113 protein-coding genes and 1 other annotated feature are annotated in these 115,343 nt (G+C 31.6%); of the genes, 91 read left to right on the top strand and 22 right to left on the bottom strand.

The window, feature by feature from the left end; translation table 11 throughout:
* Positions 1-16: 16 nt before the first annotated feature.
* Positions 17-562, top strand: coding sequence for an NADH peroxidase (locus I6U51_RS13925; RefSeq protein ID WP_178909395.1), 546 nt, complete (start codon positions 17-19; stop codon positions 560-562).
* Between the two features lie 51 nt (positions 563-613).
* Here the strand turns inward: I6U51_RS13925 and I6U51_RS13920 are convergent, their stop codons facing one another.
* Together I6U51_RS13920 and I6U51_RS13915 are read right to left on the bottom strand one after the other, a co-directional pair.
* A complete protein-coding gene (locus I6U51_RS13920; RefSeq protein WP_211143223.1) occupies positions 614-1,036 on the bottom strand; it encodes a helix-turn-helix transcriptional regulator in 423 nt (140 codons plus the stop codon).
* Positions 1,014-2,912: a cache domain-containing protein gene (locus I6U51_RS13915; RefSeq protein ID WP_211143222.1), complete on the bottom strand. Its 1,899-nt coding sequence runs from the start codon at positions 2,910-2,912 to the stop codon at positions 1,014-1,016. Before I6U51_RS13915 ends, I6U51_RS13920 begins: the two co-directional genes overlap by 23 nt.
* 517 nt (positions 2,913-3,429) lie before the next feature.
* Here I6U51_RS13915 and I6U51_RS13910 point away from each other — a divergent pair.
* The 18 genes from I6U51_RS13910 (at position 3,430) to I6U51_RS13825 (ending at position 22,584) form a co-directional block, all read left to right on the top strand.
* Positions 3,430-4,419: a sugar ABC transporter substrate-binding protein gene (locus tag I6U51_RS13910; protein WP_211143221.1), complete on the top strand. Its 990-nt coding sequence runs from the start codon at positions 3,430-3,432 to the stop codon at positions 4,417-4,419.
* A 113-nt stretch (positions 4,420-4,532) separates the two neighbouring features.
* The gene (locus I6U51_RS13905; RefSeq protein WP_211143220.1) at positions 4,533-6,020 is read left to right on the top strand and encodes a sugar ABC transporter ATP-binding protein; all 1,488 of its coding nucleotides are present in this window, start codon (positions 4,533-4,535) and stop codon (positions 6,018-6,020) included.
* 3 nt (positions 6,021-6,023) lie between these two features.
* Positions 6,024-7,064 (top strand): ABC transporter permease, encoded by a 1,041-nt coding sequence (locus tag I6U51_RS13900; protein ID WP_211143219.1) that lies wholly within the window; start codon positions 6,024-6,026, stop codon positions 7,062-7,064.
* Between the two features lie 34 nt (positions 7,065-7,098).
* A complete protein-coding gene (locus I6U51_RS13895) occupies positions 7,099-8,334 on the top strand; it encodes an NAD(P)-dependent malic enzyme (protein WP_211143218.1) in 1,236 nt (411 codons plus the stop codon).
* Between the two features lie 65 nt (positions 8,335-8,399).
* A complete protein-coding gene (locus tag I6U51_RS13890) occupies positions 8,400-9,425 on the top strand; it encodes a type II glyceraldehyde-3-phosphate dehydrogenase (RefSeq protein WP_246517345.1) in 1,026 nt (341 codons plus the stop codon).
* Positions 9,413-10,681, top strand: coding sequence for a phosphoglycerate kinase (locus I6U51_RS13885; RefSeq protein WP_211143217.1), 1,269 nt, complete (start codon positions 9,413-9,415; stop codon positions 10,679-10,681). The genes I6U51_RS13890 and I6U51_RS13885 overlap by 13 nt, the downstream gene beginning before the upstream one ends.
* A 1-nt stretch (position 10,682) precedes the next feature.
* On the top strand, positions 10,683-11,528 hold the full coding sequence (locus I6U51_RS13880; protein WP_211143216.1) for a transketolase: 846 nt from the start codon (positions 10,683-10,685) through the stop codon (positions 11,526-11,528).
* Positions 11,528-12,499 carry a transketolase family protein gene (locus I6U51_RS13875; RefSeq protein WP_211143215.1) on the top strand — a complete coding sequence of 324 codons (972 nt, stop codon included), beginning with the start codon at positions 11,528-11,530 and terminating at the stop codon, positions 12,497-12,499. Before I6U51_RS13880 ends, I6U51_RS13875 begins: the two co-directional genes overlap by 1 nt.
* Positions 12,500-12,579: 80 nt before the next feature.
* Complete coding sequence (locus I6U51_RS13870; RefSeq protein WP_211143214.1) at positions 12,580-13,374, top strand: 5-deoxy-glucuronate isomerase; 795 nt, start codon at positions 12,580-12,582, stop codon at positions 13,372-13,374.
* Between the two features lie 165 nt (positions 13,375-13,539).
* Positions 13,540-15,474 (top strand): 3D-(3,5/4)-trihydroxycyclohexane-1,2-dione acylhydrolase (decyclizing), encoded by a 1,935-nt coding sequence (gene iolD, locus I6U51_RS13865; protein WP_211143213.1) that lies wholly within the window; start codon positions 13,540-13,542, stop codon positions 15,472-15,474.
* Between the two features lie 30 nt (positions 15,475-15,504).
* On the top strand, positions 15,505-16,401 hold the full coding sequence (gene iolE, locus I6U51_RS13860; RefSeq protein ID WP_211143212.1) for a myo-inosose-2 dehydratase: 897 nt from the start codon (positions 15,505-15,507) through the stop codon (positions 16,399-16,401).
* A 97-nt stretch (positions 16,402-16,498) separates the two neighbouring features.
* Positions 16,499-17,509, top strand: a complete 1,011-nt coding sequence (gene iolG, locus I6U51_RS13855) for an inositol 2-dehydrogenase (protein WP_211143211.1) — start codon at positions 16,499-16,501, stop codon at positions 17,507-17,509.
* A 142-nt stretch (positions 17,510-17,651) separates the two neighbouring features.
* Positions 17,652-18,893, top strand: a complete 1,242-nt coding sequence (gene larAH6 / locus I6U51_RS13850; RefSeq protein WP_211143210.1) for a nickel-dependent malate racemase, LarAH6 family — start codon at positions 17,652-17,654, stop codon at positions 18,891-18,893.
* A gap of 110 nt (positions 18,894-19,003) precedes the next feature.
* On the top strand, positions 19,004-19,591 hold the full coding sequence (gene cobC / locus I6U51_RS13845; protein WP_211143209.1) for an alpha-ribazole phosphatase: 588 nt from the start codon (positions 19,004-19,006) through the stop codon (positions 19,589-19,591).
* A 247-nt stretch (positions 19,592-19,838) separates the two neighbouring features.
* On the top strand, positions 19,839-20,591 hold the full coding sequence (gene cobS / locus I6U51_RS13840) for an adenosylcobinamide-GDP ribazoletransferase (protein ID WP_211143208.1): 753 nt from the start codon (positions 19,839-19,841) through the stop codon (positions 20,589-20,591).
* Between the two features lie 30 nt (positions 20,592-20,621).
* Complete coding sequence (gene cobU, locus I6U51_RS13835) at positions 20,622-21,170, top strand: bifunctional adenosylcobinamide kinase/adenosylcobinamide-phosphate guanylyltransferase (RefSeq protein ID WP_211143207.1); 549 nt, start codon at positions 20,622-20,624, stop codon at positions 21,168-21,170.
* An 18-nt stretch (positions 21,171-21,188) separates the two neighbouring features.
* Positions 21,189-22,238: an FAD:protein FMN transferase gene (locus tag I6U51_RS13830; protein ID WP_211143206.1), complete on the top strand. Its 1,050-nt coding sequence runs from the start codon at positions 21,189-21,191 to the stop codon at positions 22,236-22,238.
* A gap of 148 nt (positions 22,239-22,386) precedes the next feature.
* Positions 22,387-22,584, top strand: coding sequence for a DUF1858 domain-containing protein (locus tag I6U51_RS13825; RefSeq protein WP_211143205.1), 198 nt, complete (start codon positions 22,387-22,389; stop codon positions 22,582-22,584).
* Positions 22,585-22,613: 29 nt separating this feature from the next.
* Here the strand turns inward: I6U51_RS13825 and I6U51_RS13820 are convergent, their stop codons facing one another.
* Positions 22,614-23,531, bottom strand: a complete 918-nt coding sequence (locus tag I6U51_RS13820; protein WP_211143204.1) for a cation diffusion facilitator family transporter — start codon at positions 23,529-23,531, stop codon at positions 22,614-22,616.
* A 358-nt stretch (positions 23,532-23,889) separates the two neighbouring features.
* Here I6U51_RS13820 and nifJ point away from each other — a divergent pair, with 358 nt between their 5' ends.
* Positions 23,890-27,414, top strand: a complete 3,525-nt coding sequence (nifJ, locus tag I6U51_RS13815; RefSeq protein ID WP_211143203.1) for a pyruvate:ferredoxin (flavodoxin) oxidoreductase — start codon at positions 23,890-23,892, stop codon at positions 27,412-27,414.
* Positions 27,415-27,482: 68 nt separating this feature from the next.
* Here the strand turns inward: nifJ and I6U51_RS13810 are convergent, their stop codons facing one another.
* Complete coding sequence (locus tag I6U51_RS13810) at positions 27,483-27,650, bottom strand: CDIF630_02480 family spore surface protein (protein ID WP_211143202.1); 168 nt, start codon at positions 27,648-27,650, stop codon at positions 27,483-27,485.
* Between the two features lie 259 nt (positions 27,651-27,909).
* Between I6U51_RS13810 and I6U51_RS13805 the strand changes: the two genes are divergently transcribed.
* Genes I6U51_RS13805 through I6U51_RS13790 form a run of 4 tightly spaced genes read left to right on the top strand, consistent with a single transcriptional unit; the run spans position 27,910 to position 32,157 of the window.
* Positions 27,910-28,380 carry a DUF3189 family protein gene (locus I6U51_RS13805; protein ID WP_211143201.1) on the top strand — a complete coding sequence of 157 codons (471 nt, stop codon included), beginning with the start codon at positions 27,910-27,912 and terminating at the stop codon, positions 28,378-28,380.
* A 49-nt stretch (positions 28,381-28,429) separates the two neighbouring features.
* A complete protein-coding gene (locus tag I6U51_RS13800) occupies positions 28,430-29,941 on the top strand; it encodes a spore germination protein (RefSeq protein WP_246517343.1) in 1,512 nt (503 codons plus the stop codon).
* Positions 29,928-31,025 carry a GerAB/ArcD/ProY family transporter gene (locus I6U51_RS13795; RefSeq protein ID WP_211143200.1) on the top strand — a complete coding sequence of 366 codons (1,098 nt, stop codon included), beginning with the start codon at positions 29,928-29,930 and terminating at the stop codon, positions 31,023-31,025. Before I6U51_RS13800 ends, I6U51_RS13795 begins: the two co-directional genes overlap by 14 nt.
* Entirely contained in the window at positions 31,009-32,157 is a 1,149-nt protein-coding gene (locus I6U51_RS13790) for a Ger(x)C family spore germination protein (protein ID WP_211143199.1), read from the top strand. Before I6U51_RS13795 ends, I6U51_RS13790 begins: the two co-directional genes overlap by 17 nt.
* Positions 32,158-32,296: 139 nt before the next feature.
* Here the strand turns inward: I6U51_RS13790 and I6U51_RS13785 are convergent, their stop codons facing one another.
* Both I6U51_RS13785 and I6U51_RS13780 read right to left on the bottom strand, forming a co-directional pair.
* Entirely contained in the window at positions 32,297-33,427 is a 1,131-nt protein-coding gene (locus tag I6U51_RS13785) for a zinc-dependent alcohol dehydrogenase (protein ID WP_211143198.1), read from the bottom strand.
* A 38-nt stretch (positions 33,428-33,465) separates the two neighbouring features.
* The gene (locus tag I6U51_RS13780) at positions 33,466-34,110 is read right to left on the bottom strand and encodes an undecaprenyl diphosphate synthase family protein (RefSeq protein ID WP_211143197.1); all 645 of its coding nucleotides are present in this window, start codon (positions 34,108-34,110) and stop codon (positions 33,466-33,468) included.
* A 151-nt stretch (positions 34,111-34,261) separates the two neighbouring features.
* Between I6U51_RS13780 and I6U51_RS13775 the strand changes: the two genes are divergently transcribed.
* A complete protein-coding gene (locus tag I6U51_RS13775) occupies positions 34,262-35,593 on the top strand; it encodes an FMN-binding glutamate synthase family protein (RefSeq protein ID WP_211143196.1) in 1,332 nt (443 codons plus the stop codon).
* 125 nt (positions 35,594-35,718) lie between these two features.
* Positions 35,719-36,273: a hemerythrin domain-containing protein gene (locus I6U51_RS13770; RefSeq protein ID WP_211143195.1), complete on the top strand. Its 555-nt coding sequence runs from the start codon at positions 35,719-35,721 to the stop codon at positions 36,271-36,273.
* 64 nt (positions 36,274-36,337) lie between these two features.
* On the opposite strand, the gene I6U51_RS13765 is transcribed toward I6U51_RS13770, so the two are convergent.
* A complete protein-coding gene (locus I6U51_RS13765) occupies positions 36,338-37,000 on the bottom strand; it encodes a hypothetical protein (protein WP_211143194.1) in 663 nt (220 codons plus the stop codon).
* A gap of 265 nt (positions 37,001-37,265) precedes the next feature.
* Between I6U51_RS13765 and hcp the strand changes: the two genes are divergently transcribed.
* A complete protein-coding gene (gene hcp / locus I6U51_RS13760) occupies positions 37,266-39,119 on the top strand; it encodes a hydroxylamine reductase (protein ID WP_211143193.1) in 1,854 nt (617 codons plus the stop codon).
* 85 nt (positions 39,120-39,204) lie between these two features.
* On the opposite strand, the gene I6U51_RS13755 is transcribed toward hcp, so the two are convergent.
* Positions 39,205-40,053, bottom strand: a complete 849-nt coding sequence (locus I6U51_RS13755) for a YitT family protein (RefSeq protein WP_211143192.1) — start codon at positions 40,051-40,053, stop codon at positions 39,205-39,207.
* A gap of 342 nt (positions 40,054-40,395) precedes the next feature.
* Here I6U51_RS13755 and I6U51_RS13750 point away from each other — a divergent pair, with 342 nt between their 5' ends.
* Genes I6U51_RS13750 through I6U51_RS13735 form a run of 4 tightly spaced genes read left to right on the top strand, consistent with a single transcriptional unit; the run spans position 40,396 to position 44,137 of the window.
* A complete protein-coding gene (locus tag I6U51_RS13750) occupies positions 40,396-41,064 on the top strand; it encodes a TetR/AcrR family transcriptional regulator (RefSeq protein ID WP_211143191.1) in 669 nt (222 codons plus the stop codon).
* 23 nt (positions 41,065-41,087) lie between these two features.
* A complete protein-coding gene (locus tag I6U51_RS13745) occupies positions 41,088-42,200 on the top strand; it encodes an HlyD family secretion protein (protein ID WP_343069660.1) in 1,113 nt (370 codons plus the stop codon).
* Positions 42,201-42,212: 12 nt separating this feature from the next.
* The gene (locus tag I6U51_RS13740) at positions 42,213-43,004 is read left to right on the top strand and encodes an ABC transporter ATP-binding protein (RefSeq protein ID WP_211143190.1); all 792 of its coding nucleotides are present in this window, start codon (positions 42,213-42,215) and stop codon (positions 43,002-43,004) included.
* Complete coding sequence (locus I6U51_RS13735) at positions 43,004-44,137, top strand: ABC transporter permease (RefSeq protein ID WP_211143189.1); 1,134 nt, start codon at positions 43,004-43,006, stop codon at positions 44,135-44,137. Before I6U51_RS13740 ends, I6U51_RS13735 begins: the two co-directional genes overlap by 1 nt.
* Positions 44,138-44,283: 146 nt before the next feature.
* On the opposite strand, the gene greA is transcribed toward I6U51_RS13735, so the two are convergent.
* Positions 44,284-44,748 (bottom strand): transcription elongation factor GreA, encoded by a 465-nt coding sequence (gene greA, locus I6U51_RS13730; RefSeq protein WP_211143188.1) that lies wholly within the window; start codon positions 44,746-44,748, stop codon positions 44,284-44,286.
* Between the two features lie 484 nt (positions 44,749-45,232).
* Between greA and I6U51_RS13725 the strand changes: the two genes are divergently transcribed.
* Complete coding sequence (locus I6U51_RS13725) at positions 45,233-46,345, top strand: DUF362 domain-containing protein (RefSeq protein WP_211143187.1); 1,113 nt, start codon at positions 45,233-45,235, stop codon at positions 46,343-46,345.
* A gap of 260 nt (positions 46,346-46,605) precedes the next feature.
* On the opposite strand, the gene I6U51_RS13720 is transcribed toward I6U51_RS13725, so the two are convergent.
* Complete coding sequence (locus I6U51_RS13720) at positions 46,606-47,199, bottom strand: flavin reductase family protein (RefSeq protein ID WP_211143186.1); 594 nt, start codon at positions 47,197-47,199, stop codon at positions 46,606-46,608.
* A 204-nt stretch (positions 47,200-47,403) separates the two neighbouring features.
* Between I6U51_RS13720 and I6U51_RS13715 the strand changes: the two genes are divergently transcribed.
* Together I6U51_RS13715 and I6U51_RS13710 are read left to right on the top strand one after the other, a co-directional pair.
* On the top strand, positions 47,404-48,012 hold the full coding sequence (locus I6U51_RS13715) for a DUF4912 domain-containing protein (RefSeq protein WP_211143185.1): 609 nt from the start codon (positions 47,404-47,406) through the stop codon (positions 48,010-48,012).
* A 14-nt stretch (positions 48,013-48,026) separates the two neighbouring features.
* Complete coding sequence (locus tag I6U51_RS13710; protein WP_211143184.1) at positions 48,027-49,616, top strand: glycoside hydrolase family 57 protein; 1,590 nt, start codon at positions 48,027-48,029, stop codon at positions 49,614-49,616.
* Between the two features lie 88 nt (positions 49,617-49,704).
* Here the strand turns inward: I6U51_RS13710 and I6U51_RS13705 are convergent, their stop codons facing one another.
* Both I6U51_RS13705 and I6U51_RS13700 read right to left on the bottom strand, forming a co-directional pair.
* Complete coding sequence (locus I6U51_RS13705; protein WP_211143183.1) at positions 49,705-50,142, bottom strand: ImmA/IrrE family metallo-endopeptidase; 438 nt, start codon at positions 50,140-50,142, stop codon at positions 49,705-49,707.
* 44 nt (positions 50,143-50,186) lie between these two features.
* Positions 50,187-50,627, bottom strand: a complete 441-nt coding sequence (locus I6U51_RS13700) for a helix-turn-helix domain-containing protein (RefSeq protein ID WP_211143182.1) — start codon at positions 50,625-50,627, stop codon at positions 50,187-50,189.
* A gap of 484 nt (positions 50,628-51,111) precedes the next feature.
* Between I6U51_RS13700 and I6U51_RS13695 the strand changes: the two genes are divergently transcribed.
* Positions 51,112-51,573 carry a siderophore-interacting protein gene (locus tag I6U51_RS13695; RefSeq protein ID WP_211143181.1) on the top strand — a complete coding sequence of 154 codons (462 nt, stop codon included), beginning with the start codon at positions 51,112-51,114 and terminating at the stop codon, positions 51,571-51,573.
* A gap of 353 nt (positions 51,574-51,926) precedes the next feature.
* Here the strand turns inward: I6U51_RS13695 and I6U51_RS13690 are convergent, their stop codons facing one another.
* The gene (locus tag I6U51_RS13690) at positions 51,927-52,451 is read right to left on the bottom strand and encodes a hypothetical protein (protein ID WP_211143180.1); all 525 of its coding nucleotides are present in this window, start codon (positions 52,449-52,451) and stop codon (positions 51,927-51,929) included.
* Between the two features lie 41 nt (positions 52,452-52,492).
* On the opposite strand from I6U51_RS13690, the gene I6U51_RS13685 reads away from it, so the two are divergent.
* The 33 genes from I6U51_RS13685 (at position 52,493) to I6U51_RS25120 (ending at position 78,653) form a co-directional block, all read left to right on the top strand.
* Positions 52,493-53,671 (top strand): DUF6765 family protein, encoded by a 1,179-nt coding sequence (locus I6U51_RS13685; protein ID WP_211143179.1) that lies wholly within the window; start codon positions 52,493-52,495, stop codon positions 53,669-53,671.
* A gap of 298 nt (positions 53,672-53,969) precedes the next feature.
* Complete coding sequence (locus tag I6U51_RS13680; RefSeq protein ID WP_211143178.1) at positions 53,970-54,113, top strand: hypothetical protein; 144 nt, start codon at positions 53,970-53,972, stop codon at positions 54,111-54,113.
* Between the two features lie 13 nt (positions 54,114-54,126).
* A complete protein-coding gene (locus I6U51_RS13675) occupies positions 54,127-54,405 on the top strand; it encodes a phage head-tail connector protein (protein ID WP_211143177.1) in 279 nt (92 codons plus the stop codon).
* A gap of 1 nt (position 54,406) precedes the next feature.
* The gene (locus I6U51_RS13670; protein ID WP_211143176.1) at positions 54,407-54,724 is read left to right on the top strand and encodes a hypothetical protein; all 318 of its coding nucleotides are present in this window, start codon (positions 54,407-54,409) and stop codon (positions 54,722-54,724) included.
* Between the two features lie 71 nt (positions 54,725-54,795).
* Positions 54,796-55,245: a phage tail terminator family protein gene (locus I6U51_RS13665; RefSeq protein ID WP_211143175.1), complete on the top strand. Its 450-nt coding sequence runs from the start codon at positions 54,796-54,798 to the stop codon at positions 55,243-55,245.
* On the top strand, positions 55,245-56,312 hold the full coding sequence (locus I6U51_RS13660) for a phage tail sheath subtilisin-like domain-containing protein (protein WP_211143174.1): 1,068 nt from the start codon (positions 55,245-55,247) through the stop codon (positions 56,310-56,312). The genes I6U51_RS13665 and I6U51_RS13660 overlap by 1 nt, the downstream gene beginning before the upstream one ends.
* 357 nt (positions 56,313-56,669) lie before the next feature.
* Positions 56,670-57,092, top strand: a complete 423-nt coding sequence (locus I6U51_RS13655; protein WP_211143173.1) for a phage tail tube protein — start codon at positions 56,670-56,672, stop codon at positions 57,090-57,092.
* A gap of 387 nt (positions 57,093-57,479) precedes the next feature.
* Positions 57,480-57,884 (top strand): phage tail assembly chaperone, encoded by a 405-nt coding sequence (locus tag I6U51_RS13650; protein WP_211143172.1) that lies wholly within the window; start codon positions 57,480-57,482, stop codon positions 57,882-57,884.
* 20 nt (positions 57,885-57,904) lie between these two features.
* Positions 57,905-58,081, top strand: coding sequence for a hypothetical protein (locus tag I6U51_RS13645; RefSeq protein ID WP_211143338.1), 177 nt, complete (start codon positions 57,905-57,907; stop codon positions 58,079-58,081).
* 66 nt (positions 58,082-58,147) lie between these two features.
* The gene (locus I6U51_RS13640) at positions 58,148-59,710 is read left to right on the top strand and encodes a hypothetical protein (protein ID WP_211143171.1); all 1,563 of its coding nucleotides are present in this window, start codon (positions 58,148-58,150) and stop codon (positions 59,708-59,710) included.
* A 12-nt stretch (positions 59,711-59,722) separates the two neighbouring features.
* Positions 59,723-60,142, top strand: a complete 420-nt coding sequence (locus I6U51_RS13635) for a phage baseplate protein (protein WP_211143170.1) — start codon at positions 59,723-59,725, stop codon at positions 60,140-60,142.
* Complete coding sequence (locus I6U51_RS13630) at positions 60,132-61,151, top strand: XkdQ/YqbQ family protein (protein WP_211143169.1); 1,020 nt, start codon at positions 60,132-60,134, stop codon at positions 61,149-61,151. The genes I6U51_RS13635 and I6U51_RS13630 overlap by 11 nt, the downstream gene beginning before the upstream one ends.
* Before the next feature lies 1 nt (position 61,152).
* Positions 61,153-61,518, top strand: coding sequence for a DUF2577 domain-containing protein (locus tag I6U51_RS13625; RefSeq protein WP_211143168.1), 366 nt, complete (start codon positions 61,153-61,155; stop codon positions 61,516-61,518).
* Positions 61,515-61,949 (top strand): DUF2634 domain-containing protein, encoded by a 435-nt coding sequence (locus tag I6U51_RS13620; RefSeq protein WP_211143167.1) that lies wholly within the window; start codon positions 61,515-61,517, stop codon positions 61,947-61,949. Before I6U51_RS13625 ends, I6U51_RS13620 begins: the two co-directional genes overlap by 4 nt.
* Entirely contained in the window at positions 61,942-63,009 is a 1,068-nt protein-coding gene (locus I6U51_RS13615; RefSeq protein WP_211143166.1) for a baseplate J/gp47 family protein, read from the top strand. Before I6U51_RS13620 ends, I6U51_RS13615 begins: the two co-directional genes overlap by 8 nt.
* Complete coding sequence (locus tag I6U51_RS13610) at positions 63,002-63,544, top strand: putative phage tail protein (protein ID WP_211143165.1); 543 nt, start codon at positions 63,002-63,004, stop codon at positions 63,542-63,544. The genes I6U51_RS13615 and I6U51_RS13610 overlap by 8 nt, the downstream gene beginning before the upstream one ends.
* The gene (locus tag I6U51_RS24805; protein WP_246517334.1) at positions 63,537-65,891 is read left to right on the top strand and encodes a Kelch repeat-containing protein; all 2,355 of its coding nucleotides are present in this window, start codon (positions 63,537-63,539) and stop codon (positions 65,889-65,891) included. Before I6U51_RS13610 ends, I6U51_RS24805 begins: the two co-directional genes overlap by 8 nt.
* Before the next feature lie 13 nt (positions 65,892-65,904).
* A complete protein-coding gene (locus tag I6U51_RS13600; RefSeq protein WP_211143164.1) occupies positions 65,905-66,672 on the top strand; it encodes a hypothetical protein in 768 nt (255 codons plus the stop codon).
* A gap of 23 nt (positions 66,673-66,695) precedes the next feature.
* Positions 66,696-66,965, top strand: a complete 270-nt coding sequence (locus I6U51_RS13595; RefSeq protein ID WP_211143163.1) for a hypothetical protein — start codon at positions 66,696-66,698, stop codon at positions 66,963-66,965.
* A 1-nt stretch (position 66,966) separates the two neighbouring features.
* Entirely contained in the window at positions 66,967-67,104 is a 138-nt protein-coding gene (locus tag I6U51_RS13590; protein ID WP_211143162.1) for an XkdX family protein, read from the top strand.
* 382 nt (positions 67,105-67,486) lie between these two features.
* Positions 67,487-68,542 carry a baseplate J/gp47 family protein gene (locus I6U51_RS13585; RefSeq protein ID WP_211143161.1) on the top strand — a complete coding sequence of 352 codons (1,056 nt, stop codon included), beginning with the start codon at positions 67,487-67,489 and terminating at the stop codon, positions 68,540-68,542.
* A gap of 3 nt (positions 68,543-68,545) precedes the next feature.
* Positions 68,546-69,157, top strand: coding sequence for a YmfQ family protein (locus I6U51_RS13580; RefSeq protein ID WP_211143160.1), 612 nt, complete (start codon positions 68,546-68,548; stop codon positions 69,155-69,157).
* A gap of 11 nt (positions 69,158-69,168) precedes the next feature.
* Positions 69,169-70,452 carry a hypothetical protein gene (locus tag I6U51_RS24800; RefSeq protein ID WP_246517333.1) on the top strand — a complete coding sequence of 428 codons (1,284 nt, stop codon included), beginning with the start codon at positions 69,169-69,171 and terminating at the stop codon, positions 70,450-70,452.
* On the top strand, positions 70,439-70,777 hold the full coding sequence (locus I6U51_RS13570) for a hypothetical protein (protein ID WP_211143159.1): 339 nt from the start codon (positions 70,439-70,441) through the stop codon (positions 70,775-70,777). Before I6U51_RS24800 ends, I6U51_RS13570 begins: the two co-directional genes overlap by 14 nt.
* Entirely contained in the window at positions 70,777-70,935 is a 159-nt protein-coding gene (locus tag I6U51_RS13565; RefSeq protein WP_211143158.1) for a hypothetical protein, read from the top strand. Before I6U51_RS13570 ends, I6U51_RS13565 begins: the two co-directional genes overlap by 1 nt.
* A 137-nt stretch (positions 70,936-71,072) precedes the next feature.
* Positions 71,073-72,209: an SGNH/GDSL hydrolase family protein gene (locus I6U51_RS13560; RefSeq protein ID WP_211143157.1), complete on the top strand. Its 1,137-nt coding sequence runs from the start codon at positions 71,073-71,075 to the stop codon at positions 72,207-72,209.
* A 99-nt stretch (positions 72,210-72,308) separates the two neighbouring features.
* On the top strand, positions 72,309-72,524 hold the full coding sequence (locus I6U51_RS13555) for a BhlA/UviB family holin-like peptide (protein ID WP_211143156.1): 216 nt from the start codon (positions 72,309-72,311) through the stop codon (positions 72,522-72,524).
* Between the two features lie 51 nt (positions 72,525-72,575).
* Positions 72,576-73,496, top strand: coding sequence for an N-acetylmuramoyl-L-alanine amidase (locus tag I6U51_RS13550; protein ID WP_211143155.1), 921 nt, complete (start codon positions 72,576-72,578; stop codon positions 73,494-73,496).
* Positions 73,497-73,538: 42 nt separating this feature from the next.
* On the top strand, positions 73,539-73,916 hold the full coding sequence (locus I6U51_RS13545; RefSeq protein WP_211143154.1) for a phage holin, LLH family: 378 nt from the start codon (positions 73,539-73,541) through the stop codon (positions 73,914-73,916).
* A gap of 390 nt (positions 73,917-74,306) precedes the next feature.
* Positions 74,307-75,545: a M16 family metallopeptidase gene (locus tag I6U51_RS13540; RefSeq protein WP_211143153.1), complete on the top strand. Its 1,239-nt coding sequence runs from the start codon at positions 74,307-74,309 to the stop codon at positions 75,543-75,545.
* A gap of 29 nt (positions 75,546-75,574) precedes the next feature.
* A complete protein-coding gene (gene recX, locus I6U51_RS13535; RefSeq protein WP_211143152.1) occupies positions 75,575-76,432 on the top strand; it encodes a recombination regulator RecX in 858 nt (285 codons plus the stop codon).
* A gap of 77 nt (positions 76,433-76,509) precedes the next feature.
* Positions 76,510-77,691 carry a transglutaminase-like domain-containing protein gene (locus I6U51_RS13530; protein ID WP_211143151.1) on the top strand — a complete coding sequence of 394 codons (1,182 nt, stop codon included), beginning with the start codon at positions 76,510-76,512 and terminating at the stop codon, positions 77,689-77,691.
* A gap of 80 nt (positions 77,692-77,771) precedes the next feature.
* Positions 77,772-78,653: a polysaccharide deacetylase family protein gene (locus I6U51_RS25120; RefSeq protein ID WP_211143150.1), complete on the top strand. Its 882-nt coding sequence runs from the start codon at positions 77,772-77,774 to the stop codon at positions 78,651-78,653.
* Between the two features lie 37 nt (positions 78,654-78,690).
* Here I6U51_RS25120 and I6U51_RS13520 read toward each other — a convergent pair whose 3' ends face one another.
* The 3 genes from I6U51_RS13520 to I6U51_RS13510 form a co-directional block, all read right to left on the bottom strand.
* Positions 78,691-79,053 (bottom strand): tetratricopeptide repeat protein, encoded by a 363-nt coding sequence (locus I6U51_RS13520; RefSeq protein WP_211143149.1) that lies wholly within the window; start codon positions 79,051-79,053, stop codon positions 78,691-78,693.
* Between the two features lie 127 nt (positions 79,054-79,180).
* Positions 79,181-79,972, bottom strand: a complete 792-nt coding sequence (locus tag I6U51_RS13515; RefSeq protein WP_211143148.1) for an ABC transporter permease — start codon at positions 79,970-79,972, stop codon at positions 79,181-79,183.
* On the bottom strand, positions 79,972-80,730 hold the full coding sequence (locus tag I6U51_RS13510; protein WP_211143147.1) for an ABC transporter ATP-binding protein: 759 nt from the start codon (positions 80,728-80,730) through the stop codon (positions 79,972-79,974). The genes I6U51_RS13515 and I6U51_RS13510 overlap by 1 nt, the downstream gene beginning before the upstream one ends.
* Positions 80,731-81,167: 437 nt before the next feature.
* Between I6U51_RS13510 and I6U51_RS13505 the strand changes: the two genes are divergently transcribed.
* From I6U51_RS13505 to I6U51_RS13495, 3 genes are all read left to right on the top strand, one after another.
* Positions 81,168-85,457, top strand: a complete 4,290-nt coding sequence (locus I6U51_RS13505) for a 2-hydroxyacyl-CoA dehydratase (RefSeq protein WP_211143146.1) — start codon at positions 81,168-81,170, stop codon at positions 85,455-85,457.
* A gap of 160 nt (positions 85,458-85,617) precedes the next feature.
* The gene (locus I6U51_RS13500; protein WP_211143145.1) at positions 85,618-86,184 is read left to right on the top strand and encodes a TetR/AcrR family transcriptional regulator; all 567 of its coding nucleotides are present in this window, start codon (positions 85,618-85,620) and stop codon (positions 86,182-86,184) included.
* A 24-nt stretch (positions 86,185-86,208) separates the two neighbouring features.
* Positions 86,209-87,000, top strand: coding sequence for a sulfite exporter TauE/SafE family protein (locus I6U51_RS13495; protein ID WP_211143144.1), 792 nt, complete (start codon positions 86,209-86,211; stop codon positions 86,998-87,000).
* 34 nt (positions 87,001-87,034) lie between these two features.
* Here the strand turns inward: I6U51_RS13495 and I6U51_RS13490 are convergent, their stop codons facing one another.
* Positions 87,035-88,063 (bottom strand): ABC transporter substrate-binding protein, encoded by a 1,029-nt coding sequence (locus I6U51_RS13490; RefSeq protein ID WP_211143143.1) that lies wholly within the window; start codon positions 88,061-88,063, stop codon positions 87,035-87,037.
* Between the two features lie 169 nt (positions 88,064-88,232).
* On the opposite strand from I6U51_RS13490, the gene I6U51_RS13485 reads away from it, so the two are divergent.
* The 12 genes from I6U51_RS13485 to I6U51_RS13430 all read left to right on the top strand — a co-directional run bounded on the left by I6U51_RS13485 (position 88,233) and on the right by I6U51_RS13430 (position 103,684).
* The gene (locus I6U51_RS13485; protein WP_211143142.1) at positions 88,233-89,378 is read left to right on the top strand and encodes a universal stress protein; all 1,146 of its coding nucleotides are present in this window, start codon (positions 88,233-88,235) and stop codon (positions 89,376-89,378) included.
* Positions 89,379-89,953: 575 nt separating this feature from the next.
* Positions 89,954-90,031 (top strand): K(+)-transporting ATPase subunit F, encoded by a 78-nt coding sequence (gene kdpF, locus I6U51_RS25430; protein ID WP_178906830.1) that lies wholly within the window; start codon positions 89,954-89,956, stop codon positions 90,029-90,031.
* 29 nt (positions 90,032-90,060) lie between these two features.
* A complete protein-coding gene (gene kdpA, locus I6U51_RS13475) occupies positions 90,061-91,743 on the top strand; it encodes a potassium-transporting ATPase subunit KdpA (protein ID WP_211143141.1) in 1,683 nt (560 codons plus the stop codon).
* 32 nt (positions 91,744-91,775) lie between these two features.
* On the top strand, positions 91,776-93,839 hold the full coding sequence (kdpB, locus tag I6U51_RS13470; protein WP_211143140.1) for a potassium-transporting ATPase subunit KdpB: 2,064 nt from the start codon (positions 91,776-91,778) through the stop codon (positions 93,837-93,839).
* Positions 93,840-93,951: 112 nt separating this feature from the next.
* Positions 93,952-94,578 (top strand): K(+)-transporting ATPase subunit C, encoded by a 627-nt coding sequence (locus I6U51_RS13465; RefSeq protein WP_211143139.1) that lies wholly within the window; start codon positions 93,952-93,954, stop codon positions 94,576-94,578.
* Positions 94,579-94,811: 233 nt separating this feature from the next.
* Positions 94,812-96,647 carry a HAMP domain-containing sensor histidine kinase gene (locus I6U51_RS13460; protein WP_211143138.1) on the top strand — a complete coding sequence of 612 codons (1,836 nt, stop codon included), beginning with the start codon at positions 94,812-94,814 and terminating at the stop codon, positions 96,645-96,647.
* A 22-nt stretch (positions 96,648-96,669) separates the two neighbouring features.
* Positions 96,670-97,242 (top strand): response regulator, encoded by a 573-nt coding sequence (locus I6U51_RS13455; RefSeq protein WP_211143137.1) that lies wholly within the window; start codon positions 96,670-96,672, stop codon positions 97,240-97,242.
* Positions 97,243-97,367: 125 nt separating this feature from the next.
* Positions 97,368-97,587, top strand: a binding site (T-box leader).
* 85 nt (positions 97,588-97,672) lie between these two features.
* Complete coding sequence (locus I6U51_RS13450; RefSeq protein ID WP_211143136.1) at positions 97,673-98,179, top strand: GNAT family N-acetyltransferase; 507 nt, start codon at positions 97,673-97,675, stop codon at positions 98,177-98,179.
* A gap of 20 nt (positions 98,180-98,199) precedes the next feature.
* Positions 98,200-100,848, top strand: a complete 2,649-nt coding sequence (locus tag I6U51_RS13445) for a valine--tRNA ligase (protein WP_211143135.1) — start codon at positions 98,200-98,202, stop codon at positions 100,846-100,848.
* 309 nt (positions 100,849-101,157) lie between these two features.
* Entirely contained in the window at positions 101,158-101,340 is a 183-nt protein-coding gene (locus tag I6U51_RS13440; RefSeq protein WP_211143134.1) for a hypothetical protein, read from the top strand.
* Positions 101,341-101,443: 103 nt separating this feature from the next.
* On the top strand, positions 101,444-102,094 hold the full coding sequence (locus I6U51_RS13435; protein WP_211143133.1) for a hypothetical protein: 651 nt from the start codon (positions 101,444-101,446) through the stop codon (positions 102,092-102,094).
* 249 nt (positions 102,095-102,343) lie between these two features.
* Positions 102,344-103,684, top strand: a complete 1,341-nt coding sequence (locus tag I6U51_RS13430) for a bifunctional folylpolyglutamate synthase/dihydrofolate synthase (RefSeq protein WP_211143132.1) — start codon at positions 102,344-102,346, stop codon at positions 103,682-103,684.
* Between the two features lie 73 nt (positions 103,685-103,757).
* On the opposite strand, the gene I6U51_RS13425 is transcribed toward I6U51_RS13430, so the two are convergent.
* Complete coding sequence (locus tag I6U51_RS13425) at positions 103,758-104,009, bottom strand: TIGR03905 family TSCPD domain-containing protein (protein ID WP_211143131.1); 252 nt, start codon at positions 104,007-104,009, stop codon at positions 103,758-103,760.
* Positions 104,010-104,264: 255 nt separating this feature from the next.
* Between I6U51_RS13425 and I6U51_RS13420 the strand changes: the two genes are divergently transcribed.
* On the top strand, positions 104,265-105,152 hold the full coding sequence (locus tag I6U51_RS13420) for a YncE family protein (RefSeq protein WP_211143130.1): 888 nt from the start codon (positions 104,265-104,267) through the stop codon (positions 105,150-105,152).
* A gap of 8 nt (positions 105,153-105,160) precedes the next feature.
* Here the strand turns inward: I6U51_RS13420 and I6U51_RS13415 are convergent, their stop codons facing one another.
* Together I6U51_RS13415 and I6U51_RS13410 are read right to left on the bottom strand one after the other, a co-directional pair.
* Entirely contained in the window at positions 105,161-105,685 is a 525-nt protein-coding gene (locus I6U51_RS13415) for a DUF4364 family protein (RefSeq protein WP_211143129.1), read from the bottom strand.
* 115 nt (positions 105,686-105,800) lie between these two features.
* Positions 105,801-106,028, bottom strand: coding sequence for an alpha/beta-type small acid-soluble spore protein (locus tag I6U51_RS13410; RefSeq protein ID WP_211143128.1), 228 nt, complete (start codon positions 106,026-106,028; stop codon positions 105,801-105,803).
* 197 nt (positions 106,029-106,225) lie between these two features.
* Here I6U51_RS13410 and pdaB point away from each other — a divergent pair, with 197 nt between their 5' ends.
* The 3 genes from pdaB to I6U51_RS13395 all read left to right on the top strand — a co-directional run bounded on the left by pdaB (position 106,226) and on the right by I6U51_RS13395 (position 108,575).
* Positions 106,226-106,978 (top strand): polysaccharide deacetylase family sporulation protein PdaB, encoded by a 753-nt coding sequence (gene pdaB, locus I6U51_RS13405; RefSeq protein WP_211143127.1) that lies wholly within the window; start codon positions 106,226-106,228, stop codon positions 106,976-106,978.
* A 186-nt stretch (positions 106,979-107,164) separates the two neighbouring features.
* Entirely contained in the window at positions 107,165-107,668 is a 504-nt protein-coding gene (locus tag I6U51_RS13400) for a hypothetical protein (RefSeq protein ID WP_211143126.1), read from the top strand.
* 172 nt (positions 107,669-107,840) lie between these two features.
* Complete coding sequence (locus I6U51_RS13395) at positions 107,841-108,575, top strand: single-stranded DNA-binding protein (protein WP_211143125.1); 735 nt, start codon at positions 107,841-107,843, stop codon at positions 108,573-108,575.
* Positions 108,576-108,628: 53 nt separating this feature from the next.
* Here I6U51_RS13395 and dapD read toward each other — a convergent pair whose 3' ends face one another.
* A complete protein-coding gene (gene dapD, locus I6U51_RS13390; RefSeq protein ID WP_211143124.1) occupies positions 108,629-109,339 on the bottom strand; it encodes a 2,3,4,5-tetrahydropyridine-2,6-dicarboxylate N-acetyltransferase in 711 nt (236 codons plus the stop codon).
* A gap of 184 nt (positions 109,340-109,523) precedes the next feature.
* Between dapD and I6U51_RS13385 the strand changes: the two genes are divergently transcribed.
* Positions 109,524-110,507 (top strand): sulfide/dihydroorotate dehydrogenase-like FAD/NAD-binding protein, encoded by a 984-nt coding sequence (locus tag I6U51_RS13385; RefSeq protein ID WP_211143123.1) that lies wholly within the window; start codon positions 109,524-109,526, stop codon positions 110,505-110,507.
* A 265-nt stretch (positions 110,508-110,772) separates the two neighbouring features.
* On the top strand, positions 110,773-112,083 hold the full coding sequence (locus tag I6U51_RS13380) for an FAD-dependent oxidoreductase (RefSeq protein WP_211143122.1): 1,311 nt from the start codon (positions 110,773-110,775) through the stop codon (positions 112,081-112,083).
* Positions 112,084-112,129: 46 nt separating this feature from the next.
* Here the strand turns inward: I6U51_RS13380 and I6U51_RS13375 are convergent, their stop codons facing one another.
* Positions 112,130-112,522, bottom strand: coding sequence for a thioesterase family protein (locus I6U51_RS13375; RefSeq protein ID WP_211143121.1), 393 nt, complete (start codon positions 112,520-112,522; stop codon positions 112,130-112,132).
* A 261-nt stretch (positions 112,523-112,783) separates the two neighbouring features.
* On the opposite strand from I6U51_RS13375, the gene I6U51_RS13370 reads away from it, so the two are divergent.
* Positions 112,784-113,941, top strand: coding sequence for a pyridoxal phosphate-dependent aminotransferase (locus I6U51_RS13370; protein WP_211143120.1), 1,158 nt, complete (start codon positions 112,784-112,786; stop codon positions 113,939-113,941).
* 709 nt (positions 113,942-114,650) lie between these two features.
* Positions 114,651-115,055, top strand: coding sequence for a methylaspartate mutase subunit S (gene glmS / locus I6U51_RS13365; protein WP_211143119.1), 405 nt, complete (start codon positions 114,651-114,653; stop codon positions 115,053-115,055).
* Positions 115,056-115,343 lie beyond the last annotated feature (288 nt).

Here is a 115,343-nt window from a genome sequence, read left to right as displayed (position 1 = left end):
TGGGGAGGAAATATTAATGAAAAAATTTGTTTGTACAATATGTGGATACGTTCATGAAGGAGAAATGGCTCCAGAAAAGTGCCCTCAATGTAAGGCTCCAAGAGAAAAATTTATAGAAAAAGTAGAAGGGCAAATGAGTTGGGCTGATGAGCATAAAGTTGGAGTTGCTGAAGGAGTAGATCAAGCAGTAGTAGAAGGGCTAAGAGCTAACTTTACTGGTGAATGTACAGAAGTTGGAATGTATTTAGCTATGAGCCGTCAAGCTGAAAGAGAAGGATATCCTGAAATAGCAGAAGCATATAAGAGAATAGCTTTTGAAGAGGCAGAACATGCTGCTAAGTTTGCAGAATTACTTGGAGAAGTAGTAACTGCTGATACAAAGAAGAACTTACAAATGAGAGTTGAAGCAGAACATGGAGCTTGTCAAGGTAAAAAAGACTTAGCTACTTTAGCTAAAAAGTTAAACTATGATGCAATTCATGATACAGTACATGAAATGTGCAAAGATGAAGCAAGACATGGATGTGCATTTAAAGGATTATTAGATAGATACTTTAAATAAGAAAAAAATAGATACCTCTGATTAGAGGTATCTATTTTTTTATATAAATAATTAAGTAGATTTATAAGTATTTCTATAATGATTAGGTGAAATACCATAATTCTTTTTAAAGGCAGTATAAAAGTAATTCGTATTGCTAAAACCAACAGCGGTAGATATTTCAGATACTGTTAAATCAGTAGTCTCGAGAAGAAATTTAGCTTTATTAAATCTAACTTCAGAAATATAAATAGATAGAGATTTATTTACCGTATTTTTAAAGATAGTTCTAAGATAATTTGATGAAATATTTACATGGTCTGCAATACTCTCAGGTGATATAGACGGATTAGGGTAATTTTCGTCTATATAATTTGTAACAGCTTTAACAATAGTATTTACCCTATTTAGCTTCTTTTCATTAAACTGAGCTACACAATTTGAATAAAGGTTCATAAACCATGCTTTAACTTCATTTAAGGTCTCTAGTTTCATTATTTACCTTATAGAGGGTATCTACTAACTTTTTTGAATGTAAAGCCAGTTGCGATATGCTAAGAAGAATATTGCTATAAGAATAGGTACTAATCTTATTAAGCATTTTATCCAGTTCGGTTTCTATATTTTTTATGTTACCTAGTTTTACAGCATTAAATAAGGAACTTTCCAAATCTTCGTCGTAGAAATAGTCATTATTAATATCGGCATTTATTTTATCATAATATAGAATGGAGTTTATGCCATATTTTAGTCTATAATTCACACAGTCAGCAGCAAGTTTATATGAAGATGATATTTGTGACAAACTATAAGCATAAGACCCAATACCAGATGAAAGTGAAACATTAAAATATGATAAAACATAATTTTGAATTTCAGCAACAATATTTATAATTAAATCTAAGTCTTCTTGACTTGGTTCTTTTGAAGTGCTTAAAATTAATGCTATTAAATTACCATTTATATTAAGGCACTCGTTACTATAGTATTTTGAAGAAATATCACTACATATGTTGCATATACCAAATCGGACCAATTGCCTATCTCTATTAGAAAATCTCGAATAAAAATGTTTGATTCTATCTATTTTAAATACAATAGCTATATTACCATTCTCAGATATATTAATATTTAGCTCTTCAAATTTTGTTTTTATGTCTTTAAAATTTACTACTGTATTTAATAATATGCTTTTTAACAACTGCTTTTTGATAAAGTTGGTATCTTCAATAGAGAGCTTTTTCAAGCTTAACTTTTCATTAAGAATATTATCAATAGCTATCGATAAGAAATCAAATTCATTAGATTTGCTATAATTTTGAAGTTCATTATTAATAAGTGCTTTACTCTTAACCTGCTTAACAATTCTATCTATAGGAGAATATATTCGCATAGATATTAAATACGAACAGGCGGCCCCTATAATAAATATTGTTATAAATATTACTATAATTAAATGAATCATTTTATTTATACTTCCAAGGAAAGTATTATATGGAGTAATAGTAATAAACTTTAAACCCATTCTTTCTAAGGCTGTGTAAGTAATAACACAAGGTTTTCCATCTATATCACATAAGAAATTTCCGTTATCATTCTTATTTTCTAATATTTTCTTTAAATAATCGCTTTGAGATATATTTTTTAAAAACATTCCTGAACTTGAGTGGAGTACTATATTACCCTTATTATCAATTGCAAATAAATCACATCCATTTTCCGAAATAGTTTTGAAATATTTTTCAACTTCATCAGCATCTAAGTTTAGAATTATAGCACCATCAGGTAAATTATTTTTAGGATTTTTACTATTGCTAAGAAAAATTGATAAAATATTCTTTTTATAGTTTGAATTATATTCTGAGGATAGATTTATTCTCCTTGGAATTAAGTTAGAAGAAAATGTTTCAGAAGAATTTTTCAATATATCTATAATTTCATGATCATAAAAACTATCAACTTTTTGTTCGCCACTTACAGATGTGTAAATCTTCCCATTGTTGTTATTGTAAATGTATATCGAATAAATAGATGGAATTGAAGAAGTTAGTTGCATAATTTTAGGATTTGCAATCTCAGTAGTATTTTCATTTTTGTTTAAATACATCAAATTATAAATATCTTGATTCAAATATAGCTGATATGAAAATAGCTTGGCCCAATTTAATGTATAATTCGTATAGTATGAAGCTTGTTCTAATATTTTTTGAGAAGATGAGATAGAGTTCTCTATAATTTGACGTTTGTAACCGCTATATATAGCTAAAGTAGTTACGAATAATATTGCAGAAGTAAGCATTATATATGACAGTAATAGTCTTATAAATGTACTTTTAAAATTAATTTTTTTATTTAATGCAAACATTTTCATATATACATCTCCTTAGTATGAAGGTGACTTTAAAAATACAACCATATGTGTTCAGTTTTAAATAAAGTGTTAAAAATAAAAGGTGTTTTCTGAATTATAAAAGCATATGTGGGTCATTTAACCAATAAAACTAATCAATCTCAATATGACATAAAACAAAGTAACTAAAAATATTTAAAGTAATGATATTTTTAAAAAGTAAACAAATAGTAAAAAATTATAGTTTTGAAAATTTAGAATTTACTTTATTATTTAAATATGCCAAAGCAAATGGTGAAAAATTCAGATAATATGCAATATTTAAATTATACATTATTTATATAAATAAATATAGTACTTATACACTTGGCAAAAATATCTTTATATTTTTAACTTTAATGCTAAAAAGTCCCTTTATATTAAATAGTACAAAATAATATTACATAAAAATTAAATTCTAATGAGAGGAGGATAGAATTTAATAATAAATATAAAATAGGTATGGTTCAAATTTTAATAAAATTAAGGGGGAAAATTGATGAAGAGATATGGAAAATTATTAAGTGCTCTCGCTATTACGGCAGTAATGTCATCATTGTTTGTTGGATGTGGAAATAAGTCAACAGGTGAAAGTCAAGAAGCATCTAATAAGAAAGATGGAAAGCCTACTATATCTGTTGTTTTAAAAGCGGTAAACAGTGACTATTGGAAGATAGTACAAGCGGGTGAAAAGGATGCTGGTAAAGAATTGGGAGTAGATGTACAAGTACTTGGTCCAAATGATGAAACTGACATCGCAGGGCAAACTTCCTTAATGGAAGATCAAATAGTTAAGAAAGTTTCCGTTTTAGTTGTAGCACCATCACAACCTAGTGCTGCACTAGCTACTTTTGATAAGGCGGATGCTGCTAAAATTCCTGTTATTCTTATAGACACAGATGCTAAATGGGATAAGAAAAAAGCCTTTGTTGGAACAGGGAACTTGGCTGGTGGACAGCTTGGTGGTAAGTACTTAGCAGAAAAGGCTGGAAAAGGATCAGAAGTTGTTATTATAAGAGGAGCTTTAGGAGATGCAACTCATGATGAACGTGTAAATGGTGCTAAGCAAGAGTTAGAAGCTGCTGGTGTTAAAGTTGTAGAAATTCAGCCAGCTAACAGTGATAGAAACAAAGCTATGTCAGTAATGGAAAACCTTCTACAAACTCATCCAAATGTAAAAGGTGTTTTCTGCTCAAATGATGAAATGGCACTAGGAGCTCTAAGAGCACTTAAACAAGCTAATAAAACAAATGTTGCTGTAATTGGATTTGACGGTTCACCAGATGCTATGAAATCAATAAAAGCTGGAGAGCTTACAGCTTCAGTAGCACAAAGTCCATATAATATAGGTAAATTAGGTGTAGAAACTGCAGTTAAGGCGGCTAAAGGTGAAAACGTTGACAAGAGAGTTGATACTGGTACAAAGATGATAACTAAAGAAAATGTAGATCAGGCGCAAGCTGAGTTAGATAAAATACTTAAAAAATAACTTTCATTATATAAGTATTAAAATGTGGACCCGACTAACTTAAAATACGTTGGGTTCACAAAATTAAAAAATATAAATATTATAGCTAATTGGAAATAGAGGTGAGTTGTATAATGAAACAGCCTATTATTGAATTAAAAGGCGTTTCCAAGATATTTCCTGGGGTTAGAGCATTAAATTCAATAGATTTAGATGTGTATCCAGGTGAAGTACTCGGATTAGTAGGAGAAAATGGAGCGGGTAAGTCTACGCTAATTAAAATTTTAACAGGTGCTCATAGAAATGATGAAGGGAAAATATTTGTTGAAGGTAAAGAAACGGTTATTGATGGACCTAAACATGCTATGAACTTAGGAATAACAGCTATATACCAAGAACTAAATATTGTTAAACAACTTACAGTTGCAGAAAATGTTTTTTTAGGTAGAGAAATTAAAAAAGGCAAGTTACTTGATAGAACACACATGATAGAAAGGGCTTCTGAGTTATTAAAGGATTTAGGACAAGAAATTAACCCAAAGTTACCTATAAATATGTTAGGCGTGGGACAACAACAGATGGTTGAAATAGCAAAAGCTTTAAGTGTAAAGACAAAAGTATTAATAATGGATGAGCCTACAGCGAGTTTAAGTAATAGAGAAGTTAAAGAGTTGTTAAGAACTGTAAAAAGTTTAAGAGATAAGGGTATAGGGATAGTATATATTTCACACAGACTTGAAGAAATTTTAGAAATATGCGATAGAGTTACAGTTATGAGAGATGGGGAAAAGGTTAAGACTTTAGATAAAAAAGAAGTTACGACAGATATTCTAATAAAATTAATGGTTGGAAGAGATTTGGAAGAACAATTTCCTAAAATAGAAACTAAACTAGGTGAAGAAGCGCTAAGAGTTGAGGGTTTAAGTAAAAATGGTGTGTTTGAAAACATTACTTTTGGTGTAAAAAGAGGAGAAATCCTTGGATTGGCAGGTCTTGTAGGAGCTGGGAGAACTGAAGTTATGAGAGTCATTTTTGGAGCAGATCCTAAAGACGCTGGAGATATATTTGTGCACAGCAAAAAGGTTAAAATAAAATCCCCTAGAGATGCGATGAATAATAAAATAGCATTTTTAACTGAGGATAGAAAAGGACAAGGGTTAATCCTTGACAATACAGTAGCATTTAATATGAATATTTCATCTTTTAATAAAATAAAAAATGGATTACTTTTGAGTGCAAGCAAATCTAAACAAAGATGTGCTGAAAATATCAAAAAATTAAATATAAATCCTCCGCTGGATAACTTTATAGTAAGGCAGTTTAGCGGCGGAAATCAACAAAAAGTGGTTATAGCTAAGTGGTTAAATACAGATGCAGATATATATATTTTTGATGAACCAACAAGAGGTATAGACGTAGGAGCTAAAGTTGAAGTTTATAATGTTATGAATGAACTTGTGGCTAAAGGAGCAGCAATAATAATGATTTCTTCGGAAATGCCAGAGATATTAGGTATGAGCGATAGAATTATTGTTATGCATGAGGGAAAGATTACAGGTGAATTTAACAGAAAAGAGGCAAATCAAGAAAATATTATGAAAGCGGCTTCGGGAGGGATATAGTAAATGGAACAAACAAACAAAAAAGCAAGGTTTGATTTAAACGAAGATAAATCTTTAAAAAGTATATTATCTAAGCTTGGTCCTTTATTAGGCTTGTTAATACTTTGTGTTGTTTTGACCTTTGCATCGGATCAGTTTTTTACCTTTAAAAACATAATGAATATAGCAAATCAATCTGCAATAAATAGCTTAATTTCTGTTGGTATGCTACTTACTATAATAACAGCAGGTATCGATCTTTCTGTTGGTTCTATGTTGGCGTTATCTATATGCGTAATGGGAGTTGCTATAACAAAGTGGAATATGTCTCCTATGCTAGCTCTTCCACTATGCTTATCAGTTGGTGCTTTTCTAGGATTTCTCAATGGAATTATGCTTACTAAACTAAAATTACCACATCCATTTATATCAACATTAGCTATGAAAAATGTGGCAAGAGGTTTAGCTCTTATAGTTACAGCAGCTTCTCCAATATCAGGTTTCTCTAAATCAGTTCAATTTTTAGGATCAGAAAAAATAGGAGCGATACCAGTAAGTTTCATATTAGTTTTAGTTGTATTTGTAGTTTTCCATATATTCTTAACTAGAACAGCTCAAGGTAGATATATATATGCAGTTGGTGGTAATCAAGAAGCTGCAAAGCTATCTGGTGTTAATGTGCATAGAACATTAATACTAGTTTATACGATATGTGGTTTCATGGCAGCACTATGTGGAATAGTTTTAGTAGGAAGAGTTAATGCAGCATTTCCACTAGCGGGTTTAGACTACGATGCAGATGCTATCGCTGCTTGTATAATAGGTGGAGCATCCTTTATGGGTGGATCTGGTACAGTATGGGGAACGTTAATAGGAGCTATGATTATGGCTGTACTTAGAAATGGATTAAATCTTCTAAGCGTACCAGCAGATATACAAACTGTTGCAATAGGATTAGTTATAATAGGTGCCGTTTATGTAGATGTTTTAAGAACTCAAGCTCAAAAGAAAGCTAAAATAGCGCCAGTTACAAACACAAATAATGCAACAAGTGCTAATGCATAAAAAATAAAATTTATAGTACAGACAGGAGGAAATAATGTTGGATTTAAGAGAAAGAGCACTAAAATTTCACAAAGATAATGAAGGTAAGATAGCTTTGAATTGTAAGGTACCGGTTAAAAATCAAGAAGATATGACACTTGCATATACACCAGGAGTTGCAGAACCTTGTTTGGAAATTAATAAAAATCCAGAGATGATTTATGATTACACATCAAGAGGAAACTGGGTTGCTGTAGTAACAAATGGTACAGCAGTATTGGGACTTGGAGACATAGGTGCAGGAGCAGGACTTCCTGTTATGGAAGGCAAAGCAGTATTATTTAAAGCCTTTGGTGGAGTAGATGCTTTCCCAATATGTTTAGAAACTAAGGATGTAGATAAGATTGTTGAAACAGTTAAACTTATGGAACCGACTTTTGGTGGAATTAATCTAGAGGATATAAAGGCTCCAGAGTGTTTTGAGATTGAACAAAAGCTTAAAGAAATTTCTAATATACCGATATTTCACGATGATCAACATGGAACAGCAGTAGTTTCAGCTGCATGCTTGATTAATGCATTGAAACTCACTAATAAGAGGTTTGGAGATATTAAAGTAGTTATAAACGGTGCAGGCGCAGCAGGAATTGCTATTACTAAACTATTATTAAAGATGGGAACTAAGGATGTAATTCTTTGCGATACTAAAGGAGCAATATATAAAGGAAGACCTTCTGGTATGAATAAATACAAAGACGAAATAGCTGAAATAACTAACAAAGAATTAATATCAGGAAATCTAACGGATGCGTTAAAAGGTGCAGACGTATTCTTGGGAGTGTCAGTTGCAAACTGTGTAACACAGGAAATGGTTAAATCAATGAACAGAGACTCAATTATTATGGCTATGGCAAATCCAAATCCAGAAATACTTCCCCACTTAGCTGTAAAAGCTGGGGCAAAGGTAGTATGCACAGGTAGATCAGACTTCCCAAATCAAGTTAATAATGTATTAGCTTTTCCAGGAATATTTAGAGGAGCATTAGATGTTCATGCTAGTGAAATTAATGATGAAATGAAGATAGCAGCAGCCTATGCTATAGCAGGACTTGTAGATGAAGATAAGTTAAGACCGGAGTATGTTATACCGGAAGCCTTTGATTTGAGAATAGCACCTAAAGTTGCTGAATATGTAGCTAAAGCTGCAATTGATACTGGAGTTGCTAGAAAAAATGATATTACTCCAGAGATGGTTGCAGAACACACCAAAGCGTTACTTGGTCAATTATAAATAGTATTATTCTAAAACTTAAAGGTTTATTAAAAGATAAATATTAAAAAATAGGGGGAATAAAAATGATAAAAGTTGGCGTTGCAGGTTTCGGCGTTATTGGACAAAGACTTGCAGATGGAGTTGCTTCTCAAAAAGATATGGAATTAGTGGGAGTTGCAGATGTTTCACCTACACTTTCAGTAAGAGCTTTAAAAGAAAAAGGATTGCCATATGCTTTATATACTGCAGTACCGGAAAATAAAAAACTATTTGATGAATTAGGAATACCTGTAAGCGGTACCCTTGAAGAATTAGTGCAAAAATGTGATGTTATCCTTGACGCTACTAGTGCTGGAGTAGGAGCTAAAAATAAAGAACTTTATGCTAAATACAATAAAAAAGCAATATTCCAAGGTGGAGAAAAAAACAATGTGGCAGATGTATTCTTCCATGGTTATGCAAACTATGAAAAGGGAATAGGTAAACAATTCTTAAAGTTAACTTCCTGCAACACTACAGGACTTATCAGAGCAGTAGATTGTATAGATAGAGAAGTAGGTGTTGAAAAAGTTGCAATAACAATAATAAGACGTGTTGCTGATCCTGGTGACTATCACAGAGGTCTTACAAATGCATTACAGGTTGATAAGGCGCCAAGTCATCAGGCATTAGACTTAATGACAATAATGCCTCATGTTGATGCAACAGGAATACTTGTTCATACACCAGTAACACATGGACATATCATAACTGTTTTAGCTACACCTAAAAAGGATATATCAAAAGAGCAATTATTAGAAATGTTTAGTAAACATCCAAGAATAAGAGTAGTGAAACTTGCTGATGGATTCCTTGGAAATGCTTCATTATTTAGATATGCAAGAGATCTTGGAAATCCAAGAGGAGATATGTATGAAATAGCAGTATTTGAAGAGTCAATTGTTAAGTCAGGAAAAGACATAATGTTTGCAATAAATATTCCTCAAGAAGCAGTAGTTATACCAGAAAATATAGATGCTATAAGGGCTGCTATGGAAATGCAAACAGATAGGCTCGAGGGAGTTGCAGAAACAAATAAATATTTGGGGATGGGAAAATGGATGGAATAACAGCAACTAAAATAAAATCTATGGAAGAGTTTGACTATAAAAATAAGACAGTATTATTAAGACTTGATATAAATTCACCAATTGATCCGGAAAGTAAAAAGATAGTAAGTGAAAATAGAATAAATAAAAGCATTCCTACACTAAGCTATCTGATAGGACAAGGAGCTAAGATTGCTATAATAGCGCATCAGGGAGATACATTAGACTATCATAATTTAATGTCCATGAAAGAGCATGCAGAAAAGTTATCTCAAAAGCTTGGCAGAGAAGTAAAATACGTAGATGATGTATGTGGTCCTGCGGCTCAGGAAACAGTCAAAAATTTGAAATGCGGTGAGTTAGTTCTTTTGGGAAACCTAAGATATTTAACGGAAGAGGTATCCACTTTCGAAAACGACGTGAAATTAGATGCAAAAGGAATGCTAAATACCTACTTAGTTAGAGGTCTTGCACCTATTGTGGATTGCTATGTAAATGATGCCTTTGCGGCAGCACACAGAAATGCACCGTCTATGGTCGCTTTTCAAGAAATTCTTCCTAGTGCGGCAGGTACGTTAATGTTTAAAGAATTAAGTGCTTTAACAAAGGTTATGGAATGTCCAAATAAGCCTTCTGTATTTGTACTTGGTGGACTTAAAATCTCAGATGCTTTTGGAATGATGAAACAGGTTTTAGAAAATGATACTGCAGATAGAATATTATGTTGTGGTATAACTGGGCATATAATGCTTATGGCAAAGGGATACCAATTAGGAGAAGCTAACGAGAAATTTATAAAAAATAGAAATCTCGATGTGTTTATAGAGCCAGCTAAAGAATATATTAAAAAATACGGTGAAAAGATAACGTATCCAGTGGACTTAGCATATGAGCAGGATGGATCTAGAAAAGAAATTTCTATAGAAGAACTTCCTACTAGTCACATGTGCATGGATATAGGCCATAAAACTATAGAAATATTTGAAGAGGAACTTTCAAAAGCAGGAACTATTTTTGTAAATGGTCCAGCTGGAGTTTACGAGAATAAAATATTTGAAGATGGAACTAAAGCGATATGGAATGCTATAGCAGATGCTGAAGGTTATTCCGTAATTGGCGGAGGGGATACAGTAAATGCAGCACAGCGCTTTATAGATACAAATAAAATAAATTATGTTTGTACAGCTGGAGGTGCAATGGTGAGGTTCCTTTCCGGAGTAAAAATGCCTCTTATAGAAGCTATGAAAGAGGCTTATGATAAAAAAATGGAGGTGTAGAATGCTTAGTTTGGACAAAATAAGAGAATTAGAAGCTTTTGCTTTAAAGATAAGAATAGAAACAGTGAGAGCCATAGGTACTTTAGGTTTTGGACATATGGGAGGAGCAATGTCCGTTGCTGATACTATAGCAGTACTTTATGGTGAAGTAATGAATATAGATCCTCAAAATCCAAAGTGGGAAGACAGAGATTGGTTGGTATGTTCAAAGGGACATGCAGGGCCTGCAATATACTCAGCTCTTGCGCTGAAAGGATATTTCCCTAAAGAAGACCTTCTTACACTAAATACACCAGGAACTCATTTCCCAAGCCATTGTGATAGAAATCTAACGACAGGTATTGATATGACTACAGGGTCTCTTGGTCAAGGATCTTCTACTGCATTAGGGGTAGCCCTGGGGAATAGATTAAAAGGTAAAGATAGCTATACTTATTTAATACTTGGAGATGGAGAGATACAGGAAGGTCAGGTATGGGAAGCTGTAATGTGTGCAGCTCAGCAAAAAATAGACCATCTTATTGCCTTTGTAGATTACAATAAGCAGCAGTTGGATGGATACACTAAAGACATAAATGATCTTGGAGATATTAAAGCTAAATTCGAGAGTTTCGGGTGGTATGCTCAGAGTGTTGATGGACATAATGTTGAGGAAGTATACCATGCTATAGAAAAGGCCAAAGAAAATGAAGGCAGACCTTCAGTAATAGTTTTGAATACTGTTAAGGGAAAGGGATGTAGTTTTGCAGAAGGTATTTTAAGTAATCACCATATAACTGTAAGCAAAGAGCAAATGGAAGATGCACTTAAGGCATTAGAGAATAAGCTACAAGAGGTGATGAAATAATGAGTATTAAATTAGCAGAAAAAAGAGTAAATGAAGAAATAGCAATGAGAGATATGTATGCTAAAACGCTTATGACACTAGCAGAAAAAAATGAAAATATTGTAGCTCTTGATGCAGATTTGATGAGTTCAATGGGAATGATGCCATTCAAGAAAGCGTATCCAGATAGAACTTTTAATGTAGGAATACAGGAAGCAAATATGATTGGTGTTGCAGCAGGTATGTCTGCAGTAGGGCTAATACCTTTTGCTCATAGCTTTGGACCTTTTGCTACAAGAAGATGCTTCGATCAAATTTTTTTATCCTGTGGATATGCAAAGCTTAATGTAAAAATTACAGGGAGTGACCCAGGAGTAACTGCGGCTTTTAATGGGGGAACACATATGCCTTTTGAGGATATGGGAATACTCCGAAATGTTCCAAACATAACAATACTAGAACCAGTTGATAGTGTAATGCTTGAAAATATAATAGAGCAGATTGCTGATAAATATGGTGTGTTCTACACTAGGCTTTTAAGAAAAAATGCGGTAAAAATATATGAAAATGGTTCAACCTTTGAAATAGGAAAGTCTATAGTACTTAGAGATGGCAAAGATGTAACAATATTTGCTACAGGAATAATGGTAGCAGAAGCATTAAAAGCTGCTGATGAATTGGACAAAGAGGGTATATCTGTAAGAGTTGAAAATATGTTTACTTTAAAACCAATTGATAAAGAAGCTATATTGAACTGTGCAAAAGAAACAGGTGCTATTGTAACGGCTGAAAACCACAGTATATTAAATGGATTAGGTTCTGCAGTAGCAGAAGTAATAGCAGAAAATGAGCTTGTACCACTTGAAAGAGTTGGGGTTGAAGATAGATTTGGCCAAGTTGGTCCTGTAGATTACTTAAAAGAGCAGTATAACCTTACTTACAAAGATATTATGTCAAAAGTTAAGAAGGTTTTGGAAAGAAAGAGTAAATAATTCAGAGTAGATATAATAAAAATTTATAAGCTTATTCTAAGGTTTAGAATGACTTAAATATTATAAAGAGGTGACAAATTATGCTTAGGATTAGACAGAATGAACCTTTTAGATATGGTTATAATTCGATAACTACTATTGATGAACAAGAACATAACACTATGATGGATTTTGGCATACTGAGGCTTGCTAAGGATCAGGTTGAGATAGATAAGGATGAAAAAGAAAGGGCATTTCTTTTAATTAAAGGTGAAGTTACTTTTGAATATGATGGTAAAAAAGAAAATGCTTTAAGAAATTCATGCTTTGATGAAGAGCCATGGGTACTTCATGTACCAAAGAATGTTGAAGTGAAAATTATAGGTGTTGCTGAAGATACAGAAATATGTGTTACTAAAACAACTAATGACACTATATTTGAATCAAAATTGTATATAAGTAAAGAATGTAGAAGTGAAAATCGTGGTGCAGGAACAATGAAGGAAGCTTCCACAAGAATTGTAAGAACTGTATTTGATTATTCAAATGCTAAATATTCAAACTTAGTTGTTGGAGAAGTTGTAGATTACCCGGGAAAATGGTCAAGCTATCCACCACATTATCATCCACAACCAGAAATATATTTTTACAAGTTTAACCCTGAGCAGGGATATGGATTTTCAGAGTTAGGAGAAGATGTAGTTAAGCTAAAGAATAATGATACTGTAAAAATACTAGACAATGCTACACATCCACAAACTACAGCACCAGGATATGCTATGTATTATATTTGGGCAATAAGACATTTAGATGGGAATCCATATATAACTCCGATTTTTGTGCCTGAACATCTGTGGGTTACAGAAGAAAATGCTAAAATTTGGCCTGATAAATAAATTAAAATTTACTTAATCAATATTGGAATTACTCCAATGTTTAAAAACTAATAAAATTGCCCCTTATTAAATTATATATACATCCGCCGTTCCTCTTTACTGATTCCCTCCAATACGGCGGATGTCCTAAAATAGGTAAAAATTTATTTGTTTTGAGGTGAAAATATGAAAACTATTAGGCTTACAATGGCACAGGCCCTTGTTAAGTTTTTAGATAACCAATATATAGAGTTTGATGGAAAAGAAATTAAGTTTGTAAAAGGTGTATTTACTATTTTTGGACACGGTAATGTTCTTGGCTTAGGACAGGCTTTAGAACAAGATTCAGGAGAACTTATAGTGCATCAAGGAAGAAATGAACAAGGAATGGCTCATGCCGCGATAGGCTTTGCAAAGCAAAATCACAGAAAGCAGATTTACGCTTGCACATCATCTGTTGGTCCTGGTGCAGCGAATATGGTTACAGCAGCAGGAACTGCAAGTGCAAATCGTATTCCAGTGCTTTTCTTACCTGGTGACACCTATGCTGTACGTCAGCCTGACCCTGTATTACAGCAGGTTGAGCATTACCATGATTTTAATATTACAACCAACGATGCTTTCAAGGCTGTAAGTAAGTACTGGGACCGTATAAGTCGTCCAGAGCAGCTCATGTCTGCCATGATAAATGCCATGAGAGTACTTACGAATCCAGCTGATACTGGAGCTGTTACAATTGCATTACCTCAAGATGTTGAAGGTGAAGCATATGATTATCCAACTGTTTTTTTTAAAAAGAGAGTCCATAGAATAGAAAGAAGACCTGCTACTAAGGAAATGATAAAGGATGCTTTAGACGTTATTAAGTCTAAAAAGAAACCTTTAATAATATGTGGAGGCGGTGTTAGATATTCCGAAGCTGCTGAAGTACTCAAGATATTTGCTGAAAAGTATAATATTCCTTTTGCTGAAACACAAGCAGGAAAGAGTGCAGTTGAATGGAATCATGAGCTTAACCTCGGAGGCATTGGTGTAACAGGAAACCTTTCAGCTAATCTAATAGCAAAGGAAGCGGATGTTGTTATAGGAATAGGAACAAGATATACGGATTTCACTACATCCTCAAAGTGGATCTTCCAAAATCCTGATGTAGAATTTGTAAATATTAATGTTGCTGAGTTTGACGCCTACAAAATGGATGCTGTAAGAGTGGTAGCAGATGCAAAGAGTGCTTTAGAAACTCTTACAGAAGAGCTAGACAAGGTAGGGTATAAATCAGGATATTCAAGTGAAATAAAAGATGTAAAGAATAACTGGGCAGAGGAGCTTAACCGCCTCTTTAATGTAAAATATGAAAAAGATTCATTTAAGCCAGAAGTGGCAGGGCACCTAGATCATGTAATAGAGGAGTTTGGCAATCAAACAGGTTCTTTCCTAACACAGACAAGAGTATTAGGTATACTTGATGAAATGCTTGACGAGGATGCTATTGTGGTAGGTTCATCAGGAAGCTTACCAGGAGATTTACAGAGAGTATGGTGTCCAAAGAAAGCTAACACATATCATATGGAATACGGATATTCCTGTATGGGGTATGAAGTAAATGCTTCTCTTGGGGTAAAGATTGCTCAGCCTGAACGTGAAGTATATGCTATGGTAGGCGATGGATCTTATATGATGCTTCACTCGGAGCTTCCTACATCTATTCAAGAAAGAAAGAAAATCAATATACTTCTATTTGATAATATTTCCTTTGGTTGTATAAACAATCTTCAGATGGGGAACGGTATGGGAAGCTTTGGCACTGAATTCAGATTTAGAAATCCTGAAACTGGTAAATTAGATGGAGGATTGGTTCCGATAGACTTTGCTAAGAACGCAGAAAGCTATGGATGTAAAACCTATACTGTTAAAAACGAAGAAGAATTAAGAAAAGCTATAGAAGATTCAAAGAAACAAACTGTTTCAACATTGATTGATATTAAAGTTCTTCCTAAGACTATGACAAATGGTTATGAATCATGGTGGAGAGTTGGAACAGCAGAAGTTTCAGAGAAAGAAAGTATTAAAGAAGCTTATAAAGATCTTGTGGGTCACATAAAGGATGCAAGAAAGTACTAAAAATAAGGCAAGGATGGGATGGGATAAGATATGTTAGATAAAAATAAAGTGAAATTGGGAATAGCTCCTATAGCATGGACAAATGATGATATGCCCGAGCTTGGAGGAGAAAATACTTTTGAGCAATGTGTTAGTGAAATGGCTTTAGCTGGCTTTACAGGAAGTGAAGTAGGTAACAAATATCCAAGAGATACAGAAGTATTAAAGAAGGCTTTAAACTTAAGAGGGATAAATATAGCTAGTGCCTGGTTTAGTTCATTCTTAACTACAAAACCACTAGAAGAGACTGTAATTGAATTTATAAAACATAGAGATTTCCTTAATGCTATGGGTGCAAAAGTAATAGTTGTATCGGAGCAAGGACACAGTATTCAAGGTATGATGGATACTCCAGTTCTAAGCAAGAAGCCGCACTTTACAGAGGAAGAGTGGAACAAGCTTGCAAAAGGGCTAGAAGAGTTAGGCAAACTTGCAGCACAAGAAGGTATGAAGATAGTTTATCACCACCATATGGGTACTGGTGTACAAACTTTAGAAGAAATAGACAAACTTATGGAGATGACAGACTCTAATCTAGTATATTTACTTTTCGATACAGGACATCTTACTTTCTCGGATGTAAATCCAGAGGTGGTTCTAAAGAAGTATATAAACAGAATTAAGCATGTACATTTAAAAGATATAAGAAAAGAAATAATAGATACAGTAAAGAGCGAAGAAATGAGCTTCTTAAATGCAGTTAAAGCTGGAGTATTCACAGTTCCAGGAGACGGAATGATAGATTACGATACACTATTTAAGATTCTAGATGAAAATAATTATGAAGGTTGGTTTGTCGTTGAAGCAGAACAAGATCCTGCTAAAGCTAATCCATTAGAATATGCTATAAAAGCAAGAAAATTTATAGCAGAAAAGACAGGTCTATAGTATTTAGATAAAAATATTCCAAGCAGATCTCTTATATGTAAAGAATCTTTTTATATAAGAGATACTAAATTCTAAATGTTGATAGGAGAGATTGATTATGGATAAGAAAATTGTACTTGGTATTATTGGAGCTGGAAGAATAGGAAAACTTCATGCGGAGAATGTAATTAATAATTTTGTAGATGTTAAAGTTAAGGCTATTGCAGATGTATATGCTGACAATATAAAAGATTGGGCTGCAAACTTAGGGATAGAAAATGTATATTCAGATTATCATGATATACTAAATGATTCAGAAATAAATACTGTTTTAATATGTTCATCTACAAATACACATTCGCCTATATCCATAGAAGCTGCTAATGCTGGAAAACATATTTTCTGTGAAAAACCTATAGACTATGACCTTGATAGAATAGCTGCAGCATTAGATGCTGTTAAAAAGGCAGGAGTTAAGTATCAAGTTGGTTTTAATAGACGTTTTGATCATAACTTTAGCAAAGTTCGTGAATATGTTAAAGAAGGCAAGATTGGTGATCCACATATAATTAAGGTTACTTCAAGGGATCCAGAACCACCTTCAGCTGAATACGCTAGAGTATCTGGAGGAATGTTCTTAGATATGACTATTCACGATTTCGATATGGTTAGATATTTATCAGGAAGTGAAGTAACAGAGGTATATACTAATGCTGCAGTACTTGTAGATCCTGCAATCGGAGAAGCAGGAGATGTAGATACAGCTTTGATTACACTAAAGTTTAAAAATGGTGCTATAGGTATTATTGATAATAGCAGAAGAGCTGCATATGGATATGACCAAAGAGTAGAAGTATTTGGATCAAAGGGAGGCGTAACTGTTAGCAATGATGCTCCAACTTCAGCAGTACTCAGTACAGCAGAAGGCGTATTTAGTGATAAGCCTAAATACTTCTTCCTTGAAAGATACAAGGATTCATTTGTTGAGGAGTTAAAGCAGTTCTTTGATGCAATAAAAAATGATACTCCAACACCAGTTGAAGGTATTGATGGATTAAAGCCAGTAATTATAGCGATTGCTGCAAAAAAATCCTATGAAGAAGGAAGACCAGTAAGAATTGAAGAGTAAATAATATAATTGTATAAATAACAGTAGATTTAGACTCAATAGCTTTGAGCCTGCCTCTACTGTTTATTTTTAAACTTTATGACAAGTTAAATGTAAAATTTTATAAAATTTGTATTAAATTAATTGATGAGGAGAGTTATTTATGGAGTATAGCTTTGGCTTTGGAAAAGGTAAATTAAAATTTAATATAGATGAAAAAAATGTATCCAATATATTACTTCCAAATGAGGTTGGGCTTGATTTAACTGGTGTAGAAGAAGTTAGAAGAGCAATGGACAATCCCATAAGTTCTAGTAAATTAAAGAATATTGTTAGAGCTGGAGAAAATGTTGTAATAGTAACTAGTGATATAACAAGACCTATGCCAAGTAAAACAGTACTTCCTGTAGTTATAGAGGAACTTAACAGTGCGGGAATAAAGGATGAAAATATTACAATAGTATTTGCTCTTGGAAGTCATAGAGCTCACACAGAAGATGAAAAAAAATATCTAGTTGGAGAAGAAATTTATGAAAGAATAGAGTGCATAGATAGCAATTCAACAGAATACGTACACTTAGGAATAACGGCAAACGGAACACCGGTAGATATAAATAAAGAGGTAGCAAAGGCTGATAGAAGAATATGCCTTGGAAACATAGAATATCATTATTTTGCAGGCTATAGCGGAGGCGCTAAGGCAATAATGCCTGGAGTTTCTACAAGAGCTGCAATTCAAGCAAATCACAGCAGAATGGTAGAAGAAGAGGCAAGAACAGGAAATATAGAGACTAACCCAGTAAGAATTGATATAGATGCTGTAGAAAAATTTGTTCCTATAGATTTTATAGTAAATGTAGTTCTAGACAGCAGCAAGAAAATAATTAAAGCAGTAGCAGGACATTATATAGATGCTCATAGAGAAGGATGCAGATTTTTAGACAGCTTTTATAAGATAAATATAAAGGAGAAGGCTGATATAGTTATCACTACTCCAGGAGGATACCCTAAGGATTTAAACTTATATCAAGCGCAAAAAGCATTAGATAATTCAAAACATGCAGTAAAAGATGGAGGAATAATAATATTAGTAGCTTCTTGTAAAGAAGGGCTAGGAGAGAAAGTGTTTGAGCAATGGATGTTGAGCTTTGAGAAATCTGAAGATATGATTGAAGAAATTAAAAGAAACTTTCAGCTTGGAGGCCACAAAGCAGCGGCGATAGCTATGATTTTAAAGAAAGCTAAGATATTCTTAGTTTCTGAATTGGAGCCGGATTTTGTAAGAAGTATATTTATGGAGCCTTTTTCAGATGTTCAAAGTGCTGTAGATGCAGCTTTTAATGAAAAAAGTGATAATGCTAAAGTAATACTTATGCCTTTTGGAGGGTCTACATTACCAGATTAGGTATTTAATATAAAGTAAAGGTTGCTAGCAATGTGCTAGCAGCCTTTATTAAGTTTGTATATTTATAATATTTTTTATATAATTAAGAAGGTAGAACTGGAGTGATTTACATGAATTTATATTTTGTAAGACATGGTGAAACTGAAAAAAATAAAAGTAAATGTTATTATGGTAGTTTGGATGTAGAGCTTACTAAAGAAGGTATTTTACAAGCAGAAAAAGCAAGAGAATTATTAAAGGATGTAAGCTTTAACAAAGTATATGTAAGTGAGAAGAAAAGATCAGTAAATACAGCTGAAATTCTATTAAAAAATAAGCAGTATAAATTAATAACTGATATGAGAATAAATGAAAGAGACTTTGGCGAATTCGAAGGTAAAGGCCATGAAGAATTAAAGCAGCTTTATCCAAAGGAATGGAAGGCATGGTGTGAAGATTGGAAAAATGCTTCTCCACCTGAGGGTGAGAGTTGTATACAAGTCTTTGAAAGAGTTAAAAGTTTTATGGATGATATCCTAAAACTAGAGGATGACAATATACTTATTGTGACTCATGGAGGGGTTATAAGATCAGTGTATTGTTATATACTTGGCGGAAATATAGATTATTTCTGGAACTTTGGCTCAAATAACGGAGATATAAGTATTATAAAATACGAATATGGTAATCTGTACATAGATAGTATAACTCATGTTTAGAGAAACTAACAAGAAAGTTAACTTAAAAACCTGCAAGTCGTAAACTAAAAATTTTGCGATGCAAAATTTTTATCAGAGGACAATTGACAGAGGACAGAGGACAGTGAAGGAGGATTTTTCTCCACTATGTTACGAAAAATCCTCCTTCACTGTCCTCTGTCAATTGTCCTCTGTCCTCTAAAAAAATTATGTCGTATTATTTTTAAATTACGAATTGAAGTTAATATGAAAGGAAGGCACTATAATTATGAAAGAAGTTGTATGCAATTTTTTATTGATGATTCAATTTTTAACTAGGATTCCGGTGAATATAAGTTTGCCTTGTGAAAAGGATAACTTTAGAAGAGCCTCAATATTTTTTCCGGTAATCGGTTTAGTAGTAGGTGGAATTCAGTGGGTAGTGTACAAGCTACTTGTGAATATTATTCCTATAGATGCAGTGATAATTATAATTTTAATAGTCGGCGTTATAGTAACAGGCGCAATACATATAGATGGGCTGGGAGATACCTGTGATGGATTTTTCGCTTTTAAGGGCAGCGATAGAATAATAGAAATAATGAAAGACAGTAGAATAGGAACTTATGCTTGTATTGCTATGGTTATGGACTTACTACTTAAATATACCCTCTTTTCTTTTATAGTTCCAAAATTTTCAGTAGCAATTATTGCAGTGCCCATGATATCAAGGTGTTCAGTATTGTTTTTAGGGTTTAAAGGAAAAACTGCGAAAAGTACTGGTACAGGAAACTTTTTTATTGGTAATGTTGGGATAGCCCAATTTATTATAGGTTTAGTAATTACATTAGGAGTTTTAGCATTATTGATGACGCCACGATACATAGTTATTTTATTAATTGCTGCGTTAATTTTATCCCTTATATTCAACTTATTCTGCGAAAAAAGAATTGGTGGATTAACAGGGGATACTCTTGGAGCGAATAATGAGCTGGTGGAAATATTAACATTAATTTTGATATCCATTATGTTAAAAATATAAGACGAAATAGTAATGTTAGGAGCGGATTATATGTCAAAAATAACTTTAGTTACTGGAGGTAGCAGAAGTGGCAAAAGTACTTTTGCAGAAAAATTACTAGAAGATAAGGATAATGTGTTATACATTGCTACTGCAATAGTAACAGATAAGGAAATGGAAAAAAGGGTAGAAAAACATAAGAAACAAAGAAATTCAAAATGGGAAACTTATGAAGGATACAAAGGATTGGATAAGATATTAAAAGAGGATAAGAATAAGTATGTGATGTTAGAATGTATAGGAACTATGGTAACAAATTTAATGTTCGATAAAAATTATGATTTTGAAAGCATGAATCAAGAAGAGATAGAAAGATTAAGTTTTAGTATAAAGAATGAAATAGAAAATATGATAGCATCAGCTAAAGAAAATAATAAAAATTTAGTTATTGTTACAAATGAAGTAGGATGGGGATTAGTATCAGAGCATAGACTAGGAAGAATTTTTAGCGATATACTAGGACATATAAATCAGTTTATAGCAAGATTAAGCGATGAAGCATATCTGGTTTCATGTGGAATTCCTTTAAAATTAAAATAGAAAAGAAGGTGATAGACAATGAAATACCTTAGTAGAAAAAAACTTTCTATATTATTAGTTAATCTTATGATTATGTCCTTATTTTTAGGAGGATGTAGTTCAAAAAATGTTGCACCAACTGAAAAAACGGAATATATGCTAGGTACTATATGTACAATAAAAGTTTACGATGGTAATAAAGATGAAGCAATTGATAAAGCTTTTCAAAGAATTAAACAGATAGAAAATGAAATGAGTATTAATAAAGAAGGAACTGAATTTGATGCAGTAGCAAATGCTGCAGGGAAGAATTTTGTAAAAGTATCCGATGATACCTTTGCAGTTATAAAAAAGGGATTATACTATTCTGAGCAGTCTAAGGGAGCCTTTGATATAACAATAGGACCGCTAGTTAAGCTTTGGGGAATAGGAACAGATAATGCTAAAGTTCCAACTCAAGCAGAAATAGATGCAGCAAAAGCTTTAGTTGGATATAAAGACTTAGCACTAGATGAAGCAAATAAAAAAGTAATGCTTAAGAGACCTGGAATGTCCATTGATGCAGGTGGAATAGGGAAAGGATTTGCAGCAGATGAGGCTGTAAAAGTTTTAAAGCAATATGGAGTAAAACATGGAATTGTAAATCTTGGTGGAAACGTATTAACAATAAATGATAGCCCTAATGGTCAACCATGGAAAATAGGGGTACAAAATCCTTTTGAACCTAGAGGAGAAGTTGTAGGTACGTTAGGGGTTACTAACAAGACTGTAGTAACTTCAGGGATATATGAAAGATATATTGAGAAAAACGGAAAAAAATATCATCATATATTAAATCCTTTTACCGGATATCCTATGGAAAATTCATTAGCTAGTGTGACTGTTGTAACAGATGTGTCCTTTGATGCAGATGCCATGACTAAGTATATTTTTTACCAGGGGCTAGAAAAAGGGCCTGAGTATGTAAAGAATTCTTTACCTGGAGTAGAAGCAATATTTATAACAAAAGACAAGGGAGTCTATGTAACAGAGGGGCTAAAAAATAATTTTAAATTAACCAATAGTGAATTCAAGATGATAAATAAATAGAACTTTAGGTATGTAAGTATCATTAAGGTTACTATTTAACAAAAAAGTTCATTCTTGCATTTAAGTTAAAATAAAAATATAATAAATTTATAATAAAGGCACATACTAACTTTTAGTATGAGAAAAGTGAAAAGGAAGGTATTTACTTATGGAAAAAGTAACAAAGGATATGACAATAGGAGAAGTTATAAGATTAAATCCTAGAAATGCTGAAGTTTTAATGAGCTTTGGTATGGGCTGTGTTGGATGTCCTTCAGCTCAAGCTGAAACTTTAGAGCAGGCTGCTCAAGTGCACGGACTAGAACTTGATAATCTGCTAAGAGCGTTAAATTCATTAAGTGAATAATTAAAGCGAAAATCACAGGATAAATAAGGTTATTCCTGTGATTTTTGTTTTATATGATTATTTTCTTTGTGTTCACAAACAAGGCATTGATGTGTACAGGATTCTAAATGTATTAAAACCTCTGTATTCCTGAGTGAGGTCTCAAGCTCATCTTCTATTTTATCACATATATCATGGGCAGCCTTTATTGACATATTTTCAGGAAAAACAAGATGCAAATCTATATATTTTATATTTCCAGACTTTCTTGTTCTCAAATCGTGAAAATCGCAGTAAACAGATTTAAACTTACTTATAGTAGACTCAATAATACTAATTTCACTATCAGATAACTTTACATCAAGTAAAGGGTTAAATGCGGTTTTTAATAAATCAAAAGCCTCCTTTAGAATAAATATCGCAACTATAATTGCAACTACTGGATCTAAAAAATGTAATTTTGTAATCCAGATTAATAATAGTCCTACTCCTACGCCGAGAGAGGTATAGACATCTGCTTTTAGATGCAAAGCATCAGCTTCTAAAGCTATAGAATCTTCCTGCTTAGCTACTTTGTATAACTTGTTTGATACAAAGTAATTTATTGCAGCGGAAATAAACATAACGATAAATCCGATACCTATGGATTCAACTGCCTCAGGATGAAGAAGTTTTTTTATGGCCTCCACTATTATCCAAACAGAAGCTACAAAGATAAGAAGGGCTTCTATTACTCCGGAAATATTTTCAACTTTACCGTGTCCATAGGGATGGTCTTCATCTGCAGGTTTATTTGAAATTTTTACAGAAAAATAAGCTATAATAGCTGCAACTAAATCCATTGTAGAATGGATGGCTTCAGATACTATACTTACCGATCCAGTAAAAACTCCAACAAATAATTTCATTATGATAAGGCTTGAGTTTGATAATATAGAAAGCCTTGCGACCTTGGTTTTTTCATTCATTTCTACAGTTCCTCCTAAAATTATTTGTTATCACTTGATAAGAAATTATAAGATAATAATAACGTATAATCCCTTAAAAGTCAATGATGATAGGGGTGAAATGTATTATCAATTGATAAAGAAAATTAATTCCTCTTTGTACTAATAATATTCTTTGCTAATTTCTTAATAATATTAAAAATTAGAATTTTCTTAGTAAAAATAAAAAAATTAGTAAATAATTTTTTATTTTATGTATGAGATTCTTTCTGTATCAAATAATAAGTTAGGAAAATAGTATGAATATCAGGCACATCTAAATTTAAATTATTATTTATTTCCCTGTGCCTTATTTTAGAAATGTAAGGAGGATTATTTCATGAAAAAGGTTATGAAGACAATGGATGGAAATCAAGCTGCTGCTTATGCATCATATGCTTTTACAGAAGTTGCGGCAATATATCCGATAACTCCATCCACGCCTATGGCAGAAGGTGTAGATGAATGGTCTGCTCATGGGAAAAAAAATATATTTGGTCAGACAGTAAAAGTCGCTGAAATGCAATCAGAAGCAGGTGCAGCAGGATCAGTTCATGGCTCACTTGCGGCAGGAGCATTGACTTCAACATATACAGCATCACAGGGGCTACTTCTAATGATTCCTAATATGTATAAAATAGCAGGAGAACATTTACCAGGAGTTTTTCATGTAACAGCCCGTGCTATAGCTGCTCATGCATTGTCAATATTTGGAGATCACCAAGATGTAATGGCATGTAGGCAAACTGGTTTTGCATTACTAGCTTCATCAAGTGTTCAAGAGGCAATGGATTTAGGATGCATTTCGCATTTATCTGCAATTAAAGCAAGGGTTCCATTCTTGCACTTTTTTGATGGTTTCAGAACATCACATGAGTATCAGAAGATAGAAGTTATTGAGTATGAAGAACTTGCAAAACTTGTTGACTATGAAGCTATTAAGCAATTTAGAGATAGATCAATAAACCCAGAACACCCTGTAGTAAGAGGTACTGCGCAAAATCCAGACATTTATTTCCAGGGGAGAGAAGTTTCAAATCCATTTTATTTAGCGGTACCAGATATTGTAGAGAACTATATGAGAGAAATAGAGAAGGTTACTGGAAGAGTTTATCATCCATTCGATTATTATGGTGCACCAGATGCAGAGTACATAATAGTAGCTATGGGCTCAGTTTGTGATACTATAGATGAAACTGTTGATTACCTGATGTCTAAGGGAGAAAAAGTAGGATCTATAAAGGTACATTTATATAGACCATTCTCATCTAAATATTTCTTTAATGTAATGCCTAAGACTGTAAAGAAAATAGCAGTTTTAGATAGAACAAAAGAACCGGGATCATTAGCAGAGCCTCTGTATTTAGATGTAGTTAAGCTGTATGATAAGAGTGAGAAAAGGGCTGTAATTGTAGGAGGAAGGTATGGATTAGGGTCTAAAGATACCAGACCATCTCAAATACTAGCAGTGTTTAATAATTTAAAACAAGATAATCCAAAGGATGGATTTACTATTGGAATAGTAGATGATGTAACAAACACATCACTTCCGGAAGAAGATATTATACAAACATCACCAGAGGGAACTATAAGTTGTAAGTTCTATGGATTGGGATCAGATGGTACCGTTGGAGCAAATAAGAGTGCGGTTAAGATTATTGGAGATAACACTAACCTCTATGCACAGGCGTATTTCTCCTATGATAGTAAGAAATCAGGCGGAACAACTGTTTCTCATTTAAGATTTGGTAAAAAGCCTATTAAATCACCATATCTAGTATATAAAGCTGATTACATTGCTTGCCATAATAAGTCCTTCGTATACAATTATGATTTACTAAAAGGTCTAAAAGATGGTGGAACATTTGTGCTCAACTGTCCATGGGATGAGAAAGAACTGGATGAAAGGTTGCCAGCATCAATAAAGAGATCTATAGCAAAGCATAATATTAATTTTTATGTGATAGATGCTATATCGATAGCAGGCGAAATAGGGTTAGGCGGAAGAATAAATATGATAATGCAATCAGCATTCTTTAAACTAGCTAATGTAATTCCTATTGAAGATGCTATTGAATACTTAAAGAATTCTATAGAGCACATTTACGGCAAAAAAGGTCAAAAGATTGTTGAAATGAATAAGGCTGCAGTTGATAGAGGAATAGATTCCTTGAAAAAAATTACTGTACCAGGAACCTGGGCTGATGCAAAAGATCCGGATATGCCAATTAAAGATGAACCGGAGTTTATTAAGAAAATTCAACGACCTATAGCAAGACACGAAGGTGACGAACTTCCTGTTAGCACTTTCGTAGGTATGGAAGATGGTTCTTATCCACTTGGTACAACAGCATATGAAAAGAGAGGAATTGCTGTAATGATACCTGAATGGCAGATAGATAAATGTATTCAATGTAATCAATGCTCATATGTATGTCCTCATGCAACTGTAAGACCATTTTTACTAGATGAAGATGAAGTAAAGAGAGCACCAGATACATTTAAAACTAAAAAGGCAACAGGAAAAGGACTAGAACAGTATCAATACCGTATTCAAATTGCTCCACTTGATTGTACAGGATGTGGTAATTGTGCAGATGTATGTCCAGCACCGGGAAAAGCGCTTATAATGAAACAGGCAGATCATGAAATAGAGATGGAGGCAGAAAATTGGGAATTTGCAATGACTGTTACTGCTAAGGATGATGTTATGGATCCTAACACATTAAAGGGAAGCCAGTTTGTAAGACCATTGCTTGAGTTTAACGGGGCTTGTCCAGGATGTGGTGAAACTCCATATATTAGGCTTTTAACACAATTATTTGGAGATAGGATGATGATTGCTAATGCTACAGGTTGTTCGTCAATTTGGGGAGCAAGTGCGCCATCAATAGCTTACAGTACAAACGCAGAAGGCAAAGGACCTGCTTGGGCAAATTCACTATTTGAGGATAATGCTGAATACGGATATGGAATGTATTTAGGAGTTAAGCAGATAAGAGAAAAAATAGCTGATTTAATGAAGATATATGTGCTAGCTGATGGAAAAGAAGAAATAAAGGAAGCCTTCAATTTATGGTTGAATGAAATGAATGATGGAGACGGTTCGAAAAAAGCTACAGATAAAATACTCGAGGTTTTAAAAGGTTACGACTACAGTCAGGATGAAATTATAAAAGAAATAATGGATAGAAAAGACTATCTAATAAAGAAATCTCAATGGATTATAGGTGGAGATGGTTGGGCATACGATATAGGATATGGTGGTGTGGATCAAGTACTTGCAATGGGAGATGATGTAAATCTATTTGTTATGGATACAGAAATATATTCTAACACTGGCGGTCAATCCTCAAAATCTACACCAACTGGTGCGGTAGCTAAGCTTGCAGCAGCAGGAAAGAAGGTAAGAAAGAAAGACCTTGGAGCAATGGCAATGACTTATGGTTATGTATATGTGGCTCAAATAGCAATGGGTGCAAATATGAATCAAACAATCAAAGCTATAACTGAGGCTGAAAGATATAAGGGACCATCACTTATAATTGCATATGCTCCATGTATAAGCCATGGTATAAAATCTGGAATGGGAACTAGCATAATGGAAGAAAAGAAAGCTGTGGAAAGTGGATATTGGCATTTATATAGATATAATCCAATGTTTAGAGAAGAAGGAAAGAATCCGTTCCTATTAGAGTCAAAGGAACCAACAAAACCATTTAAGGATTTCATACATGGTGAAATAAGATATTCTTCACTTATGAATGTATTTCCAGAAATTGCAGATAAAATGTTTGATGAAGCAGAGAAAAATGCTAAAGAAAGATATGACTTCTATAAGCGCTTAGCAGAAATGAAATATTAACAAAAGTTATATATAAAATTATTAAAAGAAAGGGTTACTATTTATAGGTAACCCTCTCTTTATAAACATTATTTTTCGTTTGTATCTACCCATTCCTTTGCATTTCTTACTTCGGTTTCGCTAGGTAAATGAACATTTGAGACTGGTTTTGTGTCTTCTATATTAGCCCATGCTGCAGTGTCATGACTTTCTATTGGAACTCCCATAAAGCGTTCCTTAATTCTATTTTTTGCCATACTATCCCTCCTCTATATTATTATCTTCAAAGAAGTAAAAGCTATTAGTGAAAGTTTTCTCATCCGTTGAAAGATTACCCAGATATGTTAATATGGGTAGCTTTATATTAAGTTTTAGCCATGAATAAAAATATGGAATTTAAGGTACTTTAATATAATAAGAGATTATATATGAAATTTTTGAACATTAAAATTGAAATTATTGAAGTTATTTTAGGATAATTAAATTAAAACTTATATGAGAATAGGAGGATTAATTATGATAGTTGTTTATCATGATGCAGGAGGAGCACACTCTACAGCTACAGCTGCAAATATTCATATAGGAAACCTCTCTATGGATAAGATTCCTACAAAAGAAGAATTATTGAGTCTACCGACTTTTGACAAAACAACTCGAAGTCAAATGGGAACGCTATTATATATTGGGGAAGATGAACTTGGAACTAAGGTATATACTGTAGGACGTAGATATAAGCCTAATTTAGTCATACCTGCTATATCAAGTATGTATACTATTTTACATGGAAGCACAGATGATCTGCTTATAGTAGATACACAACCATCTGTTAACTTGTTGATGAAAATTGGAGGTTTTAGCTCAAGAGCAATAAATCTTGTGTCTTTTGGAAGGCCAATAGTAACCTACGGAACTATTAAAGCATATAAGGATATTGCAAATATTGTTAAAAAAGTAAAGCAGCAAATAAATGACAGAAATAAGCAGTAAATAGATTATAACAATTATTAAGACATCATAGATGGTGGTGTTTGTAAACATGATAAACAATACAAATATGAATAATAATGGTCCTAATAACAGTAATGCAAATATAAAATTATCTAACTGTCTTTTGGATAATATAAATCAATTAAAAGCAAAGTTTACTAATTGTCCAGATGTTATATGGAAAAATGTATATTTAGATAATAATAAAGAAGGTTGTTTTATATATGTAGAAGGTCTTGTTAATGACAACTTAATACAAAGAGATTTTATAAGCCCTATAATTTCTATGAAATATGGAGATTTATTAGATTTAAAAAAAATACAAAACATTCCTACTAGTAGTGTTTTTCTTACTTATGACTTTGATGAACTTTTGCAAAATATAATGTCAGGAATAACAATTTTTATTGTGGATGGCATCAATTATGCTATATGCTGTGAAAGCAAGAAATCTGAAAAAAGAGAGATAAGCGAACCGCAAACTGAGAAAAATGTAAAAGGACCTCATGAAGGATTTATAGAAGATTTAAATGTAAATATGTCTATATTAAGGAAAATAATTAGAAATAATAATCTTAAATTTAAAACGCTAAAATTAGGGACTACAACTAATCAAACTACTGCAATTGCATACATTGAAGGAATAGCAAATCCTCAGATGATAGATACTTTATATAATAAACTAAGTACTATAAACTATGACGGATTACTTGCTATTGGTTACATACAACAATTTATAACTGATTTTAAGAAGTCACCTTTTCCACAATACCAGGCCACAGAGAGGCCTGATAGAACTACTGCAGCGCTTTTGGAAGGAAGATTAGTAATTTTGCTAGATATGACTCCTGTAGTTCTTATTTTACCAGTAAACTTTTTTGCATTTTTAACGGCTTTTGATGATTATAGTACTCATTGGATATTTGGAAGCTTTTTGGGGGGGTTAAGATTTCTAGCTTTAATCATTGCAATTCTTCTTCCAGCATTATATATAGCGATTATATCGTTTCATTACTACATGGTTCCATTGAGTCTATTGGTATCATTAGCAGAATCCAGATCAAGAGTATTTTTGCCACCTATACTTGAAGCATTAGTTATGGAAATAACTATAGAGTTTATTCGAGAGGCAGCTGTAAGGCTTCCTACTTATATAGGAACTTCGGTAGGCATAGTAGGAGGTATTGTTATAGGGCAGGCAGCAGTTCAAGCAGGTATTGTAAGTGATTTGCTCATAATTATAGTAGCAGTAACTGCTATTGCTTCATTTGTTGAACCAACTTATGATATGGGCTTAGCTATAAGATTTATAAGGTTTATAATAATGATATTTTCTTCCATATTTGGGATTATAGGTATTATCATAGGTGTATCACTGATAATTGCGAATCTCATTGTATTAGAATCCTTAGGACAGCCATATTTTCAACCCATTATACCTTTAAAAGTTAAAGATCTTAAAGATACTATTGTAAGATTTCCACTTAACTTACTTAGAAGGAGACCTGAAACGTCAAAACCTGTAGATAAGAAAAGGGGAAAAGATGATGCAGAAGGATAGAAATAGCATAACATCAACGCAGGTAATGACATTTATGTTAAATGCTCAAGTAGGTGTTGGTATACTTTCACTACCAGCATCTCTTGCAAAAACTGTTGGCCATGATGGATGGATTTGTGTAATAGCAGCAAATTTTATATCTATAATCTCAGGCATCTTAATAACATTTTTTCTAAAAAGATATCATAACAAGTCAATTTTAGAAATTAATAAATTATTATATGGTAAATATATAGGAACTTTTAATAATTATATATTAGTGATATACACATACGTACTACCAGCTTATATATTAAGAGAATTTGTTGAGCTTATAAAGATCGCCATATTAAGAAATACTCCAGCTATTATTTTGAGCTTTTTTGTTATGATTCCTAGCATATATTTAGTATGGTATGGATTAAAAAATGTATGTAGATATGGCAGTATATTTTACTTTTCAATAGCAACTATGATGGTTTTACTAATATTGGTAAGTAAAAACATAAGGTTAACATTTCTTCAGCCTGTGGGGGAATCTGGAATTAGAACCATTATAAAAGGAACAGGTACTGTAACTCTTTCATTTTTAGGTTATGAATTACTAGCCTTTATTTGTCCTAATGTTATGGAGAAAAATAAGATTACAAAATCTGCAATAACAGCAATTTTCTTAGCTGGTTTTTTTTATACTTCAGTTGTTATAGTTTCTACAGGAATATTTGGTGAAAACAGGCTAAAATTCATGATGTTTCCTCTTTTTAGTTTAACTAGAACATATAAATCTATGTTACTTGAAAGAGTAGACTTATTTTTTATATCCTTTTGGATGCCCGTCATGGCTGGTGCAATACGTGCATATTATTTTTGTGCATATTATAACTCTTATAAACTCTTAAATATAAAAAATAAAAAAGTTCTTATTACTTTATGCACAATTATAATAGTTTTGATAAGTAGAATCCCAAAAGATCAAATACAAATTTCAAACTTTGAAAAAATAGTTAGCATTTATGGTATTGCAGTTATAGGTTTTCTTTTAGTAAGTTATGCATTTTCCTTTGTTAATAAAAGAGGTGTAAATTCTAATGCAAAAAATAATTAGAATAAAGATAAATAAAATACTTGTAATCTCGATAATGGTGGTTTTTTCAAGTACACTTATAGGTTGTTGGGATCAAAAAATTTACGAAAAAGTTGGATTTATATTTGTGGTTGGAGTAGAGTCTTCAAAGGAAAAACATAAAAAGCTATTAGTTACTTACACAAATCCAGCTATTGGAATTGGGAAAAGAAACCAGGTGGAACTAACTAGTCAAGAGGCGGACTTATTAAGGCAGGCTATAGAGATTTCAAGAACAAAAACATCTAGACCATTAGAATCTGGTAAGATTCAGCAAATACTTATTTCAAAAGAATTAGCGGAAAAAGGTGAAATACATAATTTAGTATCCATATTCTCCAGTGACCCTCTAAGTCCTACATTAGCATTTTTAGTTATTGTAGATGGAAGTCCATATGAATTGTGTAAAAAATCACTTGAGTTTCCAGATAAGCCGAGGATAGGAGTGTACTTAAATCAATTGCTTGAAGCTGCTGTAAAAGATTCAAAAGAACCAGAAACTAGAATTTATAATTTTGATACAGAATATTATGCGGAAGGATTAGACAGTATAGTTCCTATGATAAAATTAGAATCTACAACAGTTAAGCTTACAGGTTCGGCACTGTTTTCAAGAGATAAAATGGTAGGGAACATTGATGTTAAGCAAACTACTTTAATGCTTGCAATGATGAATAAACTAAAAAATACAGCGGAGTACATATTTAGAGTTCCTAATATAGAAGAGGCTCATAGTGGTGTAAGAGATGGCATAGCTGCTTCTATAAAAAAAATAAAAAGGAAAATAAATGTTACTATAGATAGAGGTAAACCAATCGTAAATATACAATTTAAATTTAAAGGATTTATAGATGAGTACAGATGGGACGATTTAGATAAAGAAAAAAAGTATAGAGAACTCGAAAGTCAAATGGCTGAGGAGTTGAAAAATGAGTGTTTAAATATAATAAAATACACTCAGGCAGTAGGTAGTGATCCACTAGGAATTGGAGATATAGTAAGGGCTAAACATAGTGACTATTGGAAAAAAGTTGACTGGAAGGAAGCTTATAAAACAGCTGAAATAAATATTGATGTTAAATTTGAATTAGAAAGCCATGGATTACTGTACTAATTTAAAGTAGTTTCTTATGTATAAAACAAATAATAAGCCAGTATGATTGGAAATAAATTATCATACTGGCTTGTTATTTGTTTTTATTATATTAAGTTTAGAATTAATAAGAAAGTTGGAGTTATTAAATCTAAGGGCTTTAAGGCTTTAAAATTACCTTTATACAGTTATCATCCTTTTTATCAAAGATAGAATAGGCATAGTCTCCTCTATCGAGTGGAAGCACATGGGTTATTATATCAGTTGCATCAAATTTTTCGTTTCTTATTAAATTTAAAATAGGCTTTACGTATTTGTGTGCTGGGCATTGCCCCATTTTCAAAGTAATATTTCTTGAGAAAAAGTCTCCAAGTGGAAAGGAGTTATATCTTGCACCATAAACACCAACCATAGATACAGTACCGCCTTTTCTGACACATTGGGCTGATAACTCTATAGCTGATTTAGAACCTCCCTGAAGTTTTAATGCTGTTTCTATCTTTTCTACTGTAGACATTATACCATCCATACCAACACAGTCAATTACAACGTCGGCTCCTCCATGGGTTATTTCCTTTATATAATCTCCAGTGTAATCATGATTGTCAAGGTTAACAGTTTCAACATCATTATATCTTTCAGCATGGTTTAATCTGTAACCAACGTGATCCACAGCAATTATACGTTTAGCACCTTTAAATGCAGCCCATTTCTGTGCTAAAAGACCAACAGGTCCACAGCCTAAAACTACTACTGTATCTCCAGATTTAACACCTCCGTTTTCAACTCCCCAGTATGATGTTGGTAATATATCAGTCAAAAACAATACTTGCTCATCGGTAAGTTCTTCTGGTATTTTAGTAGGTCCGACATTCGCATAAGGTACTCTTAAATACTGAGCCTGGCCTCCGTCGTAACCACCGTATGTATCGCTATATCCAAATATCGCACCAACTTCTCCATGAGGATTTGAGTTATCACATTGGCTATATAAATCATGTTCACAATACCAGCAGTGACCACAGGAGATAGGAAAAGGAACTATAACTCTGTCACCTTTTTTTATCTTTGAAACATCTTTACCTACCTCTTCAACTATTCCCATAGTTTCATGCCCTAGTATAAAACCTCGAGGCATATTTGGAACCATTCCGTGTATTAAGTGTAAATCTGAACCGCATATAGTAGTAGAAGTAACCTTAACTACTATATCATCAGATTTTTCGATTGTAGGATCTTTAACTTCCTTAACTTTAACATCATTTATTCCGTCATAAACAATAGCCTTCATTGTTATTCCCTCCTTTTATATAAGAAAAGTATATTGTTTTATCCTCCAAGGGTAATATCCTGTTTATCGTACCATTCAATAGCTTCATAAAATTGTGAAGGATTAAAGTCAGGCCAATAATCATCTATAATGTAAAAATCTGAATAAACTGATTGAACTGGTAAAAATCCGCTAAGTCTTCTTCTTCCTCCCCATCTTATAATTAAGTCTACCCTAGTAATATCAGAGGATTTTAAGTAACTTATTATAGTGTTTCTATTATTTGTAGTTAAATCGTTGGCATTTCCCAAATCCCATTCCCAGCCGTAGTTAACTAAAAAGTTGACTCTCATGCCTCCTTTTCCAAATTGCTTTCTTTTAGTAAAAGGAAGAAGTTCTTTAGGAAACATAGGCGATGAACTATTACCAACAACTAAAAGAGAGGCATCTTCCTTAGATAGCATTTTTACTGCGTCTATACATGCTGCAGTAAAGGCTTTAGTTTGTACTGCTGGTCTTTTGGTATTGTCCGTAGTAAAACCATAATAAGTTAATTCTTTTACTCCAAGCTCTTTGCAAAGCTTAAATAATTGTAATCCGGGATCAAGTCCTGGGCCGTATCCTTGTTCTTTACCTAATCCTTGCTTAACAGCCCAGCGTCTGTTTCCATCGGGTATAACGCCAATATGATTTGGAATTCTCATTTTATAGCCTCCTATATATTAACTATTAATGACAGTATTACCATATAATATGAGTTTTATTCCATAATAAACCAAACCAAAGATTACATATTACTTTATATATTTATACACAATAATTATTAATGGTAAAACTGAAAGGAAGTGTATTTTTATGTTTCAAAGCTTAATTAGAGGAATAGCTAATGATACTGCTGACGATTTAATGGGAAGAATGCTAAAGGACGAATATACAGAAAATCTTTTCGGGCTTATAACAGCAGCACAAAAGTTAACAGTACGTGCTATAATTGAGGCTTGTATGAGAGGGGAGTCTGGAGAAGTATTAAGTAGATCACTTGGAAGTCCAAATGTTCAATCTCTATGGAATAAATTATATTTAAACCCAACACAGCTTTTTTCACTTCCTACAAAGGATGAATTTGCTGTAGATACCCAAGTAACTATAGGCAAAAATGCTGTAAAACCTTTAAAACTATCTATGCCAATTATGATAACAGGTATGTCTTATGGAGCTTCGTTAAGCTTAAATGCTAAGGTTGCATTGGCAAAGGGAGCTAGTTTAGCTGGGATTTCAACGAATACTGGTGAAGCACCGGTCACTAATGAAGAAAGAAAAGCTGCTACCTTACTAATAGGCCAATACAATAGATATAGATCATTGTGTACAGTAGAACAGTTATCTCAGCTGGATGCTATAGAAGTTCAACTTGGTCAAGGAGCTTGGGGAGGAGCAATGGTTGGAAGTATTAAACCAGAAAATATAGGAGATCATATGAGAGAATCATGGCACCTTGGAGAAAATAAACCAGCTAATAGAGGTTCAAGATTTGAAGAAGCAAATACATCAAAAGAAATAATAGATTTAGTAAATAAGCTAAAAAAAGATTATGAAGTACCAGTGGGAATTAAAATAGCGGCATCTCATTTTATTGAAAAGGAATTAGATATAGTAATGCAAACTAATGCAGATTTTATAACTATTGATGGTGCTGAAGGGGGAACAGCCGGTTCGCCTCCAACTCTTCAAGATGATATGGGGCTTCCTACATTATATGCTGTATCTAGAGCAGCAAAATATTTAGAGCAAAATGGGGTAAAAGATAAATATGATATTATTTTAGCAGGAGGATTAAGTACTCCTGGACATTTCCTCAAGGCCTTAGCACTTGGAGCTAGTGCTGTTTACATAGGGTCTATAGCACTAATTGCAATGATTCAAGCTCAAGCAGTGAAAGCAACTCCTAATGAGCCAGCACCACAGCTTGTGCTTTATGATGGAAAGCTAACAGATGAATTAGATGTAGAGCTAGGAGCAAAAACACTGTCTAATTTCTTAAATTCTTGCAATGAAGAGATGAAACTAGCGCTTGTTGCTATGGGTAAGACTGGATTTAGCCAGCTTTCAAGGGCAGACTTAGTTACTGTACATAAAGATTTATCAGATTGTTTAGGAATAGGATATGCAGGATATCCTAGTAATTAAGTGTCATCTACTTTTATTTAATATTAAAAGGAATAAGAAATTATAAAGTTTTCATACACCTTTTTACTACCAAGTTCAAAGTCTAAAAGTTTTGTACTATCAATATTAAATAGAGGTGATTAAAAATGGACTCAATTGAACTAATGAAAGAAGAACATAAGTTTATAAAAAGAGGACTTAAAGTCATAAGAAAAATATGCATAGCTATACTTGAAACTGGAAAAGTATCTTATGATGATTTTATAAAAATGATCGATTTTATACGAAACTATGCTGATAAGCATCATCATAGTAAGGAAGAAAATATATTGTTTAAGAAAATGGAAGAGGAATTGGGGGAAAAAGTAAGAGCACCTTTATCTGGTATGCTTGTAGAACATGATTTAGGAAGATTATTCATCAGCAATTTAGAAGAAGCACTTAAAAAGTTTAAAGAAGGAGATATGGAAGCAAGAGTAGATATTATAGCTAATTCTATAGGTTATTGTGATTTATTGAATAGACATATAGATAAAGAAGATAATGCTATATACAATTTTGCAAAAAGATCCTTAAGTGAAGGCTCTCTTAAAGAGATTGAAGATAGATGTATTGAATTAGAGGATTGTGCTGGTGAAAAAAATACTCAAAATAACTACATAAAAATGTTAGAGCAGTTAGAAGAGAAGTGGATTAAGTAGCAGATTATATTACAAAAAAGAGTAAAAGATATTGAATCCTTTACTCTTTTTTATTATTTTTTTATTATTTTTTTATTATTTCATTTACAGATACAGGAGTTTCAGTAGCATTATGAGTTACCTTATAAGTAAAGCTGCTGTTAAGTGTTTCAATGAAAGCTTTAATCCATGCCTCTCTCAATGTGTAAAAGACATTTATGTCTCCGCCCACAGCATCCCAGTAATTTTTATGCAGACATAAGGCTGTTTCCCACTGCAATTTATCTTCACTACTTACAGTAATATCATTTACTCTATCACAAGGCATACCCTCAATGATATAGCTATTTAACGCGTTATACATTTCTTCAGGAGTGCTAATTTGATATTTTTCTTTTGCTTCTTCGGCACAAATACTAGCTTGCTTAGCATATAAATCTAGAGCTATATTTAGTGCCTCTTCTTTGTTATGATTATTAAATATTTCTGTTATAAAAGCAGCCTGTCTTGTCTCTGCAAGTGATATTTTATGTTGTAACCAACCATGTATGTTGGAGACGTCTATTAATTCCTCTATAGGCTTATTCTCTAAAGGATATCCATGCTTTTCTTCTATATTCTTATATAGGCTTTTTACACTTTCCCCATATTTTTCTGTATAAGCATTGACTAAATCTGATTCTAACCCCTCATATAATTTTATTTTATTGAATAACCATGTATGAATAGGTGCTAAAAATTTACTCATTTTTATATCTCCCTTCTAAACAACTATATAAAATAAATTACCACTTAAGTTTAAATATAGTGATGATGTATTTTAAGTAAGTTAGATTAGTATTTATTTTACTAGATATTATTTTATGTGTTTATTATATTATTAAACATTTCTTTTTTCTGTAACATAGGTTACTGATTTATAACATTATTTTTGGTAAAGTATAATCACTAATAGAAAACCCGCAAGATTTTACATAGCAAGTAAAAATTTATATTAAGAGGGGGAAATAATAATGAAAATAACTAGCAATATGCTAATCGGAGAAATTTTAAAATTAGACAGCAAGGCAGCACAAATATTAATGAATCATGGCATGGGATGCGTAGGATGTCCATCTTCACAAATGGAATCATTAGAGCAAGCAGCGGCAGTTCATGGCATAGACTTAGATAAGTTAGTAGAAGATTTAAATAACGGACTTGGATATAGCTTAAAGGCAAATGATTACGATATGTTCTGTTATCAATGTGAGCAGACTGCAGGAGGTAAAGGCTGTACAAAAGCTGGAGTTTGCGGTAAAGATGCTGCTGTAGCTGCATTACAAGACCTTCTAATTCACGAATTAAAAGGAATAGGTTTCTATGGAAATGAAGCAGTTAAAAAAGGAATAAAAATAGATAGTAAAATCAATAAATTTACTATGGATGCATTATTCTCAACTTTAACAAATGTAAATTTTGATTCTAATAGATTAGTTGAGTTAATAAAGGAATCTGAAAGTCTTAAAGCTCAACTTAAGGGAATAGCAGGAGAAATTACTGTAGAAATTCCTGATGAGGTAGATTATAAAGCGCCAAATACTATAGAAGAGATGATATCAGAGGCTAAAGGTTTAGGTATTATGTCAGATTCAACATTAAATGAAGATGTACGCTCATTAAGAGAATTAGGCATATATGGAATAAAAGGAATGGCAGCTTATGCTCATCATGCTTATGTATTAGGAAGAGAAGATGAAGTAGTAAATAACTTCTTCTATAAATTATTAGCAGCTACTTTAGATAAAAACCTAACTGTATCAGATTGGCTTAGCTTAGATATGGAACTTGGACAAGTAAACTTTAAAGTTATGGAGCTTCTTGATTCAGCTAATACAAGTGAATATGGAAACCCAGCCCCAAAAAGTGTACTAGTAACTAAAAAGAAAGGTCCATTTATAGTAGTATCAGGACATGACCTAAAGGATTTAAAACAATTATTAGAGCAAACTGAAGGAAAAGGAATTAATATTTATACTCATGGTGAAATGCTTCCATGTCATGCATATCCAGAGTTAAATAAATATAGCCACCTTGTAGGAAACTTTGGTGGAGCTTGGCAAGACCAACAAAAAGAATTTGATAACCTTCCAGGCGCAGTTTTAATGACAACTAACTGCATACAAAAGCCAAGAGAGAACTATAAAGATAGAATATTCACTTCCAGCGTAGTGGCTTGGCCAGGTGTTGCACATATTGATGATAAAGATGGATTAAAAGATTTTACACCAGTTATTGAAAAAGCTTTAGAACTTGGCGGATGGACTGAGGATGAAGAAGAAAAGTCAATATTAGTTGGATTTGGACATAATGCAACATTAAGCAATGCAGGAAAAATAATAGAAGCAGTTAAAGCAGGAGCAATTAAGCATTTCTTCTTAATAGGCGGATGTGACGGTGCAAAATCAGGAAGAAACTACTATACAGATTTTGCTAAGGCTGTTCCGGAGGATTCTATAATATTAACTTTAGCTTGCGGTAAATATAGATTCAATAAGCTAGATTTTGGAACTATAGGAGAGCTTCCTAGATTACTAGATGTAGGACAATGTAATGATGCATATTCAGCAATTAAAATAGCATTAGCATTAGCAGAAGCATTTAATTGTGGAGTAAATGATCTACCATTATCACTAATTCTTTCATGGTATGAGCAAAAAGCTGTATGTATACTACTAACATTGTTATCTCTTGGAATTAAAAACATTAAGATAGGACCTTCATTACCAGCATTCCTATCACCAAATGTAGTTAATGTATTAGTTGAAACATTTAACTTAGCGCCAATAACTACTCCAGAACAAGACTTAAAAGAAATACTAGGATAAATAGAGTACGGAAATTATTAGAGCGAATAGTTATCAGATAAACTTAATAAAGAATGGGTACTAGCGAAGCTAGTACCCATTTTAATTATGCAATTTCTGCAAAGCCTTCTCCAAGAACTTCGTTAACCTCATTAACTGTAATAAAGGCTCTCTCATCAATATCTTTTATATAATCCTTTAATTTTAAAAATTGTTTTCTATTCACAACAGTAGTAATTACTTCTCTTTCATTATTGTTATATGCGCCTTTAGCGTAGTATATAGTAGCACTTCTATCTAATGTATCTACTATATAATCTTTTATTTCCTCACCTGAATTGCTTATTATTGCTACTTGCTTATAGGTATTTAGGTTTCTTATTACAGTATCTATAAGTGTTGCATTTAGTATTACACCAAGAATTGCATACATACCTTTATCTATTCCAAATACAATAGAGGCAGCTACTGTTATAATAATATCAGCAATTAATACACATTTACCAATGCTAATTTTAAAGTACTTGTTTATTATTTTCGCAATAATGTCTGTACCACCAGTAGATGCATCTTGATCAAATACAATTGCCATACCTACACCACATATTAATACACCAAATATAAGTTGAACTAACATATCATTACTTAAAGGGCGAACATTAGGAAAAAACTTTTCTAATAGTAGAATTATTCCTGAAACGGAAAAGCTGCAGAATATAGTTTTTCCTCCAAAAACAGGTCCAATTATTAAAATACCAGTTATAAATAATATTACCTCCATAGCCATCATTAATGCTCCAATAGGCAGGATTGGGAAAATACTATTTATTATTATAGCAGCACCGCTTATCCCGCCAGCAGCAATATGGTTTGGAGCTAGAAAAAAGTAAGTGCCCATGGCTACTAATAATGCTCCAATAAAAATTATAAAGAAACTTTTGAAATTTTTCTTCATACTAACCCCTCCCGTTTAATTATATTCATTAAAAAAGAGCATATAAACCCAAGAGAATTAAATTCCTCAGATTGATATGCTCTCATTACACATATGCTAAATGCGATCATGTGAACGTCTTTTCAATAAATTAACTAATATATTTTTAAGTTAATCTTATAATAACATAAAAGTATTATATTGTCAATATCGCTGGATTATTTTAATAAAATATAGATTTATTGTAGATAAAAAACAATTGACAAAATTCAAATAATATAATAAATTTAAAATGAGTAATTACTCATTTTAAATGAGTAATTACTATTAAAATATTTCTATTATATAAATTGGAGGATAAAAATGGATTTAGAAAATAAAGAGCTGCTTGAAAAGCTTTTATCAAATGAAGGCTTTTCGGAAGAAGAAATGACGAAAAGACAATGGCAAATATTAGAGGCTGCTGTAAAAGTATTCTCAGCTAAGGGCTTTGATGGAAGCAGAACAAGTGAAATTGCAAAGGAAGCTGATGTAGCTGAAGGCACAATATTTAGATATTATAAAACTAAAAAAGATTTGCTTATGGGGTTATTAATACCGCTGATTACAAAGTTTTTCAGACCTATGATTTTAGATTCTGCAGAGAGAATTATAAAAAACGAGGAAGATAAGCCTGTAGAAGAGGTACTTAATGATCTATTAATTGATAGGTTCCATTTAATTGATAAAAATTTGCCATTAATTAAAACAATATTTATGGAGGCAGCCTATCAACCAGAATTATTAGAAACTCTGCAAAAAGATTTAGCCCCTAAAATCATTCCATTTATTAATTTTTTTATTGAATCTAATATAAAAAATAATAATTTTAGAGACTTAGAGCCTAAATTAGTTACAAGAACATTGATGAGTTTGCTTTTAGGTTATGTTATATTTTCTAATACTTTTCCGGAATTTTTTCAAGGTGAAAACCACGAAGATGAACTAAGAAAGATCGTTGATATATTTTTAAACGGAGTTAGTAATATATAGTTTTAATAAAGGAGTGAAATATAGTGGATAAAAAGAAAAATGTAAAAGTATTAGTGCTTATTACTCTAATAATTGCAGTTTCTAGTGGTTTTATTTTTAAATCCATTAAGGATAAGCAAAAAGACGAATTTGTATATTACGGTACCGTGGAAGCAGATAAGATAAATCTATCTACAGAGATTGGTGGAAAGGTAAAGGAGATTAAACTTCAAGAAGGAAGCAAGGTAAAGGCCGGTGAATTAATTGCAACTATAGATTCTGATGAAAATTCATTAAAACTTCAAGATTCGGAGATAGCAATAAAAAGTGCTGAAAATGAATTAGGTAAAACACAAGATGGTACTAGAGCTGAAGAGATAAAAGCTCAAGAGGCTTTAGTGAGACAAGCACAATCACTAGTAAAGCAAGGAGAAGCAGCAGTAAAAATTGCAGAAAATAATTTAAACTCTGCGCAAACAAATTTTGATTATAAGAAAAAGATATATGATGACGCAGCGGCATTATACCAAAGTGGAGCGGATTCAAAATACAAAATGGATGCTGCTAAAAATGAACTTGATAATGCTACAAACGTACTTAATAATGCTAAAGACTCATTGGAAAGTTCGAGAGCACAGGTCAGCAACTATAGTGCACAACTGGATTCATCCAATGAAAAATTGCAGTTGTTAGTAAATGGTGCTACAGAAAGAGATAAAAATTCTGCACAGTATGGAGTAGAAAAAGCAAAGAACAGTTATGAGCTCAATAAAGTTATGCTAGATAAAAGTAATATAGTGACATCTACTGATGGTATTATAGAAACTATTAATTTTAAGAAAGGTGAATATATAGCACCAGGTAGTGCAGTTGCTACATTGTTAGATGATAAAAATCTATGGGTAAAAATTTATGTGCCTGAAAGTGTACTTACACATATTAAACTAGAAAAGGAAGTAACACTTACGAGTGATTTTTTAAAGGATAAAACCATAAAAGGAAAGATAATATATATATCACCAGAAGCAGAATTTACCCCAATGAATATAGTTACTAAAAATGACAGAACTAAGCTTGTATATGAAGTAAAAATCAAGATTTTAGATAATATTGATAGTGTAAAAACTGGCATGCTTCTTGATGTAAATTTGAAATAATGGAGGCTTATTATGGAATATGCCATCTCTATAAAAAACCTTACAAAAAAGTTTGGAAACTTTACAGCTGTAGATGATTTATCATTTGATATCCCTAAAGGTAAAATATTTGGTTTTCTAGGGCCTAATGGTTCGGGAAAGTCTACAACTATAAGAATGATTTGTGGGGTACTAAAACCAACTTCAGGAGAAGGAAAGGTTTTAGGATATGACCTTATAAAAGAATCAGAGGAAATAAAACAAAATATAGGATATATGTCTCAGAAGTTTAGTTTATATGAGGATTTAACAGTAGAAGAAAACCTAGAGTTTTACGGAAACATATATATGATACCTAAGGACAAACTAGAAGAACGGAAAAAAGAATTAATTGAAATGGCCAATTTAAGAGGAAAAGAAAAAAGCTTAGCTGGTACATTGTCCGGTGGATGGAAGCAAAGACTAGCATTAGGATGTTCTCTTATTCATAAACCTAGTCTTCTAATACTAGATGAGCCAACAGCAGGAGTGGATCCGGTATCAAGAAGAGAATTCTGGAGCACAATAACTAATCTCGTTAAAGGTGGAATAACGGTATTAGTAACAACTCACTACATGGATGAGGCCTCAATTTGCGATATTATAGGCTTTATTTATAATAGCAAGCTTATTACGATTAGCACTACAGATAGTTTATATAAGGAACATGGTATAAACAATTTAGAAGATATATTTATAAGCTATGTTAAAGAGCTTTCAAATAAGGATGTTGTATCATCTTTTAATGATTTAAAATTAGAGAGGCAGAAAAGAGGCGATAAATAATGCAGTGGAAGAGGCTAATGACTATAACTAGAAAAGAATTTATTCATATAAAAAGAGATAAAGCTAGCCTTATAATAGCATTGATGATGCCAATAATGATGCTTTTATTGTTTGGATTTGCAGTTAATACTGATGTAAATAACGTAGATTTGATAGTTTATGATGGAAGCAGAACTTCAGAGAGCCGTGAGTTAACAAGTAAGTTTACGAATTCCTCTTACTTTAGACTTTACGGGGAAGTAAATTCACCAAAAGAGGTTGAGGAATATATAGCGATGGGAAAGGTCAAAGTTGGACTTGTTATACCACCTGATTATACTAAGGAGTTGAGAAGAAATAGCCCAACTGAAGTACAGGTATTGGTGGACGGATCAGATCCTACTATAGCCAGAACAGCCATGTCATATTCACTGCTCATTGGAAATAATTATTCTTTAAAGATGAAGAAAATTGAAACCCAAAGATCAGCATTAGGTAAGCAAGAAAACACAGGTATAAGCTTGAAGCCATTTGTGCTATATAATCCCACTCTTGAGAGCAGTAAGTTTAATGTGCCAGGGGTTATTGGGCTGATTCTTCAAAATATAACAGTAATACTAACATCTTTTGCTATGGTTAGAGAGAGAGAGAAGGGTACTATAGAACAGCTTATTATGACTCCAGTTACATCTTTTGAACTCATAGTTGGTAAGCTTATACCATATACACTGATAGGATTTTTCGATATGATTGTAGCTTTGCTTTTGGGAAATATAATATTTGGAGTAACAATAAAAGGAAGTGTTGCATTGCTAATTTTACTTGGAACATTATTTTTAATATGTTCCTTGGCTATGGGGATGCTAATTTCTACAGTAGCTAAAACTCAACTGCAAGCTATGCAGGCATCAATTGCTCTTCTGCTACCGAGCGTATTGCTTTCTGGATTTATGTTTCCAAGAGAGTCTATGCCTAAAATTGTTTATTATATAAGTAATGTTTTACCTATGACTTATTTTTTACAGATTTTAAGAGGAATAATAGTAAAGGGAGTTGGAATAACCTATCTGATAAGTCCAATTATTTCTTTATTGATCCTAATCTTTATAATTGTTGGTATAACTATGAAGAAATTTAGTAAAACACTTGATTAAACAAATAGGGCTGTTGTAAAATGCATAAAAGACATGTATAAAGTCAAAAATCATGCATAAATAAGGAAACCAATTTCCTTATATGCATGTTTTTTTATTCATCAAAATTTATAAATATGTGTTTTCAACAGACCCTTATGTACTTTCTATAGTATTTTTATAACCTCTACGTCATACTCGCCATCTGGTGATGTTACAGTTTTCTTTTGGCCAACTTTTAATTTATATAATACTTCGCCAAGTGGTGACTCAATGCTTATTTTCATATTTTTAGCATCTGCTTCAACAGTACTAACCAATGTAACTTCCTCAGTTTCATCAATATCATAGAATTTTACTAAGGCTGTTTTGTTAATACCAAATACATCTGTTTCATCAGAACTTTCAATGATTTGTGCATTTTTAATTATTTCTTCTAATTCCATTATTCTTGTTTCAGTCATTGATTGATCATCTTTAGCAGCACTATAATCTGCGTTTTCACTAAGATCACCCTGTGCACGAGCAGCTTTTAACGCTGCCTTTATTTCTACTCTTTTGACAGTCTTTAAGTATTCTAATTCTTCCTCTAGTTTTTTCTTTCCAGCTTCTGTCAACATTAAATTACGCATGAAAAAATCACCCACTATCTAAAATTTTATTAATATAGCAAAATTGCTCACAACTATGCTTTACTTCTTTACACTATTATAATATCACCAATATGATATTACAACAAGATAACAATCATTTAGATATTTCCCATAAGTAAATAATTTTAAACTTTGTACCGGTAATTTTTTAGGGGACAATTGACAGAGGACAGTTGACAGTGAAGGTGGGTTTTCCTCCTTATGTCAGAAAACTAATTTATTTTTAAGACTCGTTTCACTAATGTGAAAAATCCTCCTTTTGAGGTGCTCTAAATGCATTTAAGTATATATCTACATAAATCTGACCTACTATCACTAAAATCTTCACTTGAAATCTCTATGCTAGTATCATAAAAGTTACTATATTTCAATAAAGTATCTTACTTTAAAAGTGTATTAAAAGTTGATATACTATATCTGATTAATATATTTATTTTGTATATTTTTAAGGGGGGGCAATTAAATGGAAAAGTCTAAAGTATATTTTACAGACTTAAAAACAAAACCAGGTTTAAACTTGCTAGATAAACTAGAGAAGTTAGTAAAGAAGGCGGGCATTGAAAATATTGATTTTAAAAATAAATTTGTAGCTATAAAAATTCACTTTGGAGAACCAGGAAATTTAGCATATATTAGGCCTAATTATGCCGCAAAATTAGTAAAAGTAATTAAGGAATTAGAGGGAATACCATTTCTTACTGATGCTAATACATTATATACAGGAAGAAGATCAAATGCTATAGACCATTTAGAGGCTGCTTTTGAGAATGGCTTTAATCCATTGTCAGTAGGCTGTAATGTTATAATTGCGGATGGTTTAAAGGGAACAGATTATAGAGAAATAGAAATCAACTGTAAGCATTGTAAAACTGCTAAAATAGGTACTGCTATTGCAGATTCAGATATAATTATATCTATGAATCATTTTAAAGGCCATGAAATGACTGGCTTTGGTGGTGCAATAAAAAACTTAGGAATGGGATCCGGCTCAAGAGGTGGAAAATTAGAAATGCATTCCGCATCTCAACCAAAGATAAAAAAGGAGAATTGTGTTGCATGTGGACAATGTATAAAAAGCTGCTCACAATCTGCTATAGTAATTGATAAAGACAAAAAGGCAGATATAGATTATAGCAAGTGTATAGGTTGTGGTCAATGTGTTGCGATATGCCAATTTAATGCTGCACAAGTTATATGGAATGAATCAGCTGACACTGCAAATGAAAAAATTGCAGAATACACTTATGCAGTTATTAAAGATAAGCCTAACTTCCATATTAGTTTCATAATGAATGTTTCACCTAATTGCGATTGTTGGAATTCAAATGATATAGCTATTGTACCAGATATAGGTATAGCTGCTTCCTTTGATCCCGTTGCGCTAGATAGAGCTTGTGTGGATTTGGTAAATAAAGCTCCAATAATAAATGGGTCAGTTCTTGAACATGAACACTACCATGAAGGTGAAGATAAATTTACTCATATACATGTAAATACCAACTGGGAGGCTGGTTTAAAGCACGCTGAACAAATAGGAATAGGTACTCAAGATTATGAATTAGTTGTTCTAAAATAGAGTTCAAAGGCCGAAAGTTAACTTTCGGCCTTGTTTATCTGCATAGTTTTGCTCATTTATACCATAGTAAATTTGTATGATAGCTTTTACATATAAGATTGTTGTATTTTAATGTATCTCTATTTGGAGACATCTTATGTTTTGTAAATATAAATATGATTTCAATAATTAGTATAAAAATTAAAATAAATAATAACTTTTTGAAGTTTGACATTAAAATCACCCCTATCATATTCTATGTGATAGGGACATGCAAAATATTATTTTTTTGATTTATTTTTAGTTTTTTTCTTTTTTTGAACAGAGTATCCAAACTTGCCTAGAGGTTTATTGAAAACAGGAAAATATTCACCGTGAGAGTAACATATTAAATTAGCTTTTTCTAAATGTATTTTACCACTTTCATCTATTAAAGTCTCTTCTACATGAATTGATACTACTTCTGCTAAAAAAAGATCATGACTTCCCAGAGGAGTTATACTTTTAAGCTTACACTCCATGGTAACGGGGCATTGCTTAATACCAGGTACAGAAATTTGTTCACTATCCTCCAATACTAAATTACACTCTTTTATCTTATCAATAGTTTTTCCGGATCGCACACCACAAAAGTCTACGGCACGGACAAGATCTTTAGAAGGTAGATTAACTACAAATTCCTCTGTTTCTTTTATGTATTTATATGATAATCTTTCAGGGCGTATAGCCACTGTTATCATTGGCGGTCTTGTGCATGCAGTTCCAATCCAACCAACAGTAAATACATTTACATTTCCTTCTTTGCTTTTAGATGTTATAAGTACTGCTGGAACTGGATTTAGTATAGCACTTCCTTTAAATGATATTTTAGACATGTAATTTCTCCTTTCTTTATTAGTTTTTATAAGTCAATTTATCTTAGGCATAATCATCTATACACTTTAATATAAAATACAGTGATTTATATTATATCAAAGAACTATATTAAATGTTACAAGAAAATTTAAGAGTTTCTATAAGTGACGTAAATGGAATTTTAAGGTATAATGTCTTTACTATACATTCAGAGGAGTGATTTCATGCTGGGAAAGGAAAAATCAAATATAGTTTTAATGGTGCAAAGTGCAAAGAGAATATTTTGTTATTTTAACGTATCATATGTAACTATAAGAGAGTTTGAGAACAGATATGGGGAAAGCTCCTGGAAAAATTCAAAACCTGTTATTAAGGTTTACTTTGTAGAAAATGGCATAGCAAAGGAAACAAAAACAATTTTCATAGATGATTTTGCAAACAACTGGTATATAAATATGGATAGAGGGGATAAAGACATATTTATAAAGCTTGGAAGGGTATTACCAGATAATACTTTCTATGCATTTGCAGTATCAAATACAGTTACTACTCCAAGAAGTTACGAATCAGAAGATACTTCAGTATACTTTGTAGATCTTTCTCAAAATGTTAACATAAATTCTAAGTCAAGCCTTCCTACTTATGAAGAATATAAAAACAATATTAAGAAGCATAGAGAACCTAAACCCTATCCTTTTATGAACGCCAATAAAAAGTGGAATGGATACCCTAAAATAATAATAAATACAGATTATTGTAAAGAAGATTTTTTTAATAGATATTTTGATGAAGTAATAATTAAATATGATTTATGTTCGTCGCCAATTAAGTAATGTGGGGGTAAAATATGGTCACTGGTTATGTTTCAATGATACTTCACAGCCACATGCCTTTTATCAGGCATCCTGAAATTGAGGATTCTTTAGAAGAAAGATGGTTTTTTGAGGCCATGAGTGAATGCTATATACCATTAATAGAGGTTTATGATAATCTTATAAAGGATAACATAAATTTTAAAATTACTATGTCCATAACACCACCACTTATGGCTATGCTAGAGGACGATTATTTACAAAAGAGATATTTAGAATATTTAAAGAAATCTATAGAACTATCAGAAAAAGAGATTATTAGAACTAAGAATAATAAAGAACTAAATAAATTAGCATACTTTTATAATGAAAGATTTAATAAATTGATATCAATATATAAAAGTTATGATTACAATTTAATGAATGCATTTAAAAAATTTGATAAGTCTGGCAACTTGGAAATAATAACTTGTTCTGCTACTCACGGACTTTTACCTTTGCTTATGGTAAATCCAGAAACAGTCAGAGCACAACTTGCAACAGGGATACAATCATATATAGATTGTATAGGACATTCTCCTAAGGGGATATGGCTTCCTGAGTGTGCTTATACATATTCTTTGGATTCAATGTTAAAGGATTTTGGAATACAATACTTTATAACAGAAAGTACAGCAATACTTAATGCATCACCAAAGCCGAGATATGGAACTTTTGCTCCAATAGCTACTCCTAATGGTGTATGTGCTTTTGGAAGAGACATGGAATCTTCACATCAAGTTTGGAGCAATTTCACAGGGTATCCAGGGGACTATTATTATAGAGAGTTTTATAAAGACATAGGATATGAATTGCCTATGGAATACATAAAGCCTTACATAAACAAAGGTGGAATAAGGTTAGATACAGGGATAAAGTATTATAGAATAACAGAAAAGACAGATAAAAAGGAGTATTATAACAGAGAAGCCGCAATGGAGAAAGTTAGGGAGCATGGTTCACATTTTGCATCTTCTAGATTTAATCAAATTAATCATATTTCTCAAAATATGAAGCAGCCACCTATAATAACTTGCCCCTATGATACGGAATTATTTGGACATTGGTGGTTTGAGGGGCCGGATTTTATAGATGCCTTTATAAGAAAGTCTGCAGAAGAATGGACGAACTATGAGCTAATAACACCGTCGCAGTATTTAGAAAAATACCCAATGGTTCAATGCAGCAATCCATGTCCTTCAAGTTGGGGAGAAAATGGAGATTATTCAGTATGGATAAATAAATCTAATGATTGGATTTATAGAGATCTTCATAGCTGCGCAGAGGCTATGGTAAGGCTGGCTGATACCTATACAAATCCGAATGATCTTCAGAAAAGAGCATTAAATCAAGCTGCTAGAGAATTAATGCTTGCAGAAGCATCGGACTGGCCCTTTATAATAAAAAACAATACAACTGTTGAATATGCAGTAAAGAGAGTGAATACACATATTGAAAGATTTGATAAGTTATATGATGACATAACTAAGAATAAATTAGATTCTAAGTATATTTCACATATGGAAGAATTAGATAACATATTTAAAAATATAAATTACGAAATTTATAAAAAAGATATTTATTAGGACCCATGAATAATATATTTGTGGGTTTTATTTAAATATAATACATTTATGTTAAAATTTTCTGATAAAAGTCTAAAAAATACTCAAATCATTTTTCGAATTTGAGCTTTAATAACTCTATAGGTAAACCTTCACTTAGGGATATTTGTTCTAAGTTAAAATAGCTTGGATAATCCTCCTTGAGGTTATCTGATATTAATAACTCGGATGCAAATCTGTTAGCCTCATTTTCATATCTATTTATATTATAAAAGGTATGGTTTTTTAAAAAAGTACAATTTAATTTAGGGTGAAGAATTGCATGACCAAGCTCATGTGCACATACAACTCTTTGCATTAAATACGGGAGAGTAGAATTAATATAGATAAACTTAACTCTCTTTTCATATTGATATAATCCGTTAACTTCTTCATGCAAAGGCCAATGAATTACTTGAATTTTTAGTAATTCAGCTAATTCAAAGGGATTATCAGTTTTAAATTTTTTTGTTAATTGATCTACTTTTTCCTTTATATGGTTTCTCAATTTAACTCCCCCACGCAATACAAACATTAACCTATCAGTTGAGCTTAATCTTTTCTATATTTTTTAGGTATATACTTTTTATTAATTAATTTTGCTTGACGCATACCAAACTCAAGTGCGTCTACAATGCTTTGAACAGCATCAGGTGATACTGGTTCCCCTGAAAGCATAAGTCCATCTTGCCCTTCCATAAGTTCAGTTTTTATTTGATTAAGTCTTTTTTCTATGTCTTTTTCGTCTTTTTTATTTAATTGTGTCTCGTTTTTTTCGTTAACTAATTGATTCTCGCCTAGAAGATAAGATGTTGTAGTGTCAAGTGCTTTAGCGATATCATTTAATCTTTCCAAGGAAGGATTACTTCTTCCATTCTCAATATCACTTAGAAAAGAAATTGATATATTTGCTTTTTCAGATAAATCCTTTAGAGTTAAACTGTGTTCTTTTCTAAGAGCTTTTATTCTATCTCCTATACTATTAATAGACATACATATCACCTTTCTGAATTTGTTACTATCTTTAGTTCGATAATAACGTATTAATTATATTATACATCAATAAAAACGGAAGTAAATATGAAAAAATACGGTTTTTACGTAAATATGAGAAATTTAGAGTTTTTTAAAACAATACAACTTTATTTTAACCAAATAACATAATACAGATGTATGATTTATTACGATATTTACGTATAATAATTATAAACATTCTGCTAATTTATAATAATTTATTATATATATCAATAAAAATCTTTGCACTCAAAAGATACTTTAATCTTAGATATATAGGAGGTGGAAAATGAGTTTGAAAAAATTACTTAAGTTATCAACGATGATAGTGGACATTTTTTAAATTACAATTACGTAAATAACGTAAAAAGATTGAATAATGAAAAATTATTAATAATATAATAGTAAATTACTTAGAAAAAATTTATAAAAGAGAAAAACATATAAAAAAGGAGCTGATAAAATGGACAAACACAAGGAAAAGGACTTATATAAAAAAACTGATGGATTGCTTTTAAATTATAAGATAATTAAGGCAGAAATAAATAATTTAGAATTAGAAATAGAAGAGATTAAATCAGAATATGATGGTGTTAAAGCTATAGGGTATGAAGAACGAACAGGAAAAACTAATGCCTTTAGTAGCTCAGTAGAGAACGAAATATTAAAAAAAGAAAAGTTAATAAGGGATTTAATGAAAGAAAAGAGAAGCAAGGAAATATTGCTTAGCAAAGTAGACAATGCCTTAACTATATTAGAAGAAGAGGAAATAAAAATAATTAAGTTAAGGTATTTTGAAAAAATGGGATGGAATAAAATAGGCATATTAACAAACAGAGATGGAGACTACTGCGGCCGCATTAAAAGAAAGGCTGTAAATAAGATATCAGAACTAATTTGGGTAAGCAAAAAGTACACGGGATAAATCCCGGAACTGGTCGGATTTTTTCTGTAACAAGTACAGTAAACACATGCTAATATTATATCATCAAATTAATTCGAAACGAGCACTTGGAGATACTTCAAGTGCTTGTTGCTTTATGGAAGGAGGTGAGGATATGAAAGTAAAAAAAGACTTAGATCCTAAACCCAATAGAAAAGATTTAACAAACAACAAAAAATTAAATGATTAGATGATTGCAGAATTGACAATTAAAAAATGTGGATAACTTTTGGAACTTTGCTTAAAAATCCGAAAAAGGACAGCACAACAAAAAGCCTTTTGATAAAAAGGCATGCGTAACATAGCGACTTGATATGCAACTGTGGATATGTTAATTATACTGCTATTTTAAGAAATTTATTTATGCTTCTAATATATTCAGGCTTATTTATGGCGTAAGCCAGTATTACATTTATGAGTTTAGAAATAGCAGTTAAGTATAATTCAGAACGCATAGTAGTGGTATTTACTGTTCTTGGTTGTTCAATGCATGGATTGCACTTAAAAGAAGCTATAGATCTTTCAATACATGCACGAATAGGGTATGTTTCATCCCATTCTGAAGAATTCCTTTGAACACCAGGATAAAGTCTAAAATCTTTATCAGGATAAACATATGTCATACGACCACTTTTTTTATCTGTACAGGGATTTTCACATGTGTGATAGCATTTACCTTTTTTATCTAAGGATTTATAAAAATCTTCATCGAAGAATTTTATATTCAAAGGAATACCCCAACCATTTGTTAAAAGACCAAACTTGTAGAAGTAACCAAAATGTCCATTAACAAAGTCTAACTTAATACTAGGGTTAGACTGTGCAAATTTAGGCGAATCAACGCTTGCGGAATTCCGCAAGCGACTATATTGAATTTAAAATTTAAAGGAGGAACTTAATTATGAATATTGATCTTCATTATTATGGAACATTTCTTGCAGCAAGAATAGCAGGATTTGAAAAGGAGGAAGCTATTGTGATAGCTCACTCAGCACAGTATGTAGATGAATCTAATATTAGTATGGTGGATTCAAAATTAAAGGAATTACTAGGGAGAGCACCACAGCCAACAGTTATGGCTAACGATGAATATACTAAATATTATCTTAATCCAATAGAAGATTGGAGTGATAGTCAGCTACATGAAATACAAAGTGCATGGATGAATTTTCACTTTTTACCTGGAAATCTTGAAAATGAAATACCTTATCAAGGAGTAACTTCATATGATGGATGGTTTAGTGACTGGAAATTAGATGCTGAGCAATTAAAACAATTTAAATTGATATGTAATACAAATAGTACTACAGTCCAAGCTATAATAAATGATACAAGCTATAATAAATCAGAACCAAATTTGCATATGATAGGTTTAAGAATGCATGTTTTGGCAGATACATGGTCTCATAAGTATCATATAGGAACACCAGCATGGTACATTAATGATGCTGGTAATAGTGTAAAGGAGTTTTTTAACGGAGAATGGCTTGATCTTAATTTTAATGTCCTTAAATCTTCAACTCTTCCACATATCCTTGACGATAATCCAGAAACAAGGGACTATTTTGCCTTACCTCCAATGGCTACCTATGAGGGAATTGTTTATTTAGGGCATGGACGTATGGGACATTTACCAGATTATCCATACTTACATTATAAATATTCTCCTCAATGGGTAAGTAACAACAAAGGAAGCAATAGTGAAATAGAAAAGGACAATCCTAAAGAATACATGTTAGGATTTACTCAAATGGTATATGCTTTAAAATGCATCAGAAATAATACTCCATTTGAGGTAAATAAATATGCTGAATTAGAAGCAAATGTTAAAGAAAAGATTCAAAATGTTATTAATCTTAGAAAAGTAGATCAATCAGATGATTGGAATAATTTGATTGGTGAATTATATGGAGAAAAAATTGTACCTTTTAATAAAGATGAATGGCATGGAAAATTCAGTGCATCTCCTACTGCAGAAGATAAGAAAAAGACAGATTATTATTTATTTAATGAAGCAGCATTAAATCATAGAGATTGTATTGAAAAATTTTTAAATAGCAAAGGTTTCTCTTTAAAATAAAAGATCATAGATTTAAAAGCTGATTGATATACAGATAATCATATTTTTCGCTCATTAATACCCCCGGGGATTTTGTGAAGGATTTTAAATCAAAGTTAGATGAGTTAAAGAAAAAAAGGAAGTTTATAAGGGATATGGCCAGATTCGTGTAAAAAACTATAGTAGGGTTGATTTATTTAGAGATATAATAAATCAATTAAATTATAGACTACATAAATTATATGTAGTCTACGTATAAAATAAATAAAATCAATCAATGTATGGGAGTGTACACTAAATATTAAAAGGAGGTGAGATCATGGAAGTTAAAAAAGCTTTAGTTGATAAACAAGATAAAAAGCTAAATAATTCAAAGGAGGAAAATTTACATGATATTGAAAAGCTAATGAAGCATAGGAGCTATAAAAGGCGTAGAGGTGCATTAAAGCAAATAAGTGGTTAGAAGGTGGTAAGGTATGCTTGAAAATATAAAACTAGTCTTAGGCATAGTAGATAACTCTAAAGATGAGCTAATAAAATATTATATAAGCAGAATAAGCCAAAGAGTTCAAAGTTATTGTGGAGACACCCAATTGAAGCTTGAATATGAAGGAATTGTTGAAGAGCTAGTTATCAAAACTATGCAGGGGAAAAATGATATAAGGTATGAGAGAATAGGCGACTACTATGTCCAGTATAATGTGCATGAAGATATGCTTACACCTTATTTATCTCAACTAAAAAGGAGTGTATAAGGTGTTTACAGATCTTTTAAATCAGAGTCTTACTATTATTAGAACAGAAAGTACAGCTGCATTAAATAACATAGTAGAACAACAAGAAACAACCTATGGTCCTTACCCATGCAGAATGGGGCGTCCCATAAGTAAATTTGTACAATCTATGCCTCAAACTAAAATTACACAAAATTTAAGACTATACACTATAATAAGTGCAAATGTAAAAGCAGGTGACATAGCTTTAATAGATGGAGATAATTATATTGTAAAAAATATTTATAAACCTGCTAATCATCATATTGAGTGCGATTTAATACTATATCAGGAAGTATAGTAAATGAAGATGAAATTTATTAGAGATAAGGAACCTGACTTACTCAAATATTAAAAAATAGGTGAATAATTATGGAAGAATTAATTAGGGCAATAGCAGTAGATATAGCAAAAGAATTTGAACATTATATTTATTTACAAGACATAGGAGAAGGATTTAAAAGACCTTCTTTTTTTATTTATCATGTATCGACAAAGCAAGTAGACATAAATAGAAGAAAATACAACAATAACATCTTAATAAAAATAGTATATTTTGCTCCATTAAGCAAATACCAGTTACCTATTAGATTAGATCAATTAGCTACTTTAGAAAAGTTAAAAAAAATATTTTCTAATATGGGAATTAGAGTAGGAGATAACTGGGTACGCATTAGCGATATGGCTGTAAATTATACAGAAGATAAAGATATAGTCTTACAACTTACTTTAGATAAAGAAGAATTTAGAGAAGATAAATTCAGTAATGAAAATAACTTTGAAACTATGAAAAATATTTATATAAGGGAGAGTGGAATTTAATGAAATTACCAAGTATTAATATCATATTTAAAGAAGCAGGCACAACTGCTATTGAGCGTGGAGAACGTGGCGTTGTTGCTCTAATATTAAAGGACACAATAGGTGCAGGTGTTACTAATCCTGTAACTATATATAGTTCAAAAGACATTCCAAATAGTCTAAGCGATATAAATAAAGAGCAAATTAATTTAGCGCTTATGGGTTATCAAAAGGCTCCTAAAAAAGTTATAGCGTATATAAATACCGCAGCTGATTATAAGGAGGCTCAGAAATATTTTGAAACTGTTAAGTGGGATTATATTGCAGTTCCAGATATTTTAGATGCAGATGTTACTGCTTTTGCAAGCTGGGTTAAAGACCTTAGAAACAATAGAGATATAAAGGTTAAGGCTGTCTTACCTAATTGTGCTGCTGATCATGAAGGAATAATTAATTTTGCTACTCAAAATATAAAAACTCAAGATAAAACTTATTCAACTAAAGAATATTGTAGCAGAATAGCGGGATTACTAGCTGGCACTCCATTGACTATAAGTGCTACTTATGCACCTCTACTTGAAGTATTGGATTGTGACCATTTAACAAAGGATGATTCTGATGCTGCAGTAGATTCCGGAAAATTTATACTTATAAATGATGGAACTAAGGTTAAGGTTGGCAGAGCGGTAAATTCTCTTGTAACTACAGCTAACGATAAAGGGGAAGATTTTAAAAAGATAAAAATAATTGATATCATGGATCAGATTCATGATGATATAAAGAAAGTTGTTGATGATAACTATATAGGAAAGGTAAGCAATTCCTATGATAATAAGTGCCTGCTAACAACTTCTATTGGAGGCTATTTTGAAGAATTAGAAATGGAAGGTCTTCTAGATAGAGATAAAAATAAGGTAACTATTGATTTAGAAGGACAAAAAGCTTACTTGAAGAGTATAGGCGTTGATGTTGACAGAATGAAAGAAATAGACATTAAGCAGGCGAATACTAAAGATAAAGTATTCTTAGCAGCAAATATTAAAATTTTAGACGCAATCGAAGACATGAGTTTTAATGTTTCTATATAAAATTAAGTAGTTTATAGGGGGACTAGGCCGAAAGTCAACTTATACCCCGGGCTATGTTTTTAAAGCTTCAGTCCGTTAAAAACTTTTAGTCAGTCTAAAGCTTGTGTTTTAGACGACCTAAAAACTTAGATAAACTCGCTATGCTCAAACAGTATCTAAGATTCTAAGGTTGTCTTAAAACCCTTCGCTAAGACTGACACAAAGTTTTTAAATCTACCTTCAGCTTTGAAAACATATCCCTTTATATAAGTTAACTTTCTAGTTAGTTTCCCTATAGAGTTATTAAATAGTAAAAGCTAATTTGAGAGCTAATAATTAAAAAATGTTAAAAATTTTTATACTTAGGAGGTATATTTTATGTATAATGCAGAAAAAACTATTATTGGAACTTGGGGAGAATTGTGGATTAACTCTGAATTGATTTCAGAATGCACTGGCCTACAGGCTAAAGCTACATTTCAGAAGGTGGACATACCTATGTGTGGAAGATTAAGTAAGGCATTTAAAGTTTCAGGATGGGAAGGAAAAGGAACGGTTACTTTAAATAAAGTAAACAGTAGAATGGCTAAATTAATTGGCGATAACTTAAGACAAGGAAAGCAAGTTGTATGCACCATAATTTCTAAATTAGCAGATCCTACATCTGATGGAGTTGAAAGAGTGTGCTTAAAAGGTGTTAAATTTGATGATTTAACTTTAGCAGACTGGTCAGCAAATAAAGCTTTAGTTGAGAGTTTACCTTTTACTTTTGAAGACTTTGAATATATAGATATGATATAGAAAGTATAGGGGAGAAGTCTGAAAGTTGACTTATACGCCGGGCTATGTTCCAAGCTTCAGTACGTTAAAAACTTTTAGTCAGTCTAATGCTCGAATTTTAAGCAGAGAGTCAAAATCTTAAGCAGGCATCCAAAATCTATGATTTTGAGATGATCGCTTACACAGAGAGTACTCCTCAGACGTAAGGAAGAGGAGTTTCATATAAGACTGACATAAAGTTTTTAAAATGTACCTTCAGCTTTGGAAACATATCCCTCTGTATAAGCCAACTTTCTAGCTAATTTTACTTATATAAAAAATATATAAGTAAAATATGCAAATTAGAAAGTTAGTTTCCAGATATATTAAAACTAAGAAATTTCATGATTGTATAGGGAGGAAATTTTTATGAATAAGACAATAGATTTATTATTAAAAAATGATGTAAGTAAGTTAAAGAGACCAACTAAGGATGTAGAGATAACTAGATTATCTGAGCTATATGGAGAGCCTTTTGTGGTTACATGCCAAGCATTAACTCCTAGTGAGTTTAATGAGCTACAGGAAAGTATTTCAATTAATGTAGAAGGAAATATTGAACTAGATAACAATATACAAGTGCTAACAATCCTAAAGGGAACAAAAGACCCTGATTTTAAGAGCAAAGAGCTTATGGATCACTTTAGCGTACCTACACCAAAGGATTTAGTTCAAAAGATATTTTTAAGCGGAGAAATATCAAGCATATATACAACTATAACTGATCTTTCAGGCTTTGGTAAGGATTCAGTAAAAGAAATAAAAAACTCATAAACACAGATGGTCTTGTACAGATGATGTATTATTATTGGAAAGAAAAAGGTATAAGACCCTCTGTGTTTTATAGTATGCCTATAGGCGAAAGATTGATAGTACAAGCTTTTTATGAAAATGAGATAGAAGAAAAAAATAAAAGCAGACAGGAAATGAAAAATTCTGAGACACCTATTTTCCCTGTGATAGTATTATAACTGTTTCCGGGATGCTAGTATTGGTATTCTTTTGCAGTGTATAAATAAAAGGAAGGCGGTGAGGAGATGGCTGGAAAAAGTAATAGTTTTCCTAAAGAATCTGATAAGATTTTCAAAGGAAATTCAAATTTTGAGAAGCAAATTGGTAAAGTGCGAGAAACGATAGAGAGAATAAGCAGATTCAATATTAAAATTAATATAAATATTAATAACAATCAAGCTTTGAAAAGTATATTAGAAACTAATAAGGCCTTAAAATCTATAGAAGGTAAATCAGCTGGTGTAGATATTAAAGCTAAAGACCAGACAAAGGGCGTTATAAGTGGCATAAAAAAGAATATCTCAAGCTTAAAAGGTATAATTCTAGGCGATACTAGCAAAAAGATTTTTGATTTTACCATAGGTGAGGCTATGAGAAGAGAGGATAAATTTGCCTCTAACTCAGGGGGAACTAATAATACTGCAAGTACGCAAATAAAAAATATAAAGGAAAGTTTTGCAGGCTTAGGGACTAACCTTGTAGGAGTAAAGGATAATGGAGAGATTGAAAAAGGAGGAGTTTTTGATATATTTAAGCAGCAATTATCAAAAATATTGCCCCTACTAGATAAGTTTAAAAACAGTGATGCGTTCAAATTAATTAAAAAAGATCTGAATGCTTTTGTTGCGCTTCTTAGTAAAATACCTAGTGTAATAAATGGATTTAAGAAAAGTGATGTATTCAAATTAATTAAAAAAGATCTCGATGCTTTTGTTATGCTTCTTAGTAAAATACCTGGTTTAATAAATAAATTTAAGAAAAGTGATGCATTTAAATCAATTCAAAAAAGCCTCAATGATTTAATGCCAGTTTTTATGAAAATTCACAATGTAATGAATAAGTATATTATGTCATCTTTTAAATTTTTTAAAGATATAGGAAATAAATATGTAATGCCAGCAATAGTTTCTATATCCGGTATAGTTAAAAAGTATGGACCTTCAATAGTGGAAACATTTATCAAAATTGCAGATAAGATAGAACCTCAATTAAAAAAATTTTGGGGTATTATTGAAAAAAACATAATACCTATAATTCAGGATTTATGGGGGAAAGTACAAAAAATTCTGCCTGGGATAGGAGATTTATTTTCTAGTGCATTTGATATTTCAGTAATTGTGATGGGTAAAGCAGTTGACATATTTGGAAATGTGTCTGATGGAGTAAAATCTTTATATGATAAAATAAGTCCATTTCTAGATTGGATTGCAGAATTATTTAATAAAGTAGCTGGTGGAATTAGAGAGGCTGTAAATTGGTTAGAGAAATGGATTGATAGAAAAGGTAATGGAAAAAATCTACCAGGAGGAGGACCAGGGGGACTACTTAAGGATAGTGGACAGAATGCACTTGGAACAAGCTATTGGCGCGGGGGGTGGACATTAATTGGTGAACAAGGCCCAGAACTTATGAAGCTTCCAGGAGGAGCTCAGATATTAGACAACAGAACTTCTCAAAACATGCTAGGTGGTTCAGTAAGTGTAGAAAAATTAGCGGATACCTTAGTAGTTAGAGAAGATTCAGATATAGACAGAATAGCAGACGCTTTAGCTAAAAAGTTAACTAAAGTAGGATTTAATTGTGTATAGGAGGAATAGATTATGGAATTTTGGCTAATGCAGAATGAAGATAAATTTCAACTTCCCGTACCACCAGCAGAGTACAATTTGCCTAATGAAATAAATGTAGATGTTTTTAATGTAGAAAATCTAGGAGAAGTAAGCTTTATTGGTAAAAGTAAGCTTTCTAATATATCACTTAACAGCTTTTTCCCTAATCAAAAATATAATTTCTGCCAGTATTCAAATTTTCCAGAGCCTTATGAATGTGTAAAGCTAATAAAAAAGTGGCAGCAAAGTGGTAAGCCAATACGTTTAGTAATTACAGAAACAGATGTAAATATGTTATGTACCATAGAAAAATTCACTTATGGTGAAAAATTTGGAGACAGAGATGTATATTTTACATTAGATCTTAGAGAATATCGCAAATTAGAAGGGATGTATTTTAATGTATCTTAGTGTATGGGCTTTATATGATAGAAAAACCTTAGAAAACATAACTGATTTCTGTAAAACAGTACAAATTAGCGGAGATGTACAGCAGTGTGCTAGAAAATTAGATATAAATATGGCTTATTCAATAAGAGACAAAAACCAACCTAATGCACAGATAGGACCTGGTACTATTATATATGTATGTTTAGATTTTAAAGAAATATATCGTGGAGTAGTAGTTGATAGAGAAATAAACTCTGGAGCTCAAGAAATAACCTTTACAGCTTATGATTATCTAATGTATTTTTTAAGATCTAAAGTAACCTATAACTTTCAAAATATAGAAAGTGAATATGCAGTAGAAAAGATATGCAAAGACTTAGGGGTCATGTATAACTATATACCTACTACGGGAATCAAAATAAACAGACTTATTCAAAATAAGACAGCTTATGAAGCTATTATGGAAATATATACTCAGGTGAATAAGGTTAATAATATTAAATATATGCCTTATGCAGATTATGATATGTTTTCAGTTATGGAAAAAGGCAAAGTTATAACTAATCCAGAGTGGCATAGCTATACAGGTACTGTAGATGTTAATGCTGTATTGAGTCCAGATTTAAATATGGCAGGAACTGTATACAAAGATACAAGTTCTAATATGGTGAATAAGGTCAAAATTTACGATGAAAATGGTAATGCTATTGGTGTTACTGAATTAGAAGATATGATAAAGTTTTACGGAGTGTTTCAAGAAGAATATCAAAAGGAAGAGAATAAAGATCCAGTTACGGAAGCTAGAAAGTTGTTACATGGAATAGATCGAGAATTTTCTGTAACAGCGATAGGTGATTGGAGATGTAGAACAGGGTATGCTATGCAGGTCAAAATACCTTATATTGATATTTTAGCTGATACTATTATGTTCATTGATGGAGATACGCACACATGGGAGTTAGCTTCAGGAAAGTATACCATGGATTTAAAGCTTTCCTATTATAATACTATGGATGCAAAGGAGGAGTAAAATGGAAGACTGCTACGGTAAACTAATAAATATAATAAAAAAACATGGATCAGCGTACAACCCTCCAAGTATAGATTTAGGAGTGGTCCTAAATTTAGATCCTCTTATAATAAAAATAGGTGATCTGCAATTAACTAAAGACAATCTTTTAGTAGCTGATTACCTACTAAAAAACTACAAAAGAAAAATAACTATTCCATCTACATCCGCAACTGGAAGTACCACAACCGGCAGCATAACAACAATAGGTATCTCTGATGCGGATTTGAATTTTACTGATAGTCTTAAAAAAGAAGATATATTGGCCTGTTTGGCTACGGAAGATAGACAAACATATATAATTTTATGTAGGGTGGTGAAAGCATGAGCATTTTTCCACAGGTTGATGTAAATATTAATAATGAAATAAAAAAAAACGATGAGAAAATAGAAAGGATTCCAAAGGAATACGCCTGGGATTTTGAAAATAACGACTTTATCATGAAAGATGGAAAGCTGGTTGTGGTAGAAGGAAAGGATGCAATTAAAATTTGGATATGGAAGGCCCTTCATACTGTAAAACTAAAATATAGTGTATATTCAGAGAATTATGGACATGACTTAGAAACATTAATTGGAGAAGGAGGGTTTTCTGGAGGACTTCTGCAAAGTGAAGGTAAAAGGTTAGTATGGGAATGTCTAAAGTTAAATCCTTATATAGAAAGAATTGAAAAATTTGACATGAATTTTTCAAAGGATAAATTAGATATTAGCTTTATAGCTATTACAAGCTATGGGGAGGTGAAAATTAATGTATAGTGAAAATAATAGTACAAATGATATATTGAAAAGAATGAGAGATGGTATACCTTCTGATATAGATAAATCAGAAGGTTCTTTTATTTATGATTCACTTCTACCAGCAGCTAATGAGTTTCAAAAAGCTCATATTAAATTAGATAATGTAGCAAGAAAACTTAGTATAGAAGCTTTATCAGGAGATGAATTAGAGCAAAGAATATATGAAAAAACAGGAATAAAAAGAAAGGAAGCTACAAAAGCTCACACAACTTTAAACGTTATAGGTAATGCTACTATAAAAGCAGGTGATTTGTTTCAAACTGCTGGAGGTATACAATTTATATCTATAGAAACAAAAACAATTGTTACTAAGGGAACTATAAGCATAGAAGCAGTTGTTCCAGGAATAAGCTCCAATGTTCCTGCTAATCAAATAACAGTAATACCGGTAGTCATTCCTGGAATTATTAGTGTAAATAATCCAAGCACTACCGAAGGTGGTTATGATGCTGAAAGTGATGAAGAGTTGATTAAAAGATATTATGAAAGAATCAGAACACCAGCTACAAGTAACAATAAAGCACAATATAAGAATTGGGCGAAGGAAATTGAAGGAGTGGGAGATGCAAAGGTATATTCTCTTTGGAATGGAGATAACACTGTAAAAGTTGTAATAATAGACTCTAATAAGCAGCCAGCAAGTACAGAGTTAGTTCAGGCAGTACAAAATTATATAGACCCTGGCAGCAAAGGTTTAGGGGATGGAGCTGCGGCAATAGGTGCATTTTGTACTGTAGCTAGTGCAGTAGGCAAAGCCATAAATGTATGCTTTACTGCTGTAAAAGATAAAAATTATACTGATGAGCAAAGAAAGATAAATTTTGAAAATAATCTAATTGACTTTCTAAAGAACTTTGCTTTCGTTGAAAGCTCAATAAGCTATGCTAAAGTAGGAGCGTTAATACTAGATACAAAAGGCTTTTTAGATTATTCAAATTTAACTATCAATGGAGGAACTTCCAATATCCTAATAGATGATAATGAAGTTGCAGTAAAAGGGGTGGTAACAATTGAGTAATGAATACATGAAAAACTATATGCCATCATTTATTACTGAATCTAAAATATTTGGAAATATATATGATGCTGAAGTTAGGGAATTTGATACTTTAGAGAAAAAAATTGAAGACCTAAATAATCAGTTAAGTATTGATACTGCAACTTGGGCTTTATCTATATATGAAAATGAAATGAGTATTAAAACTGATTTAACTAAGTCTTTGGATGAAAGAAGAGCTGTAATTAAATCCAAGTGGAGAGGCACAGGAAAAATAGATGGGAAACTTATTAAGATGGTAGCAGATGCTTATACCAATGGTGAAGTTGATGTTGCCTTTGATGGAAAGATAAATATTAAATTTAACAGTATTATAGGAATTCCAAGCAATTTAAATGATTTGAAGAAAGCCTTAGAAGATATAAAACCAGTAAACTTAAGGCTTGAATATATATTTTCATATCTACTTATAAAAGATATTGATGGAGTTAAGACATTAAGGCAGCTCGAAGCTATTCCATTAAATAAATTCGCTGGAGGTGAAATAAATGGCTAGTAATACGCCTAATCTAAATTTATATAAAAAAGATCCAACTGTAGATGGAAATGATACTTTTAATATAAAGGCTATGTTAAATGACAATTGGGACAAGATAGATGCAGCGGTGACAACTAAGGTTGATAAAGTTGATTTTAGTTCGCATTTGGGAGACACTGTGTACCAAACAGCAGGAGGAACTGCTACTGCAATAACACTAACAATAAGTGGGACATTGGTAACAGGATATCCTATTACTTTTATAGCTTCTGCTAATAACAATGGTGGTGCTACAACTATAAATAATAAAAAATTATATAAACCGGGAACAACTACAGCACCAATCTTAATAGCAGGAAAGGCATATGCAGTTTGGTATAATACTACAGGAGATAATGGAAATGGTTGTTTTTTTATCAAAGCTAGTGCGGAGGGAAATACAATCGCATCTCACGTACTAGCAGGAGATACATTTAGTAATGATGTGGATACTGGGATACTAGGAACTATGGCTAATCATAGTGCTGAAACACAAGCTACAGGAATAAAAGCGCTTACAAACCTTGTAACTAATGGTAGTTTTGAAAATAGTGCTTTTGGATGGATTGCAGGTGGAGGAGCATCTTCACAGGTTTCAACAACTTTATCCTATCACTATCAAGGTACAACTGGTGCATTCACTAATGCTAATGGTTCAGGTGATGGCTACTATTATCAGACCCCGACACTTATAGAATCTCACAAATATTATTTATGTGGGTGGATGTATCTAACTAGTTATGCTAGTGGGGATAAAACTTGTCTTGAGTCTAGCGTAAGTGGTGTAAGTTTTGATTCAACTAAGCTAAATCAATGGCAATTTCTATCGACAACTGGGACTGCATTATCTTCACCGAGGCATGAGATAAGAGCGGGTCATGTATATTCTAATTTCGCACAATGGCAAGGAGCCTTGGACTGTATTACACTAATAGACCTAACATCCTCATTTGGTGCTGGTAATGAACCTACACAGTCACAAATGGATGCAATAATGAATACATTGGGTGGTTGGTTTGATGGAACTTGTGTTTTAGCCAAAATACCTAATGGTGCTTATCTAAACAATGGTATTACAGGAAGTCCAGAAATATTAACTGCTAGTGCTGACCTAAAACCTTCTAATATATCATCTGGTAAAAATGTGCTTGGTGTTATAGGAACTATGGAACTAGATAGTATAGGTCAGACACGAATAGTAGGTTCTAGCCATACAACTACTAATGCCCCTGTAGATTTGGCAAGTATAAGATTAGAATTTTATAATAGAGTATATCCTAATAATTTAGGAGCAATACAAGTATTAAAAGATGGTGTAACTAATGTGTTTAGTGGGGCTATTATTAATACTAATAATACTGCAAATGCAACCGATGAAGATTCTATTTATATTACAATAAATGAGAATATGTATCCAAATAGAGATTATAAAGTAGTTCTTCCACAAAGCTGTATAAAAGATAAACTAGGCAATGGTTTTAATGCTTTGGAGTATTTATTTCATACTAATCCTAATCCTAGTTCATGGGTAAATAACCCATCAGGACTAAATACTGCTAGAACTACTTCAGCAGGATGTGGTACTCAAGATGCAGGTTTATCTTTTGGTGGGAATCCTAATAATAATTATAGTAATGTTACAGAAAAATTCAATGGAAATACTTGGAATAGTGCAGGGAATTTAAATACTGCTAGGGATACTTTAGCAGGATGTGGTACTCAAGATGCAGGTTTATCTTTTGGTGGGTATAATGGTAGTTATCTAAATATTACAGAAAAATTTAATGGTAGTACTTGGAGTACAACTGGGATCTTAAATACTGTAAGGCGTTCGCTAGCAGGGTGTGGTACACAAAATGCAGGTTTATCTTTTGGAGGATATTATAATGGTAGTTCAAATATCACAGAAAAGTTTAATGGTGCTTCATGGAGTACAACTGGAATTTTAAGTACTGGAAGGTCAGAACTAGCAGGTTGTGGTACACAAGATGCGGGATTATCTTTTGGTGGCGCAATTACTGGAAGTACTTTAAGTAATACAGAAAAATTTAATGGTGCTTTATGGAGTAATACTGGGAGTTTAAATACTGCTAGAAATGGTTTAGCAGGGTGTGGTACACAAAATGCAGGTTTATCTTTTGGTGGTACTATTGCTTCAACTTCAGCTATCACAGAAAAATTTAATGGTGTTTCATGGAGTAATACTGGAAATTTAAATACTGCTAGATATCGTCTGGCAGGATGTGGGACTCAAAGTAATGGTCTTTCATTTGGAGGTTACGTTAATAACTCTACATTGACTAACACAGAAAAATTCTTTGGATAAATAGGAGGCTAATATGAACAGTTTAATAAATATAAAAGACCTAACAGATCTGTATATCACTGATGTTAAGAAAGCAAATATACTACCTATTGAATTAGTATGTAAGGTAGAAAGCATGTTGCCAGAACTTAAGCACAGTATGACAACACAAACAATATGGAGAACAGAAACAGAAATAAGATGTTCAGTTTTAAATGATAAGGATTGTCCAGATAAGGCATCAAAATATCATCAAGCAAAACTTGAACAAACAGTATTCTTTGAACAGTTACTTCAATTATCTTTTGAGTATAGAAAAAAACAACAAGAATTAAATATAAAAGAAGCTGAAATTGAAGAAATAGAAGATAAGTTAACTGGTAATCTAAAATTATATGAAGTTAAAAAATTAGAAGCTGAATTAAATATAAAGGAAATAGAAAAGCAGGAACTTATTTATGGACTTAAAAATATGCAAATTCAAGGGAAAGAAAGAGTTAGAGAACTTGAAACATGGTCTAAAATAAAGGCTGAATTGGATGATGGCAGTTTTGATAAGGATAATAAAGATTCTAATCAATTAGTATCTATGACAAGAAGATATATACAAGAAGCATTTAATGTTACTCACATGGGTAACCAATCTGATACAGCAGGTTACAACAATATAATTGCTCAATTCTATTCTTTATGTAAAGAGTGCATAGCAAGAAAAAAAATGGATGAAGCATTAAGTTATTTTGGAGATTCCCAAATAGCGGAGTGGGTAGTACAAGTATTTAATTTAAGAGATGATAAATAATGGTTTATATTAAAACCAATAAATTGTCTATAACACATGAAGATCAAGAAGTAGATAAGCTAAAATTTCAAGTATTAACATCTAAAGATGATTATAATTATGTACAAGTAGATGGACCGGAAGGAGCAATATTAAATTGGAAAACAAGAGTAGAGGGAACAGATTCCACACTAGATGAAATAAATACTGTAATAGCAAGTATCCCTCCGAGTGCAGAAGATCAAAAAATAGTAAATTTACAAAATCAGAATGCACAAATTTTACTAGCATTAGTGAATGGAGGTTTGATGTAGTATGGATTGGTTTAAAATATGTTCAGATTATTACAATGCAGGATTTTACGACAATAATTCTTTAAAAGTTTTTGCTACTAAAACTAAGATTACTGCAGAACAATACCAAACAATAACTGGAATATATTATGTTGTTTAGGAAAAACTATACGATGCAAGAATTAGTTTAACTAGGTTCTATTAATTTTGCATTATATATACCTACTAATTACTATTTCATGTTATAAAACACAAGAAAATAATAACTATAGAAGAAACTCATTTAGAAAAGAAAAACCCTGCTTATAAAATAGTTGAAGAGCATAAAAGTGTTAGAAATCTTACAGAAGTTGCTATTGCTCCAGAGGATACTAAAAGATCAGAGTAAAAGAAATTTATAAAGAATAAAATAAGAATTCTTTATATTCGCAGATAAGAGAAATCTTCGAGGGAAAATCAAATTTAAAGAAAAAAGAACGCTTAGAGGCTAAGTACAGAAGAGTATTCCTAAAGGATTAAACTTCTGTATAGGAGGTGATGATTTGTATACTGAAAATAACTTGACTGATGATATATTAAAAAGAATGATAGATAATATACCTTCTGATGTAGATAAATCAGAAGGTTCTTTTATTTATGATTCTTTATCTCCAGTGAGCAAAGAATTAGAAAAATCATATGCATCAAATGATGATATTTTAAGAAGAACAGATCCATATAGAGCTATAGGAGAAGATCTTGAAAAAATAACAAAACCTTATGGAATTACTAGAAAGCCTGGTAAAAAAGCTTTAGCTCAAATTTTGGTAAAGGCTGTTATGGGTACAAATTTGAAATCAGGCTCAATATTTCAAACTAAATCTGGTCTAGTATACAAGACTATAGAAGATATTATAGTAACAAACGAATCAACTATTGTAAGTGCAGAAGCTAGTGAAGTCGGAAGTAAATACAATGTTCCTGCCAATATTATTACTGAGGTTCCAGTACAAATAAGTGGGATTATATCTGTTACAAATCCTAATCCAATAAAAAATGGTTATGATGTTGAAGATGATGAAAGCCTAAGAAAAAGGTATTTCGAGAGACTGCAAACCCCAGCAACTTCAGGTAATAAGTATCATTATAGAAATTGGGCTAAAGAAGTTACTGGTGTTGGGGATGCTAAAGTATTTCCTCTTTGGAATGGCAATGGAACTGTAAAGGTAATTATAATTAACTCTAATAAAAGAGCTGCAGATAGTAATCTTGTAAATGCTGTTAAAAATCATATAGAAGAAAATAGACCTATAGGATCTGATGTTACAGTAGTTTCAGCAAAAGAAAAATTAATAAATATATCAGTTACTCTAGTGATAGATACTAAATTATATACCTTAAATCAAGTTCAAGCTTCTATTGAAAATAACCTAATAAAATATTTTAAAGAAATATCTTTTATAGGCAACTATATTTCATATGCAAGTATTGGTAACTTAATATTTAATACTGATGGAGTTATTGATTACAGCAACCTTCTTGTTAATGGAGGTATTTTAAATGTAACACTTGAGGATGAAGAGATGCCTGTGCTTGGCACTGTTAGTTTGGGGGTGTAATAAATGTATAGGGATGCTATCTATGGGAGTACACAATATGCTGATGATAACCCAATATTACAGCAGCTACAATCTTTTACACCTGATTTAATGAAGTACTTACCAACATACTATGAAAATTCTGAACTAATGAAAAGTGTTCAAGGTACTATAGCAAAAGAAGTTGGTAAACTAAATTATTCTAAAAAGGATTTATTAGATCAATTTTATGTTGACACTGCAACTTGGGGACTAAGCTGCATGTGGGAAAAAACTTTGGATATTCAGACTGATTTAAATAAATCCTATGAAGAAAGAAGAGAGATTATAAAGGCAAAGTTAAGAGGAGCTGGAACCATAACCAAAAATATGATCAAAAATGTTGCTGAAGCTTTTTCAGGAGGGGAAGTTGAGGTATTAGAAAACTTTTTAGACTATAGTTTTATAATACAGTTTATTGGTATAAAGGGTATTCCAAAGAATATGGCAGGATTAATAGAAATAATAGAAACTATTAAGCCAGCACATTTGGGATACTCTTTTAAATATACTTATACTTGGTGGTATAAATTAAAAGAACTTACCTGGAGTCAATCAAAAATAAAAACATGGAATGACTTAAAAGTTTGTGGATAGAGGTGATAAATATGAAGACAACAGCAAATTTAGGATTAAAAAAACCAGAAGGAACAGATGTAGTAAACATTGAAGATTTTAATTATAATGCTGATGTTATTGATACTGAATTACAAAAAAGAGCTTTAAAAACAGACATACCAACAGTTCCTGTACAAAGCGTTAATGGAAAAACAGGAGCAGTAACACTTTCTGCAGGTGATGTAGGAGCTGCAACTTCAGCACAAGGTATCAAGGCTGATACAGCCCTGCAAAGTTCACAGCTAGGGAAGACTGGAGGGCCAGCTAAACAGGATGATCTTGTGTCGCATTTGGCTGATAATATGTATCAGCCAGCAGGAGGAACAGCTACAGCAATAACGCTAACAATAAGTGGGACATTGGTAACAGGATATCCTATAACATTTATAGCCAGTGCTAATAACAATAGTGCAGCAACAACTATAAATGGAAAACAGTTTTACAAGCCTGGTACAACTACAGCTCCTACATTAATTGCAGGAAAAGCTTATACTGCCTGGTACAATGCCACAAGCAACTGTTTTTTTATAAAAGCTAGTGCAGAGGGTGATGCCATTGCTGGGAATGTACTAGCGGGAAAAAAATTCAGCAATGATGATGACACTGGGTTGGTAGGAACAATGACCAATAGAGCAGGTGCTAAATTTCAGATATGTGGATATGAGGAAATAACTGAAGTAATCCCTCACCCATCAGCACCAAATACACAAGGTTTGATTACTGGTAGAAATGCTTATGGTGCAACAGGGTATATTGATTCTAATTCTCAGATGCAAATGTCAGTAAATAATCTTATTCCTGAGAATATAAAAAAGGGAGTAGCAATAGGCCGTTATGGTGGCAGCGGTTCGCAAGTTATGATAGGTACATGCGATGTAGAAAGTTTAGGTGGTAAAAGGTATGCAAGTGGTACAGGCCAAGTTTATGGAGATGGAACATTTACGTATAGTGGCAGTTATACTGGCAGTAGATTTTCTTTCGCAGTAACAGGTTTGGCTTTTACTCCGAGAGTGATTACAATATATGCTACAGTTACATTAAAAGATTCTGTCGGCGGAAATCCATATGTTATTTTTAATTCTTGGGTTAAAGACCCTTTAACTTTTCCAAATGGAGGAAAGAGTACTAACATAACGCAAATGGAAAATTCAGATATGAGACTAACCGCAGATGGATTTTACTGGTTTAGTGCAATAACATTAAATGTAGATGCCATCACAAATCCAAGATATTATTTTACAAATAATTCTGTAACTTGGCATGCATGGGGATAATAGGAAATGTAGTTTAATTATAGAAATAGGAAGAAGAATAATTTACGATAAATTAAATGGAAAAGTATTAGTAGATCTTGGTGAAATGCAGGGTGATGTTTTACCTAAAGAAGCTATAGGAGGATTAGATTTTATAGATTTACCTTATGAACAAGATAGTGATAAATTTAGCAGAGTAAAAAAATATCATATTGATGTAAATTCAAAGCAAGTTGTCTTTGATGAATTATATGAACCAGTCTTAACACCAGAGCAACGCATACAAAATTTAGAAAATCAATTATTATTAAGTGAAAATAAAAATGTAGAGGGAGGTATATTCTAATGGTAAATCAAACAGTAGTGCAAATTATAGGGAATAGAATATTGAATGGTGGTTTAAATCCTAAAACTAATCAACCTTTTCAACTATCAGATGTAATAAATTCAGATTATAAAACAGCCGTAGAGAATTATCTTATAGAAAAGAGTGGAGCAGTATAAGTTAATACTCAATAGAAAAATATTGCGATATAAAAGTAGACAAGGAGTGATTTATTTTGCTAAAAAGTTTTTTAAAATTTTTAAAGAAAAACCATTTAAAATCTAGTCCCCTTACTGAAAAAGTAGACGAATATAGTATGGATGGTAAGGCGAAAATGTTTAAAAAAATATATACATTCAATGATGCTTGGAGCCAATGGAAAGCTGGAAACAAATTTCCCATTGCATTTTATGGTGATAGTACAATAGATGGCAATAATACAACAGGGTATGTTGCAAATATATTAGGTAAAGATAGTCAATCTCCAAATACTTTCTGTAAAAAGTTAGAGACAACCTTGCACTTAGCAACGGGGAATAACAGGCTGAGAATATATAATGCCGGTTTTTCAGGTAAAGACTCTGCCTTTGGTGTTGCAAATATTAATGCTGAATTTGGCATTGGCACTGATTATTCTGATGTTAAAATGGTTGGTATTGGTTGGGGCATAAACGACAGATTGAATTATTCTGACGCTAAGGCCTATCGAGATGGATTTAAAGCTAATATAATTTCACAAATAAACTGGTTCTATTCAAGAGGTATTCAACCATTTTTATTAACAACACAGGCTATTGTATCACCAAATGTAGACACGCAGTACGTAAGTCAATATCCATTACGAACAGCTGAAGCAATTAATTCAATTGCAAACGAAGTTAAAAGAGAATTGTCCGTTGAATATAACTTAGAATTAATTGATATTAATAAGTTTACAGAAAGATTTTTACTCTATTCGCCAACTGACATAGCTACCCTTATTCCAGATAGATTACATTTTGGAGATATAGGCCATCAGTATGAGGCGGATTTAATTTTTGCACATATTTCCCCACAGGTAATATTTGTTGAGACAGATACAAAAATAGATTATTCAACTCAAAAAGTAATTAATGGGGTTAATGAGGATAAATTAACATACTCACCTATTGATCAATATGGATTTAAACTTTATGCAAAGTATCCAAAATCCGATGGATTGAATACTAAAATTATGGAAGCTTGGGTTTTTATAAATTCTAAAGATGAGATGAGTTTAAAATCATATGTTTCTTGTTATCTTAATACTTATATAAAAATAAATGGTGTTGTATATAAGTCAGAAGCATTAGAAACAATTTTATCTACCTTATCATTAGGTTTATATCATTTAGAAGTTTTTTCTGGTTCAACTAACAATGTTGATCATGTCGATTGTGTTGATTTCAAAGGATTTCATATAAAAAGTAAGTAAACAACTTCTGTCTTATATACACCAATTAATAAATAAAATCAATATAGATAACTTTGTAGACTAGAATGTAGAAAAAAATATGTAAAGAAGAGGTGCAACTTGGAAGAGAAAATATTAGATTTAGCTGTGCAGCAAGGAATATGGGCAGTGCTTTTTATAGCACTGCTTTTCTTTGTACTAAATGAAAACTCAAAAAGAGAATTAAAATATCAGGAAATAATATCTCAGTTAACAGATAAGTTTCAATGTATAGAAGATGGTTTAAACTGCATTAAAGAAGATGTAAAAGAAGTTAAAGATAAAATATTTAAATAACTATTAGCACTTTTAATTTACCAACATAATCTAAATAGGAGGTAGATTATTATGAGCAAATTTGCAGTAGATCCTGGACATGGGTGTTATCCAGACACAGGAGCAGAAGGATATTTAAATGAACAGAACTGTGCTTTAGATATAGCTAATAGAGTTATTAGCAAGCTTCAAACATTAGGTCATCAGGCTTGGAATGTAAGACCTTCAAGCGCTTCAAGTGTCTCAAATTCGCTGCAGCAAAGATGTGATAATGCAGCTAATGCAGACTATTTAGTTTCTATACACTTGAATGCAGGTGGTGGAAAAGGCAGCGAAGTATTTGCAATGAGTACTGCAGGAAACGCTTTAGCTTCTAGCGTATTAAAAAGTCTAGTATCACTGGGATTTGTGAATCGTGGGGTAAAAGATGGCAGCAATTTATATGTAATAAAAAATAGCAAGCCTGTAGCAATTCTTATAGAAGTATGTTTTGTAGATACTCAAAATGATGCAGATTTATATAACAAATTAGGTGCTGAAGTTATAGCCTTGGCAATAGTTCAAGGACTCACTGGACAAACAGTGAATTCGGATAATAGCAACTCTGACTTTATAAAATCTGTACAGCATGATTTGCAAAGAGTTAGCTGTCTGGAAAGTGGGGAAATTAATGCCACAGGTGTGTTAGATACTAAAACTAAGGCTGCAATAAGGCAGTTCAGGAATATAGTAGGGTTACCAGATAGCGAAAATATAGATTCTAAGCTTACAGATGCACTAAATGCTATAACTAAAGTGCCTACAATAGGTAAAGGCTGGCCGAGCAATTCTATAGCAACTAAATTTGTTCAGTGGTGGATTGGAGTATCTAAGACTGGTGTGTTTGATGACACAACAGTTCAAAAGGTTAAGGAATGGCAAAAATCTGCTAAAATATACTCAAATCCAGACGGGGTCATTAGAATAGATAGCTGGATTAAAATTCTAAAATAAGATTCTTTATCTATAAAGACCGATTTTAGGAGGATGGAATCTGTGGAAAATCAAGTAATCAGTATTTTTGTACAAGCAGTCTTGGTAATTTTGGGAGCACTGGTTTCATATCTAACTACTGTTGCTGTTTCCTATTTGAGCAAGAAAAAAGAAGCTCTTATAAAACAAATGGGTGCTGATCAGTATAATATAACTTACAACATTGCAAAAAGTATATTTTTCGCTGTTGAACAACAGTTTAAGTCAATGCCAAAGTCTGGACAACAAAAAGCTGATATGTTTAACAAGATGCTTTTAAACAAAGTTCCAGGACTTACTCAAGATGAAATAGATCATTTCAGAGAGGCTGTTGTTGGAGAAATAAACTTACAGTTAAGCAAAACGGGATTACTAGCCCCTGTGTCATCGCCTAAACAATAAATAGTAAGCATAGAGTATAGGGAAACTAACTAGAAAGTTATCTTATACAGAGGGGTATGTTTCCAAAGCTGAAGTAGATTTAAAAACTTTGTGCCAGTCTTAGTGAAGGGTTTTGAGAGAACCTTAGAACTTTAGAGTTGTTTGAGCACAGCGAGTTCTCGAAAGTTCTTAGGTTGTCTTGAAACACAAGCTTTAGACTGGCTAAAAGTTTTTAACGTGCTGAGCTTGGAAACATATCCCGGCGTATAAGTTGACTTTCGGTCTAGTACCCACTATTTCCCCGGAGAAATCCGGAGAGTTTTTTTATTTATAGGTTTTAATCTTTTTATTTCTGCCAACATAAATTATAATATAATGTATTATAACTATGGTTTTAAGGAGAATAATTTTATGTTTGATGCTAAACAAAAAGTCTTACCTAATGGAATAAGGTTGATTAGTATAAAGAAAGATACACAGGTTACTTCAATACATGCAGGTATAAAAATAGGAGCAATTTTTGAAAACCCAGATGAAAAGGGGATATCACATTTTATTGAACATATGCTGTTTAAAGGCACAAAAACTAAGACAAATGAAGAGTTGAATTTAGATTTAGAGACCTTAGGTGGAGAATACAATGCTTATACTGACAATGATTGCACAGTGTACAGTGTTACAGCACTTCGTGAAGAATTAGAAAAATCATTAGAACTACTATCAGATATGCTTAGAAATTCAACATTTCCAGAAGAAGAGATTAGTAAAGAGAGGGATGTAATACTAGCAGAGATTAGGACAAGTAAAGATGATGTAGAAGACTATAGTTTTAAAAAAATAAACGAAATGGCATTTATAAAGAGCCCTCTAAGATATGAAACTATAGGTGATGAAAAAACTATTAATAAAATAAATAGAGAAAAGTTAGTAAACTTTTATGACAAGTATTATGTTCCTAATAATTGTTTTATTTCCATAGTATCATCCTTTGAACATGAGTATGTATATGATTTAGTTTGGAAGTATTTTAAAGAGTGGATGTGGAAAGAATTTAAGAGACAGGAAGTTATTGTTGAAAATAATATACCTGGGTTAAAGGTTTCTTATAAAAAAGATATAGAACAGAGTACAATATTATATCTATTTACTTTTTATAATATAACAAAAGAAGAGGAGCTTGCTCTTAGAATTTTAAATCATAAATTTGGAGAAAGTGCTAACTCTATATTATTTAGAAAGCTTAGAGAGGAAAAAGGACTTGCTTACGATGTTTATACAGATTTAGATTTGACTACTAATGTAAAAACATTATATATATATACTGCTGTTAGTGATGAGAATGTAGATGAAACTATAAACACTATAGATAATTGTATAGAAGAAATCAAAAATAAAAATATCGTTTTTGATGACAGCACAATAGGATTGATGAAAAAGGTTTTGAAGACAGCTGTGGCATTTACTTTAGAAGATTCTACAGACATAGGAAATTATGTACTGCATCAAGCTATTGACGAAGATGATATATTCAAATTTGTTGATGATATGAAAAACTTAGAGAATGTAAGGAAAGAGGATATATACAATGTAGCAAGAATTGTTTTTGAAAATCCTACTATACACATATTGAAAAGTGAAGATAGTAGATAATCTTTATATGCTTAATTGGAGAGTTTAAAATGAACAAAGATAAATATGTTATTACAAAGATAGAAGTGCAGAAAAGAAATAAAGATAGAGTTAATATATATATAAATGATGAATTTGCTTTCGCATGTAGTGCAGAGCTTGTATATACTCATAGTCTTTCAAAGGATAAGATTATAGAGAAGGATAATTTAGAGGAGATAGTAAATGAAGATAATTATATAAAATGTAAGAATACCTCCTTAAAAATGATAGAAAAATCCTATAAAACAGAGAAGCAGATCACTGATAAATTAATTGAAAAAGGCTACGATGAGAAAGTTATTGAGAGAACTAAAGAGTTTCTTAAACAGTATGATTTTATAAATGATAATAAGTATGCACAAATGTACATAAAAGATAAAATGAACTCTCAAGGTAGAAATAAAATAAAATATGCATTAATTAATAAAGGAATAAGTGAAGAAATAATAAATGAAAAGCTATGTTATATTAATAAAGAGTCTGAGGAAAGTTCTGCTTTAAAATTGGCAGAAAAAAAGTATAACTTATTAATTAAAAGTGAACAGGATATTAGAAATATTAATAAAAAATTAAGAGAATACCTAATTAGAAAGGGCTATAATTTAGATATAGTGCAAAGTATCTTAAATCAAGTAGTAAAACAGGATATAAATAACATATATGAAAATGAAGCTGAAGATAAAGTAAATGAGGATATAGATAAATTATATGAGTTGGCAGAGAAAAGATATAGAATATTAATAAAATCTGAAAGTGATGTTAGAAAGCTTTATAAGAAGTTGGGAGATTATCTTTTGCGAAGAGGATACTCTTGGAATGACATAAAAGCAGCGTTAAACAATATTATAAAAGACTATTATATTTAACAAAACCTCTTATATTAAAACATAAAATATTTTGTTAAGTATAGAAATTGTCAACTAATTAAGAGGTGATTATTATAATGAATAAGAATATTAATCCTGTAACACTTGTATTAGCTTTAGTATTTTTATATCCTCTTTTAAAAGGTTTTCTGCTCAAATTTTCTTCTAGTAACTTGAAGGCTGGAATAGACGAAATAAATAGAAATGTTTCTTTTGTCATTTCTTTAGTTTTAGGAATTTATTATGGTAAAAAGATATTTTTACAGCATGAAACTGGTATTTACAAACAAATATATAAAATTATACCGGATAGCGTAGTTCAATATATAGAAAGCAATAGCTTTATAGTATATGCAGTTGTAATACCAATACTTATATTCATAGTATATAGGATTATTAAATTGATTTTTGATCTTATAAGCTACGCAACACTTTATCCCGTACTAGATGGGGTAGAAAAGTTTTTAAGTTCAAAGAGTAACTTTTTCAAGAGAATGGCAGGAATGTTTGTTCAATTTCCTAAAGCTGTATGTTATGTACTTATAGTAACTTTTATATTAAATATAATGTCTATATTTGGTGCCAGTGATAAGCTTAATGAGCACCTGGAAGGGTCCAAACCATATAATACTATATGTAAAGAAATAGTTATTCCTATTACAGATTCTAAAATAGCTAAAAAATTGCCAGGTATAATAAATAATTCTTTTAGGATTGTAATAAAAGAATCTGAGCCTAAAGAAACTATACCAGGAAAAAATGTTAGCAAAGGCAGAACTATAGTATATTACAATGGGGTTACATTGGATCAAGGAATAAAATCTAATGCAGAAATAGATAAGACAGCAAGAGAAATTACTGCTAAGGAATCTGATACAAAGGGAAAAGCAAAGATAATATATAATTGGATAGGAAGCAACATAAGTTACGATCATGATAAAGCAAATAAAGTGTTAAATAATAACTTTAATGTGGAGTCAGGGGCTATACCTACCTTCAATACAGGAAAAGGGATTTGTTTTGATTATTCCTGTTTGTATGTTGCGATGGCTAGGGCTAACCATATGAAAGTAAGGTTAATAACTGGTGAAGGATTTAATGGTGTCAGCTGGGTAAGCCATGCATGGAACCAAGTGTATATACCTGAAGAAGGGAAATGGATTAACATTGATACAACTTTCTACAAAGGAGGAAACTACTTTAACAGCAAAAGATTTGAGTTAGATCATAGAGGCTCTCAAATTGCTGGAGAGTGGTAAAAATGTTACCAAATTGTAATATGATTTTTCACCAAAAAGCAGTATAATATTGTTGACGAGAATATAGGAGATGGTGAATTATGGAGAAATATGAAGAAAGAATTAAAAGAAATAGAAGAAGAAAAAAGAGAAATGCCATCCTTACTGCATTTTCTTTATTATTACTTTTTTCTTTTGGATTCTTTGTTGGCGGCAAAATGTCTCATAAGAAGAATAACGTTGTTGTAAGTGCTGCAAATGGCAACACAAAGGAACCAGAAAAGAAACCTTCCGATGAAGCTATGAATAAGAGAGAAAGCGCGGTAAATAGTGACAATAAAAATAATGTTAATAATAAAAATAGTAGTAGTGGAGAATTTGATCCATATAAACCAGATGGTAAAAAAGTTGCATATTTAACCTTTGATGATGGTCCATCAACAAATAATACACCTAAAATATTGGACATACTAAAAAGATATAATGTAAAGGCAACCTTTTTTGTTATTGGACAATGTGCTGAGCAAAATAGTGAATTAGTAAAAAAAGAAGTAGCAGAAGGACATGTGGTTGGAAATCATACCTATTCTCATAACATGAAGCATATATATTCAGATCCAAATGTCTTTGTTAGTGATTTAGACAAAGGGGACAAGACTTTGAAATCCATAATAGGTAATGATTATAATTTAAAGCTTGCAAGATTTCCAGGAGGCTCTTTTGGGCCAAAATTAGCACCTTTTAGAGAAGCAGCAAAAAAGGCTGGTTACCACTATATAGACTGGAATGACTTAACCGGTGATGCTGAGCGTAGCCTTGTTCCAGTAAGTGGTTTGCTTGATGAATTGAAAAGATACACTACCCAAGACCATGTAGTAATTTTAATGCATGATGCTCCTGCTAAGACTACTACAGTTGACGCTCTTCCACAGGTAATAGAATATTTACAATCTAAGGGATATAGCTTTGAAACTCTGAAATAAAAACACAGCTTGAAGATTAGATACTTCAAGCTGTATTTTATTTTGATTTTTTTGATAGGTGATTTTTAATTATTATATTTATTGCTTTTTCGCAGTCAGTATCATCATTATTTAGGCTCCATGCTGTATTAAAGTATACTAAAGCCTTTTTATTATCCTTTAGCATGGTGTAACAATATCCAAGATTAAAAAAGTACTTGCTTTCTCGTTTTAAATCAATAGCAGATTTTAATAGAGGAATAGCCCTATTGTATTCTTTAAGTTTTATAAAGCATACAGCAGAATTATACAGTGAAGATGCTTCATTCTCTTTAAGTTTAATGGCCTTTTCGTACATATCTAGTGCTTTTTTATAATCTTTAGCATTATAATATTCATTAGCCTTGTGAAAGTAGCTCATTTTAATCCTCCTTAGGTTTACCAAACACTTTTTTCATTCTGTTGTAATAAATTTATATCGAACTTTTCGGAAAAATATTCCATTAAAAATCATAACCACATTTTATTTTTTTATGCAGTTAAGAGAGTTACATTCTCAGCTTTTTTTCCAAGAACTCTACTGCTTCATACATTAAATATGCGAGTATTGCTAATATTATAATGCTGAGCATGACTGTATCTAATTGTGCTATTTGACCTCCAAATATTATTAAAAAGCCTAATCCATCCTTAGCTACTAGAAACTCACCCATTATAACTCCTACCCAGGAGAGTCCTACATTTATTTTTAATGCTGAAACTAATGTAGGAATAGAGGATGGTATTATCAAATAAATTAATACCTGAAGCTTAGAAGCTCCAAAAGTTTTAAGTAGCTTTATTTTGTCTATATCAACTTCATTAAAGCCATTTAGCACAGTTATTATAGTAACTACTATTGATATGAGAAGAGCTACTAAAATTATTGCAGGAGCTCCATTCCCAACCCAAAATATTATGATCGGTGCAAGGGCTACTTTAGGAAGAGCATTAAGTACAACAATATACGGATCCAATACTTTTGAAATGAAGTCAGACCACCATAATATTATAGCTATTAGAGTACCAAGGATTGTTCCAAGAACAAACCCTAATATAGTTTCATAGCAAGTAACCCATATATGTTTAAATAAACTTCCTTCCATATACAGCTTAACAAGGCTTTTCCACATCCTTGATGGAGTACTTGTTAAAAATGGATCTATCCATTTTAAATCTCCTGCGATTTCCCATAATAAAAATATTGACACTAGAATTGATATTCTAGTAATTATAATATTTCTTTTTCTTCTTTTAACACTTTTGATATATAATTCATGTTCTCTAATTTCATCAATCATTAAGAGTTTAACTCCTTCCATACATTGTTGAAGTGAAGTCTGAATTTAGAGTCTTCCCTGCATTTTAATGGTGAATCGTGAGGAATTGAAAAATCAATATCAAATATTTTGCTTATCTTTGCAGGGCGACTAGACAAAACAATTATTCTATTAGACATTGATATAGCTTCAGAAATATCATGAGTAACCATGATTGCTGTTTTACCTTCTTTTTTTATTATTTTATAAATTTCATCACTTATATTAAGTCTAGTTTGGTAATCTAAAGCTGAGAAGGGCTCATCCAAAAGTAGAACTTCCGGATTAAGAGCAAGAGTCCTAATCAAGGCAACTTTTTGCCGCATGCCTCCTGAAAGTTCTGAAGGGTGATGGAATCTAAAATCCCATAGACCATAGTCATTTAGTAGTGAGTTAATTTTTTCTTTATACAACTCTATAGGTTTATGTTGTATTTTTAATCCAAGAAGTATATTGTCCCATACTGTTAGCCAATCAAATAGGTGGTCTCTTTGAAACATATAACCCATTTTAGTTGATATAGAATTTGAGACTTCACCATCAACATATATTTCTCCATTAGATGGCTTTAGAAGCCCTGCAATTATATTAAGTAAGGTTGATTTTCCACAACCTGAAGGTCCCACTATACTAAGGAACTCACCATCTGATACTGTAAAGGTTATATCATTTATAGCCTTGGTTGATCCTTTTAACGAATGATAGTTCATATAAATATTATTAACAGATACTTTATCCAAGAGATCATCTCCTATAAAAGTTTTGGCATATTTTATTATATGAACTCTTATAACATAATGTTAAAATAGAATTTTTAACATTATGTTATATTTGAATAATTAGTAAACAGATAAAGACAAATATATGTTATAATATTATTATAAAAAAGTATTATTATGGGATTTCATATGCTTATATCTAGTTCATGTAAATTTAACAAAATTATATAATAACCGTATATTATTGATATGGTTATTTTTTTTCTTATAAACTATATATTTAGTAATAAGGGATTATATAATTTGATTATGAAAAAGCATATGAAAATTAGAGTTTTACATTGTTATAATAAAGATATGTATTAAAATGTACATACGTTATTTTATCCATAGGATAATTTAAAGAAAAATATGTAATTCCCATAAACTTATTAATTTGTAAAAAGGTGATATGATTTATGAGAAACTTGTTTCATATTGGTCTTGATGTAGGATCAACTACAGTAAAGGTTGTCGTTTGTGATAATAAGGACAGTATAGTATATAGTAGATATCAGAGACATTTTTCAGATATAAAAAGTACTATAATTAATGTTATAAAAGAAGCTTATGATTATTTTAAAGAAGCAAATATTACAATAATGGTAACAGGCTCTGGCGGGTTATCGGTATCTGAATGGTTAAACATATCATTCATACAAGAAGTAATAGCATGTACTAATACCATAAAGAGATTTATTCCATGCACAGATGTAGCTATAGAACTAGGCGGAGAAGATGCTAAAATAACTTTTTTTGATGATGGAATAGATCAAAGAATGAATGGTACATGTGCCGGAGGAACTGGAGCTTTTATTGATCAAATGGCATCATTGCTTCAAACAGATGCAGAAGGATTAAATGAGCTTGCAAAGGGATACAATGTCATTTATCCCATAGCAGCAAGATGTGGAGTATTTGCCAAAACTGACATTCAGCCTCTTTTAAATGAAGGAGCTGCAAAAGAAGACATAGCTGCGTCTATATTTCAATCCGTAGTGAATCAAACAATAAGTGGACTTGCTTGTGGTAAATCAATAAGAGGAAATGTAGCATTCTTAGGAGGTCCTTTATACTTCTTATCTGAGCTTAGGAATAGATTCACTGAAACTTTACAATTAACAGAAAAACAGATTATATTTCCTAAGAATTCTCAGCTGTTTGTAGCTATTGGGGCTGCGCTAACCTCTAAAAAAGAGAATATAATGTCCTTTGAATCTTTGATCGAAAAATTGCCTAGGATTGAAGAGTTTACAAGTGATGCGGTGCAGACTTTGAGGCCGTTATTTAAGGATGAACATGAGCTACAAAGTTTCACAGAAAGGCACCAAAAATACCTAGTTAAAAAGGAAAGTTTAGAAGATTTTGAAGGAAACTGTTATTTAGGAATAGATGCAGGTTCTACTACTACCAAGGCAGCTCTTATTGATGATAATGGTAACTTACTTTATTCTTTTTATGGAAGTAATGAGGGAAGCCCACTTAAATCTGCTGTGAGAATATTAAAAGATTTATATAGCAAATTGCCGCCAAAGGCTAGTATAGTAAATTCTGCAGTTACTGGTTATGGAGAGGGACTTATAAAAGCTGCTCTTTTAGTGGATATAGGAGAAGTTGAAACTGTAGCTCATTATAAGGCAGCAGAATTTTTTAAGCCGGGAGTAGATTTTATTCTAGATATTGGTGGACAGGATATGAAATGTCTAAAAATAAAGAATGGAGTAATTGATAGTATAATGCTTAATGAGGCCTGTTCCTCTGGATGTGGCTCATTTATAGAAACTTTTGCTCATTCTTTAAATATGGGTGTGAAAGATTTTGCTAAGGCAGCAGTCTATTCTAAAAGACCTGTGGATTTGGGTTCAAGGTGTACGGTTTTTATGAATTCAAAAGTTAAACAGGCCCAAAAAGAAGGAGCTTCTGTAGGTGATATATCAGCAGGGCTTTCTTATTCAGTAATAAAAAATGCACTTTTTAAGGTAATAAAGATAAGAGATCCTAAGGAGCTTGGAAAGAAGATAATTGTACAAGGTGGGACCTTCTATAATGATTCTATTCTTAGGGCCTTTGAACTTATATCCGAAAGAGAGGTTGTAAGACCGGATATAGCAGGCATTATGGGGGCTTTTGGAGCCAGCTTAATTGCTAAAGAAAGATATAAAGAAGGTCAAAAAAGTAACTTGTTAAGCTTTGATAAGCTAGAGAGTTTTTCAACAGATATAACCATGAAAAGATGCGGAAAATGCAGTAATAACTGCCTTTTAACTATCAATAAGTTTTTTGATGACAGAGAATTTATTTCTGGCAATAGATGTGAGAGAGGCATTGGGTTAGACCACAAGATTAATGAAATACCAAATATATTTGACTATAAATATAGAAAAATATTTGATTATAAACCACTAAAGAAAGAAGAAGCTAAAAGAGGTTCTATTGGTATTCCAAGGGTACTAAATATATATGAAAATTATCCCTTTTGGTTTACATTCTTTACTAAGTTAGGATTTAGAGTTGAATTGTCTCCTAGATCATCTAAGGAGATATATGAACTTGGAATAGAAACAATACCTTCTGAATCAGCTTGCTATCCTGCTAAAATAGTTCATGGACATATAATTAGTCTTGTTAACAGAGGTATAAATTTTATTTTTTATCCTTGTATTCCTTATGAACAGAAGGAGCAAGTTCAGGCCGACAATAATTATAATTGTCCTATGGTTACATCATATCCAGAGGTTATTAAGAATAACATGGATATTTTGAGAGATAAAGACATTAAATTTATGAATCCATTTTTGCCTATAGATAATGAGGGTAGATTAATAAAAAGATTATTTGATGAATTAAAAGATTTTAATATAAACAGAGATGAGATTAAACAAGCTGTTGCAGAAGCTTACAAGGAAGATCGTAAGGTCAAGGAGGACATAAGAAATAAAGGAGAAGAAGTACTGCGATATCTAAAAGAAACTGACAGAAAAGGTATAGTATTAGCAGGAAGACCTTATCATTTGGATCCAGAAATTAATCATGGAATCCCAAATATAATTACTTCTTATGGAATGGCCGTTCTAACAGAAGATTCTATAGCACATTTAGGAGAAGTTGAGAGACCTTTGAAAGTTGTAGATCAATGGGTTTATCATTCAAGACTATACGCAGCAGCAAGCTTTGTTGCTACTCAAGAAAACTTAGAACTTATACAACTAAATTCTTTTGGCTGCGGCTTAGATGCAGTAACAACAGATCAAGTACAAGATATATTAAACTCTTATGAAAAGATATATACTGTCTTAAAGATAGATGAGGGAAGTAATTTAGGGGCAGTTAAGATCAGAATAAGATCATTAAAGGCTGCTTTAGAAGAAAGAGACAGTACAGGATTTAAGCCAAAGAAGATGCTAAAAAGCTCAGGTAAAATTGTTTTTACCAAGGAAATGAGAAAAACACATACAATTTTATGTCCGCAGATGTCTCCTATACACTTTCAATTTGTCCAAGAAGCCTTTAAAGCATCTGGATATAATCTAGAAGTTTTGCCTTCTGTAGATAAGAAGGCTGTAGATGAAGGGCTAAAATATGTAAATAATGATGCATGCTATCCTTCCATAATAGTAGTCGGACAGTTGATAGAGGCACTTAAATCAGGAAAATATGACTTAAATAACACATCCGTACTGATAACTCAAACAGGTGGAGGGTGTAGAGCAACAAACTATATAGGTTTTTTAAGAAAAGCTCTTAAGGAAGCTGGAATGCTAAATATTCCAGTAATATCTTTAAATCCTATAGGTATAGAGAAAAATCCTGGATTTAAAATAACAGCAGGTCTTCTAAATAAAGCTATGCTTGGATTATTATATGGCGATTTATTTATGAGGGTGCTTTATAAAGTAAGACCTTATGAGAAAATTCCTGGATCAGCTAATATTTTATATGAAAAATGGATTGAGAAGTGTAAGCAAAATGTTATAAATGGAAATCATAAAGAATTTAAAGAAAATATTTATGCTATAGTAGAGGATTTTGATACTTTAGAGATAAATAATATCAGAAAGCCTAAGATTGGAATAGTAGGAGAGATACTTGTAAAATTTCATCCTACAGCCAATAATAATATTGTAGATATTATTGAAAAAGAAGGTGCTGAGGCAGTAATGCCAGATTTAGTAGATTTCTTCCTGTATTGTGCATATGATGCAAAGTTTAAATATGAATATCTTTCAGGAAATAGGAGGAACAAAATTATACGTAATACTCTTATAAGAGCTATTGAGTATTATAGGAAACCTATGAAGGCTGCTTTAGCTAATAGCAAAAGGTTTAGTCCTCCTATAGAAATTGAAAGACTAGCAGAAGGCGCCTCACAAATAGTATCATTAGGTAATCAAACTGGCGAAGGTTGGTTCTTAACTGCAGAAATGGTAGAACTTATAGAGAGTGGAACAAAGAATATTGTATGTATGCAGCCTTTTGCATGTTTGCCTAATCATGTTACAGGTAAGGGAATGATAAAAGAATTAAAAAGAAGATATCCTGGTGCAAATATAGCAGCTATAGATTATGATCCTGGGGCAAGTGAAGTTAACCAATTAAACAGGATAAAGCTTATGCTTTCAGTGGCCTTTAAAGCTATGGAAAATGAAGTGTTGAAAAGCCAAACTGAAACTAAAGATCAAATAGCGGCTGAAGATGGAACTAAAAAATAAGTGTGCATTATGCACTCTTATTTTTTTATAGCTTTTTCACCAAAGCTGTTATTTATAATTCTATCAAATTTAGCGTTTAAATTTATTTACAAATAACAAAGAAGAGTATAAAATAGTATTATGTTTAAATGAATCATGATTCATAAAAAGAGGTGATGTTATGCCAAAGATAATAAAAGATGTTGAGAAGACTATCAGAAATTGTGCTTTAGAATTGTTTGTTGAGTTTAGCTATACTAACGTTGATATGAAAATGATATCTAAAAAATCCGGTGTAGCTGTTGGAACTCTATATAATTACTATGAAAATAAAAAACAGCTTTATATAAGCATACTTAAAGAAAGTTGGGAAAATACATTTAATAAGCTTGATGCTATAAGTGAACTTACCATTTCTTCAGGAGAGAAACTTAGAAAATTCGTAAGTGCACTTTATGAAGACATTGAAGCAAGAAATGGACTAGGGAAGGCTTTGATAAATACTTCAGTAGCTGAACTGAAAGATGATAAAGATATTAATGGTTTAAAAAACAGCTTGATTTTAAGAGTAGAAAATTTTTTAAATTGTCTTGATAAGGTAGAAACTCTTAGTAAATGTTCTAACGTTGATACTAGATTAGCAGAATCTCTATTAGTATCCACGTTAGTACTGTTAGAATTTCACCCAAATGATAAAGAAGATAACATCAACTTCTTAGTTGACTTCATAGGTTTATCTGTAAAATAGAAATAGCAAAGGAGATATATTTTTATGAATTTAGCATTGTATTTATTAGCAATAGTTATAGGTGTTATCACTGGTGGTATAACAAGCCTTATAGGGGCTAGTGGAGTTATGATTATAGTTCCTATTTTGACTATGCTCTTTAAAGTTAGTGTTCATACCGCAATAGGTACAAGCCTTTTTGTGGATGTTATAGCTTCGTTAACTGTATCTTATTCTTACTACAAGAATGGTAATATAGAGCTTAAATCAGGTATTTGGATAGCTTTAACTTCTATTATTGGAGCTCAATTAGGTGCATCATTTGCAAGTAAAATGGGAGAAGGTAACTTGTCCTCAAGTTTTGGAATTGTGTTAGTCCTTGCAGGTTTATCAATGGTGCGTAAGAGTTACAAAGAGAAAAAGGATTCATCAGATACTTTAAGTAAATTGGTTAACTTTAAAAAAGAATGGCAAAAAATATTATCAGCTTTAGTTATAGGATTAGGAATAGGAATATTAAGTGGAATATTTGGAGCTGGCGGCGGAGTTATGATACTTTTAGCTTTAATAGTATTAATGTCATTTCCACTTCATAAGGCTATAGGTACTTCTACGCTTATAATGGCTATAACAGCTCTTTCATCTACAGTTGGTTATGGGGTTAGAGGTAATATAGACTTTGTATTAGGCAGTTTATTATCTGTGGGAGCAGTAGTTGGTGGAATTATTGGTTCTCGTTATGCAAATAAAGTTAATGAAAAGACATTACAAAAAGTTGTAGGTATATGCTTTATGGCTATGGGTATAATTATGACTGCAATAGAAATAATCAAATAAACTTATCAACAGCTTAAGGGTGCATTATGCACCCTTATTTTATTTCTTTAATAGCTTTTTCGCCAAAGGTATTGTTTACAATTTTATTAAAGGCAGGCCTTTGAGGAATCAAGTCGGATTTATAGGATTGAATTATATCCATTAATCTACTTAAATCTTCTTCTTTGAAGATTGGAGTAGAAGCATATGCATTTATTTTTCTGTAGTTAGCAATAACCGATTTGATTAAATCCTCATCTGTTCCAGGGAAAAATGATTTAATAGATTTTGCAACTTCCTCATCGCTGTGTTTTTGAACCCAGAGTTGTCCCTTATATATAGCACGAGTAAATTTTTCTATTACCTGTGGATTTTTATCCATGTAGGATTTTGTTGAGAAGAAACAAGTATAAGGTATAGTTCCAGCTTCTTCACCAACAGAGGCAACTACATAACCTGCATTTACTTTAGTAAGCATGCTTGCATTAGGTTCAAATATAGTTGCATAATCACCAGTACCACCTTTAAAAGCTCCTGTTACAGCAGCAAAGGCAATGTTTGTTATGACATTTAAGTCTTTTCCAGGAGTAAGATTATGCTTTTTAAGTACATATTCGAAAGTCATTTCAGGCACTCCGCCTGGTCTTCCGCCGATTACAGTTTTGCCCTTTAAGGATTCCCATTTGAATTCCTTTTCTTCATGTCTTCCAACCAAGAATGAACCATCTGTTTGAGTTAACTGCGCAAATAATATAGGGTAGTCATCCCTATTTTGATTGTTAATGTATATTACTTGTTCTGGGCCGCAGAATCCTATATCAGCACTTTTACTTAATACCTGTTGCATAGTCTTGTCAGCACCTTCGCCAGTTGTTAGGTCTACCTTTAAACCTTCCTCAGTAAAGAATCCCTGGCTAATTGCTGCATACATTGGAGCATAGAAAACTGAACGGGTAACTTCATTCAATCTAACAGTTACAACATCTTTATTAGCATCTTTCTTTTCAGCACATCCGGCAAAAATAGTAACTATAAAAATAAAAGTTATTAAAATGGAGTAGGGAATAAACTTACGTTTCTTCATACAGAACCTCCGTTAAATAAATTAGATATTAATTTATATTATGAAATTAAATAAGTTTTGGTTAAACTTTTGTTGCTGAATCTCTGGCAATAGAAGAATAAGTTTACTTACTATATTTTGTTAGATATAATGTACTTAAATATATAGTTATTTTAAGGGGTTGAGATAAATGAGAAGTGAGTTCAAAAGAGATACCCCAGAGGAAGCTTTAGAAAAGTTTAAAAGAGAACTAAGGGGACGATTAAAAATATACATAGGTTATGCACCAGGTGTTGGAAAGACTTATGCCATGCTTAATGACGCCAACAGTAGGTTTGAAAAAGGTGAAGATATAGTAATTGGGTATTTAGAATCTCATCAGAGAAAAGAAACAGAAGCTCAAATAGGAAAGCTAGAAACTGTATCTAGAAAAAAGATTGAGTATAATAGCATTGTAATGGAGGAAATGGATACTGAAGCTATTATATCAAGAAGGCCAAATACTGTTCTTATAGATGAATTAGCACATACCAACGTGCCAGGTTCTAAGAATAAAAAGAGATTTGAAGATGTTGAAGAGATTTTAAGCCAAGGAATAAATGTAGTATCTACATTAAATATTCAACATTTAGAAAGTCTAAACGATATAGTAAGACAAATTACAGGAGTTACAGTTAGAGAAACTATACCAGATAAAATTGTTGAAGAAGCAGATGAAGTAGTAGTAATAGATATTACCCCAACAGCTCTTCAAAACAGGTTAAAAGGTGGATATATATATAAATATGAAAATATTGCCAGATCATTAAAAAATTTCTTTAGGCTAGGTAACTTAAATGCATTAAGAGAAATAGCTCTTCGTCAAACTGCTGAAGAAGTTGATGAAGAACTTGAAGAATATAAAAAAGAACATGGAATTAAAGAAAACTGGCACATTATAGAAAGAGTAATGGTATGTATAAGTCCTAGCCCAACTTCTAAAAAGCTCATTCGAAGAGGGGCTAGAATAGCAAGAAAATTCAAATGTGAGTGGGTTGTAGTTAACATAAATAGCACAAGAATATTTGCTCAGAAAATGACCGAAAAAGATTCGGAGAGGCTTGAAGGTCATTTTAAATTGGCACGGCAGCTAGGAGCAGAAGTCGTAAATTTGACTGGAAAGAGTATATCAAGAGAGTTAGCACAATTTGCAACTCAGAGATATATAACACAGATAATTATTGGACATAGTACGAGAACTAAATGGCAAACTATATTAAGAGGCTCAACAGTTACCAGACTCTTAAAGCTTACAAAAGATATAGAAGTTCATGTTATACCAAATGATTTAAGATAAGTAAAAAACCTAGCACTAAATTTCAAATGGTTCTGGTTAATTGGACAAGGAAAAATGCCCTATATTTTAGAAAATCTTAAAATTACGCAAGCTGGCATCGCTTTTAACGCGGTGTCAGTTTTGTTTTTTTGTTCACAATCTTTAATTAGAATCTCTATATTAAATAGGTGCTTGAAAAATAGGAATATTAAGATATTTTGATGTGACAGATATAAATAGTCTAAGACTTTTCTTTATCAGTGTCAATTAAGAATACTGAAGCTAAATTAAGCCAATACCAAAAACTACTACGAACCACAAGGATATTTTACTTAAACTGTCTATAATAAATTGGAGTTTTTTAAATTAAGGTTAATATTAAATTTTAGTTTTTCTATTAATGGAAGTATAATCTGAATATGCATAGATGAGAAATGAAGAAAATTAGTATGTTGATAATAAAGGAGGTTTGCAATATATGTTAGATGTTATATTTGTAGCATCACTTTTTATAGGTTTTGTATGTCTAAAATTTTTTGCTGAATGGTGTGATAAGCAAACTGAAAATAAAAAGGATTAGTAGGAGGAGCTAGAGAATGTGGGGATTAATTATAATAACTATTTTGCTGTTTATATATTTATGTTATGCACTCTTTAACCCTGAAAAATTTTAATAATTTAATTGTATGAGGAGGATGTTGCAATGGAAACTTTGCAAATAATAATACCACTAGTAATATTTGTTTTATTGGTTATCCCAGTTGGTAAGTATTTGTACAAGGTAAGTACCTTTGAAAAACATTTTGGTAATGGATTTTTCGATATTATAGATAATTTTATATATAGGATATGCGGAATAAAAAAAGGCGAAGAAATGACGTGGAAGCAATATATACTATCCATTATTGCAGTAAATGCAGTAATGGCAGCATTAGGGTATTTAATATTGAGAACTCAATCTTTACATTTTCTAAATCCAAATAAGGTAGGGGGAATGGAGCAGTCACTTACCTTTAATACAGTAATAAGTTTTATAACAAATACAAACCTTCAGGATTACAGTGGTGAATCTGGTGTATCTTACTTAAGTCAGATGACTGTAATGACATTTATGATGTTTACTTCTGCTGCTACTGGTTTTGCCGCTGCACTTGCATTTATGAGAGGAATTATTGGCAGAAATAAAACCCTTGGAAACTTTTTTGTAGATTTGACTAGAGTTATAACTAGAGTACTTCTTCCTCTATCAGTTATAGTTACTTTGCTATTAGTAGCACAGGGAGTACCACAAACTCTGACCGGTACTCATACAGTAACTACAATTGAAGGTAAGCTTCAGGATATAGCTTTAGGTCCAGTTGCGACTCTTGAATCAATCAAACACATAGGTACAAATGGTGGTGGTTTCTTTGGTGCTAACTCAGCTCATCCTTTTGAAAATCCAACACCTATAACAAATTTAATTGAAATGCTATCAATGATGTTACTTCCTGGTGCTGTAGTATATACCTTTGGATTAATGTTAAAGAATAAAAAACAAGGCTGGGCAATATTTGCCGCTATGGGAATATTGTTTTTACTTGTACTTCCAATTTGTTATTCATCAGAAAAAGCAGGTAATCCAGCGCTAGCACATATAGGCCTTAATCAGCTTATGGGAAATATGGAAGGTAAAGAGGTTAGATTTGGTATACCTCAATCTGCACTATTTACTACTGTAACTACAGCTTTTACAACGGGAACTGTAAACAATATGCATGACTCTCTAACGCCTTTGGGAGGATTAGTGCCACTGTTCAATATGATGCTAAACGTAACCTTTGGTGGAAAAGGTGTAGGTTTTATGAATATGATTATGTATGCAATACTAACTGTGTTCTTATGTGGATTAATGGTAGGTAGAACTCCAGAGTTCCTATCTAAAAAACTAGAAGGAAGAGAAATTAAGCTGATTGCACTAGCTATCATAATACATCCATTTCTAATACTTATGTTTTCTGCACTAGCATTAATTATTCCCCAAGGTGTAGCAGGAATAACAAATCCTGGATTCCATGGTTTAACTCAAGTAGTTTATCAGTTTGCATCATCTGCAGCTAATAATGGTTCTGGATTTGAAGGCATAGCAGATAATACGATATTTTGGAATACCGCTACAGGAATTGTAATGTTCCTTGGAAGATATTTATCTATGATAATCCTTATAGCTGTAGCAGGGTCCTTAGCCTCTAAAAAAGCTATACCTGCAACTGCTGGTACCTTTAAAACTGACAATGCTATGTTTTCAATAACTTTAGTGGTTATTGTTTTAATAATTGGAGCATTGACATTCTTACCAGCTATTGCATTAGGACCGATAGCAGAGCATTTAACGCTTATACGTTAAGTTTTACAAATATTTAAGAAGGAGCATTTGGTATGAGTAAAAATGATAAAAAAAATAAGTTTATTACCAAAGAGATAGTTAATGAAGCTATAGCTGAATCCTTTCGAAAGTTAAATCCTAAATATATGATTAAAAATCCAGTTATGTTTGTTGTTGAAATAGGCTTCTTTATATCTTTAATATTAACATTTTTTCCAACCATGTTTGGAGATACTGGTAATAATTTAAGAACATATAATTTGATTGTTATGTTAATTCTTTTTATAACTGTTTTATTTGCAAATTTTGCTGAAGCTATAGCAGAAGGTCGTGGTAAAGCTCAAGCAGAAAGCTTAAAGAAAACACGTAAAGATACTATGGCTAAGCTGTTAGATAGTAATGGCAATGTAAAAGTAATAAGTGCAAGTGAACTAAAAAAAGGAGATATTGTTCTTGTAGAAACAGGAGATTTAATTCCTAATGATGGTGAAGTTATAGCAGGACTTGCATCTGTAGATGAGTCTGCTATAACCGGTGAATCCGCACCGGTTATGAAGGAAGCTGGTGGAGACTTTGCTTCTGTTACCGGCGGAACCAAAGTCGTAAGTGACTGGTTAAAGGTTAAAATAACAGCTACACCTGGTGAATCCTTCCTTGACAAGATGATTGCTTTAGTAGAAGGCGCATCCAGACAAAAGACACCTAATGAGATAGCTTTAAATACAGTACTTGTTAGTTTAACACTAATATTTTTAATAGTTTTAGTAACTCTTTATCCTATGGCTATATATTCTGGAGTTAGAATTCCTATATCAACACTAATTGCACTGCTTGTTTGTCTTATACCTACAACTATAGGTGGTCTTTTATCAGCTATAGGAATTGCTGGTATGGATAGAGTTACAAGATTTAATGTTATTGCAATGTCAGGTAAAGCCGTTGAAGCTTGTGGTGACGTTAATACAATGATACTTGATAAAACGGGCACTATAACTTATGGTAATAGATTAGCTGCGGAATTTATACCAGTTACTGCTGTGAAAACTGAAGAACTTATTGACTATTCTGTGATATCATCATTTAAAGATGATACTCCAGAAGGAAAGTCCATAGTTGAACTTGGTAAAAAACAAGGAACTACATTAGAGGCATCTAAGTACGAGGATTTAGATTTCATAGAATTTACGGCTCAAACCAGAATGAGTGGACTAGACCTGACCGACGGAAGAAAGGTAAGAAAAGGAGCACAGGATTCAATTAAAAAATTTGTGACTGAAGCTGGTGGTGAAATTCCATCGGATTTAGATGAAAGCCTAACTAGAGTTTCCAAATTAGGTGGTACCCCATTAGTAGTATGTGTAGATAATAAAATATATGGAGTTATATATCTAAAAGATACGGTAAAACCTGGTCTTGTACAAAGATTTGCAAGACTAAGAGAAATGGGTATAAAAACTATAATGTGTACGGGAGATAACCCATTGACTGCAGAAACAATTGCTAAAGAAGCTGGTGTTGACGAATTTATAGCAGAAGCTAAGCCGGAAGATAAAATATATGCTATAAAGAAGGAACAAAGCGAAGGAAAGATAGTAGCTATGACAGGAGATGGAACTAATGATGCTCCGGCTCTTGCCCAGGCAGATGTAGGCCTCGCTATGAATAGTGGTACTACAGCAGCTAAGGAAGCAGCCAATATGGTTGACTTAGACTCAGACCCTACAAAGATATTGGAGGTTGTTGAAATTGGTAAGCAGCTTCTTATAACTAGAGGTGCTTTAACCACCTTTAGTATTGCAAATGATGTTGCTAAGTACTTTGCTATAATACCTGCTATATTTACTGTAGCAATACCTCAAATGCAGATATTAAATGTTATGAGATTATCAACGCCTTCTAGTGCTATAGTTTCAGCATTAATATTTAATGCTATAATAATTCCAGCGTTAATACCTATCGCCATGAGAGGCGTAAAGTATAGACCTATGAAGTCGGAAATGCTTTTACTTAGAAATATGTTAGTATTTGGTGTTGGTGGTATGATAGTACCTTTTGTTGGAATTAAAGTCATAGATTTAATCATAACACCATTATTAAAAATATTAAACTTAAGCTAATATCTTAATTTTGTTTTAAGGATTCAGGGGAGGAATTATCCACACCAATTCTGAGCCTGTTTCCTTAATAAAATATTTGTATAAATATATTTTATCGAAGGAGATTAAAACCATGAAAACATTAAAGAGATCAATTCTTATAAGTGTTGTATTGTTGATCTTATGTGGAATAATATATCCTTTAGCTATGACAGGAATAAGCCAACTTGTTTTTAATAAAAAAGCTAATGGAAGTATGATATTTGTCAATGGAAAAGAAGTTGGTTCAGAGCTAATTGGCCAAAGTTTTACTGATCCAAGGTTTTTCCATGGAAGAATTTCAGCAGTTAATTATAATACCTATACTGAAGCAGATACCAAACCCGATAAGAATGGTAAAGTTTCATATACTGGTGTAAGCTCAGGTTCGCAAAATCTTGCTCCATCAAATAAAGCTTTAACTGATAGAGTACAAAAAGATATAGATGAGTTTTTAAAATCCCATCCTAGCGTGAAGAAAGAAGATATACCAACAGATTTGCTTACAAGCTCAGGGTCAGGACTTGATCCAAATATAAGCCCCGAATCAGCAAAGATACAAATACCTGCGGTTTCAAAAGCTACAGGTATAAGCGAAGCAGAGCTTCAAAATATAGTTAACAAATATACAGAAGAAAGAGCTTTGGGGATTTTTGGTGAGCCTAGAGTTAACGTTCTTAAGGTAAATCTTGAAATAGCAACATTATTAAATACAAAATAAAAAATTAGAACTAAAATAACTCTAGATGGTCTAGAGTTATTTTTAGTTGAAATCTTGAAAATCGTCCATTTTTAGATTTTCCTTGTTATTAAATAGGATCTAGCTTAATTAATTGCTTAACTTACAGGTATATTTGATGTTTTCTCGTTTTAGTGTTAGCTTAACTAATTGACGTTAGTTGCCGATAATCTTATACTGAGGAATAAATGTAGAGTATCGTAACGGAGGGAAATATGATAAGAACACTTAAAGGTAAAATTTCAGCGGTATATATTTGTCTTGTATTAATGATTGCTGTTGTAGGATTTACTTCAGTAATTAGTTTTCATATATTAAGTAAGTCAATAGATGGATTAATGGTTAATAATTACAAGAGTATAAATACAGTTAATAACATGATTGAAGCCATTGATGGACAAAACATAGCTATTTTAAGTTATCTTAATAATAATGAACAAATAGGAACTAATTTATTTTATAAAAATAGTGATGAGTTTTATAAATGGTATAACATAGAAGCTAATAATATAACAGAAATAGGGGAGAGAGACTACGTAACTAAAATTAATGATGAGTATATTAAATATATGACATTATTTTCTGATATACAGGAAATTAAAAATAATCAGGGAAAAGATAAAGCTCTTGATTTTTATAACAAGAAAGTTAGTGCTCAATATACTGACTTAAAAAATGAATTAAAAGGTTTATCCTCTTTAAATGAAAAAGCAATGTTTAATGGGAAAAATAATGTAACTAATGACACAATAGCAACAATGTATATAATCTTAGGACTATCTACAGTGGCTGTAGTAGGAGGTTTTTTTATTTCAACATTCTTCATTAATAGATTTTTAAAGCCAGTATACATTCTTACGGAATGTGTAAAGTCTGTTAAGGAAGGATATCTGCATCAGGAGATACCTGTAGTTTCAACTGATGAAGTAGGTCTTTTAGCTCACGAATTTAATAAAATGACCAAAAGACTTCAACAGTTTGAATATAGCAGTAAAGGTAAATTATTAGAAGAAAAGAATAAGTCACTTGCCATTGTAAAAAGTATTTCTGACCCTTTAATTGTTTTAGATACAGATTGTAAGGTTATTCTATTAAACGATGCTTGTGAAGACATATTTGGTATAAAAGAAATTGATGCTTTGAATAAACACTTTTTGGAAAGCATAAATAATAGAGAATTATACGAATATATATCCAGTGTTTATGGAGAAGAACATGAAAAAAGGGCAGAAAAAATAATGAATTTAAAGATAAGGGAAAAAGATTATTACTTTAATATTATTGCTACGGCTATAGAAGATAGAAATTTAAATATATATGGAATAGTTGTATTATTCCAGAATGTTACTAAGTTGAAACAAATTGAGAAAATAAAATCAGACTTTATGGCTACTATATCGCATGAATTAAAAACACCTTTAACTTCAATAATGATGGGATTAAGCTTGGTTGCAGATAAAAAAATAGGATCTTTGAGTGAAAAACAGGAAAGCATTATAAAAACAATAAGAGAAGATGGGGAAAGGCTTTCTAGCCTTGTAAACGAGTTACTTCAGCTTTCTAAAATTGAGTCAGATAAGGCGTTATTTAATATAAAATCCTGTTCTATAATTGGAATAATAGAAAATTGTATTAAAAGATTTAATGACCAAGCTGTAGATAAGGAAGTAAATTTATATTATGAAGCAAGTGAAAAGCTTCCTAAAATATTAGTAGATCCAGATAAAATATCCTGGGTGTTAAATAATCTGGTGTCAAATGCATTAAAATACGTAAATGCAGGAGATGAAATCTTAGTAAAGGCATTTGCTGAAGGTAATAAAATATTTGTATCAGTTATTGATACAGGAGTAGGGATACCTGCTGAATATCAGAAGAGAATATTTAATAAGTTTGTTCAAGTAAAAGGCAGCGATTTAGAAATGAGAGGTAGTGGGTTAGGTTTAGCTATTGCTAAAGAGATTGTAGAAACTCACGGCGGGCAAATTTGGTGTGAAAGTAAATTAGATGTAGGAAGCACTTTTACCTTTGCTATTCCTGTAGCAAATTAGTTAGATATGGAGGTTAATTTGAATGAAAAAAGTATTAGTGGTTGATGATACAAAAAACATAAGAACGCTACTAACTACATGTCTTGAAATAAATGATTATGAAGTTATCACAGCTAAAAATGGGCAAGAGGCAATTGAACTATTAAATATCGAAAAGTTTGATTTGGCTTTTTTAGATATAAAAATGCCAGAAATAAGTGGAACTACAGTTTTGAAGAAAATGAGAGAAATAGGTATTAATATTCCTGTAGTAATTATGACTGCATTTGCTACAATCAAAAATGCAGTAGAGTGCACAAAACTTGGTGCTGTGGTATATTTGCAAAAACCTTTTACTGCGGAAAAGATTAAATCAGTATTAAATGAAATTTTTAATAATAATAATACTAAAGCTTTAGATGATTACTTAAAGAACAGTAGAGAATTGATCGAACTAGGAAGAAATAAAGAGGCTTATGATATTTTGAAAAAGGCTTTATCTATAGATCCATTATGTTCAGAAGTGTATTATATAATTGGAACGATTTATGAGAAAGATGGAAATATAAAGCAAGCTAAAAAGTTTTATGAAACCTCAGAGCGATTTAGTATATAGTACAATAGAGAAGTATAAAGAATATTTCACATTTTTGTGGGAAAAATATTATAAATTTATATAAATATACTTGACAGTAGAGCAAATAAGGATATAATATTATTTAAAAGTTAAATATAGGGATTTAATTTGCTATGATGAAGAGGAGTAAAGGTAAGAAAAGTATTAAGAGAGGAAAGCTTATTAGCTGAAAGGCTTTCTATGCGGATTACTTTGAATGTAGCTTCGGAGCTTCTTTGCTGAATTTATAGTAGGTAAAGACGGTTTTCTTAACCGTTATTTGTATTAAGAGCCTGTAATTTTGCAGGAAAAAAGGTGGTAACGCGAGGTTTTTTCGTCCTTTTATGGATGGAAAACCTCTTTTTGTTTTACAAATAGATAAACTTGGTAAAGCTTATGGTAAGGGGAAAAATATAGGGGAGGGATAGGCATGGATATGGTTATTAGACCAGTAAAATTGGGGGATTATGAAGATATTAATGAAATAAGACGTATGGATGGCGTAAGAGAAAATATACTAGGCATAACAAGTGAAAGTTTTCATCAATCAAAGGCTTTCATAGAAGGCTTAGGTAGAAATGACCACTTACTTGTAGCTGAGGTTCAGGAAAATGGAATTAAAAAAGTAGTTGGAATTATAGGATTAAATGTAAGTAGTAATCCAAGAACAAAGCACACTGCAACCTTAGGTATTATGGTTCACAAAGCTTACCAAGGTATGGGAATAGGAAAAAAGCTTATGTCAGAAATACTTGACTTAGCTGATAATTGGCTTATGTTAATTAGAATAGAATTAGGCGTATTTACTGATAACGAAAAAGCTATAAAGGTTTATAAAAATTTTGGATTTGAAATTGAGGGAATAAAAAAGTATGCTGCTATTAAAGATGGCAAATATGCTGATGATTATATAATGGCAAGATACAAAAATATATAAAAATCTAAGGAGGAATTAGAATGTCAGAAAAAAGAGAAATGGCAACAACTTATAGCCCAAAAGAATTTGAAGGCAGAATCTATAAAAATTGGGAGGAGAAAGGCTATTTTACTCCAGAGATAGATGAAAATAAAACTCCATATACAATAGTATTACCTCCACCAAATATTACAGGAAAGCTTCACTTAGGTCATGCACTAGACGATACTATCCAAGATATAATCATAAGAACTAAAAGAATGCAAGGTTACAGTACTTTATGGCTGCCAGGACAAGACCATGCAAGTATAGCTACAGAAGTTAAGGTTGAAAATGAGCTTCTAAAGCAAGGTCTTAAAAAGAAAGAAATGGGAAGAGAAGCTTTCTTAGAAAAAGTTTGGGACTGGGCAAATGAATACAGAGGCAGAATAATGGACCAAGTAAAACAGTTAGGATGTTCTGTAGACTCTACAAGAGAATGTTTTACTATGGAAGAGAAAGCGAATAAAGCAGTTAGACACTTCTTTGTTAAATTATATAATGAAGGTTTAATATATCAAGGAAACAGAATAACAAACTGGTGTCCAAAATGCCAAACAGCTATATCAGATGCTGAAATAGAGTACAGTGAACAAGACGGACATTTTTGGCATATTAAATACCCAGTTGTAGGAAGCGATGAGTATTTAGAAATAGCTACTACAAGACCAGAAACAATGCTTGGAGATACTGCTGTTGCAGTAAACCCTAATGATGAAAGATATGCTCATTTAATAGGAAAAACTTTAATGCTTCCATTAGTAAACAGAGAAATTCCTATAGTAGCAGATGATTATGTTGATTTAGAATTTGGTACAGGAGCGGTTAAAATAACTCCAGCTCACGATCCAAATGACTATCAAGTAGGAAAGAGACACAACCTACCAGAAATAATTGTTATGCATTTAGATGGAAGAATAAACTTCCCAGGTAGCAGATATGATGGATTAGATAGATATGAAGCTAGAAAGCTTATAGTTGAAGATTTAAAAGAACAAGGCTTCTTAGTTCAAATAAAAGACCATGCTCATAATGTAGGAACACATGATAGATGTAGTACTGTTATAGAGCCAATGGTTTCAAAACAATGGTTTGTAAAGATGGAAACACTAGCAAAACCAGCTTTAGAAGTTGTAAAAACTAAGAAGATTAAGTTTGTACCAGAAAGATTTGAAAAAACTTATTTTAACTGGATGGAAAACATTCAAGACTGGTGTATATCAAGACAATTATGGTGGGGTCATAGAATTCCTGTTTGGTACTGTCAAGACTGTGGTGAGGTTATAGCTTCTGTAGATGAACCAACAAAATGTACTAAGTGTAATTCAGAAAAATTACAACAAGACAATGACGTATTAGATACTTGGTTTAGTTCAGCATTATGGCCTTTCTCAACAATGGGCTGGCCAGATAAAACACCAGACTTAAAGTATTTCTATCCAAATAGTACATTAGTTACAGGATACGATATAATATTCTTCTGGGTAGCTAGAATGGTATTCTCAGGATTATACTGTATGGATGATATTCCGTTTGAAAATGTATTAATTCACGGTATAGTAAGAGACGCAAACGGAAAGAAAATGTCTAAATCTTTAGGTAATGGCGTAGATCCATTAGAAGTAATTGAGCAATTTGGTGCTGATGCTTTAAGATTTGCACTTACAACAGGAAATGCTCCAGGAAATGATATAAGATACTATCCTGAAAGAGTAGAAGCTGCTAGAAACTTTGCGAATAAGATTTGGAATGCTTCAAGATTCGTTCTAATGAATATAGATGAAGAAGTTATGAACAAATACAAGGAGTGCAAGAACTACAGTGCTGCTGATAAGTGGATACTATCAAGAATGAACACAGTGGTAAAAGAAGTAACAGATAATATAGAAAAATTTGAACTTGGAATAGCTTCACAAAAGGTTTATGACTTTATTTGGGGGGAATTCTGCGACTGGTATATAGAGCTTGTAAAACCAGTAATGTATGGTGAAGATGAAGAAGCTAAGGGTGTTGCATTTAACGTATTAAATAAAGTTTTATCAACAAGCTTACAATTACTACACCCAATAATGCCATTTATAACAGAAGAGATATATACTCACCTTTACACTGAGTTTGAATCAATAGTTATATCAAAATGGCCAGAATATGATGAAGCACTTAATGATGAAAAAGCTGAAAAAGATATGGAATATATAATAGAAGCTATTAAGTCATTAAGAAACGTAAGAACTGAAATGAACGTTCCACCTTCAAGAAAAGCTAAAGTAATGGCCTTCGTAACTGAAAATGAAGCATTAGAAGCTTTCAAGAGCGGAGAAACTTATTTCCAAAAGCTTGCTTCAGCAAGTGAGGTAGAATTCTTAAACAGCAAAGAAGAGGCTCCAGAAAATGCAGTTTCAGTGGTTACAAGAGGAGCAGAAATGTTTATGCCTTTACTTGATTTAGTAGACCTTGAAAAAGAACTTGAAAGATTAAATAAAGAAAAAGAAAAACTAGAAAAAGAAATAGATAGAGTAGAGAAAAAGCTTTCAAATGAAAAATTCGTATCAAAGGCACCACAAGCAGTTGTAGACGAAGAAAAAGCTAAGGGTGACAAGTATAAAGAAATGCTTACAGCGGTAATCGCTAGACTAGAAAGTTTAAAGTAATTACAAATTAGAATTAAGGAAAACCTTTATGATTTATTTATGTCATAAAGGTTTTTCTATTTAACTATTAGAACATTTTTGAAAACAGGAAAGAAAATAAATTAATATTTAAATAAAATTTAAATCAATTTAAAAATGAATTAAAGTACGAAAAAATTCATACGAATATTATAAAGAAATCAGAATTTTAGAGATACAATGTGATAAATTTATACAGCAATTTACATGTTACTGTGATTAATGGAGATTTTTGTAAAGGTTTAGATTAGTTCTTCTTAAATAAATATTAAATGAAAGGCTGGATGTCCCATGAATATATATCTAAGGGCAGCTATAATTTTTGTAGTCACCCTTCTCATATGTGAATGCATAATCTTTGTATTAGATAAAAAACTAGCAGTAAAAAACTTTAGACTTACTGACAAGTGTAAATATTTTGTGGAAAGTACATTATGTATTATTATGGGAGTTATTTCTGGTGTATTTAGATAATTTTTTATGGGTTTTAGGCAATTGTCAACCTTAAATTATATCTTGTATTATTATGCCAATCATGATAATATAATTTATAGGTCATGGATAAGGGGGTAAACAAATGGTAGCTAAGAAATCTATATTTGAAAAGCTTAAGTTAGTTGAAAAGATAGATGGAGAAAACGAAACAGAGCTAAATGAAGAGGCAGCATCCATAGAAGAGTCTAATCAGCAAGATGAAAATGAAAAAAATGAAGATCACATAGAAAACTCTAATAATTTTAACGTAAAAGCTACAAATACCCTAGTTAATGATAATAAAAAAGTAGGAAATACATATATGGATAGAAATATAGATATTAACAAGGTCTTAAGTATCGAAGAAATTTACGGTAAGTTTTCATTAGAAAATGATAGTACTAAAACAGTATTTGTAATAGATGAATTTTTTAAAGCATTACCAGGAAACCTTCCGAGAGAGGTTAGAAAGCAATCAGTTATAAATATAATAAAAGCATCAGGAAAGGATATAGATTTGATCCTAAGAGATGGTGAAAGTAGAGCAAATATACTCAATAATCATTTGAAGGAGTTCTCTAAAAAAACAGAGGATTCTGTTACTGGGTATCAAATGCAAATCCAGCAGTTAATGAAAGAAATAGAGCAATTAAAAAATCGTATAAATGAGAGAGAACAGCTAAGGCTGGAACAAAAATCTATAATAGAATTTGAAATGCAAAGAATAGATTGCATTATGCAATCTGTTGAATAATATAATTACATACTCTTACATGTTTTTAGTTATGTCCAAATAAAATACTTAATGTGTTATTAAAACTGTTGTAAAAGAAACTTACAGCAGTTTTTTATTATTTGAAAATAAGTAAGCTTAGATTAAAGGTTTCATTTAAGTTGAAATTAAATTTAAGTATTAGTTTATAATAATATATCATGGTATAATTAATTGATGAAATTGTAAAGCTTTGATAGAATTAATAAAAAAGTATGGGGATGTGATACTATGAATTATGATGAAGCAATGCAATATATAACAAACACGGCTAAGTTTGGAGTTAACTTAGGATTAGGTAAAACAGAAAAGATACTAGAATTTTTAGGGAATCCGCATAAAAAATTAAAATGTATACATTTGGCGGGTACTAATGGAAAAGGATCCACTACTGCTATGATTACTCAAATACTTGTAGATGCTGGATATAAAGTTGGTATGTATACTTCACCTTATCTTGAGGTCTTTGAAGAAAGAATTCAAATAAATGGAGAAAATATTTCTAAAGAAGAATTAAGTGAAGCTGTTACAGAGGTGTCAAATTCAGTGAATAAAGTTGTAGAATTAGGCTATGAACATCCAACTGAATTTGAGATTATAACTTGTACAATGTTTTATTATTTCTCTAAGAAAAACGTAGATTTTGCAATAATTGAAGTAGGACTAGGCGGAAGATTAGACTCTACAAATGTAATTGAGCCATTTTATTCTAATAAAGATGGGGGAGTGCTAGCAAGTGTCATAGCATCTATAAGCTATGATCATATGCAAGTATTAGGTAATACATTAGAGGAGATTGCTTATGAAAAAGCAGGAATAATAAAAAATGGCGTGCCTGTAATAATGTATCCTCAGCAAAAGGAAGCGGAAGAAGTTATAGAAAAGGTATGTTTTGAGAGAGGTTGTAAATTAATAAAGGTTCCGAACAACTGTGTAGAGTATTTAGAAGATAATAATATTAAAATAGACAATCAGAGTACAAAGTATAGTCAAAATATTAAATTACAGACTAATGAGAGTACATATTATATAGAATTAGCTTTGCTAGGTAAACATCAATTATTAAATTGTGCTACAGCGGTTTTTGTTATAGAAGAACTTATAAAGCAAGGAACAAATATAAGTATTGATAGCATTATTAATGGATTAAAGACTGTGAAATGGATAGGAAGACTTGAAGTTATTAGAAACAAGCCTTTAGTTATAATAGATGGAGCACATAATATAGATGGTATTTCAAAGCTCAAGGAAAATGTTGAATTATATTTTAAATATAATAAGATGACGTTAATATTAGGAATATTAGCAGATAAAGAAGTAGATAGCATGGTAAATACCATTGTTCCACTAGCGGACAGAGTTATAGCAGTAACACCTAACAGCTATAGAGCTGAGAGTGCAGAAGAACTTAAAAATGTAATACAAAAATATAACACAAAATGTGAAGCGGTAGAGAATTATAAAGATGCATATGAGTTAGCTCTTTCATATTGTAATGATGATGATCTATTGTTAATTTCTGGTTCATTATATATGATAGGTGATATGAGAAAAATACTGAAATCATTTTAATAATAAAATATAAAAAAGTGCCTTAATTATTTTACATAGTTAAGGCACTTTTTAATGCTTTGATATTATAAGTTTAATTGTTTTTTACAACCATTTCTTGAAGAGCTTTTACAAACTGATCAGGACAAGATGTGTTCTTGCCGCCACAGGATATACCTTCTAATCTTTTAATAGCGTCCTCAACCTCTAATCCTTCTAAGAGACTAGATAATCCTTGAAGGTTACCATTGCATCCTCCAACAAAAGAAACATTAGTAATTTTGTTATCTAATATATCAAAATTTATTTCTTTAGAACAAACTCCACTAGTTTTGTAGCTATACATAATATCACCTGCCTTGAATATTATTAGTAAATTTATGATTAACAAAAATATTATATAACAAAACATCTATATTACTCAACAGATAGTTTTATTTAAAAAATATTCTTAAATCTTAGATAAAGTATCTTCAAAATATCTGTTGCATTGTTGCATCTTTGACTTGTTATTTTCTTTCAGATGTCTAATAAAATTTCTAAATTTATTATTACCTATTTTAAGAGATATTCATATTATATTTGTAAGGGGGGGATAGAATTGAGGCATTTATATGTATGTAATACTTCTTCAGATTTTATTTCAAAGGTTAACATAAATAATTTCGAAGAAGAAAGTAGAATCATATTAAAGTCAAATAATATAAATGACAGAGTTGGACCACATGGCATATGTTTATATAAAGACAAACTTATAGTAGCAAATAATTATAATAATAGTATATCAATTATAAATTTATTAGAAGAAGTAGAGGAAAGCAGCCACTATATAGGTGTGCACTGTAATGATGTAGTTATTTTTAGAAAAAATGCATATATAATATGTGGTGACCTTAATGGTTTAATAGTATTTGATCTTATAGAAAATAAAATAGTAGAGGAAATCCCCTGTGGAAGTTTACCACATAGTATATGCTTAAATAAGGAAAAGAAACTTTTACTAGTATCAAATATGTATGATGATAGCATAACAATAATTGATTGTGCTAATAGCGATAATATTAAAAATATAAGGGTAGGTGCATATCCTACGAAAGCCTTATTTACAGTTGATGGACAATATTCTCTTGTATGTGAAAGTAATATAGGTTCTGATTTTAGAGGAAGTATAGCGGTACTTTCGTTAAAGAACTATAAGGTTATTAATAGAATTACTGTAGGGAATTCACCTATTGATATGTATTGTGATGAGAAGACTTGTCTTGTATCTAACTTCGGAGAGGGCAGCATAAGTGTTATAGACATAAATCACTATAAGGAAGATAAAAAGATAATTGTGGGTGGAATGCCAAGGGGAATAATGAAATATGGCAGAAGTATATACGTAGGAGATAATTATAATAATAGATTAATAGATGTAAACATTGAAAGTGGAAACAAAAAATATATACCTATAGGAGGAGAGCCTACAGGTATGATTTTAGTATAAACATGCTATTAGGTTATCAATAAATTAATAATTTTATTATATAATTCTGAAGAATTGCTTTTCCACTTTTGACATAGATCCTTAGCTTGTTTATTTGATCCTACATTAATTTTTATATCGATGAGTATAGAATCATTTTCTAGTGCCTTTAAGTTAACTATATAGTTATCCTTATCCTCTATTGTATAGTTGGCTGTTACAGCAACTTCCTTTTTTATATTTTCTATGTGATTTTTTAAATAGTTATCTATAGTATCTATTTTACTATTAGAAAGCCTATTTTCAAATAAAGACAACACTTTAGCTCCTTTTTCAGTAATCATAAATCTGTGATTACCTGAGTTGTCTATATCCTTTATAAAACTCGAAGAAACAAGTTCCGTTAAATATTGCTGAAGAGTAAAATAATTAATAAAATTATTTTCTAAAATAATCTGTGTTATATGATTATTCGAGATAGGCAGTTTAATTTTATTAAGTATGTAAAGCAGTAATAATTTGTTTTCTGCTAGCTCTACAGTATCCTCAAACATTATCTATCCTCCTGATAAATTATTAGTTATACAATAATTATATTTTATATTATAACATAAAATGTATGAAAATGAATAAAGCACTGAATTTCTTCAGTGCTTTATTTTTTATATGTTATTTTCCGTTAGCTAAGCTCTGTTCTGCCATTGATATCAGTCTTCTCACCATTTCACCGCCAACTTTACCACAGTTTCTTGATGAAACCTCGCCCCAATAATCTTCAGAACCTTGGTGAACTCCTAAATTTAAATCTTCAGCTATTTCATATTTCATGTTATCCAATATAGAATGAGCTTCTGGTACTAATTGTGTTCTTCCACTTCCAGATTGACCTAATGCCATATAAAATCCTCCTTTAACTATGTAATGTAGTCATAGTTTGTACTTTTATTATAAGTTTATTCTGTAGAGTTTTAGGAAGATTAGGTTAACTTAACCACTAAAAATATTAACAAGAAATTTATTTAATTTGTGTAATAATTGTTAGTAAATGATACTATATAAATTTATAAGAACAATTATATTTTGGAGGGAAAATTTTGAGGTTTAGGTTATCTAAAAAAATTTTACTTGTGTTATTTTTGCTTTTTGTAGCTATTATAACATCTATTTTTATCAACTATAAAGAAAGAGGGGCGTTTATAAGAATGAGCAGGAATTTGCCCATTTATTGTGTTGATATAAAAGATAAAAAAATAGCTATAAGTTTCGATGTAAGCTGGGGAAATGACAATACAGATAAAATACTAGATATACTTGACAAATATAATATTAAAGCAACATTTTTCTTAGTAGGAGGATGGATAGACGAAAATCCAGAAAAGGTAAAAGAAATTTACAAGAGAGGACATGAGATTGGAAATCATTCTAATAAACATCCAGACATGGCTAAAATATCAAGAGAAAGAATTATACAGGAAATAGATATTAGTGATGCAAAAATTAGACAGCTTACAGGTGAAGGTACAAAGCTTTTCAGATTCCCAGAAGGATCATACAATGATATGTCGGTACAAACTGCATCTGAAACAGGACATTATTGCATACAATGGGATGTTGATAGCATAGATTGGAGAGAAGAGGGGGCGGACGTAGAGTATAATAGGATAATAAAAAATACAAAGCCAGGTTCCATTTTATTATTTCACAATAACGCGAAGTATACACCAGGAAATTTGCCAAGAATCATAGAAAAACTTCAAGGAGAAGGTTATAAATTTGAAAAAATTGGAAATTTAATTTATAAGGATAATTATAAAATCGATTATTCAGGCAAACAAATATCAAATTAAGGCTGTTTATACTATATTTTACTTAGTTTAATATAAGAGTTATTGAAACTTGGTGTAAATTTGTATTATAATGGAAATATCAAAGCGAATTGGGAAGGAGATATTATATACAAACTAATAAAGTAGTATAAAAAACTATCTCTTGTTTAAAATAATTTTAATCAATTATTTTGAGGAGGTAGGAAAATGAAAACAGTATCCATAATAGGTGGTAATAAAAGTTTTAATTCCTATTTGCAGAAATTTCTCAAATCATTAGAGGTTGATTGCAAGTATTTTACCAAATATGCTGTAAAAAGAGAAAGTTATTATGATTATGTAATATTTAATTCAAATAGTAGCATTAAAGATGTGCTATTAAATGGAGGTTACTGCTTTGTTAACATGGATTTAGTAAATAGTAATAGGAATGTTAATATATATGGAAACATAATAACTTATGGTTTAGGCAGTAAAAATACAATTACAGTTTCGAGTATGGAGGATAATAATAGTTTTGTCTATTGTCTACAGAGGGACTTAAATTATAATGCATTTGGAAAACTAGAACCTGCAGAAGTCCCAATTAATATAAGTTTTAGCGGAGAAGAAGAGATATATGCAGCTATGGTTGGAATAACTATTAGCATTATTGAAGGAAAAGATATAAGTAGTTTAGTTAAAGGAAAAAAGCTTACGGTTTTAACCTAAGCAGAGAACCAAAATCTCTGATTTTGTGTGAATCGCTTACTCCTCTGAATTTATGAAGAGGAGTTTCATAAAACAGTATATATAGTAAAATTTAATAAGTATATTTCCAGTATTCTTTGAATAATTATATGTTGATAAGATAATTCAAAAACTAAGGGAAAGAGGGGTTATGATGGACAATTTAATGTTGAATAATAAAATTTATCTTGAGGGAGAGGTAAGTTCGGAGCTAGAATTTAGTCATGAGATGTATGGTGAAGGGTTTTACACCTTTTATATCGAAGTTCCGAGACTAAGTGATGCTAAGGATACATTATTTATTACGGTTTCTGAAAGACTAATAAGTGGCATGGATATTAGAGTTGGGTCACAAATTATAGTTGAGGGTCAACTAAGATCTTATAACAAATTTGTAGATGGAGCTAATAGACTAATATTAACAGTTTTTGCAAGAAATATTAGTGCTTGTGAGGAAAGAAGCAAAAATCCTAATCAGATATTTCTTGATGGTTTTATTTGTAAACAACCAGTTTATAGGACAACTCCTTTTGGAAGAGAAATATCAGATATGCTTCTAGCAGTAAATAGGTCTTATAACAAATCGGACTACATACCAACTATTGCTTGGGGCAGAAACTCAAGATTCTGTAAGACTTTAAAAGTTGGTGATAACATAAGAATTTGGGGAAGATTACAAAGCAGAGAGTACCAAAAAAAGGTTTCGGAAGAGGATGTAATAAAAAAGATAGCATATGAAGTTTCTATATCAAAAATGGAAAGAGTAAATAAAGATGAAGATGGCAATGAGGTAAGCAGCAGTATTGAGATGGATGAAGATATGGAATATAGCCATAAGGAGAGTGAAAATAACTTAGGCGAAACTCTACCAGGAAAGCAGATTTCTTAAAAAATAAACAGTGAATGGTATTAAAAACTATTCACTGTTTAAATTAACTTAACTTATTTTCTTAAATCTTCAAGAATCTGAGTTTTATCCTTCGTTTTCTCATCAACCTGCTTTATTATTTTAGCTGGTGTGCCTGCTACAACTACTCCTTCAGGGACATCTTCTGTTACAACAGAACCTGCAGCTACAACAGAACCTTTTCCAATTTTTACTCCTTCAAGTATAACAGCATTGGCACCAATTAGAACATCATCTCCTATTTCGCATGGTGATTTGCTTGGTGGTTCTAAAACACCGGCAACAACTGCACCAGCACCAAGGTGAACTCTCTTACCAAGCATACCTCTTGCGCCAACAACAGCATTCATATCTACCATTGTACCTTCGCCAATTTCAGCACCTATATTTACAACAGCGCCCATCATTATAACAGCATTTTTACCTATTGTAACCTTATCTCTTATAATAGCGCCTGGTTCAATTCTTGCTTCAATATTTCTTACATCAATAAGAGGTATTGCAGAATTTCTTCTGTCATATTCCATTCTAAATTGTTTAATCATTTCTTTGTTATCTTCAAGAAATTTTGAAACTTCTTCAGACTCACCAAAAAGTACATAAAAGTCTGAACCGTTATAGCTTTCTATATTTCCTAGATTGCAATCTGAAATATCTCCTTTAAGATATACTTTAACAGGAGTGGATTTTTTAGCTTCTTTTATATATCTGGCAATTTCATATGGATCGGTCAAATTATAGTTCATATGTAGAACCTCCTTAGTTAAGTAATTTAAATTAACATATTTATTATAATAAGTATAATTATAATAAATATATTTCATCAATTAAAGGGGTAAAGCACATTTTTAGCAACAAAATATAAGTTTCAGTAACAAAATATAACCTCGAAAAATAATCTAATAGTATAGTGCATTAGGAGGTAGTTTAATGGGTTATGAAATAAAGGATTGTATTGACGCTGGAAGTATATATTGTCCTTGTCATTTGGCGGAAACTGGAGATTGCATACTATGTTCACAACTTTCAGGAAAAACCTTTTGCGATTGTATTAACTGGAAGGGAGTGTGCATGTATCAAGAATATATATTAAATAATAACAAAGCTAAAGATGTAAGAAAAGAATATCAATGCAAGATAATGAAAAAAGAGATATTGGAAAATAAGTTATTTGTTCTTACAATAAATGCCCCACATAGTTTAGTGAGTGACTTAGTATATCCTGGTAGTGTAATATTTATGAGAAATCCTGAGTCATCAGCCTATTATGATACTCCTATTTCTATAATGGAAGCGGATACTGAGGAAAATACTTTGAAAGTAGCCATTGAACTAAAGGGAATAAAAACAAAAAGTATTTGTAAGCTTAAAGAGGACGAAAGCGTACTTATAAGAGGACCATTTTGGAATGGAGTTTTAGGATTGAAAAATGTATATAAGGCAAAGGAAGGAATTTCGGTTGTAGTAGCAAGGGGAATTGGTATTGCACCATTAGTACCAGTATTAAAAAAATTATATTCAAATGGAAACAAAGTTATTGCAATAATAGATAAAACTCCTTTCAAAGAGCTTTTGGGAAAGAAGTATTTTGATATGTGTAATGCTGAAATATTTTATTGTAATATGTTAGAAGCAGGAGAGCTCTCGGAAGAATTTAAAAATATAATTGGTCAAATATTAAAGGTTGAAAATGTAAATTTGGTTCATTGTGATGGGCCTGATATATTAATTTATAAATTATTAAACTATTTAAGTGATTCTATTGATGTATCTTGTTGTAACAACTCAAAAATGTGCTGTGGAGAGGGTGTATGCGGTACATGCAGCACTAGATATAAAAATCATGTAGTGAAGAAGTTATGCAAAATTCAGATAGATCCTAAATATGTATTTAAGGAAAGAAGACTTATTTAAAATAAAAAAATGCGAAGCATTTTTTAGAGGACAGAGGACAATTGACAGAGGACAATGAAGGAGGATTTTTCTACGTTACACTACGAAAAATCTTTAATTATATTATAAGCTGATGTTTCGCCTTAGCGAAACGAGCTCAAAAATCAATTAGTTTTCTGACGTAAGGAAGAAAACTCACCTTCACTGTCCTCTGTCCTCTGTCAATTGTCCTCTAATAAAAATTTTGTGTCACAAAGTTTTTATATTGTGAATTGAAGAGTTTAAGATGAAAGCAACAACTATAAAGGGAGGATTATTAATGAAGGTTATTATAATCGGTGGCGGATGGGCTGGTTGTGCTGCTGCGATAACGGCAAAAAAAGCAGGAGCTGAAGTTACACTCTATGAAAAAACCGATATGATTTTAGGACTGGGTAACGTTGGTGGGATAATGAGAAATAATGGGAGATTTACTGCTGCTGAAGAACTTCTAGCGCTTGGAGCAGGAGATTTAATTAATATAACAGACAAAAACACAAGGCATAAAAATATAGATTTCCCAGGACATAAGCATGCTTGGCTTTATGATGTCAACAAAATAGAACCTGCTGTTAAAAAATATCTACTAGAAATAGGAATAGAATTAAAAATGCTATCCAGGGTAGTAGATATAAAGAAAGCTGAAGATAGAATAATAGGGTTATATTTAGCGGATGGAGCTTATGATGAAGGCGATGTATTTATTGAAACAACAGGTTCAACTGGGCCTATGGGTAACTGTTTAAGATATGGCAATGGTTGCTCAATGTGTGTATTGAGATGTCCAGCTTTTGGACCAAGAGTAAGTATTAGTATGAGAGCTGGCGTGGATGATCTTCAGGGAGAAAGAGAAGATGATATATATGGAGCTTTTAGTGGTTCTTGTAAGCTCTGTAAAGAGAGTTTGGATGAAGAATTGGTTAGAAAGTTAAGTGAAAAAGGAGCAGTTGTTCTAAAGGTTCCTCCAGAAGATATAAATATGGATAAATTAAAAGCGAAAGTATGCCAACAGTATGCCTTGAAAGAATTTGCTGAAAACGTGGTTTTACTTGATACAGGGCATGTAAAGCTTATGACTTCTTATTATCCACTGGATAAATTAAGAAAGATTAAAGGATTAGAGAATGCAAAATATATTGATCCTTATGCAGGAGGAAAAGGTAATTCAATTAGATATTTATCCGTAGCTCCAAGAACTGATGATATGAAGGTAAAAGGTATAAGCAACTTATTCTGTGGTGGAGAAAAGAGTGGTCTTTTTGTAGGGCATACAGAAGCTATATGCACAGGAAGCTTAGCGGGGCATAATGCTGTAAGATATCTTTTAGGTATGCCATTATTAGTTCTTCCAAAAGCAACAGCTATTGGTGATATTATATCTTATGCTAATTATAAGATGATGTCAAAGAAAGGAAGAAGAAACAGATATACTTTTGCAGGAGCAGAGTATTTTAAACGAATGCAGGATATGAAACTATATTCTACTGATAAAAATGAAATTGAAAGCAGAATAGAAAGCTTGGGATTGACAGATATTATGAATCAAAAACTAATTTAAAATAATGATAGATAGTGATAGGAACTGGAAGTCTAAGGTCCAGTTCCTATTTATCATTTTTATTTAAAAAATCTTCTAAGTTAATTACGTGCTGCTCATATACTCCAAAGCCTATTTTACGTTCCTCGCTGAAAGCTTCTACATCATAACAAAGCTTTCTACCCTCGATTGATGTTAATATTGCTTTTACGGTAACCTTTGTATTGACAGGAGTTGGACTTATATGTTTAACATCAATTCTAGTTCCAACAGGCCTGTAGTTTTTAGGTATATTATTAATTATTGAAAGTGTAGCTGTAGTTTCCATAAATTTGATCATAACAGGTGTGGATAACATAGTCACACCTTTATTTCCAATAAAGTCAGCTGTATCTTCTGGTTTGACTATATATTCATCAACATGGCTTTCTCCAATTTTTAAAAGATCATTAAGGTTCATTTTAGTAATCATCCTTTCAATTATATCTAAAAGTTTTGCTGGTATTCTAATATTTTGACTATTTGTATTATAGCATAATTCATAAAAAGTAGTCGAAAAGTGCTTTAGAATAATGGATAACTTCATGAGCGTTTAGATTCTATACAAAACTAAGAAGTCTGTTTATAAAAATAGTTTTATGATATTATATTGTTAAAGTATTAAACTTAATATTATTAATGTATGATTTAACGTAAGTAATGGAAAGGAGCTAGTTGTAAAATGAAAAATATAAATAGTATTATTTCTAGAAATGTTCAAAGTATAGAGATCTCAGGAATTAGAAAGTTTTTCAACAAGGTAGCTAAGTATCCTGATGCAATTTCATTAACTTTAGGTCAGCCAGATTTTAATGTACCTGAAAAAATTAAGGAAGCTATGATTAATGCAATAAATGAAAATAAAACTACATATACATCAAATGCAGGTATTATAGAACTTAGAAAAGAGATTTCCAGCTACTTAAAAACTCAACATATAAATTATAATGAAAATGAGATATGCATTACAATAGGAGGCAGTGAAGGGTTAATGGATATTTTTGCGGCATTGATAGATCCTTCAGATAAGGTTCTAGTGCCAACGCCAGCTTATCCAGCTTATGAAAGTTGTGTAAAGCTGTTAGGTGGTAATGTTGTAAATTATAATTTAAAAGAAGATTTTTCAATTGGTTTTGAAGAATTGGAAAAGTTAATAGTACAAGAAAAGCCTAAAGTAATGGTGTTATCTTATCCATCTAATCCTACAGGAGCTATTTTATCCAAAGAAGATAATGATAAACTTCATAAAATAATAAGTGAAAATGAGATTATTGTTGTAAGTGATGAGATGTATAGCGCACTATATTTTGAAAAAGAGTATTATTCTATAGCGCAATTTGATGATATAAAGGATAAAGTAATAGTGGTTGGTGGATTTTCAAAGATGTTTTCCATGACAGGACTTAGAATAGGATATGTATGTGCTACAGAAGAATTTATGAACTCTATAATGAAGGTTCATCAGTACAATGTATCCTGTGCACCATCTATAGTCCAATATGGAGCATACGAAGGACTTAAAAATTGTATGGAAGATGTAGAATGTATGAAAAAGGAATTTATTAAGAGAAGAGACTATTTATATGACAGACTAATTAAAATAGGATTTGAATCTAATATCCCAATGGGGGCTTTCTATATGTTTCCTTCCATAAAGAAATTTAATTTGAAAAGTGAAGATTTTTGTGAAAGACTCTTAAAGGAGGCAGGCGTTGCTGCTGTACCGGGATTAGCCTTTGGTGTAGGTGGAGAAGGCTATGTGAGAATTTCCTATGCTTACAGCATGGAACAATTAAAAGAAGCATGTGATAGAATAGAGAACTTTGTGAAGAATTTATAAGTTAAGCTTAAAAAGAGTGCGGTATTTTGTATTATAGAAGAGTTCTATATACTTAAGTACTGCACTTTTTATTATGTAATTTAAGGTGAAGTTATGAGTCCAATTTTAAAATTGGATCTATAAATTGAAAAGTATTTAAATATACATCAGTTTATATTAGAATTAATTTAAAATTATTATGAAGTATAATAGCAAGATAAAATAATTGTATAAGTAAATTTGGATGTGCAATTTTATGCAATGCAATATTCATGGTATATTTTCGACTATATGAAAATATATGCAGAGCTTATAAAATTCTTGTTTGAATAGTGTAGTAGATACACTTGTATATCTTAGTATATAAATATAGAATTTTGTAAGTAATTATAGATTTTCACAATTAATTACGAAATAGTAGAATATCAGACTATGAATGTTAAATAAAAAATATGAATAAAAATACATATATTTTATTTGAAAATTATGAAAAATGAATTATTTGAAAAAATATTTGATATGTATTTTTTATTATGCTATTATAAAAAAGAACAATGGATTGGTCTATTAGTCCATTTACTTTTTAAAATTTTAAAATGATGGAATTTTCGAAAAATGTACAAGTAGACACAAGATAATATGATGGCTTTTATATGGCCTAAATTATAACTCGACAAAGGCTTTATATATAGAATTAAAATATCAAAAGTAAATTTTAGGAGGTCTCATAATGAAAACTTTAGTAATAGGTGTAATTGGATCGGACTGTCATGCTGTAGGAAATAAAATATTAGAACATTCATTTACACAAGCAGGATTTAATGTAGTAAATATAGGAGTTCTTTCACCACAAGAAGATTTTATAAATGCTGCAATAGAAACTAATGCAGACGCCATAATAGTTTCATCATTATATGGACATGGAGAGATAGATTGTAGAGGATTAAGAGAAAAATGTGATGAAGCAGGCTTAAAAGGAATACTAATGTATGTTGGTGGAAACTTAGTTGTTGGAAAACAAAAATGGGAAGATGTTCATCAAAAGTTTAAAGATATGGGATTTGATAAAGTATATGCTCCAGGAACATCTCCAGAAATAACAATTGGAGATTTAAAGGCTGATCTAAAGCTTTAGATTTAAATAGATCTTTCATGAAAACGATGTAAGGCAAACTTTTATAAGAATGTTTTATTTTAAATTATACATAAGTTTTATCTGGTATAGGACTATCAGAAGTAGCACATCCAGATGAATAGGTAGTTAACAGACAAAGCGGTAAGAACAATGAAAAAATATTTGGTTAATGTAGATTAGGAGGTAATCAGATTGGAACTTAGAAATAAAAAATGGACTGACGAAGAGTTTTTCAATATGAGAAAAGAGGTTTTAGCACAGTGGCCGACTGGTAAAGAAGTAGATCTT

This window comes from Clostridium aciditolerans (assembly GCF_016316925.1).
In the GTDB taxonomy this organism is placed as follows: Bacteria; Bacillota; Clostridia; order Clostridiales; family Clostridiaceae; genus Clostridium_AM; species Clostridium_AM aciditolerans.
Note: the sequence above shows the minus strand (reverse complement) of the source record. Positions and strands in the feature narration are given on the sequence as shown.

Coding starts and splice junctions, on each gene's coding strand:
- I6U51_RS13450 (WP_211143136.1), top strand. CDS start 97,673: ATGGATATGGTTATTAGACCAGTAAAATTGGGGGATTATGAAGATATT.
- I6U51_RS13905 (WP_211143220.1), top strand. CDS start 4,533: ATGAAACAGCCTATTATTGAATTAAAAGGCGTTTCCAAGATATTTCCT.
- iolD (WP_211143213.1), top strand. CDS start 13,540: ATGAAAACTATTAGGCTTACAATGGCACAGGCCCTTGTTAAGTTTTTA.
- I6U51_RS13725 (WP_211143187.1), top strand. CDS start 45,233: ATGGAAAAGTCTAAAGTATATTTTACAGACTTAAAAACAAAACCAGGT.
- I6U51_RS13720 (WP_211143186.1), bottom strand. CDS start 47,199: ATGTCTAAAATATCATTTAAAGGAAGTGCTATACTAAATCCAGTTCCA.
- I6U51_RS13485 (WP_211143142.1), top strand. CDS start 88,233: ATGAGAAGTGAGTTCAAAAGAGATACCCCAGAGGAAGCTTTAGAAAAG.
- I6U51_RS13650 (WP_211143172.1), top strand. CDS start 57,480: ATGAATAAGACAATAGATTTATTATTAAAAAATGATGTAAGTAAGTTA.
- I6U51_RS25120 (WP_211143150.1), top strand. CDS start 77,772: ATGGAGAAATATGAAGAAAGAATTAAAAGAAATAGAAGAAGAAAAAAG.
- nifJ (WP_211143203.1), top strand. CDS start 23,890: ATGAAAAAGGTTATGAAGACAATGGATGGAAATCAAGCTGCTGCTTAT.
- I6U51_RS13890 (WP_246517345.1), top strand. CDS start 8,400: ATGATAAAAGTTGGCGTTGCAGGTTTCGGCGTTATTGGACAAAGACTT.
- I6U51_RS13805 (WP_211143201.1), top strand. CDS start 27,910: ATGATAGTTGTTTATCATGATGCAGGAGGAGCACACTCTACAGCTACA.
- I6U51_RS13775 (WP_211143196.1), top strand. CDS start 34,262: ATGTTTCAAAGCTTAATTAGAGGAATAGCTAATGATACTGCTGACGAT.
- I6U51_RS13640 (WP_211143171.1), top strand. CDS start 58,148: ATGGCTGGAAAAAGTAATAGTTTTCCTAAAGAATCTGATAAGATTTTC.
- I6U51_RS13740 (WP_211143190.1), top strand. CDS start 42,213: ATGGAATATGCCATCTCTATAAAAAACCTTACAAAAAAGTTTGGAAAC.
- I6U51_RS13395 (WP_211143125.1), top strand. CDS start 107,841: ATGGACAATTTAATGTTGAATAATAAAATTTATCTTGAGGGAGAGGTA.
- recX (WP_211143152.1), top strand. CDS start 75,575: ATGAACAAAGATAAATATGTTATTACAAAGATAGAAGTGCAGAAAAGA.
- kdpB (WP_211143140.1), top strand. CDS start 91,776: ATGAGTAAAAATGATAAAAAAAATAAGTTTATTACCAAAGAGATAGTT.
- I6U51_RS13540 (WP_211143153.1), top strand. CDS start 74,307: ATGTTTGATGCTAAACAAAAAGTCTTACCTAATGGAATAAGGTTGATT.
- I6U51_RS13675 (WP_211143177.1), top strand. CDS start 54,127: ATGCTTGAAAATATAAAACTAGTCTTAGGCATAGTAGATAACTCTAAA.
- I6U51_RS13645 (WP_211143338.1), top strand. CDS start 57,905: ATGATGTATTATTATTGGAAAGAAAAAGGTATAAGACCCTCTGTGTTT.
- I6U51_RS13925 (WP_178909395.1), top strand. CDS start 17: ATGAAAAAATTTGTTTGTACAATATGTGGATACGTTCATGAAGGAGAA.
- I6U51_RS13425 (WP_211143131.1), bottom strand. CDS start 104,009: ATGTATAGCTACAAAACTAGTGGAGTTTGTTCTAAAGAAATAAATTTT.
- I6U51_RS13870 (WP_211143214.1), top strand. CDS start 12,580: ATGCTTAGGATTAGACAGAATGAACCTTTTAGATATGGTTATAATTCG.
- I6U51_RS13445 (WP_211143135.1), top strand. CDS start 98,200: ATGTCAGAAAAAAGAGAAATGGCAACAACTTATAGCCCAAAAGAATTT.
- hcp (WP_211143193.1), top strand. CDS start 37,266: ATGAAAATAACTAGCAATATGCTAATCGGAGAAATTTTAAAATTAGAC.
- I6U51_RS13825 (WP_211143205.1), top strand. CDS start 22,387: ATGGAAAAAGTAACAAAGGATATGACAATAGGAGAAGTTATAAGATTA.
- I6U51_RS13880 (WP_211143216.1), top strand. CDS start 10,683: ATGCTTAGTTTGGACAAAATAAGAGAATTAGAAGCTTTTGCTTTAAAG.
- I6U51_RS13700 (WP_211143182.1), bottom strand. CDS start 50,627: ATGTCTATTAATAGTATAGGAGATAGAATAAAAGCTCTTAGAAAAGAA.
- I6U51_RS13410 (WP_211143128.1), bottom strand. CDS start 106,028: ATGGCATTAGGTCAATCTGGAAGTGGAAGAACACAATTAGTACCAGAA.
- I6U51_RS13715 (WP_211143185.1), top strand. CDS start 47,404: ATGCTGGGAAAGGAAAAATCAAATATAGTTTTAATGGTGCAAAGTGCA.
- I6U51_RS13495 (WP_211143144.1), top strand. CDS start 86,209: ATGAATTTAGCATTGTATTTATTAGCAATAGTTATAGGTGTTATCACT.
- kdpA (WP_211143141.1), top strand. CDS start 90,061: ATGGAAACTTTGCAAATAATAATACCACTAGTAATATTTGTTTTATTG.
- I6U51_RS13635 (WP_211143170.1), top strand. CDS start 59,723: ATGGAATTTTGGCTAATGCAGAATGAAGATAAATTTCAACTTCCCGTA.
- I6U51_RS13380 (WP_211143122.1), top strand. CDS start 110,773: ATGAAAGCAACAACTATAAAGGGAGGATTATTAATGAAGGTTATTATA.
- I6U51_RS13885 (WP_211143217.1), top strand. CDS start 9,413: ATGGATGGAATAACAGCAACTAAAATAAAATCTATGGAAGAGTTTGAC.
- I6U51_RS13460 (WP_211143138.1), top strand. CDS start 94,812: ATGATAAGAACACTTAAAGGTAAAATTTCAGCGGTATATATTTGTCTT.
- I6U51_RS13375 (WP_211143121.1), bottom strand. CDS start 112,522: ATGAACCTTAATGATCTTTTAAAAATTGGAGAAAGCCATGTTGATGAA.
- I6U51_RS13435 (WP_211143133.1), top strand. CDS start 101,444: ATGGTAGCTAAGAAATCTATATTTGAAAAGCTTAAGTTAGTTGAAAAG.
- I6U51_RS13875 (WP_211143215.1), top strand. CDS start 11,528: ATGAGTATTAAATTAGCAGAAAAAAGAGTAAATGAAGAAATAGCAATG.
- larAH6 (WP_211143210.1), top strand. CDS start 17,652: ATGGAGTATAGCTTTGGCTTTGGAAAAGGTAAATTAAAATTTAATATA.
- I6U51_RS13590 (WP_211143162.1), top strand. CDS start 66,967: ATGGATTGGTTTAAAATATGTTCAGATTATTACAATGCAGGATTTTAC.
- I6U51_RS13770 (WP_211143195.1), top strand. CDS start 35,719: ATGGACTCAATTGAACTAATGAAAGAAGAACATAAGTTTATAAAAAGA.
- I6U51_RS13735 (WP_211143189.1), top strand. CDS start 43,004: ATGCAGTGGAAGAGGCTAATGACTATAACTAGAAAAGAATTTATTCAT.
- I6U51_RS13820 (WP_211143204.1), bottom strand. CDS start 23,531: ATGAATGAAAAAACCAAGGTCGCAAGGCTTTCTATATTATCAAACTCA.
- I6U51_RS13685 (WP_211143179.1), top strand. CDS start 52,493: ATGAATATTGATCTTCATTATTATGGAACATTTCTTGCAGCAAGAATA.
- dapD (WP_211143124.1), bottom strand. CDS start 109,339: ATGAACTATAATTTGACCGATCCATATGAAATTGCCAGATATATAAAA.
- cobC (WP_211143209.1), top strand. CDS start 19,004: ATGAATTTATATTTTGTAAGACATGGTGAAACTGAAAAAAATAAAAGT.
- I6U51_RS13780 (WP_211143197.1), bottom strand. CDS start 34,110: ATGAGAATTCCAAATCATATTGGCGTTATACCCGATGGAAACAGACGC.
- glmS (WP_211143119.1), top strand. CDS start 114,651: ATGAAAACTTTAGTAATAGGTGTAATTGGATCGGACTGTCATGCTGTA.
- I6U51_RS13660 (WP_211143174.1), top strand. CDS start 55,245: ATGAAATTACCAAGTATTAATATCATATTTAAAGAAGCAGGCACAACT.
- I6U51_RS13580 (WP_211143160.1), top strand. CDS start 68,546: ATGTATAGGGATGCTATCTATGGGAGTACACAATATGCTGATGATAAC.
- I6U51_RS13755 (WP_211143192.1), bottom strand. CDS start 40,053: ATGAAGAAAAATTTCAAAAGTTTCTTTATAATTTTTATTGGAGCATTA.
- I6U51_RS13785 (WP_211143198.1), bottom strand. CDS start 33,427: ATGAAGGCTATTGTTTATGACGGAATAAATGATGTTAAAGTTAAGGAA.
- I6U51_RS13765 (WP_211143194.1), bottom strand. CDS start 37,000: ATGAGTAAATTTTTAGCACCTATTCATACATGGTTATTCAATAAAATA.
- I6U51_RS13515 (WP_211143148.1), bottom strand. CDS start 79,972: ATGATTGATGAAATTAGAGAACATGAATTATATATCAAAAGTGTTAAA.
- iolG (WP_211143211.1), top strand. CDS start 16,499: ATGGATAAGAAAATTGTACTTGGTATTATTGGAGCTGGAAGAATAGGA.
- I6U51_RS13810 (WP_211143202.1), bottom strand. CDS start 27,650: ATGGCAAAAAATAGAATTAAGGAACGCTTTATGGGAGTTCCAATAGAA.
- I6U51_RS13920 (WP_211143223.1), bottom strand. CDS start 1,036: ATGAAACTAGAGACCTTAAATGAAGTTAAAGCATGGTTTATGAACCTT.
- I6U51_RS13520 (WP_211143149.1), bottom strand. CDS start 79,053: ATGAGCTACTTTCACAAGGCTAATGAATATTATAATGCTAAAGATTAT.
- I6U51_RS13530 (WP_211143151.1), top strand. CDS start 76,510: ATGAATAAGAATATTAATCCTGTAACACTTGTATTAGCTTTAGTATTT.
- I6U51_RS13695 (WP_211143181.1), top strand. CDS start 51,112: ATGGACAAACACAAGGAAAAGGACTTATATAAAAAAACTGATGGATTG.
- I6U51_RS13900 (WP_211143219.1), top strand. CDS start 6,024: ATGGAACAAACAAACAAAAAAGCAAGGTTTGATTTAAACGAAGATAAA.
- I6U51_RS13600 (WP_211143164.1), top strand. CDS start 65,905: ATGAACAGTTTAATAAATATAAAAGACCTAACAGATCTGTATATCACT.
- I6U51_RS24805 (WP_246517334.1), top strand. CDS start 63,537: ATGGCTAGTAATACGCCTAATCTAAATTTATATAAAAAAGATCCAACT.
- I6U51_RS13565 (WP_211143158.1), top strand. CDS start 70,777: ATGGTAAATCAAACAGTAGTGCAAATTATAGGGAATAGAATATTGAAT.
- I6U51_RS13800 (WP_246517343.1), top strand. CDS start 28,430: ATGATAAACAATACAAATATGAATAATAATGGTCCTAATAACAGTAAT.
- I6U51_RS13490 (WP_211143143.1), bottom strand. CDS start 88,063: ATGAAGAAACGTAAGTTTATTCCCTACTCCATTTTAATAACTTTTATT.
- I6U51_RS13910 (WP_211143221.1), top strand. CDS start 3,430: ATGAAGAGATATGGAAAATTATTAAGTGCTCTCGCTATTACGGCAGTA.
- I6U51_RS13465 (WP_211143139.1), top strand. CDS start 93,952: ATGAAAACATTAAAGAGATCAATTCTTATAAGTGTTGTATTGTTGATC.
- I6U51_RS13615 (WP_211143166.1), top strand. CDS start 61,942: ATGTATAGTGAAAATAATAGTACAAATGATATATTGAAAAGAATGAGA.
- cobS (WP_211143208.1), top strand. CDS start 19,839: ATGAAAGAAGTTGTATGCAATTTTTTATTGATGATTCAATTTTTAACT.
- I6U51_RS13400 (WP_211143126.1), top strand. CDS start 107,165: ATGAAAACAGTATCCATAATAGGTGGTAATAAAAGTTTTAATTCCTAT.
- I6U51_RS13550 (WP_211143155.1), top strand. CDS start 72,576: ATGAGCAAATTTGCAGTAGATCCTGGACATGGGTGTTATCCAGACACA.
- cobU (WP_211143207.1), top strand. CDS start 20,622: ATGTCAAAAATAACTTTAGTTACTGGAGGTAGCAGAAGTGGCAAAAGT.
- I6U51_RS13790 (WP_211143199.1), top strand. CDS start 31,009: ATGCAAAAAATAATTAGAATAAAGATAAATAAAATACTTGTAATCTCG.
- I6U51_RS13710 (WP_211143184.1), top strand. CDS start 48,027: ATGGTCACTGGTTATGTTTCAATGATACTTCACAGCCACATGCCTTTT.
- iolE (WP_211143212.1), top strand. CDS start 15,505: ATGTTAGATAAAAATAAAGTGAAATTGGGAATAGCTCCTATAGCATGG.
- I6U51_RS13385 (WP_211143123.1), top strand. CDS start 109,524: ATGGGTTATGAAATAAAGGATTGTATTGACGCTGGAAGTATATATTGT.
- I6U51_RS13440 (WP_211143134.1), top strand. CDS start 101,158: ATGAATATATATCTAAGGGCAGCTATAATTTTTGTAGTCACCCTTCTC.
- I6U51_RS13665 (WP_211143175.1), top strand. CDS start 54,796: ATGGAAGAATTAATTAGGGCAATAGCAGTAGATATAGCAAAAGAATTT.
- I6U51_RS13625 (WP_211143168.1), top strand. CDS start 61,153: ATGGAAGACTGCTACGGTAAACTAATAAATATAATAAAAAAACATGGA.
- I6U51_RS13505 (WP_211143146.1), top strand. CDS start 81,168: ATGAGAAACTTGTTTCATATTGGTCTTGATGTAGGATCAACTACAGTA.
- I6U51_RS13915 (WP_211143222.1), bottom strand. CDS start 2,912: ATGAAAATGTTTGCATTAAATAAAAAAATTAATTTTAAAAGTACATTT.
- I6U51_RS13455 (WP_211143137.1), top strand. CDS start 96,670: ATGAAAAAAGTATTAGTGGTTGATGATACAAAAAACATAAGAACGCTA.
- I6U51_RS24800 (WP_246517333.1), top strand. CDS start 69,169: ATGAAGACAACAGCAAATTTAGGATTAAAAAAACCAGAAGGAACAGAT.
- I6U51_RS13655 (WP_211143173.1), top strand. CDS start 56,670: ATGTATAATGCAGAAAAAACTATTATTGGAACTTGGGGAGAATTGTGG.
- greA (WP_211143188.1), bottom strand. CDS start 44,748: ATGCGTAATTTAATGTTGACAGAAGCTGGAAAGAAAAAACTAGAGGAA.
- I6U51_RS13500 (WP_211143145.1), top strand. CDS start 85,618: ATGCCAAAGATAATAAAAGATGTTGAGAAGACTATCAGAAATTGTGCT.
- I6U51_RS13830 (WP_211143206.1), top strand. CDS start 21,189: ATGAAATACCTTAGTAGAAAAAAACTTTCTATATTATTAGTTAATCTT.
- I6U51_RS13415 (WP_211143129.1), bottom strand. CDS start 105,685: ATGTTTGAGGATACTGTAGAGCTAGCAGAAAACAAATTATTACTGCTT.
- I6U51_RS13750 (WP_211143191.1), top strand. CDS start 40,396: ATGGATTTAGAAAATAAAGAGCTGCTTGAAAAGCTTTTATCAAATGAA.
- I6U51_RS13370 (WP_211143120.1), top strand. CDS start 112,784: ATGAAAAATATAAATAGTATTATTTCTAGAAATGTTCAAAGTATAGAG.
- I6U51_RS13430 (WP_211143132.1), top strand. CDS start 102,344: ATGAATTATGATGAAGCAATGCAATATATAACAAACACGGCTAAGTTT.
- I6U51_RS13560 (WP_211143157.1), top strand. CDS start 71,073: ATGGATGGTAAGGCGAAAATGTTTAAAAAAATATATACATTCAATGAT.
- I6U51_RS13620 (WP_211143167.1), top strand. CDS start 61,515: ATGAGCATTTTTCCACAGGTTGATGTAAATATTAATAATGAAATAAAA.
- I6U51_RS13795 (WP_211143200.1), top strand. CDS start 29,928: ATGCAGAAGGATAGAAATAGCATAACATCAACGCAGGTAATGACATTT.
- I6U51_RS13570 (WP_211143159.1), top strand. CDS start 70,439: ATGCATGGGGATAATAGGAAATGTAGTTTAATTATAGAAATAGGAAGA.
- I6U51_RS13680 (WP_211143178.1), top strand. CDS start 53,970: ATGGAAGTTAAAAAAGCTTTAGTTGATAAACAAGATAAAAAGCTAAAT.
- kdpF (WP_178906830.1), top strand. CDS start 89,954: ATGTGGGGATTAATTATAATAACTATTTTGCTGTTTATATATTTATGT.
- I6U51_RS13630 (WP_211143169.1), top strand. CDS start 60,132: ATGTATCTTAGTGTATGGGCTTTATATGATAGAAAAACCTTAGAAAAC.
- I6U51_RS13895 (WP_211143218.1), top strand. CDS start 7,099: ATGTTGGATTTAAGAGAAAGAGCACTAAAATTTCACAAAGATAATGAA.